Raw genomic sequence first — 115,343 nt, forward strand, 5'->3', positions numbered from 1 at the left:
GCAGATGAATTTGAGAACCTTACGATAATTCATATCCCACCTTATTCTCCCGAACTAAACCCTATAGAACAGGTATGGAGTTGGCTCCGTCAAAATGAAGTAGCAAACAGGTGCTTCGAAAACTATGACGATATCGTAGAGACGTTATGTAGAGCGTGGAATCGGTTTTGTGAAGATAAAAGCAGAGTGATCTCGCTCTGCTTTAGAGATTGGTTAAACTTGATAAGTTAATTAACGGAATTGGTATTAGATGCTGTGATCGAATAGGATAACTTTCGTTCAAACGAAAAAAAGCCAAGTCTTTCGACTTGGCTTTCTTGAATGTGGCTCCCCTTGCAAGACTTGAACTTGCGACATACGGATTAACAGTCCGCCGTTCTACCAACTGAACTAAAGGGGAATTACTTGTCTCAACATCAGGTCTATTAAGACCATTATTTGTTAAGTATCAAATAATGGTGCCTCGAGGCGGAATCGAACCACCGACACGCGGATTTTCAATCCGCTGCTCTACCGACTGAGCTATCGAGGCAAAAGAATGGTGCCGACTACCGGAGTCGAACTGGTGACCTACTGATTACAAGTCAGTTGCTCTACCTACTGAGCTAAGTCGGCACACTAAATTCTTTGCTTGAAGAGTAAACTCTTCGTTAGAGCCTCATTAAAATGAAGCCCTTTAAAATGGCTCCCCCTGCGGGACTCGAACCTGCGACATACGGATTAACAGTCCGCCGTTCTACCAACTGAACTAAGGGGGAATTACTTGTCTTAACATCAGGTCTATTAAGACCACTATTTGTTAAGTATCAAATAATGGTGCCTCGAGGCGGAATCGAACCACCGACACGCGGATTTTCAATCCGCTGCTCTACCGACTGAGCTATCGAGGCAAAAGAATGGTGCCGACTACCGGAGTCGAACTGGTGACCTACTGATTACAAGTCAGTTGCTCTACCTACTGAGCTAAGTCGGCACACTAAATTCTTTATGCTTTTGTCCGTGTTACTACTCCCTGTTAAAGAGTGTTGACACCAACAAATCAAATTGTGGTGCCCGGAGGCGGAATCGAACCACCGACACGAGGATTTTCAATCCTCTGCTCTACCGACTGAGCTATCCGGGCAACGGAGCGCTATTAAACGGATTTTCTGCATAACCGTCAACACCTTTTTTGAAAATAATTAAAAAAAACGTTCGTTAGTTGTTTTTTTATTCAAAAGTGAGGCTTACGTTTTACCTTGGTTAAAATCTTTCTTGAATTTTGTTACTTTTTCTAAGTATCGGCGCGACTCTTTGTTTGGGTGCTTCTTGGTAAGTGCCCAGTACGCTTGGCTAGGTTGCAGCGAGTTTAGGTCTCGCATTGCTCGCTTTCTGTCCTTACTGAAGGTATTGAGTACGCCACCAGTGCCGCCGTTGTATGCAGAAATCATGCTGTACTCAAGCGTTGTTGGGTGCTGCACGTCTTTTAGATAGCGATTTTTAAGGATGTAAAAGTACGCGGTCCCAGCATCAATGTTGTTTTCTGGATTGAATAAATACTCAGGAGTCGGCTCTCCTGGTTTGTTCTTTACCAGTTTAAATACGTCTCGACCTGCCGTTTTTGGTACGACTTGCATAAGACCATATGCATTTGCCCAGCTCACTGCATATGGATTAAAACTACTTTCTGTTTTTATGATCGCGTAAATCAAGTCTTCAGGAATGTCATAACGCTGAGACGCTCTGCGTACGATATCGGCATATTGATAACTACGCTGGCTCGCGTGATCGGCCACCATAGGGATCTCAACGTAGTAGGCTTTTTTGAAGTCGACTTCTTTGGTTTTGAGGTTATTAGCGATCAAGTAATCTGCGAATTGGTTGGCGCGCCATGTCCATTGAATGGGCTTTTTCTCTTGGTCGACGACCTGATTGTAGAGGAAAGGTTTACCTTCTAACTTGATGCTTTTTGAAGAGAATAGGTCAACATGCGCCGGATCATCTGGCGTCAAAAGCGTTGTCATTATCGCGTTTTTGAGGTGTTTTTTAGGCTCAGTAGAGGACACGGTTTCTACTGTGATTAAGCCTTCGCTAAAGTTTACTTCTGAACGACTCAAGTAATTATCTATGTATTTCACATAGTTACTCTTACCTGCCATTTTTACTTCACTGCTGCCCCAGCGCTTTTGGATATTGCCAGAAAAGCTATTAATCAACGCATCCAGTGCACCGGTGTCTTTTTCAAACTGACCAGGTAGCTCTGCCAAGTTGCTTACAAATCGGTTGGTCGGTTCGTAATTCACATCATAAATGCTTTCGACAAATTCACGGCTGCAGCCTGTTAATAACATGGCTGTTAGGAAGTAACTTAGCTTTTTCATAGTTCCTCATACAAAAATGACATCGCAGCGTTAACCATGATGTCATTAAAGTTTGCTTAAATAAATGTCTTATTCGCTTGGTGGAGTATAGCCATCAATTACGACATCTTTACCTTCGAAAAGGAAGTTAACCATCTCAGTTTCAAGAAGTTTACGATGTTCAGGATCCATCATATTTAGCTTCTTTTCATTGATAAGCATGGTTTGTTTGCTTTGCCATTGTCCCCAAGCTTCTTTAGAGATGTTGTCAAAGATACGCTTACCTAAGTCACCTGGGTAAAGTTGAAATTCTAAGCCTTCAGCGTCTTTCTGGAGGCGAGCACAAAATACAGTGCGGCTCATAGTGGTTCCTCTTATCGCGTTCGTTGATTCAAACGTCGTCGTTCAGTTCAAAGGGTAGGCTCTCAATAAGCTGCTTCACAGGAGCGGCTAGGCCAATTTCTTCCGGTTTTGATAAGTTATACCAGAGACCTTTGGTCCCTTCCATTATCAAATCTGGTTGTTTATCTAATTTTACTAATACAGGTGTGATATCTAAGTGGTAGTGACTGAAAGTGTGTCTAAACGCAATCATGGTCTTGATTGATTCGGTTTCAGTGTCTTTGATAGAGCGAAGATCTAACTGATGTTCGATCTCCGCGTTGTTATTTTGAGGGAAACAGAACAAGCCTCCCCAGATACCAGACTGAGGGCGCTGTTCAAGCCACACTTGATTGTCGTGATAAAGAATCACAAACCACGTTTCTTTTACCGGTTTTTCTTTCTTAGGTTTCTTGCCCGGGAAGTCGAGTTGTCTATCAAGCTTCTTAGCTTCACACATGCTTTCAATCGGACACAGAGTACATTTAGGTTTGCTACGAGTACAAACCATGGCACCCATGTCCATCATCGCCTGATTGTACTTATCGACATCTTTCTTCGGAGTATGAGCTTCTGCATGCTCCCAAAGTTGGTTTTCAACCTTCTTTTGTCCGGGCCAACCTTCAACGGCAAAGCTTCTTGCAAGCGTTCGTTTCACATTGCCATCAAGAATTGCATGGGGAAGTTTGTGAACTGATGAAAGTACTGCAGCTGCAGTGGAGCGACCAATACCCGGTAGCGCGTTCATCTCTTCAAGGGAAAGTGGAAACTCACCACCATATTGTTCTGCGACGATCTTTGCTGCTTTATGTAGATTGCGAGCTCGCGCGTAATAACCAAGCCCAGTCCATAGGTGAAGCACTTCATCTTGCTCGGCGTTTGCTAGGTCAATAACCGTTGGGAAACGTTCCAAGAAGCGTTGATAGTATGGAATCACCGTAGCAACCTGAGTCTGCTGAAGCATGATTTCAGATAGCCAAACGGTGTAGGCGGTTTTGTTTTGTTGCCAAGGTAATTCTTTACGCCCGTAGGCGTCATACCACTTTAATATGGCGGTTGCGAAAGGAGTCACGACATGCTCTATGCTTTGCTATTATTAGAAGCGAAATTGCACCACACTTAACGTTGGATGTAAAACAGACAAATTGTGTGGGAATTTATCCACGGAAAGACTTGCACCGAAGGCAATTCTTTGGATAATCCCCGCTTTGATTAATCAATGTGCAGGCAAAAATCAATGAGTGAAGTGACCACTAACGAATATACTGAAGACGGCAAACTGGTTCGTAAGATCCGTAGTTTTGTTCGCCGCGAAGGCCGCTTAACAAAAGGCCAAGAAAACGCGATGAATGAATGTTGGCCAACAATGGGTATCGACTACAACCCAGAGCTTCTTAATTGGAAAGAAGTATTTGGCAACGATAACCCAGTTGTACTAGAGATTGGCTTCGGTATGGGTGCATCACTGGTTGAAATGGCAAAGAACGCACCTGAGAAAAACTTCTTAGGTATTGAAGTTCATAGCCCAGGTGTTGGTGCTTGTCTAGGTACAGCGCGTGATGCTGGCGTAACTAACCTGCGTGTAATGTGTCACGATGCAGTAGAAGTATTTGAACACATGATTCCAGATAGCAGCCTGCATACACTGCAACTGTTCTTCCCTGACCCATGGCACAAAGCTCGTCACCACAAACGTCGTATCGTTAAGGCTGAGTTTGCAGAAATGGTTCGCGGTAAGCTTCAACTTGATACTGGTATTTTCCACATGGCAACAGACTGGGAAAACTACGCAGAGCACATGATTGAAGTGATGAACGTTGCTCCAGGCTTCGAGAATATCGCTGAAGATGGTGATTACATTCCTCGCCCTGATGAGCGCCCACTGACTAAATTTGAAGCTCGTGGCCACCGTCTAGGTCATGGTGTTTGGGATATTAAGTACAAGCGTACTAAGTAATTCTCGAGCACAATAAGTGAAGGTAAACCTGCTTTAGGTTAAACCTTACACTTTGTGGGATTGATTAAAGCCAACATTATTGTAATGTTGGCTTTTTTGTCCTTAGACTTTTATTGCGATAAAGGTTTAAGGACAGAAAGTAATGCTAGACCCCTACAAAAATAACAATATAGAAGTAAACACACATGAAACCAACTCAAGCTATTTTGGCCGAGATTTTAGACGAAGTTCGTCCCCTAATTGGTCAGGGAAAGGTTGCTGATTATATCCCTGCATTGGCTCGCGTATCGAACCAGAAACTGGCGATTGCGGTATACACAAACGAAGGTGAGGTGATTCAAGCGGGTGATGCAGAGGAAGCTTTTTCTGTGCAATCCATCTCTAAAGCCTTGAGCCTGACGTTAGCTATGGTGTTATACAAGCCTGAAGAGATTTGGCAACGCGTAGGCAAAGAACCTTCTGGCCAAGCCTTTAACTCTATGATTCAGCTTGAGATGGAGCATGGCATCCCCCGCAACCCGTTCATTAATGCGGGGGCAATTGTCGTTGCAGACCTACTACAAAGTCGCTTGTCTGCGCCTAGGCACCGCTTATTAGAGTTTGTGCGTCAGTTATCGGGTGATACTCATATTGTGTATGACAAGGTGGTAGCAGCTTCTGAAATGATGCACAGCGACCGTAATGCTGCAATTGCTTATTTGATGCGTTCATTTGGCAACTTTGAGAATGATGTTATCCCAGTTCTGAATAACTACTTCCATGCTTGTGCACTTAAAATGACGTGTGTGGATTTGGCAAAAACCTTTAGCTATTTGGCGAACAAAGGTGTGTCAGTTCAGACTAAGAAAGAGATCATCACGCCTGTTCAAACTAAGCAGTTGAATGCTTTGCTTGCGACATGTGGTTTGTACGATGGGGCTGGTGAGTTTGCTTACCGTGTTGGTATGCCCGGCAAATCGGGTGTGGGTGGCGGTATTATCGCTATCGTTCCGGGTGAGATGACCATCGCTGTGTGGTCTCCAGAGCTTGATCCTTCTGGTAACTCTCTTGCAGGTACTAAGGCGCTAGAGTTGCTTTCAGAGCGAATTGGTCGTTCTATTTTTTAGAAGAAAGATACGAGATGCGAGCACGGACTTCGTCCTATAGAGCGCTTCGCTTCGAGAAAGATTCTTACAATAAAAAGGGTTGGCCCTAAAGCCAACCCTTACGCAATAATTCTCGAATTATTCGTCTTCTTCCGCCATAAAGGCTTCCAGCAGATCATTTAGGAATAGCTTTCCTTTTTCAGTGATCTGCCAGTGAGTGTCGGTTTCGTTCAAGTAACCTAGCTCTTTTGCCCACTCAATCGTTGACTGAACAACGTCAAAACCAAGCCCAGTAGTATCGATGAAATCTTGTTTTGGACACGCTTCCATTAACCTAAAGCGGTTCATAAAGAATTCAAAAGGGCGGTCTTCATTCGGCACTTCAAACTCATCGGATAGGTACGGTTTCACCATGTTCTGGTAAGCCGCTAAATAGCCTCTAGGGTGTTTAACCTTAGTCGTGCGAATGATGCGTCCATCAGCAAAACTTAGCTTGCCATGAGAGCCACAACCAATACCTAGGTAGTCACCAAAGCGCCAATAGTTAAGGTTATGCTGACACTGGTAGCCCGGTTTGCTGTAGCCTGAAATTTCGTACTGCACATAGCCTGCGTCTGCGAGTCTCTTATGACCTAGGTCGAAAATATCCCAAAGATCATCATCGTCAGGTAGCTTTGGCGTTTTGTAATAGAACATGGTGTTAGGTTCTATTGTTAGCTGGTACCAAGATAAGTGTGGAGGGTTAAGCTCGATCGCTTTGTCTAGATCTGCCAATGCTTGATCTATGCTTTGATCCGGTAAGCCGTGCATAAGATCTAAGTTGAAACTATTCAATCCGATCTTGTGCGCTAAATGAGCGGCATTTACAGCTTCATCTTGACCATGGATACGGCCAAGTCTTTCTAGCTTCTCTTGCTCAAAGCTTTGTACACCAACCGAGATTCGATTCACCCCAGCCTTTTGGTAACCTGCAAAACGCTCCGCTTCAATGGTGCCTGGGTTGGCTTCCATGGTGATTTCGATTTCCGGTTTGAACGGGATGCGTTGTTCAATACCTTGCAGCAATCGACCAATTCCTTCTGGAGAGAATAGGCTCGGAGTACCACCACCAATAAAAATTGAGTGCAGTGGACGAGGTGCGCCATTGAGTTGGTACTTTTCGATATCAGTATCGAGATCCTCAAGCAGCGCATCGATGTACTCCTTTTCAGGAATCTCGGCTTTCAGAGCGTGTGAGTTGAAATCACAATACGGACACTTTTGTACACACCATGGGATGTGTACATAAAGGCTAAGTGCTGGTGGTATAAGCGCTGCATTGTGCATTACAGAGCTTGCTCCTTGATTGCTTCGAATAGAGAAGCAAGGGCTTTACCGCGGTGTGAAAGCTGCTTTTTACGTGTAGATTCTAGCTCAGCAGATGCGCAGTTATCTTCTGGTACAAAGAATACAGGATCGTAGCCAAAGCCATTCTCACCGTGCTTTTCCGTCAGAATGCGACCTTCCCATTTACCGTGACACACCAATGGTGTTGGATCGTTTTCGTGACGCATTAACACCAACACACAGTGGAAACGAGCGGTACGCTTTTCAGTTTCCACACCTTGCATGGCATCAAGCAGCTTTTCAATGTTTTGCTCATCCGTCGCCCCTTCACCTGAGTAACGCGCTGAGTAGATGCCCGGAGCACCGTTTAGGAAATCAACCTCTAAACCTGAGTCGTCTGCGATCGCTGGCAGCCCTGTCTCTTTCGCTGCATGGCGAGCCTTGATGATGGCATTTTCAATGAAAGTTGTTCCCGTTTCAGCGACTTCTGAAACATTAAACTCACTTTGTGCGACAACGTCAAAACCAAACTCAGACAGAATATCTGCCATCTCGCGAACTTTACCTTGGTTGCCTGTGGCTAAAACAATCTTACTCATGGGGATGTGGCTCTAATAAGTTAGTGAACAGAAAAGTGACGGTTGAAGTTACTCTTCTATATAGAATTTTTGTGTGAAGCGCAGTGGACCTGTGCCTTTCAAGCCTGCGTTAACATCGATATTAAAAGTGATATTTTCTTCGTGTGTTACAGGGAACTCAGCTAGGTAATAAATCGCATCACCTTCCTTTATCTCGCGGAAGTTAAGCGTGCGAGTGTTGCCTACAAGGTTTTTCGCTGTTCCCGTAATTTTAGCCGTTGTTGCAGGCTTGCCAAGGGAAGCTTTGTCTAACACGCTGATGTTCAGAATCGCTGAGTAGCCATTTCGCTTAAGTTTATATTGCTTAGCGACTTGAGCTGTTAGAAATGTCGAGTTAAAAGCCGAGTAGTGAACCTCGACATCCTTAATGTTTTTAAATTGTCCTGCTGAGCTTGGTAGGGCAACAAGAGCGGTGAGTAGTGCTGTAATCCATAGACGCATAGTGACTCCAATAAATAGCAAAAAGCCATCATAGGATGGCTTTGACTTCAGTTGGGATTTGGCTTGGCGAGCATATTCGAACTTGTTTGTGCCGGCCGAGCTCTCCCTTTTCTATCTTAATTTGCCCTTTAGCGACCTTAAACTGTTTCGCTAGGTATTTCGCTAAGTGGGCATTGGCTTTGCCATCTACTGGTGGAGCAGTAATGGCTATTTTGAGTTCCTCACCGTGCAAGCCAACAATCTTGTCTCGGCTTGCTTTGGGTTGGATATAGAGCCTAAGAAGAATATCGTCTTCCTCGGCCCAAACCGCTTTTGGCATCGTCAAAGTACCTGATGTTCGTACTTGAATTATAGCTGATACCAAATAGGACCAATCATGTCGCCCATTAGGAAGTTCGCAAACTGTAGAACAATGAACAGAACCAGCACGCTTAGGTCGAAACCACCCATATCCGGCAGGATACGGCGGATAGGCATTAGCATTGGCTCTGTCAATTGATGGAACACGTACTCGATTGGGCTACGGCCTTGGCTAACCCAGCTAAGGATTGCACGGATTAGTAGAACCCAGAAGATCAAACCACCCGCCGCTTTTAGCAAAGATAGTGCACCAAAAATCAGGAAGCTGATATCGAATACAGCTGCGCCGCCAGAGATAATCAGGTTGAGAGCAACGAACTTAAGCACACATAGCACATAAGCAAATACAACCGTCGCAAGATCAAGGCTGCCGATAGATGGGATAACTCGGCGTAGTGGGGCAACAACCGGTTGTGTCGCTTTTACGATGAATTGTGAGAATGGATTGTAGAAATCTGCACGTGATGCTTGTAGCCAGATACGCAAGATCACAACCATGATGTAAAGATCAAAAACGGTCGAGATCAGAAAGCTCATCGAGTTCATATTGTTTCCTTTTTCGGATTTACTTGCCGCTTAGATATAACCCGAGCGACAAAATGCTTAAAACAGTTTTTCCATCTCTTCAGCTCGAGCGACTGCCGCTTGCATGGCTTTGGCTACGATGTCTGATAGTTGATGTTCATTGAACGTGCGCAATGCTTCTGCAGTTGTTCCGCCTTTTGAAGTCACTTGTTCACGCAGTGTCGATAATTCAGTATTTGGATTCGCTACCACCATCTCTGCCGCGCCTAATGCAGACTGCTGCACTAATTTACGAGCGGTTTCTTGGTCGAAACCTTGGTTGATTGCTTCTGCTTGCATCGCTTCCATAAACAGGAAGAAGTAAGCCGGAGCACTTCCCGCTGCCGCAATGATGTTATTGATCCCAGACTCTTGCTCAACCCAGCTCACTTCACCTACAGCTTGCATCAGCTGAGAGGCGAAGTCTTTATCATCTTGGCTGACCGTTGAATCGGCATAAAGACCGCTCATCCCTTTACCAAGCAGTGATGGCGTGTTTGGCATCACACGAACAAGGTTCAGTTGGCAGTTTAACATCTCATTGAGTCGATTCGCATTAATCCCCGCAGCAATTGAGATAACCAGTTTATTGCTAAAGTCGATGCTTTGTAAGGGTTTACATACATCAGCCATCATTTGTGGCTTCACTGATAACACAACAACGTCTGCTTGCTCGGCTGCGGCAATATTATCGCTGGTGGTATTGATGCCATATTCTTGCTCTAACGGCAGCCTTCTGGTGTCTGAAGGCGCTGTCGCAGTAATCTTTTGCGCTGGGTAACCACTTGCTACTAAGCCCGCTACAATTGAGCGAACCATGTTTCCCGCCCCAATAAAGGCGATGTTCTTATGTTCCATATATAAAATCCTGAGCGTGTCGCTGCGCGATTCAAGCGAAGCGGTATCAATACTTATCGTCGATTTTCTGGTTGCTAACTAATTTCTGATTGCTAACTAATTGCTATTTTGCGTAATCACGAGCACCAAAGATGGCCGTTCCAATACGAACCATGGTACTGCCAGCCTCAACTGCTGCGTCCATATCACCACTCATGCCCATAGACAGGGTATCGATGTCTGGATACTTCGCGGCGAGCTTATCTTTAAGCTCTGCCAGTTGAGAGAATGCATTAAGCTGTGATTGATAGTCAGAGACGTTTGCAGGAATTGACATCAATCCTCTTAAGGTGAGGTTAGGGAGCGACGAAATCAACTCTGCCAGTGCAAAAAATGTCTCTTCAGAAGTACCAGATTTGGACTCTTCGCCACTGGTATTCACTTGAATCAGCACCTGTAGAGGTGGAAGTTCGCTTGGGCGTTGATCATTAAGTCTTTGCGCGATTTTATCGCGATCGACGGAATGGACCCATTGGAAGCTTTCCGCAATTGGGCGCGTTTTATTGGACTGAATTGGACCAATAAAGTGCCACTCTAAATTTAGGTTAGAATGTTGTTCTGAAAAGTGTTTTACTTTATCTACACCTTCTTGAACATAGTTTTCACCAAAGGCAACTTGGCCTCCGAGTGCGGCTTCTAGAATCGCATCAATAGGTTTAGTTTTGCTGACGGCTAAAAGTTGCACGGACTCTGGAGCTCGTCCGCACTTTTGCTCAGCACTACGAATCTGTGAGGTGATTTGTTCGATATTTTGTTGAATACTACTCATAGCTGACTTTACTTAAGGGAAAATAAATGGATATCACTGAGTTACTAGATTTTAGTGTAAAGCATAACGCGTCAGATCTACATCTTTCTGCGGGTGTATCTCCAATGGTACGTATAGATGGTGAAGTAAGGAAGCTTGGAATACCAGCTTTGAGTCATGCTGATGTACATCGTTTAGTTTTTGAGATCATGAGCGATTCGCAGCGTGGTGAGTTTGAAGAAAAATTGGAAGTCGACTTCTCTTTTGAATTGCCCAATGTCGGTCGTTTCCGTGTGAATGCTTTTAACCAAGCTCGTGGTTGCTCAGCTGTCTTTCGAACTATCCCTGTAGAGATCCCGACTTTAGATCAACTAGGTGCGCCTGAAATCTTTGAAAAGATTGCGAACTACGAAAAAGGTTTAGTGCTCGTCACTGGCCCAACTGGTTCTGGTAAATCGACGACCCTTGCGGCGATGGTAGATTACGTAAACCGTAACCACAATAAGCACATCCTGACGATCGAAGACCCAATTGAATTCGTTCATACCAACAATAAATGCCTAGTTAACCAGCGTGAGGTTCATCGTGATACTCACAGCTTTAAAGCGGCGCTGCGCAGCGCGTTACGTGAAGATCCTGATGTTATCCTCGTGGGTGAGCTTCGTGACCAAGAAACGATCAGCTTAGCGCTAACTGCTGCAGAAACCGGTCACTTGGTTTTTGGTACTTTGCATACCAGCTCTGCTGCTAAAACTATCGACCGTATTATTGATGTATTCCCTGGTAGCGACAAAGACATGGTGCGTTCTATGCTGTCTGAATCGTTGCGTTCGGTTATTGCTCAGAAGCTGTTGAAGCGTGTTGGTGGCGGTCGTGTGGCTTGTCATGAAATCATGATGGCGACACCAGCGATCAGAAACTTGATTCGTGAAGACAAGGTCGCGCAAATGTATTCGATCATTCAAACGGGCGCAGCACATGGTATGCAGACCATGGAGCAAAATGCGAAGCAGCTGATGGCTCAAGGCTTGGTTGACTCGGAAGAGGTCGAGAGAAAGATCGAAATTGAAACCTCAATGTTTTAATCAAGGTGAACAAAATGGAATTGAATCAAATCCTTGAAGGGATGCTGTCTCAAAAGGCATCGGATCTTTATATCACCGTTGATGCACCTATCTTGTTTCGTGTTGATGGTGAATTGCGACCTCAAGGCGAGAAACTGAATGCGGCTCAGGTTGCTCAACTACTTGATGCAATGATGGATCAAGACCGACGTGATGAATATCAGCAAACACGTGAGGCAAACTTTGCCATTGTGCGTGAGTTTGGTCGCTTTCGTGTCAGTGCATTCTTTCAACGAGAGCTGCCTGGAGCGGTAATTCGACGCATCGAGACTAACATTCCAACCTTTCAACAATTAAAGCTTCCTGATGTATTACAAGACCTTTCAATCGCTAAGCGCGGGCTTGTGCTGGTGGTTGGTGCGACTGGCTCTGGTAAATCGACCTCTATGGCTGCGATGACAGGCTATCGTAATACCAATCGTTCTGGGCATATCTTGACGGTTGAAGACCCGATTGAATTCGTCCACGAACATAAGAAATGTATCGTGACTCAGCGTGAGGTTGGGCTCGATACCGAGAGCTACGAAGTCGCACTTAAGAACTCTTTGCGCCAAGCACCAGATATGATCTTGATTGGTGAAATCCGTAGCCGTGAAACCATGGAATATGCGATGACCTTTGCTGAGACTGGTCACCTGTGTATGGCAACTTTGCACGCGAATAATGCCAACCAAGCGCTAGAGCGTATTCTACACTTGGTGCCGAAAGAGCAGAAAGAACAGCTCCTATTTGATCTGTCGATGAACCTGCGTGGTGTGGTTGCTCAGCAGTTAATCAGAGATAAAAATGGCAGTGGGCGTCATGGTGTGTTTGAGATTCTACTCAACAGCCCACGCGTATCTGATTTAATTCGTCGTGGTGAGTTGCACGAGTTAAAAGCAACGATGGCAAAATCGAAAGAAGTCGGGATGCAGACTTTTGACCAAGCTTTGTATGATTTGGTCGTAGCAGGAAAGATTAGCGAAGAAGATGCGCTCCACAGTGCTGACTCGGCTAATGACTTACGCTTAATGCTTAAAACCAGACGAGGTGATGGTGACTACGGAACCGGGGCGTTGGCTGGTGTGAAGATAGACATGGGCTGATGAAAACGCCTGATTTCATTCCATTTGAAATCAGGCGTTCGTCATTTTCTTCGCTTGGCTTGTGTCTGTATTATCAACGCTTCTTGTTCTTAGGCTCACTAATTACGCTTGCGTTAGTCGTAGTATGATTCATATAACCAGCATTGTTGTGACTTGTCGAACTGCATGCTGATATTGCTAGAGCTACGAAGGTTACCAGAAAAATTTTCATAATTTTTCTCACTTATCTAATTACTAATGTGTTAGACATTACGTCGTACAATTAGTATAGGTTCAGAAAATACTTTCAGCATTTAGTGATTAATTTTTTATTAGCAATATTGTGCTTCAAACCAGCTCTCTAAAATAACGACAGCGGATTGATTATCCACATTGCCTTTACTTAGTGCTTTGTAGCCACCCATGTCAAAGAGGTCAGCTCTTGCTTCTGCGGTCGATAGCCTCTCATCGTGCAGTTCAACATCAACACCAAAGCGTCCTTTCAGGCGGTTAGCGAACTTCTTCGCTCTAGGGGTGATGGTTGCTAGATCTTTGCCATGAAGGTCGGTAGGAAGGCCAACCACAATCAGATTTGGTTGCCATTCCTTAATTTGCTTTTCGATATCGTCCCAGTTTGGGATGCCATCTTTGGCTTTAAAGGCTTTCAGAGGGCTTGCTGTGCCTGTGACTTCTTGTCCAATCGCACTGCCGATACTTTTTGTACCGTAGTCAAATGCCATAATTGTTCGTGACATGGGGCTTCCAAATTAATCTGTGTTTGAGAGTGTCTGTTTATTTTATTTAGCTGATTTGAGTTAGGCGTGACCAGCATCTGCTGAAAGCTGAGCGGCATTAATACCTAACATTTGTACCGCAACTTTCCAACGGTCCGAGATGGGGGTGTCGAAGATGACCTTTGGATCGGCTTCAACGGTTAGCCATGAGTTCTCGGTCAGTTCGATCTCCAGTTGGCCAGGCTCCCACCCAGAATAACCAAGTGCAACCAGATAATTGATCGGTTCATCTTCGGTCCCTAACACCATCAAGATATCTTTTGAGGTCGTTACCGAGATTTGGTCAGTCATGTTGATGCTGGATTGATAGCTGCCTTTGGGCTTGTGTAAAATAAACCCGCGGTCTTCTGCGACTGGCCCACCATTTAAAACTGGTTTATCAAGACTTGCTTGGTTGGGTTTTGGTTGTTCAGAATCAACCTCAACTTGTTTGAGCATGCTGCCGACAGTGACATCGATAGGGGCGTTGATCATCAAACCCATTGCGCCTTCGTCATTATGCTCACAAAGGTAGATCACCGAATTTTGAAAGTACGGGTCTTTCATTCCGGGCATAGCGACCAGAAAGTGGTTCGTTAAATTCATAGAGCCTCCTGCCAGTGTGTTCCCAGTAAAGGAAGAAGAGCGGCGTAAAGCCGCTCATTGATTCTGTGTCTAAATGTTTGCGAATAGCTAAGACTTTCTTAAGTTTAGGCTATTTAGCGTTAACGCGACGCTCGATTGCATCCATTAATTTACCCGTAACTGAAATATCAAAAGCAGCTTCAATTTCACGGATACACGTTGGACTCGTCACGTTAATCTCAGTCAGCTTGTCACCGATAACGTCAAGTCCTACGAAGATTAAGCCTTTCTCTTTTAGTGCTGGAGCAACCGCTCGTGCGATAGCCCAGTCAGTTTCACTTAGAGGACGAGCTTCACCAGTACCACCAGCCGCTAGGTTGCCTCGAGTTTCCCCTTTAGCCGGAATACGCGCTAGGCAGTAAGGCATTGGCTCACCATCAACCACAAGAATACGCTTGTCACCGTTGCTGATGTCTGGAACAAATGTCTGTGCCATTGCGTAGTTCTGACCGTGGTTAGTCAAGGTTTCAATGATCACTGATACGTTTGGATCGCCTTCCTTAACACGGAAGATAGATGCGCCACCCATGCCATCAAGTGGCTTAAGGATTACGTCACCGTGTTTCTCGCGGAACTCTTTAATCTTTTCTGCTTTGCGAGTTACGATAGTAGTTGGCGTTAGCTCTGGGAACCAAGCAGTGAACAATTTCTCGTTACAGTCACGTAGGCTTTGCGGTTTGTTTACGATCAGCGCGCCGTTCTCTTCAGCACGTTCAAGAATGTAGGTTGCGTAGATGTACTCAGTGTCAAACGGAGGATCTTTACGCATTAGCACAGCATCTAAATCAGATAGCGCGATAGTCTGTTCTGACTTGAATTCGTACCAACCGTTTGGATCTTCTTTGAGTTCTACAACCTTTGTGTCAGCAATGGCTACGCCTTGATCTAAGTGTAGATCATCCATTTCCATGTAATGGATTTCGTAACCACGACGCTGAGCTTCAAGCATCATGGCAAAGCTAGAGTCTTTTTTGATGTTAATGGATGAAATTGGATCCATTACGATGCCAAGTTTGATCATTTTTTTCTCCTAGCCTAGATCGCCAAAACGGACTTGTAAGGCAGTAATTGCGGTTAGAGCTGCTGTCTCGGTACGAAGTACACGTGGGCCGAGTAGCGTCTCTTCAAATTTGTATTGTTCTGTCATGCCGATTTCTTCAGCTGACAAGCCTCCTTCAGGACCGATCAATAGGCGTACTTTGCTGATAGGTTCTGGAAGGGTATTAATTGAGTATTTTGCGCGAGGGTGCAGGTTTAGCTTTAGAGCTTCGCTTGGTTCGCTGCACCACTCTTCAAGCTGCATGATTGGGCGAATGACTGGAACCGTGTTACGGCCACACTGTTCACACGCCGCGATAGCAATCTTTTGCCACTGCGCGAGCTTTTTCTCGAATCGCTTAGTATCGAGTTTAACGCCACAGCGCTCTGAAATAAGAGGGGTAATGGTGTTTACACCAAGCTCAACCGACTTCTGAATCGTGAATTCCATTTTGTCGCCACGTGAAATTACTTGGCCTAAATGTAAGTCTAATGGAGATTCACTGCTGCGTTCGATTCGCTCAGTAACATTAACCGTCACATTCTTCTTTGATACCTCAGCAATTGTCGCAGGGAATTCAGCGCCACTGCCATCAAATAGAAGGACTTCTTGGCCTTCTTTCATGCGGAGGACACGACCAACATGACCCGCGGCATCTTCGCCTAAAGCGAGAGAACCTAACTGGTGAATGCGTTCTGGGTGATGGATACGAGGGATTCTCATGCTGGTAAACCTATAAATATAATCATTTGGGTATTTTGTCTCTGCCTAACATGGATGCTTTTAGTTGAAAAAACAAGGGGAGAGCAAGAGTTTCAAGGGCAATTCTGAAACTCTTGTTTGAGACGGTTATAAATGTGGGTTACGCGAGTGGCGTTATTTACAAGCTGGGTAAACAAATGGGTTGTGATTACCTTGGATGGCATAGATTCGCTCATCACGAGTACATTCCCACTTATCGACAGGAAACTGCTTGTTCCACGCCATCATCAGATTGGTTTGTTGCTTAGATAACTTGAAGCCATACTCTTGGCTCATGTAAAGATAAGTACGAGCGATAGAGCCTTTTGCTCTGTCTGGCGGCATAACTTTACGTTGCTTGAAGTTGACCTGCATTTCACACTGACCATAGCTCACGCCATCCATGCCGTTCCACTGACTGAAATTGTAGTTGGAGCGATCACCGTTAACCTCGCCAATGGCCGGAGTTAGGTTGTGAAGGTCGCCTTCCATGGATTTGAATACTTTGTCATTACGAGTGCAGTTTTTGCGCCCACCATCTTGCCAGCACTGACGCTGGTGGCCAAATTGCCAAGCGGGAACCACGTGTTCCCATTCAATTCGACTCGCACGTTTTTGCTGCTTTCGTACTTGATAACCACAGCCATCAAGGTCTGGAATGCCTTTCTTTTTGTCTTTCCAAGTAATATCACAGCCACAATAAAATGAAGTCGGATGATCAAGGTAAATTTTCACGGCTTCTTTTTTTGCTTTGTAGAAGGAACTTGGTGGAGCGGCGAAAACGCTTTGGGTTACCAGTAGGCCAAATACTATCGTTAAGTAAAAAGACACCAATAGGCCAAATGCTTTTGGAGTGGTTTTGTGCATAGAAAAAGACTGATAAAAGTATGATAAATATCAGTCTAGCACTCAAGTGATAGATTTCTCCATTACATTTCAATCATCTAATCGATGGAGTGCAATTTCCTGAAGAAAAACGAGCAGGCTACTGAATCTAACGTGTGCCGAGTATTAGGTGTTAGCTGAGTTGCGTGCCTGTAAAAGCCAAGGTTTGATTGCACTGTTGGCAGCGATAGCTTGATTGGTTACGCAATACCTTGTTGTGACGTCTAATCGAAAGTGGGTAAACCGTGCAGTCGCAGCGGTACTCAAAGGTCTTGCCTTGCACTGAGGTGATCTCAAAACTGTGGGTTGTTTTGGCTGGTACGTTGAATACCTTTTCCATCACGTATCTCCACTCATTCCCGTGAGGTCTCACTCGTCCAAATACTTGATGTGTGATCAGATGCGCCAGTTCATGAGGCACCACCTCGTTAACGAAGGCATCCTCATTTTCGGCGAAGAGTACATGGTTGAGCTTAATTTCATTGAGCTGAAGGTATGCCTTTCCTGCTGCCTTTCCTCTTAACTTGTAAGTAATGGTTGGGCATGGGAATTCACGAGAGAAATGTTGATTAGCGATAGCTAGGCACTCGGCCAATTTCTTATTTGCTCGATGTTGTTGCGGGGTGTAAGACAAACGTTGTTAACTCCAAAAAAAGGCCTCAGCGTTTAAGCTAAGGCCTCATCATAACATTGCTTTTTGATCTAGCGATGCTTTACACGTGATGTTTTTTCTTAATGATCTCGTGATAAGCGTGCCATGTACTATAACCAAGTAGCGGCATGGTGACGATCATTCCGATACCGTAGGTGGCAAAACCCACCAGAATGCCCGCACAAATAATACTTGCCCAAACCACCATTGCAGGAATGTTCGATTTCACGGCATTAAAGCTAGTGAAAATCGCACTCATCACATCAACGCGTCTCTCCATCATTAACGGAATTGAAAATGCTGAGATGCTGAATATGAGGCTTGCGATGACAAAACCAATCACAGAACCTGTAATTAAGAAGGGAGCGAACTCAGCCAATGGTGCACCTTGCACTGAAGGGTAGAGCGCGTGCAATAACGCAGCGATACGCATCCAGAATATCATCGCAACCATCAACACAATCGCAAAGGCCCATTGGTGGGTGGAGTTGCGAGTGATGGCTTTCATTGAGTGGAGTAGGCTGGCGTTATGGCCTTTTTCTCTTTCCCAAGCTGCGTCATACAAGCCTAGGGCAAGAAACGGCCCTATCAGCATGTACACGATCAGGCTTGGCATCACGACTAAGTGTGTTCCTTGCCATTGGACAAGTTGAACAATCGCAATTGCCGCTCCCATAAAGCACAATCCGTAAAATGCGCTGATTAATGGCATTCTTACTAAGTCATGCAGAGCAAGCGACAACCAATGAAAGGGTGCGGAAATACTGATTTGGTTGCAAGGAATGGTGCGAGCGTAATCCTTATCGCTGACCTTGTGTTTTTTATCGTTCAATTCGGATGGGTGCGCGGTACGAGGCATAGATCCCCCTAGTTAAATAACGTCCTAGTTATAATTCCATAAGGCTCATCGATGTGGCTTGTGTGAGAGTTATGGTGTCGAGCTAAATTGCTCTTTGTCATCCCAGTTTTTGTTCTAGCGTGCATTTAACGAGCGTTATCAGACTGAATTAATTTAAGTTAAATGTGAGCTTGATCGCCTAGGAGTTACCTTAACTATTGTCAGTAGTGTTCGAAAACACAAATTATCGGCGTCTTTTTATACTTAGTGGTTAACGGTAAAGAAGGGCGTTAAAGAAGGAAGTTGCGAGTGAAGGTTCGGTAAGTACATAAAAATAAAGCCCTTACTAAGCAGTAAGGGCTTTAAAGAAACAAATCGCAGTGGCTAAATTATTTTAAGCCAGCGAAGTCTGCAAGGACTGCTGCTTTGTCAGTCGCTTCCCAAGGGAATTCTTCACGACCGAAGTGACCGTATGCAGCAGTCTGCTTGTAGATAGGCTGAAGAAGGTTCAGCATTTCTTGAAGACCGTATGGACGTAGGTCGAAGTTTTGACGAACCGCTTCAATGATGATTTCGTGAGCTACTTTCTCAGTACCAAACGTTTCAACCATGATAGATGTTGGATCTGCAACACCGATAGCGTAAGACAGTTGAATCTCACAACGGTCAGCCATGCCAGCAGCAACGATGTTTTTAGCAACGTAACGTGCTGCGTATGCTGCAGAACGGTCAACTTTTGATGGATCTTTACCAGAGAAAGCACCGCCACCGTGACGAGCTGCGCCGCCGTAGGTATCAACGATGATCTTACGACCTGTTAGACCACAGTCACCCATTGGGCCACCGATTACGAAACGGCCTGTTGGGTTGATGAAGAAGTTAGTGTCTTTGTTGATCCACTCAGCAGGGAGTACTGGCTTGATGATCTCTTCCATTACTGCTTCACGTAGATCCGGAGTTGTTACTGAATCACAGTGTTGAGTAGAAAGAACAACAGCATCGATACCAACGATTTTACCTTGGTCGTACTGGAATGTTACTTGAGATTTCGCATCTGGGCGAAGGAAGTCAAGCTTACCGCTCTTACGTACTTCAGCTTGCTTCTTAACAAGAAGGTGAGAGTAAGTAATTGGAGCAGGCATTAGGATTGGTGTTTCGTTAGTCGCGTAACCAAACATGATGCCTTGGTCGCCAGCGCCTTGCTCTTTAGGGTCTGCTTTATCAACACCTTGGTTGATGTCTGGAGACTGCTTACCAATTGTGTTTAGAACGGCACAAGAGTCAGCGTCAAAGCCCATATCAGAATGAACGTAACCAATTTCACGTACTGTTTCACGAGTGATTTCTTCGATATCAACCCATGCAGACGTTGTTACTTCACCGCCAACCATAACCATGCCGGTTTTTACGTAAGTCTCACAAGCAACACGTGCTTTTGGATCTTGTTCCAAGATGGCATCAAGAACAGCATCAGAGATTTGGTCTGCAATTTTATCTGGATGGCCTTCTGAAACAGATTCAGAAGTGAATAGGTGCTTAGCCATGAGAGCTCCACTTTTAGGTTTTGGTGTAAATAGTTTTATGGCGTCACAAGCTAGGAGGCGCCGCCATTAAATACAGTATATTTTGTAGGTGTTTCTACATCTAGACGGCTATTCTAAATTCCAGCGGTCGAATTACAAGCTCTTTTTTATGATATGTCATAACTAAACGTTTGCGTATCGTTTGAGATAAGCCGTTACTATGTGATGTAAATGATCGAAAATTGCGAAAAATGACCGTTAAAATGCCAGTAAAACGTTTGCAGTCGCTATAGTCGTTTGAGAGAATACCCGCGCTAATAAAAAAAAATTTTAGCATCAATCTCTTTTTTAAATCGCTTATGTATCCAGGAGCAGACATGCCTTCTCGTAAAGATCTAGCCAATGCAATCCGCGCACTTAGCATGGACGGTGTTCAACAAGCAAATTCAGGCCACCCAGGCGCACCTATGGGCATGGCTGACATCGCTGAAGTTCTTTGGCGTGGCCACTTGAACCACAACCCAGCAAACCCAGAGTGGGCTGACCGCGACCGTTTTATCCTGTCTAACGGCCATGGTTCAATGCTGATTTACTCTCTGCTTCACCTTGCAGGTTACGAGCTTTCAATTGAAGACCTTAAAAACTTCCGTCAACTGCACTCGAAGACTCCTGGTCACCCAGAGTACGGTTACGCTCCTGGTATCGAGACAACGACTGGTCCTCTAGGTCAAGGCATCACTAACGCTGTTGGTATGGCAATGGCTGAGAAAGCATTGGCTGCACAGTTCAACAAAGAAGGCCACGACATCGTAGACCACTACACTTATGCATTCATGGGTGATGGCTGTCTGATGGAAGGTATCTCTCACGAAGCATGTTCTCTAGCAGGTACGCTAGGTCTTGGTAAGCTGGTTGCTTTCTGGGATGACAACGGCATTTCTATCGATGGCGAAGTTGAAGGTTGGTTCTCTGACGATACGCCTAAGCGTTTTGAAGCATACGGCTGGCACGTAATCCCAGCAGTAGATGGTCACGATTCTGATGCTATCAATGCGGCTATTGAAGCGGCTAAAGCGGATCCTCGTCCAACGCTTATCTGTACTAAAACTATCATCGGTTTTGGTTCTCCAAACAAAGCGGGTACGCACGACTGTCACGGTGCTCCACTAGGCGCTGATGAAATCACAGCAACTAAAGCAGCATTGGGTTGGGAACACGGTCCTTTCGAAATCCCAGCAGATATCGCAGCTGAGTGGAATGCGAAAGAAGCAGGCGCAGCGAAAGAAGCAGCGTGGAATGCTAAGTTTGACGCATACGCAGCGGCTTACCCAGAGCTAGCAGCAGAATTCAAACGTCGTACTAACGGCGAACTTCCAGCTGAGTGGGAAGAGAAAGCAAATGCAATCATTGCTGATCTTCAAGCTAACCCAGCAAACATCGCTTCACGTAAAGCATCTCAAAACGCACTAGAAGCGTTTGGTCAAATGCTTCCAGAATTCATGGGCGGCTCTGCTGACCTTGCGCCTTCTAACCTAACTATGTGGTCTGGTTCTAAGTCTCTTGAAGCAACGGACTTCTCTGGTAACTACATCCACTACGGTGTACGTGAATTCGGTATGACAGCTATCATGAACGGTATCGCTCTGCACGGTGGCTTCGTACCATACGGCGCAACGTTCCTAATGTTCATGGAATACGCGCGTAACGCAATGCGTATGGCGGCTCTGATGAAAGTTCAGAACATCCAAGTTTACACGCACGATTCTATCGGCCTAGGCGAAGATGGTCCTACTCACCAACCGGTTGAGCAGATCGCATCTCTACGTCTGACTCCAAACATGAGCACATGGCGTCCATGTGACCAAGTTGAATCTGCAGTGGCTTGGAAACTGGCTATTGAACGTAAAGATGGTCCTTCATCGCTAATCTTCTCTCGTCAAAACCTTGCACAACAAGATCGTAACGCTGAGCAAGTCGCTAACATCGCTAAGGGTGGTTACATCCTGAAAGATTGTGAAGGCAAGCCAGAGCTAATCATCATTGCAACAGGTTCTGAAGTTGAGCTTGCAGTTGAAGCTGCTGCACAACTAACCGCTGAAGGTAAAGCTGTACGCGTAGTATCTATGCCTGCAACTGACGCGTTCGACAAGCAAGACGCTGAATACCGTGAGTCTGTACTTCCATCTGACGTTACAGCGCGTATCGCAGTAGAAGCTGGCATCGCTGACTTCTGGTACAAGTACGTTGGTTTCGGTGGCAAGATCATTGGTATGACAACGTTCGGCGAATCTGCACCAGCAGGCGAGCTATTCAAGATGTTCGGTTTCACTACTGAAAACGTAGTAAACACAGCGAAAGAGCTTCTTGCTTAATCATTGACTGATGGCCTTGTGCTAACAGTTAAATGAAGGAAAAAACCGAGCGCTAAGCTCGGTTTTTTGTCTCTGGGATTTGTTTTCTCCTAGACTCATCTTTATACGCAGCAGATCAATCTGTCCTAAGTAGGCTGAGTTATTCAACTAATGCCTTTTGGGTAGGATTCAGTTATTATCTGTTGCACGAAATTTTGGTTAGATGTACGGAACTATGCTAAAAGTCGCGATAAACGGATTTGGAAGAATAGGGCGTAATGTATTACGCGCTGTTTATGAAAGTGGCAAAAGCCAACAAATCAAAGTAGTAGCTGTCAATGAGCTTGCTCAGCCTGATGCTATGGCTCACCTATTGCAGTACGACACCAGTCACGGCCGCTTCGGTAAGAAGATCTCCAACGACCAAGAGCACATCTATGTCTATCACGGCATTGGTGCGGAAGATAAAGGTGAGTTCGATACAATTCGTATCTTGCACCTTGCTGATATTGAGTTGTTGCCTTGGCGTGACCTTGAGGTGGATATTGTACTCGACTGTACCGGTGTGTACGGTTGCCGAGCTGACGGCCTAGCGCATATTGCTGCTGGGGCGAAAAAGGTGCTGTTTTCACATCCTGGTGCGAACGACCTTGATAACACCATTATCTATGGCGTGAATCACGATACCATCGAAGCTGACCATCGAATCGTTTCCAACGGTTCATGTACCACCAACTGTATTGTTCCTATCATTAAGGTTCTTGATGACGCCTTTGGCATCGAGTCCGGTACCATCACAACGATTCACTCTTCAATGAATGATCAGCAAGTGATCGATGCGTACCACAGCGACCTTCGCCGTACTCGAGCTGCAAGCCAATCCATCATTCCTGTCGATACCAAATTGCATAAAGGTATTGAAAGAATCTTCCCGAAATTTTCTAACAAGTTCGAAGCGATATCTGTGCGTGTGCCAACGGTAAACGTAACAGCGATGGATTTAAGTGTCACAATTAATACAAATGTGAAAGTTAATGACGTAAATCAAACCATTGTTAATGCGTCCCAGTGTACATTACACAATATAGTTGACTATACTGAAGCGCCGCTCGTTTCCATCGACTTTAATCACGATCCCCATAGCGCAATCGTTGATGGTTCACAAACTCGAGTGAGCAACGGCCACTTAGTAAAAATGCTAGTGTGGTGTGACAATGAATGGGGCTTTGCGAACCGAATGCTGGATACGGTTCTCGCAATGCAAGCTTCTGAAGGCAAGAAGTAAGACCTAGAAGCAAATGTGCGGATTATTTATTTTTTAGCTTGAAATAAATGCCAAGTGTCCACATATTACTAGTAGTTAAAGAATTGCCAGTTGAATAATTTATAGGCTTAGCAGGGTTGCTGAGTTTCCAAAACTTTATTTTTATTTAAATTTGAGAGGACAAATCATGTCTGTGATCAAGATGACTGACCTGGAACTTGCAGGTAAACGCGTATTTATCCGTGCTGACCTAAACGTACCAGTAAAAGACGGTAAAGTAACTTCAGATGCACGTATCCTAGCATCTCTACCAACTATCAAGCTTTGCCTAGAAGCTGGTGCAAAAGTAATGGTTACTTCTCACCTTGGTCGTCCTACTGAAGGCGAATACAACGAAGAGTTCTCTCTAGCTCCTGTAGTTAACTACCTAAACGACGCACTAGATTGCGAAGTTAAACTAGCTAAAGATTACCTAAACGGCCTAGAGCTAAATGCTGGTGAACTAGTTGTTCTTGAAAACGTTCGTTTCAACGAAGGTGAGAAGAAGAACGAAGAAGCACTTTCTAAGCAGTACGCTGCACTATGTGACATCTTCGTGATGGACGCATTCGGTACAGCTCACCGTGCACAAGCATCTACTCACGGTGTTGGTACTCACGCTCCTGTAGCATGTGCTGGTCCTCTTCTTGCAGCTGAGCTTGAAGCTCTTGGCAAAGCAATGGACAACCCAGAGCGTCCGCTGGTTGCTATCGTTGGTGGTTCTAAAGTATCGACTAAGCTAACAGTTCTTGAGTCTCTATCTAAAATCGCTGACCAACTTGTTGTTGGTGGTGGTATCGCGAACACATTCATCGCAGCTGAAGGCCACAACGTAGGTAAGTCTCTATACGAAGCAGACCTAGTTGAAACGGCTCAAAAACTAATGAAAGAGTGTGCTATCCCAGTAGCGACTGACGTTGCATGTGCTAAAGCATTCGACGAAAACGCAGAAGCTGAAATCAAGCACGTTTCTGAAGTTCAAGACGACGACATGATCTTCGACCTTGGTCCAGATTCAACTGCGGCACTAGCTGAAATCATCGGCAACGCGAAAACTATCCTTTGGAACGGCCCTGTAGGCGTATTCGAATTCAAGAACTTCGAAGCGGGTACCGCTGGTATCTCTAAAGCAATCGCTGAGTCTGCAGGTTTCTCTGTAGCAGGTGGTGGTGACACGCTAGCAGCTATCGACAAGTTCGGTATCAAAGCTGACGTTTCTTACATCTCTACTGGTGGTGGCGCTTTCCTTGAATTCGTTGAAGGTAAAGTACTTCCTGCAGTAGCAATGCTTGAAGAGCGTGCTAAAGCATAATTGATTTAGAAAGGCGAGATGTGAATCTCGCCTTTTAACGTTTGCTGCATATCACACTTTTTTGCTAGAATGGCATAAGTTGTGAGCAAACGATTGCAAGTTTTTGAACTTAAGTTTTTTAATCTTAAAACGATAGAATAAATAGGACTATTTCCATGTCTAAGATCTTCGATTTTGTAAAACCTGGTGTAATTTCTGGCGATGACGTACAGAAAGTATTTGAAATCGCAAAAGAGAACAAGTTTGCACTTCCTGCTGTAAACGTTGTTAACACTGATTCAATCAACGGTGTTCTAGAAGCAGCAGCTAAAGTTAAAGCTCCTGTTGTTGTTCAGTTCTCTAACGGCGGTGCTGGTTTCTTCGCTGGTAAAGGCGTTAAACTTGAAGGTCAAGGTGCACAAATCCTTGGCGCTGTTGCTGGTGCAAAATACGTACACGCTGTTGCTGAGTCTTACGGTGTTCCAGTTATCCTGCACACTGACCACGCTGCTAAGAAACTTCTTCCATGGATCGACGGTCTACTAGACGCTGGTGAAGAGTTCTTCGCACAAACTGGTAAGCCTCTTTTCTCTTCTCATATGATCGATCTTTCTGAAGAGTCTCTAGAAGAGAACATCGAAACATGTGCTAAGTACCTAGAGCGCATGGCTAAAATGAACATGACTCTAGAAATCGAACTAGGTTGTACTGGTGGTGAAGAAGATGGCGTTGATAACTCTGATATGGACGCATCTGAGCTTTACACTTCTCCTGAAGATGTAGCTTACGCTTACGAAATCCTAAACGCAGTTAGCCCTCGTTTCACTATCGCGGCTTCTTTCGGTAACGTACACGGTGTTTACCAAGCTGGTAACGTTGTACTTACTCCTACTATCCTACGTGACTCTCAAGCATACTGTGCAGAGAAGTTCGGTATTGCACCTAACGCTCTAAACTTCGTATTCCACGGTGGTTCTGGTTCTTCTGAAGCAGAAATCCAAGAGTCTATCGGCTACGGTGTTATTAAAATGAACATCGATACTGATACACAGTGGGCAACTTGGGATGGTATCCGTACTTACTCTGCTGAAAACTTCGATTACCTACAAGGTCAAATCGGTAATCCTAAAGGCGAAGACCAACCAAACAAGAAGTTCTACGATCCACGCGTATGGCTACGTGCTGGTCAAGCTTCAATGGTTACTCGTCTTGAGAAAGCATTTGCTGACCTTAACGCTATCGACGTACTATAATTCTTTGAATTAAGTACTCTTTAAGTTTTAAAAAACCGCTCATTGAGCGGTTTTTTTTATGTCTGATAAAAACTTGTATTAAATATGTGAAAAACCTAGCGTGCGGTGAATAAATTTCGTAGTCTTTTAGTTATCGGTATTTGTGTTTATCAGTAAGTTTTATTATTTCAAAAGCTTACATAAATATGACTTTGCAATCTGTCAAAGATAGGATATCGTGCCGAAAAACTGGACTTGGTTCAGTTTATAAAAAAGGACTTGGCTTTAATTTACTTTTAAAACAATGACTTAACATAAATTAAACTGTTTGCTTTGTTGTTTGGTAGGTTTGGCTTAAGGCAGTTTAGCTCATAGCATATTATATAGAGGATGCACATTATGTCTGATAGTTCGACAGCAATTGAAACCCCACTTGTGGACGGCTTGTCTCACGCTGAGCAGTGGTTAACAAATAATTCAGACCTATTTATCCAATATGGCGTAAATATCATTTCTGCACTGATAATTTTATTTATCGGTAACATCATCGTTAAAGCAGTAGCGAATAGCGTGTCCAAGGTTCTTGAGAAGAAGAAAATGGACCGAGCTGTTGTGGAGTTTATCCATGGTTTAGTTCGTTACTTGTTGTTTGTTATTGTTCTTATTGCTGCACTTGGTCGTCTAGGTGTTCAAACTGCATCTGTGGTCGCTGTTATTGGTGCTGCTGGTTTAGCGGTAGGTCTTGCACTACAAGGTTCGCTATCTAATTTTGCTGCCGGTGTACTTATTGTTGCATTCCGTCCATTCAAGTCAGGTGACTATGTAGAGATTGGTGGTGTAGCAGGTTCGGTTGATTCTATTCAAATCTTCCAAACAATTCTAACAACGCCAGACAACAAAATGGTTGTCGTACCAAACGGCAGTGTTATCGGTAGTCCAATCACAAACTACTCTCGTCATGCGACGCGACGTATTGATCTAATGATTGGTGTTTCTTACAACGCTGATCTTCAGAAGACAAAAGCGCTACTGACTAAGATCTGTGAATCTGATGAGCGTGTACTAAAAGAACCTGGCGTTCAAGTTGGTGTTCATACACTTGCTGATTCTTCAGTTAATTTCGTAGTTCGTCCATGGGTTAGCACGGCTGACTACTGGAGTGTTTATTTCGACCTGATGCAAGCAATCAAAGAAGGCTTGGATAAAGAAGGTATCGAAATTCCATTCCCACAAATGGATGTGCACATGAATAAAGTAGAAGCTTAGTTTTTTAATCGGCTTTTATAGCGGTAAGCTTTTATAACGAAAGGCGGATAACTTAGGTTGTCCGCCTTTTTTCTTGGAGCTATATTTTCAGACTATTTCTACCAATACTGCTCAATAAGTCCATTAGCGAGTACCGTTGCGATAGCAAACATCATGGTCGCAACAGCGATATCAATGCCTTTCTTAACACTTGGTTTAGATAGCGTTGGGCCTAGCTTTGCTGCGCCCAATGACAAAGAGTAAAACCAAACGAATGAAGCCAAAATGGTTCCCATAGCAAAAGCAATTCTGTCGTTACCTTCAAACTGCCCGCCAATCGATCCAAGAATCACCACCGTATCCAAATAGAGATGTGGGTTTAATACTGTCACCGCCAATGCGCCCAAAATAACGGTGCGCTTACCACGAGCCAGTATCTCTCCTTTTGACTCCTCGCTTGAGGGCGCTTTAAAGGCACTGCGAAGTGATAACAAACCATACACGGTTAGAAAAGCGATACCGCCTAACGTCACTGAGGTGAGTAGCAATTCATTTTGCGACAGAATCGCACCGCCACCAAAAATACCCAATGAGATAAACAGAGTGTCGAGCAGGCTACAGATTGTCGCAGTGGTTAAATGGTGGTTGCGCTTTATCCCTTGATTTAGGACGTACGCATTCTGAGCGCCAATAGGGATAATCATGCTTGCCCCTAGACCAAAACCTTGTAATAAAACCCAAAAACTCATTTTAACCTCCACTTATTTAACGATATTTACGTGCTATATGGCGAAGATACTCCGACCCTTTAAATAAGTATAATTAATGATTTTAATCTATTATTAGAGTTGCTAATGTGGCGTTGAGTTAGCTTAAAAAGGAAGCAAATTGATGCGTGGATTGGATTATAAATGGATAGAAGCACTGGATGCAGTGGTGAAACAACGTAGCTTCGAAAGGGCTGCAGAACAGTTATATATCTCCCAGTCTGCGGTGTCTCAACGCATCAAACAGCTAGAAAAGTGGTTAGCTCAGCCTGCTTTGGTGAGAGAAAATCCGCCTAGGCCAACCCCAGCAGGAAAAAAGTTATTGGGTTTGTATCGCAGGGTTCGTTTGTTAGAGCATGAGCTGGTGCCAGAGTTGATGAATGAAGATAGTGCGCAACCTTTATCAATATCTATTGCCACCAATGCCGATAGCTTAGCGACATGGCTGTTGCCTGCATTATCGGATGTGATGAAGTCTCGCCAAGTAGAGCTGAACCTCGCGATTCATGGTGAAGCGAGAACCATTGATAAGATAAAAAGTGGTGAGGTGGCTGGCGCGATCAGTCTAGAATCTCAAGCGATCCCCGGTTGCAGTGCTGACTATCTTGGCAGGATGGATTACGTGTGTGTAGCGAGCCCTGACTTTCATCAGCGATATTTCTCTGAAGGCGTAAACTACGCCACATTAAGCAAGGCACCGGCGGTTTCTTATGATCAATACGATGATCTGCATAAGAAGTTTCTGCATGACCATTTTAACGTACCAAGGGACAGCGTGATTAATCATACGGTCGGCAGCTCAGAAGCATTTGTGCGTTTAGCGTTGTCAGGTGTGGCCTATTGTTTGATCCCTCGGTTGCAGATCATCGATGAGCTAGAGTCCGGTGCGTTGATTGATATTACGCCCGGTTTTTTGTTGTCTTATCGCATCTATTGGCACCACTGGCAGCTAGAAAGTGGGGTACTCAAAGAGATATCTCAAGCGATATTAGGTTTTGCTCACAACCACTTACCTCAGTGAATTGTTGGTTTTTTCAGCGTCAAAGTTCTGTTAGAAGTTCGGCATCAGGATTGGCTAAACGGCAAATTGCTCTATGATGAAAGTACATTTGTTTAGCACAGGTCTACCTAATGAAGTTTGCACCAAAGATGTTAGCAACGTCTCTTACTCTTACTGCAGCGTTGAGTGCTGTGAGTTTTCCATCATTGGCTGACTCTCCATCCTTCCCGCATATTTCAACGACGGGCTACGGTGAAGTGATCGCAACACCAGATATGGCGACATTCTCTGTGAGAGTCGTGGAATCGACGATGACTGCTGAACAAGCTAAAAATACCGTTGATAAAGTAGTGACTGGTTTCCTCAATAAACTGCATCAAGCCGGTGTCGAAGAGGCGAGTGTACACAGCTCTAACCTGTATCTATCTCCTCAATACCATTACCCGAAAGACGGTAAACCAGAATTGGTGGGTTACCGAGCTTCACGCAATGTGACCGTTCAAGTGAACGAGCTAGCTAATCTCAATGAGTACATGGATATTGCGATTGGAGAGGGCATCAATCAGATCGACAATATTCAGCTTCAAGTTCGTGATCAAGCTAAGTATCAAGAACAAGCGCGCTTAGAAGCTATCAAGGATGCGCGATCGAAAGCGAAATCACTAGCGCGTGGTTTTGAGCGTGAGCTAGGTGATGTTTGGCGTATCGATTACAACGCACAATCTAGTCAGCCTGTATTAATGCGTTCAATGGCGATGGATGCGAGAACTGAATCGAACTCTTATGAAGACTCAACGATCACCATCCGAGATCGCGTTAATGTGATCTACCAGATCGAAGAGTAACAATAGCGCCATAGAGGCTTTTGGATCATGATTATCTAATTACCTACGATAGGCCAAATACTAAAAAGGCTCTCATAATGAGAGCCTTTTTGTTTTTACTAATATCGAGTTCGATGATTAGTGAAGTAGACGAGCACGAATTGTGCCTTCGATCTCTTTCAGTTTAAGCAGTGCTTCTTCAGAGCGGTCTGCCTCAACATCGATCACTACGTAACCCATATCAGCGGCAGTCTGTAGGTACTGACCCGCGATGTTGATGCCTTCTTCAGCGAAGATGGTGTTAATCTGAGTTAGGATACCTGGGCGGTTTTCGTGAATGTGAAGCAAACGAGATGTACCTGTGTGTAGCGGCAGTGATACCTCTGGGAAGTTAACACTTGATAGCGTAGAACCGTTATCAGAGTATTTCGCTAGCTTGCCAGCCACTTCAACACCGATGTTCTCTTGCGCTTCCTGAGTTGAACCACCTACATGAGGCGTAAGAATCACGTTGTCGAACTGCATTAATGGCGACTCAAATGGGTCTGCATTGGTTTTTGGTTCAGTTGGGAAAACGTCGATCGCTGCACCTGCAAGGTGACCAGAATCTAGAGCGCCACACAGAGCTGGAATGTCTACCACTGTGCCACGCGCTGCGTTGATAAAGATAGATCCAGGCTTCATGCGCTCGAATTCTTCTTTACCCATCATGTTCTTAGTTTCGTTGGTTTCAGGGACGTGCAAAGAGATCACATCACACTTATTCAATAGTTCAGTCATGGTGTGAACTTGTGTTGCATTACCTAAAGACAGCTTGTTTTCGATGTCGTAGAAGTAAACGCGCATACCAAGGTTTTCCGCAATAATACCCAGCTGAGTACCAATGTGACCGTAACCAATAATGCCTAAACGCTTACCACGAGCTTCGTAAGAGTTGTCTGCACTCTTTTTCCAAATACCACGGTGCGCAAGAGCGTTCTTTTCTGGAATGCCACGAAGTAGCAATAGAACCTGACCAAGAACTAGCTCAGCAACACTTCGAGTGTTTGAGAATGGAGCGTTGAACACAGGGATGCCGCGCTTTGCTGCTGCTTGAAGGTTGACTTGGTTAGTGCCAATACAGAAACACCCAACGGCAACCAGTTTTTCAGCCGCATCAATTACTTCTTGGGAGATGTTTGTGCGAGAACGGATACCAATGAAGTGAGCATCTTTAACTGCTTCAAGAAGTTCATCTTCCGGTAGCGAGCCTTTGTGGTACTCAATATTTGTGTAACCAGCAGCTTGCAGTACTTCTACAGAAGAAGGGTGAAGACCTTCTAGAAGTAGAATTTTTATTTTTTCTTTTTCCAGTGAAACTTTGGCCATTGTTCTCGTCCTTAAAATGGAAAGGTTGGGCAAATGCGGCGCACGTGCTACAAAATGGCTGAAAGGGGAACAAATTCACCACTTTGTTAGGAGACAAACGTTTTCCCTGTGCGTCTTCTGAACAATAAAGTAACAAAAAAAAAATGTTTTGGGTAAGAAAATTACGGAATAAGACATAATTTTACAGGAATAAAGCAAAAAAAACGGCGCCCTTGGGCACCGTATGTAATGAAGTAACAGAAAAACTCAATCTTCTAGTATTTATTCTTCGATTTTTGCACCTTCTGGCGTGCCAGTGATAACCACATCAGCACCACGGTGAGCGAACAGACCAACCGTCACCACACCAGCGATACCATTGATGATATCTTCTAGTTGTTTCGGGTTTTCGATCGCCATGCCGTACACGTCTAGGATCATGTTGCCGTTATCGGTTGTGCAACCTTCGCGGTAAACTGGGTCACCACCAAGCTTTACTAGTTCACGTGCAACGTATGAACGCGCCATTGGAATTACTTCAACAGGCAGTGGGAATTTACCCAACACATCGACTGCTTTAGTGCCGTCAACAATACACACAAACTTATCAGAGATAGCCGCTACGATTTTTTCACGAGTCAGAGCAGCACCGCCGCCTTTGATCATGTCGCGAGTTGGGTTGATTTCATCTGCGCCATCAACATAGATGTCTAGCTTAGTGACATCGTTACACTCATACACTTTGATCTCTAGCTCTTCTAGTCGTTGCGTTGAAGCAACAGAGCTTGAAACCGCACCTTTGATTTTGTCTTTCATTGTGCCTAGTGCGTCGATGAAGTGATTTACTGTAGAGCCAGTACCTACACCTACAATGCTGCCTTCTTCAACATATTGAAGTGCTGCCCAGCCAGCTGCTTTTTTCATTTCATCTTGAGTCATGCCATTCTCCTGAATAAGGTCTTGCGCTTTGAATTAATCGTTCGCGTAATGATGAAGTTAACGTTTAGATATTGGATTAACGTTTCTATATCGAGGTTAACGTTTGCGGCGCGATTATAGCGCTTTAATGGTCATTTTCCCATTGCCAAGTTTTACTCGGAGTCACGATTTTAGGTAAGGGAATGTCCCATTCTTCAATCGGTAAGGTATCGACATGTTGGCAATCGTGGGCCAAACCAATTGGAGTTGCGCCTTCGCCAGTCTCGAACCATTTCGCTAGGGTGCGGTCGTAATATCCGCCGCCCATGCCCAAGCGATGGCCATGAGAGTCAAAGCCGACAAGGGGCGTCAGGATGAGGTCGAGTTGCTGACAAGGTTTCACCAATATTTTATTAAGTTGGGGTTCTACAATGCCGTACTTATTTAAAACCGTGGGAGTGGTTGGAGAGTAGTTTAGAAACAACAGGTGTCCGGCAGAAAAGGGGTGCAATACTGGTAAATAAGTTTGCTTACCTTGCGACCATAACCATTCAATTAAAGGCTGGGTATCGAGCTCGCCATCAATCGAAATATAAAGAGCAATATGCTGAGCAGACTGAATCTCATCAAGCTGTATGCACTGCTTAACGAGGTCTAAACCGGATTGAGTTTGTTGTTCGCCAGATAAGGCATTGCGTTTGATACGGATCTGTTTGCGAAATTCGCTGCGTGTGAGCGTCTTCATAAGAAGGGATACCCCAAAGTGCCGTTGAGAATAGATGGCCCTTGAACCAGCGAGTTCAAGGCGGATCAGCAATGATTACCGTAGGCTTCTCGGCGGACCGAGCATGCTCAATAGCACTCAAGTACTAACCCTTAGGGATTGCTTATCGGCTCGGGGACGTGAATCCTCTGACAAACACTCCAGGGTAAATTTTGTGTACGCTATTGCTGTCCGTGCTTAACTTTACTGAGGACATCTGAAAGTGATGTCGTGAGCTGTTCCATTCGCTCGGTCAGTGCGTTTTGTTCATCATTTGCTTCAAACTTCTTGGTTTGTAATTCGTAGCAAATATTCAGAGCTGCGATAGTCAGCAGCTTCACTTCATTGGTTACCTTAGTACGTTCAGCCATCTCTTTCAATCGATTATCAAGATCGGCCGCCGCTGCAATCAATGACTCTTCTTGCCCTGGTGGACAATTCACTCGAGTCAGTTTTCCTAATATTTCAACGTCTACCGCTTGATTACTCATTATGGATGAACTCTTTAACGCGCTATTTTAAGGCTGTTGCCCTTCGCCATTTTTTGAGAAAGAAAAAGTGCAAGTACCGATGAGGAAGCAATCTCCTCTGAGGGAGAAACTATAGGTAAACCGCTATTAAGATTCAAGCTTTTCAGAGTGACTGTTTGTAAATGAGAGCTTGAGCACACAGTAATTCAGCAAATTGAACAATTGGTAGTCAGTCATCCTTCAATTGCTAGGGATCGATGCTTACCAGAATTGGGGTGAAGTGGTACGATTATACTATCGATATAAAGAATAACTGAGCGAGCTATCTGATGAGCGAAACTACTTTACCTGACTACCTAACGGTTGCGACTGAACTTCAATCGGCAAGTCTAGCCGTAACCCCTGCTGAGATGCATGGTTTATTAACGGGTATGTTAAGCGGAGGCTTAAACCTTGCAGATAAAAGCTGGCAACCACTTATCTTCGATTACACCAACGAAGGGATGGGCTGGCCAGATCGCGCGCTAACGTTAGCGGAAGCCACACTGAAAGTTACAACCAGCGAAATCACAGGCTCAGGCATGGAACTGTCTATGTTACTGCCAGATGAAGATGCAAGCGCAAGCGTGTTTGATCTTGCTGATGGTGTGTCTGATTGGATTAACCATTTCATCTCTGGTTTGGGCCTTGTTGGCGCTCAATTGAACAAAGCGTCTGAAGGCACTAAAGAAGCGTTGGCTGATCTTGAAGAGATGGCGAAGCTAGGCATTGACGAAGAAGATGATCTGGAAGAGCAAGCACAACTTCTAGAACACGTTATTGAGCACGTAAAAGCGTGTGCATTAACGATTCATGCTGAATTTGGTGCACGCCCATCTGAAGATGCGGCGCCAACCATTCACTAATCGTTTGTCGGTTTGAGGTTATGATGGCTCAATATGATGTTGTAATTGCTGGTGGCGCAATGGCGGGGGCAACTCTGGCCCTTGCTTTGAATCACCTAAGCCAAGGTTTGTTGTCGATTGCGGTCGTTGAGCCTTATCAGGTTGATCATCAAGCTCACCCTGGGTTTGATTCTCGTTCGATCGCTTTGTCTTATGGCACGGTACAGATCCTTGATTCTTTGCACTTGTGGCAGTCTATCGCTCCTGTCGCTACCCCGATTAAAGATATCCATGTGTCGGATCGTGGGCATGCTGGAATGACGGATATCTACAGTGAGGAACTGGCTGTAGATGCACTTGGTTATGTGGTCGAGTTAGCGGATGTAGGTCGAATCTATCAGCAAAAGCTGGAGTCTGAATCGAGCATCACGATGTTGTGCCCTGACTCAGTAGCGAAAATTGAGCGTAGTGATTTACTGACGACCATTGACCTAAACAGCGGGCAAACCATTACTACTAAGTTGTTGGTTGCAGCTGACGGAGCGATCTCTACTTGCTGCCAACAACTGAATATTTCGTTGAGCGAGCATGACTTTGAGCAAGTGGCTGTCATTGCCAACATTGTGGCGAGCGAGCCGCATCAAGGTCGTGCCTTTGAGCGTTTTACCCATCATGGGCCAGTTGCTTTATTGCCGATGACGGACAACCGCCTATCGTTAGTGTGGTGCTTACCGCCAGAGCAAGCTGATAAAGTCATGGCTTTAAATGACAGCCAGTTCCTTGAACAGCTGCAGAATGATTTTGGTTGGCGATTAGGCCGTTTAGAGAAGGTGGGTAAGCGTGCGAGCTACCCACTGATTCTTCGCCATCGTAAACAAAATATTTCTCATCGATTCGCGATTGTAGGTAATGCCGCTCAAACCCTTCATCCAATTGCAGGGCAAGGTTTTAACCTCGGCATTCGTGATGTGGCTTCTTTAGCGGAAGAGTTGTGTACTCAGTTGGACGATGTCGGTCGTTACACTGGTCTTGTTAACTTTAGAAAACGTAGAGAACAAGACAGAGGCGCTACGATTACACTGACATCAAGCCTCGTTCATCTGTTCTCAAACAATTTCTTAACCGCTCGTATCGGGCGTAACCTTGGGTTAGCTGTTATGGATAACCTTCCACCACTGAAAGGTCCACTTTTGCGTCATACGCTTGGCCTAGTAGAAAGATAAGGTAGATAAATAATGATGCAAAGTGTTGATATCGCGATTGTTGGTGGTGGCATGGTTGGCCTAGCGCTCGCAGCTGCATTGAAAGACAGTGATCTAAGAATTGCCGTGATAGAGGGCAAAGCACCTAGCGAAGGTCTGAATGAATTACCGGATGTTCGCGTGTCGGCATTGAGCCGCTCTAGCGAGGTGATTCTGCGTAATCTAGATGCATGGCAAGGTATTGAGCAAAGACGTGCAGCACCGTATCAAGCAATGGAAGTATGGGAGCAAGACAGCTTTGCTCGCATTGAGTTTGATTCAACGCGTTTAGCGCAGCCTAATCTAGGCCATATTGTTGAGAATCGTGTGATTCAATTAGCGCTGCTTGATCAGGTTAAGAAGCAAGACAATGTTAGCCTCTACATGCCTGCGACATGCAAAACAATGGCAATTGGCGAAAGTGAAGCATGGTTAACTCTAGACAACGGCCAAGCACTGACCGCTAAGTTAGTAGTAGGTGCGGATGGCGCAAATTCTTGGGTTCGTAAGCAGCAAGATATCCCATTAACACATTGGGATTACGGACACAGTGCGATTGTCGCGAACATCAAAACCACAGAACCGCACCATAGCGTTGCACGTCAAATATTCACACCTCAAGGTCCACTGGCATTCTTACCAATGCAACCGAGCAACATGAGCTCGATTGTTTGGTCTACCGAGCCTAATCGTGCCGAGAATCTCGTATCCATGTCGGATGCTGAATTCAATAAACAGCTCACGGCTGAGTTCGATTCAAAGCTTGGATTGTGCGAAGTTGTCGGTGACCGTTTTGCTTTCCCACTGCGCATGCGATACGCACGAGACTTCGCTGTCGATCGTGTCGCTTTGGTCGGTGATGCTGCCCATACCATTCACCCGCTAGCAGGGCAGGGCGTGAACCTTGGCTTACTAGATGCTGCAAGTTTAGCGCAAGAGCTGTTAAAGCTGTGGGCTGCTGGTGAAGACATTGGTACCAAGCGTAACCTACGCGGTTATGAGCGCTGGAGAAAAGCAGAAGCGGCGAAGATGATTGCTTCGATGCAGGGCTTTAAAGATCTGTTTGAAGGCGACAACCCGGCTAAGAAGCTCATTCGTGGCATCGGTATGAAGCTTGCGGGTCAACTACCTGGTGCGAAAGATGAGATCATGAAGCGAGCACTTGGCCTTGCGGGCAACCTGCCTGATTTAGCAAAGCAACCTGTGACTCATCGTTAGTCGTTTAATTTTCAGGTGAATAGTCATTTGAACTCATGGCTTTAGCGTAGTTCTTAGCGTTATAGGAACGAAAAAAGGGTTGGCATATGCCAACCCTTTTTGTTTTGAATTCTTTAGATAATCAGATTATGCGTAAGCACAGCGCAGCTTCATGATTTCACTATTTATTTCTTTCACTGTTTTAAAGTGGCGCTTCTCTGCTCGATCTGGCAGGACTAGCTTGCCGTTATCAAACTCAAATTTCCCTACGCCGTAAATGTAGATTCGTCCTTTGAAAAGTCGACTTACATGTTTAGCAATCATACTCGGTGTATAGCGCTTAAACAGTCTCATTCTTAATTATCCTTATATTTACCTAGCCTGCACATTATAGAAAAACTCCGAGATAATAATTGTGATAAGCATGGAGTAATATGCAGTAGCGATGACGTTAATTAGATATTTGTGCTGTTCTAAGCACTTTCTACAGTAAATATCTATTTTTACGTGAGCTCCTCCCCAAAATAATACTGAGTCGTGAACTGCTGTGAACTTTCCTGTCCGGTATTAAGCAGTGGTAATGTTACAAGTATAAGAATAGGTGGGATTTTTTTGTTTGTGTAATCAAATTTTAAATTTTAGATATAAAAAAAGCCCGTCTAAAACGGGCGAATAGTCACAGATGCATTACACAAAAGTGGATACTGATGTTACTCAGTGGATTCACTTGTACTGATTTGCCTAAAGGCTAGTCAGTAAATTCACAATAACGCAGATTTTTCCTTGTGACTACTTATGCTTTAATTTTGATTAACTATTTAATGTTGGCGTGTTTTTCTTATGACGAGCTTCACACTAAATATGTATCTAATGAAAACTTTAAAGAAGGTTTGCGATCAATTACGTCTTAGAATGGATCATCGACTGATCTCTGCAACGATAGGCGCGCATAACGCCATAAGATCCTCGAGATCAAGAGCAACGCCTGCCATTCGGTCACCAGAGCTAATGGTCACGGTTGAGTTGTTCTGAATGGAAGGATCAAAAATGATCGGCATGTGCCTTTTTAGAGCAAGCGGACCGACACAACCAACCTTAAAGCCGGTGATAGATTCTACATCGGTGAGTGATACGCAAGTCATTCTGCGGCAATTCAACACCGAGCGCACCTTCTTGGGGTCGACAGAGCGATCGCCGGCTGTACAGGCCAACGCATATTGGTTGCCCATATCCTTGAGTAGGATGCACTTGACCATTTGAGAAGCGTCGATGCCTCGTTCTTGCGCGGTTTCTTCGATGCTGGTGGTGGGTTTGCTTTGCATCAGCAGGCGATAATTCACCTGCTGTTGATCCAGCCATTGTGTAATCAGTGTTTCCACGTGATTACTCATCTTCGAGGCTGTAAGGCAGTGGTAGGATATTCCAGATTTGATCAGGTTGTGCTGTCAAACGCAGTTGAACATCGTCATCCAGGTTATTCGGCAGAACCATTAGACCAATCGCTTGGTTGTCAGCAAATTGATATACGTTGATTAGTCGACCTGCACCACGCCAGTTTTCACCCACGCTACGCTCTAGCTCAATAGGGTTCTCTAGTGTTAGCACTTCCGCAGTCGAACCAGAAACAATGCGCATTTCACGTTTGTTCATGCCGCGGTACTTAGCACGAGCAACCGTTTCTTGACCTGTGTAACAACCTTTTGAAAAGCTGATACCGCCGATCGCTTGTAGGTTAAGTGCTTGAGGGATGTGTTCGTTTTGCTCTGCTTTCGATAGGTTAGGCTGAGCATCAAGGATTTCATGATACTGCCATAACGTTTCTGATACTTTCTCCGCAGCGCTGTTTGATACCAAGGCTTCAGCGGCTTCTTCTGTCATAAGTAGAGCCCAGCGGTTATCTGCAACTTGAACGGCTGTACCACCAGAGATAGCACGCACATTTCCTTGGCTTTCTGAAATCGACTCAATGTATTGATTCGCAGATGCACCCATCACACCGATAACAACGTCAGACGTTTGTTCGATATCGACCTTAGAGAACACCGCGTACTTCTTGATTTCAACGAGCTCGACTTCAATCGCAGATTTAGGTTGCATGAGTGCGTAGCCACCGTTGTGATGGAACAAACGGAAGATACTCCATACCTTTCCTTTTGCATCACAGTGTGCGCCTAATGTGGATTCATCATTAGGAAGAGTTACGACGTCGCACGTTACTTGACCTTGCAGGTACGATTTTTTGTCATCGCCTACCATGGTAATTGCACTCCAATCTGACACGTGTGTCATCATCAGTTCTGGAAGCGAGTCATTTTGCGTATGAGCGTGCGGCTGAAATGTGTTTTTCCAATCCATTTTATCTTTCCTAAGAATTTTATTTGGCTCTATGTTAATCCTGTTCTGTTTCTTTGTCAGCCTAGGTTTTTTTGTGAGCTTAGATAGGGACTGTGACTCACATAGTAGTTGCAGAGCGTATGACTTGTTACACTCCGAGAAAGAAAAATTATAGGTGAGGATAGCCAATGTACACTGCAGAGCAGAAAGCACGAATTAAATGGGGTTGCCGTCGCGGTATGTTAGAACTTGATGTAGTCATCATGCCGTTTTTCGAAGAGTGTTTTGATTCATTGCAAGAGCAGGAACAGCGCGAGTTTGTTTCTCTACTAGAGTGTGATGATCCAGATTTGTTTACTTGGGTGATGGGACACGGACGCAGTGAAAACCTAGGCCATGCATCAATGGTTGATAAAATTGTCGCACACAACCTCAGCAAGGTTCGTTAAGCTCCAGCTTAACCCTTCATATTTCGCATTATTCGCAAAAGGCACTGTTTTCGGGTGCCTTTTGTTTTTCATCGTCTTGTCTTCTATCCCACTTGTTGTCAGCCTTTATTGCTTAGCACTGCTGATCCATCTGTGTAAAACCAACCATCTGATTTTGAATAATGCCTATGGCCGTTTTGACTACAAAGAGGATGGTGAGATTCGGTTGAATAACCGACGCTATATTCTAAAATCCGTGGATAAAATTTGGGCGCAGTTTTTCGTTAAATTGAAGTTTGAGTGTGGACACTCAGTCTTATTGTGGCGGGATAGTTGTTGTGATCGAGAATATCGAAATTTCTTGGCGAACCTGCAACGAACAGGTTAGAGGAATCAAAACATCAGGCTGAAAGCAATGAGTACAGATGAAAAGAAAAGGAGCACTAGGCTCCCTTTTTCACATTTTATCTATCATTCAAGATTAAGACTGGCTTTTCTCTGGTGTCAGAATCGTTGGGCCGCTGTCTTCAGCAAGCTCTGGGTAATCCAACGTGTAGTGAAGGCCGCGGCTCTCTTTACGTTGCATTGCGCAGCGAACCATTAGCTCAGCAACTTGTAGCAAGTTACGCAGTTCTAACAGGTTGTTTGAAACCTTAAAGTTACTGTAATACTCGTGAGTCTCTTGCTGTAACATCTGGATACGACGCATTGCGCGCTCAAGACGTTTATCAGTACGCACGATGCCCATGTAATCCCACATGAATAGACGTAGCTCATGCCAGTTGTGCTGAATGATAACCTCTTCATCACTGTTGGTGACTTGGCTTTCATCCCATGCTGGCAATTCAGCACACAGTTGAGACTGGTCGATATTCTCGACGATGTCTTTGGCAGCTGCCCATGCGTAAACCACACACTCAAGCAGTGAGTTTGAAGCCATACGGTTCGCGCCGTGCAGGCCGGTGTAGCTCACTTCACCAATCGCATACAGATTCGCGAGGTCGGTTTGACCTTGCTTATTGACCATGACACCACCACAGGTGTAGTGAGCTGCTGGTACGATAGGAATCGGCTCTTTGGTCATGTCGATCCCCAAGTCCATCAAACGAGTGTGGATCATTGGGAAGTGCGCAGTGATGAATTCTTCAGGCTTGTGGCTGATGTCAACGTACATGCAGTCAGCACCTAAGCGCTTCATTTCAAAGTCAATTGCGCGAGCAACCACATCACGAGGAGCCAGTTCACCGCGCTCATCGAAGTCCTTCATGAAGCGAGAACCGTCTGGACGACGCAGGTACGCACCTTCACCACGCAGTGCTTCCGTTAGTAGGAAGTTACGCGCTTCTGGGTGGAACAAGCAAGTTGGGTGAAATTGGTTGAACTCAAGGTTCGCCACACGACAACCTGCACGCCAAGCGATAGCAATACCATCACCTGAAGAGACATCTGGGTTAGACGTGTATTGATAAACCTTTGAAGCGCCGCCAGTAGCTAAGACTACAAATTTAGCGCGCACGGTTTCGACGTGTTCTTGGTTACGGTTCCAAATGTAGGCACCGATAACTTTATCTTTCGAACCACCAACTTTATCTTCAGTGATCAAATCCAACGCATTGTGGCGCTCGAAGATCTCGATGTTTGGGTGATTCTTTACGTTATCTTGCAGTGAAGTTTGCATCGCCATGCCAGTTGCATCGGCAGCGTGCAGAATTCTGCGGTGGCTGTGTCCACCTTCACGAGTAAGGTGATATTTTGGCTGGCCTTCGGTGCTGTTCTCATCTTTATCAAATGGAACACCGCCATCAATTAGCCATTGCACACACTCTTTAGCATTTTCAGCAATGAATTGAACTGTATCTTCTTCACATAACCCAGCCCCAGCAATTTGAGTATCTTCTACATGAGACTCAATACTGTCCGACTCATCGAACACCGCGGCGATACCACCTTGTGCGTAATACGTTGATCCTTCGCTGCGTGGTCCTTTGCTTAATACAATTACTTTTGCATGTTCTGCTACGCGTAAGGCTAATGACAAGCCTGCCGCACCACTTCCTACCACTAATACATCACACTGATGTTCACGGTTTGCGTTCATAAAACTTATTAAATCCCGGGCTATAGTCGAGTTGTCCACTCTCAATTGACTTTGTCTTGTTTTAGGAGTTTGGGTAAGACTGTTATAATCTCTCCAGAGTCATCCTTAAACGCTATGCAAAATCAATATATAGACAGCTATCTAGAAATATTTAATTGCTCAATACCATTGCTTTTGCTCAAGTTTCCCCAAATTGATAGGGATAGCTATTTTTATTACATCACATTGTGAAACAATAATGGCAAATAATTTTAAGAAAGTTGGAACTTTCGGTATTTGGCTTAGTCACAATAGTGCTCTTGTAGACGGTGGTGTCAATACTACATTTCGCATAATTAGTACCCATATCTGCGAAGGTAAGGGTTATAACAATAGGAGTACCCGCTCGAATGAACGAGCAGCTAACCGATCAAGTGTTGATTGAGCGAGTTCAGAGTGGAGATAAGCAGGCATTTAACTTACTAGTGGTTAAGTATCAAAACAAAGTTTGTAATCTTATCTCTCGATACGTGAATAATTCCGGTGATGTACCTGATGTAGCACAAGAAGCTTTTATTAAAGCTTACCGCGCGATACCTAACTTTCGTGGCGAGAGTGCCTTCTATACATGGTTGTACCGAATTGCCGTGAACACCGCTAAAAATCATATCGTTGCCCAAAGCCGTAGGCCGCCAGCAACCGATGTAGATGCAGAAGATGCAGAATATTACGAAACAGGCAGCGCGTTAAAAGAAATATCGAACCCTGAGAACTTAACGCTGTCAAAAGAATTGAAACAAGTCGTTTTTGGAGCGATTGAAGCGTTACCAGAAGACTTAAAAACTGCAATGACGTTGCGTGAGCTCGAAGGTTTGAGCTACGAAGAGATTGCAGAAGTAATGGATTGCCCTGTAGGAACCGTACGTTCGCGTATTTTCCGAGCTCGTGAAGCAGTGGAAAAGAAAATCAAACCTCTTTTGCAACGCTAGAACTTGTAATAATTATGGTGAAAATAATGGCTGATAAAGAAAAGCTTTCGGCACTCATGGATGGTGAAACGATCGATAAAGCTCTCATTGTAGATCTTGAATCTGATCAAGAAAGCATGGATACCTGGCAGAGTTACCATTTAATTGGTGATGTTATGCGTGGGGATGCGCCAGAAACTCAAGATTGGAACATTGCTAACAGTGTGGCAGCAGCGCTTGAAGCTGAGCCTGCACATAGTGCAATGCCGAACCTGCACCAAGTGAATGTTGAACCTACTGTTGCTCCAATTGAAGAGCAGCCGAAACCTCAGCAAGCGAAGCGGCAGCTTCCTGCGTGGTTACAACAGTTTGGACAAGTTGCCGTAGCAGCGTGTGTTTCATTGGCGGTTGTATTAGGTGTTCAACAATATGGTGGCAGCGACCCTGCAGCTCCAGAGCAGTTGCCTGTACTCCAGACGATTCCATTTGCGGGTTCTGCGGAACCAGTAAGTTTAACGCGTGACTCTGTTGAGAAGCCGGCATCGGAAGCTAACTTGCAAGAGCAGCGTAAACGCGTTCATGCAATGCTAGAAGATTATGAGCTTCAGCTAAGACTAAACAGTGATGCATCGCCAATGCAAGATGCACATCTAGAATCGGACATTGAATGAAGAAAATCCTGGTCAGTGCACTGACACTGTTCAGCTTGATGTCTCCAGCAGCCTTTGCAGAGGAACCCACTGCAAAGGCCTTGTTGCATCAAATGAACGAGGCCAGTCAGCATCTAAATTACGAACTCTCCTACATATTGATAAAGAAGAGCAGTATTGAACCTCTACTTTATCGTCATGCAGTTAACGACGACCAACAACTCGCACACCTTGTTTACCTAAGCGGCCCTGTTCGTGAGGTTATTCGACGCGGCAATGAAGTTAGCTACATAGAACCGGGTACAGAGCCATTTACCATTCAATCGGGCAGCATGGTTGCACCTGTTATTCCGATGATTAATCGAGATATCGAATCCCTGGAACGGTACTACGACTTTGTAAAAGTTGGGCGTTCTCGTGAAGCGGGCAGCACTACTCAAGTGTTACGCGTAGTGCCAAAAGATGGCCTTCGTTACTCTTACGTGGTTTGGGTAGACGAGAAAACCAGTCTTCCTTTACGTGCCGACTTATTAGATCGTGATGGTGAAATACTGGAACAGTACCGAACTATCTCTTATGTCGTGAATGATAAAATCGCTGAAGCTATGGGCGGCTTAAACCAAGCGCAACTGCCGAAGGTTTTATCATTACCTGAAGGTTTGGTGAGTGAGACCGACTGGCAAGCTTCATGGGTGCCAGAAGGGTTTAAGTCAAAAGAATTGAGCCGTTACCAAATGGCTGCGACCGATAAAATGGTCGAGAGTCAGCTTTTCAGCGATGGGCTATTTAGTTTTTCGGTATACATCGCCGACAAAGATGAACACTCATTGAAAGGCCAGTTGGTACGTCAAGGACGCAGAACCTTGCACAGCTTAGTGATTGGCGACAGAGAGGTATCTGTCGTGGGTGATATCCCGCCAGCGACAGCTAAGCGTATCGCTCAATCTGTGACTTTCAATAATCAGGTAGCAGCGCAATGATGACCGCGCTGGCTACCGTTAGCTCAGTTGAACAAAAAGGTAAGCAATACTTTGTTCAACTGAGCTGCGAACAACAAACCAGTTGCAGCAGCTGCTCTTCACAAAAAAGCTGCGGCACTGGCATTGTCACCAAAGCGGTTGGCAACAAATCCTTGTTTTGGCAGCTTAAAACCAAAAGCCTTGTTAAAGCCGGACAGATCGTAGAGATTGGCTTCCCAGAAAAAAGCCTGCTTCAGTCGGCGGCTATCGTTTACCTTATCCCACTTTTCATGTTGATGATTGGTGCTGGCATTGGACAACTCTTGTTACAACCCTTACTTCAAGGGGGCGAGGGGATTGTTATACTGAGTGCTGCACTATTTACTGTTGGTGGTATCGCCTTAGCGAAGCGGCTAGCCAAACCTATGGAAGACAAATCCAAGCAAGAAGTCGTCTTGATTCGAATTCTAGGCGAGCCTCTCATCTAATTTATGATGCTTCTTGCCCTTAAATTGGGTAGAATCTGCCAACTTGATTGAAATGCCGCCACCAATGCTGATGTTAGATTGGAAGTATCGTGGCTTTCTTATTATCCCTATTCAAAGAGTTTAGTCACACCAAGCCTATGAAGCACATTCGTAATTTTTCGATTATCGCCCACATCGACCACGGTAAGTCGACCCTTTCTGACCGCTTAATCCAAGTTTGTGGAGGATTAAGTGAACGTGAGATGGCAGCTCAAGTCCTCGATTCTATGGATATAGAACGCGAGCGTGGTATTACAATTAAAGCGCAGAGTGTGACTTTAGATTACAAAGCTAAAGATGGTGAGACTTACCAACTTAACTTTATCGACACTCCTGGACACGTAGACTTTTCGTACGAAGTATCTCGTTCTCTAGCGGCTTGTGAAGGCGCACTACTTGTAGTGGATGCTGGTCAAGGTGTTGAAGCACAAACTCTAGCAAACTGTTACACAGCAATCGAAATGGAACTGGAAGTAGTGCCAATCTTGAACAAGATTGACTTACCCGCTGCTGAACCAGAGCGCGTTGCTGAAGAGATCGAAGAGATCGTTGGCATCGATGCGATGGAAGCGACTCGCTGTTCTGCGAAAACAGGTTTAGGTGTTGATGATGTTCTAGAAAACATCGTAACGGCTATCCCACCACCGGAAGGTGATCCTGAAGCGCCTTTACAAGCGTTGATCATTGACTCTTGGTTCGATAACTACCTTGGCGTTGTTTCTCTGGTTCGTATCAAGAACGGTACACTGAAGAAGAACGACAAGATTCGCGTAATGTCGACAGACCAAGTTTGGGGTGTTGACCGTCTAGGTATCTTCACACCTAAGCAAATCGACACCACTGAGCTAAATACTGGCGAAGTAGGTTGGGTTGTTTGTGGTATTAAAGACATCCTAGGTGCACCGGTTGGTGATACGTTGACGCTTGCTAAAGGCGGCAGCACTGAACGTCTACCTGGTTTCCAAAAAGTGAAGCCTCAGGTATACGCAGGCCTGTTCCCTGTTTCATCTGATGACTACGAAAACTTCCGTGATGCACTAGGCAAACTAAGCCTGAACGATGCGTCACTGTTCTTCGAACCAGAAAGTTCGGCAGCACTTGGTTTTGGTTTCCGTTGTGGCTTCTTAGGAATGCTTCACATGGAGATCATCCAAGAGCGTCTAGAGCGTGAATACGACCTAGACCTAATCACAACTGCTCCAACAGTAGTGTATGAAGTTGTAAAAACAGATAAAACGGTTCTTTACGTTGATAGCCCGGCTAAACTGCCAGCGGTTAATGACCTAGAAGAAATTCGTGAGCCAATTGCACGTTGTAATATTTTGGTACCTTCGGACTACCTAGGTAACGTAATCACACTGTGTGTTGAGAAGCGTGGCGTACAAGTAGACATGGTTTACCACGGTAACCAAGTTGCTGTGACGTACGATCTTCCTATGGCAGAAGTAGTTCTAGATTTCTTCGACCGTCTGAAATCAACGTCTCGCGGTTACGCATCATTGGATTACAACTTCCAACGTTATGAGCCATCAAACATGGTACGTGTAGACGTATTGTTGAATGGCGAAACGGTTGATGCACTGGCTATCATCACGCACAAAGACATCGCTCAGTCTCGTGGTCGTCTACTGGTTGAGAAGATGAAAGAATTCATCCCTCGTCAGATGTTCGATATCGCGATTCAAGCAGCGATTGGTAACCACATCATTGCTCGTTCTACAGTGAAACAACTGCGTAAGAACGTAATCGCAAAATGTTACGGTGGTGATATCAGTCGTAAGAAGAAACTTCTTAAGAAACAAAAAGAAGGTAAGAAGCGTATGAAGCAGATCGGTAACGTTGAACTGCCTCAAGAAGCATTCTTAGCGATTCTTCATGTTGGTAAAGACTAGGTATCAATCGCACTAACTACCTGCTGAACATTACTGGTTAAAATCGTTTATTTCTTTGTTGCAAAGATTGCAATTAGGCCCACTAGTCACTGCACTTTGCGCCTCGAACTAAACGATTTTTCCTGCGTAATCTCCCCAGCATTTAGTCAGCATGATTAATACAGATTAGAAATATTAAGCAGAGTGAAAGGGTTGTACTCTTTCACTTTCGTTATTTTTAAAGAAATGAAATTTAAGGGATATCAATGGCTAATACATTTTCGCTTATCTTAGTGATCGTAACTCTAGTGACTGGCATTGTATGGGCGTTGGAAAAGTTTGTGTGGGCGAAGAAGCGCCAACAAAAACTGGCTGACGTTGAAGCACAATCGAATGGTCTAGACGCTGAAACCAGCGCAAAAGTTACGGCTCAGCCTTGGTGGGTTGAAAACAGTGTTTCCATTTTCCCGGTAATTGCATTTGTTTTGGTTCTGCGTTCATTTATTTATGAACCGTTTCAAATTCCTTCTGGCTCAATGATGCCAACGCTTTTGGTTGGTGACTTCATCTTGGTAGAGAAGTACGCGTACGGTCTAAAAGATCCTGTATGGCGCACTCAACTGGTAGAAACGGGCAAGCCAGAGCGTGGTGATTCAATCGTATTTAAGTACCCACCTCAACCTAATATCGACTACATCAAGCGTGTTGTTGGTATGCCAGGTGACACAATTCGCTACAGCAGTCGTAAAGAGATCTGTATTCAAGCGAAGGGTACAAGTAGCTGTGAACCAGTGAAGCTAAGTAACGTTGAAGAAAGCCAATTTGTTCAAGATGGTGTGCCTCTGATTCAGCTGAATGAACAGCTTGGAGACGTAGAGCACCAAATTTTAGTTAACCCATTACGCCGCGACCGTGTGCAAGCATACCAGCCTCGCAATGGTGTTAACGAGTGGGTCGTTCCAGAAGGCCAGTACTTTGTGATGGGTGATAACCGTGACAACAGTGCCGATAGCCGTTACTGGGGCTTTGTCCCTGAAGCAAACCTTGTTGGTAAGGCCGTTGCGATTTGGATCAGTTTCGAGTTCGAACGTGGTTCAGATAGTATACTTCCAACATGGATTCCTACTGGTGTGCGTTTTAATCGCATCGGTGGGATTCATTAATCGATCAATTAACACATCGAGAGAGCATGAATTCTCCAATTGATAAACTAGAGAGAAAGATTGGCTATCAGTTTAATGATGCCGATCTTATCCACTTGGCGCTGACTCACCGCAGCGCCGCAGGTAAACATAACGAACGTCTTGAGTTTCTGGGCGATTCAATTTTAAGTTTTGTTATCGCTGATGATCTTTACCACCGTTTTCCTAAGGTAAACGAAGGTGATATGAGCCGCATGCGCGCAACATTAGTGCGTGGTCATACATTGGCAGAACTAGGTCGTGAATTCGAACTAGGAGATTACTTAAAATTAGGTCCAGGTGAGTTGAAGAGTGGCGGTTTCCGTCGTGATTCTATTCTAGCGGATGCTGTTGAAGCGATCATCGGTGCTGTCTATTTAGATAGTGATACCGAGACGGTTCGCGGTATTATTTTAAGCTGGTACCAATCTCGCCTAGAAGCAATTCAGCCTGGAGTATCTCAAAAAGATCCGAAAACTCGTCTTCAAGAGTTTTTGCAAGGTCGAAGAAATCCTCTACCTGTCTACACAGTGACTAATATTAAAGGTGAAGCACACAACCAAGAGTTTACGGTTGAGTGTGAAGTGGCAGGTGTGGATAAACCTGTTATCGGTAAAGGCACTAGCCGCCGCAAGGCAGAACAAGCGGCTGCTGAAACAGCATTAGAGCAACTAAGCAATGTCTGATAACAACCAAGATTTCGATATCGATGCATTCTTTTCATCTGATAGCAAACAAACGGGCCTACCGGAAAACCAACACTGTGGCTTCATCGCTATTGTCGGTCGCCCAAATGTAGGTAAGTCGACGCTTCTGAACCATATTCTGGGTCAGAAGATCTCTATTACGTCACGTAAACCACAGACGACACGCCACCGTATTATGGGCGTGGAAACTGAGGGTGATTACCAAGCGATCTTCGTTGATACTCCTGGACTTCATATTGAAGAAAAGCGTGCAATCAACCGTTTGATGAACCGTGCGGCGAACAGCTCACTGAGTGATGTGAACCTAGTATTCTTCCTTGTCGACGGTACTCACTGGACTGACGACGATGAAATGGTTCTGAACAAGCTGAAGAAGACCGACTTCCCAGTTGTACTTTGCATCAACAAAGTAGATAACGTTCAAGACCGTACTAACGTCATGCAACACATGATGGAAGTTTCTAAGAAGATGGACTTCATTGATGTTGTGCCAATCTCTGCGAAGCAAGGTAAAAACATTGATGTACTGCGTAATCACGTACGTGAACATTTACCAAAAGCGACTCACCACTTCCCAGAAGAGTACGTGACGGATCGCTCGCAACGCTTTATGGCATCTGAAATTATCCGTGAAAAGCTAATGCGTTTTACGGGTGACGAGCTACCTTACTCGGTAACGGTTGAAATTGAACGCTTCGATTACAACCCAGATAACGATGGCTTCCACATCAATGCTCTGATTCTTGTTGAACGTACTGGTCAGAAGAAAATGGTGATTGGTAAAGCGGGCGAGAAGATCAAAACGATTGGTCGTGAAGCGCGTATCGATATGGAAGAGCTATTCGGTCGTAAGGTTTACCTAGAGACTTGGGTCAAGGTTAAATCTGGTTGGGCTGATGATGAGCGTGCACTTCGCTCGTTAGGCTACATCGACGATCTATAATATATTGAACGTCACTTTCTGAGATTAAGAAAGTTGAACTGAAGATAAATCCAAGAGAGAGTGCGAACTCTCTCTTTTTGTATCTGTAATAAGGGTAAGTGATTGAGCGAAGGGTTACAGCGATGCTTTGTGTTGCACCGTCGACCATACAGTGAGTCGAGTCTGATCTTGGATGTCTTCAGTGAAGAGTTCGGTCGGATGACGCTGATGTCTAAAGGCGCACGCAGCAAGCGTTCCAATTTGAAAGGTGCATTGCAGCCTTTTACGCCGCTACTGCTTAAGTGGTCTGGTAATGGTTCGATGAAAACCTTACGCCAAGCTGAGCCAATCAGCTTGGGGCTTCCTCTCGCGGGTATAAACCTGTATTCCGCCATGTATGTGAATGAGCTAATCGGCCGCGTATTGATGGCTGAAGTACCCATGCCTGCACTTTTTCACGACTATCTTCATGCTTTAACAGAGCTCGCGCATAATGAGAACCCTGAGCCAGCACTGCGTCGTTTTGAGTTGGCTCTGTTATCTGCAATGGGCTATGGGGTCGACTTTTTACACTGCGCAGGCACAGGTGAAGCCATCGCTCCAACCATGACTTATCGTTACCGAGAGCAGAAAGGTTTCATCGCTTCAGTGCGTCGAGATAACCTGACTTTTATGGGCGATGAACTTATTGCAATCAGCGAACGTAGGTTTATCACTAAAGAGCAGTTAAAAGCGGCAAAACGCTTTACACGCATAGCCTTAAAGCCGTATCTTGGCGGCAAACCATTAAAAAGTAGAGAGCTATTTATGCCAACAATAGCCCTCTCTAGAGCACGGAGTATTGGAAAATGAGCTCAATCCTTTTAGGCGTTAATATCGACCATATTGCAACACTACGTAATGCACGTGGTACTAAATACCCAGATCCAGTACACGCAGCGGAAATCGCTGAACGTGCTGGCGCAGACGGCATTACTATTCACCTGCGTGAAGACCGTCGTCATATCGTTGACCGCGATGTGCGTATTCTGGCTGAAACACTTCAAACTCGCATGAACTTGGAGATGGCCGTAACGGACGAGATGGTTCAAATTGCACTCGATACTAATCCTGAGTTTGTTTGTCTGGTTCCTGAAAAGCGTGAAGAGCTAACTACTGAAGGTGGCTTGGACGTCGTTGGTCAGCTTGAGAAGATCAAAGCAGCGACACAAAAACTGTCTGCAGCAGGTATCAAGGTATCTCTGTTTATCGATGCTGACCGCGAGCAAATCGACGCAGCAAAAGCGTGTGGCGCACCGTTCATTGAACTGCACACGGGTCACTATGCTGATGCTAAGACAGAAGAAGACCAACAAGACGAGCTTAAGAAGATCGCAGCGGGCGCAAGCTACGCAGACGATCTTGGTATCACAGTCAATGCGGGTCATGGTCTGACTTACCACAACGTAGCACCAATTGCGGCACTTCCAGAGATCTACGAGCTGAACATCGGTCACTCGATCATGGGACGTGCAGTGTTTGATGGCTTAAACAAAGCCGTTGCAGACATGAAAACAATCATGGAAACAGCACGTAACAACGCTTAGTTTTGTAAGTAGTAAGCGATGCGTTGTGAGTTATTAGATAGAAGTTAAGTAGTAGAGAAAACATGGCAGTTGTTGGATTAGGTACAGATATCGCAGAAATCGAACGTGTTGAGAAGGCGCTGTCGCGAAGTGGTGATGCATTTGCTCAGCGTATTTTGACGGATTCTGAGTTTGAAGTATTCCAACAGTTGAAGCAAAAAGGCCGTTACCTTGCAAAACGCTTTGCCGCTAAAGAAGCAGCATCTAAGGCATTAGGTACAGGCATAGCGCTGGGTGTTACCTTCCACGACTTTGAGATTTCAAACGATGAGCATGGTAAGCCAGTATTGAGCCTGCACAAGAAAGCGCGTGAAATCGCAGAGGCGAGTGGCACAACATCAATTCACCTGACGATCTCAGATGAACGCCACTACGCTGTGGCAACCGTGTTACTCGAATCGTAATTGATTACGGCTAACCTGAATCTAATGTTTGATTAGCGACTCGCTACAAGACAAAAAAAGCAGAGCTTATGAGCTCTGCTTTTTTATTGGTTGGAAACCGTTTAACGATTTTTTTGAACAACTATTCCTTAAGCCTTCGCGGGTTTCAAATAGTGAATTGCAGTAGCTTGAACTTTCTCTAGCTCATCCTGAAGTTCAAAAAGCTCCGGCTCAATATCTTCAACAGAAGTGCCTGAACGTAGTTCTTTCTCTATTGTTGCACATACCGATTTCAACCTTGGAACACCACTGTACGAGCTGCTGCCATGCATCTTATGGATAATGTGTATCAGTTGTTCAACAGGGTAGTCACTGTCTTCAATAGCTTTCTCTGCGGCTTCATAAACCTCAGGAATGAAGTCGACTAGCATTTGCAGCATATCGCGTGCGAGGTCTTCTTTATTAGCGGCTTGCTTCATTGCAGCTTGCCAATCAATGATGATGTTCTTGTGCACGCTTGCTTCTGTTTCTGACACTTGGTTGTTATCGATTTCAGCCGAAACGGCAGGGTGGTCTGGATTTATCTTCTCGATGTGCTCAACCTCTGAGGTCGGGCTCCAGTGAATCAGAACCTGCTGTAACACATGCTCTTCAATTGGCTTGGTTAGGTAATCATCCATACCCGCTTCAAGCAGTCGGTCGCGCTCGCCAATCATCGCATGGGCGGTTACGGCAATGACTGGTGTATTGGCATTGTTCGCCAGCTTCTTAATATTCTCACAAGCCGTCACACCATCCATTTGTGGCATTTGAATATCCATGAAGATGATATCAAATGGTGTTTCTGTCGCCTTGTCGATCGCTTGCTGTCCGCTAGTACAACTGATAACGGTTTCTACACGCTCTTTCAGCAGTGCGGTAATCAACTTAAGGTTGGCTGGGTTGTCGTCCACGGCCATCACAGTAAGCGGTAGCTTCTCTTCAGAATGCGTTTCAATCGCCGGTGCTATCAAGGTTGGCGCTTGGTTAGACACCAAGGTCTGCAGTAGCTTCTTACGAGACAGAGGCTTGGTGATGCACTGAACATCCACCTCTTTCATCAGTTGCTCACCCAGAGCTAACTCAGTACTTGGCGTACCAATAATCACGTTCTGAGCAATCTTCTTCGCACCAATTGCCCAACCACTTACCGTATCAAATTGGTAATCTTGGTTAGCCGCAAGGTTAAGCAGAACATAGTCGTATGAGGTCGACTCATCCGGCATCACTGAACGGTAAGTAACGACTAAGCCTTCCTGAGTCAGGATTTGCTGAGTAATCGAAGCTGCTTGCATGTTTGGTTCGATAAGCAGTAGTTGTTTGTCTTGCAGGCATTTAGTCTCAATAAGCTCGGTCATCGGCATATCGGTGGTCGAAAGCCTTAAGGTGAACCAGAAGGTTGAACCTTGGTGCAGACGACTGGTGAGACTGATTTCACCACCCATTTGGCTAACAAGTTTCTGGGTGATGACCAGACCTAGGCCAGTACCGCCATAGCGACGAGAAATACTCGCATCCGCTTGGCTGAAGGCTTGGAATAGCTGTGCTTGTTGACGCTCAGAGATACCAATACCGGTATCGCGAACCATGAATTGCAACTCGATGTTGTCTTCGCTTTGCGAACGTAGCTCAACGCTAATATCAATGTTGCCACGCTCAGTAAACTTGATTGAGTTACCAACGAGGTTGGTTAGGATTTGCTGGATACGCAGTGGGTCACCTACAACGCCCGGTGGCACTTTCGGATCGATCTTAAGCGTTAGTTCTAACCCTTTCTCATGGGCGTTGGTGGCTTGAAGGTTCACAACCTCTTCAAGACTCGCTTGGAATTCAAATGGAATGTTTTCTAGGGCTAACTTACCGGCCTCAAGTTTCGAGAAATCCAAGATATCGTTAATGATACTAAGCAGGTTATTTGCCGAGCGTTCAATGGTCTGTAGATAATCGGTTTGACTGTTCGACAGGTGAGTCTTAAGCATCTGACGAGTAAAGCCAATCACACCATTTAGTGGTGTTCTTAGCTCGTGAGACATGTTGGCCAAGAACTCGGACTTAACACGCGCCGCTTCTTGTGCGCGTTTTTTCGCGATGTCTAACTCAACGTTTTGAATCTCGAGCTGCTCAAGAGTTTCACGCAGATCCGAAGTGGCTTGGTCAATACTGTGTTGCATCTCGACGTGATATTCCGACAGCGACACCGCCATCGCGTTGATACCGTTTTTCAGCGAGTCCAACTCACCGTGCATTTTGCCTTCGATACGGACATCCAAGTGACCTCGACGAATTCGGTCGACCATGTTCTTCATGTGTGTGATCGGCTGAGTGACATCGTGCATCAAACGAAAAGCAAAAACACCAGAAAGCCCTAGCCCAAGAATCAGCACTAAGAAGGCCGAGAATACTTCTTGGTATTGCTGTAATCGGAGTGAAGATAAGTCTAACTCAATCGCGATATAACCAATTGCCTGGTTGGCTTGAGATTGGCCATTGGCCGAATTGATGTACTGACCTTCCGCGATAATCGGCGTCCGAAGAATCAGCGTATTATCGATCAAGTTCGACGAGCTTAAATGCGGAATCGGTTTATCTTTCGGATAGGTCAGGCTTTCAAAATCTGGGTGGAAGTTTGAGGTTACAAACAACTCGTGACGTTCATCAAACACCGCGATACTACGCACAAGCTTAGAATTCTTTCGATGCGCATAGCTAATCAGCTGACGAACAGCTTCTCGACTTTCGAGTTGCATGCCGGATTCACTCGCAATCGCCAGTGGTTCAATGATGCTAGTGCCAGTGTTAACCACTTGCCCCTCAAGGTCTTGATAGCGGTTAAATGAGAAAAATGCACTCAATAGCAACCCAATAATCAGGGTTGGAGCTAGAGTTAAGGTAATTACACGGGCTCTTAAGCCATATCTGGTCATGTTCTTTAATTACATCGAGGTCTGGATATGGGAAAATAACGCACACAATGGCGGTTAAGTGAACGGTAAGCTTAATCAAAGCCGTGACGTTCGACAATGATTCCAAGACAGAATAGTGAGTCCTGGATACCAATTACTTATTAAAAGATACATTAGGCACAAGCAATGGCACGTTTTTTCCAACCAAAAAAGAAAACTCAACTCGAGACCAAGCATCAATCGGTTTTAGTTGAACGAATGGATCACAATGGCGCTGGCATCGCTTATCAGAAAAACAAACCTATTTTCATTGATGGTGTATTGCCCGGTGAGCAGGTGGTTATTCAACTTACTGAGAGTAAGAGTAAATTTGCGCGTGCGAAACTCATCAAATTACTGAAGCCAAGCGAGCAACGTTTAAAGCCTTTTTGTAAACACTTTAATCAGTGTGGCGGTTGTCATCTTCAGCACCTTGGTTACCAATCTCAGATAGAACACAAGGCACAATCTCTTACGCACTTGATGAACCAGTATAAGACGGATGAGACAGAGATGGCTCAACCGATTGTGGGTGATGAAACGGGCTATCGTCGTCGCGCGCGCATCAGCCTGTTTGTTGATAAGAAAACGCACAAGCTTCAGTTTGGTTTTCGTAAGAAGCAGAGTAAGCAGATAGAAAACATCACCGATTGTGCCGTGCTTGATCCTCGCCTAAATGTATTGCTGCCAAAGGTGAAAAATTTACTCAACACTTTCAGCAACCTTACCTCTTTAGGACACGTTGAATTGGTATTGGGTGATACTGGTCCGGTAATGGTGTTACGCCACCTCAAGCCTTTGATTGAAAAAGATGAGCAAGCATTGATTGCGTTGGCGAAAGAAGAAGGCGCGATACTGTACTCAATGCCAGAGACCGACAAGTTGGTCCGCCTGGTTGGTGATGCGCCTAGCTACAGCGAAGCGGGCGTTACCTTACCTTTTGAGCCAAATCACTTCATTCAGGTTAACCAGAAGGTAAACCAACAGATGGTGGCTCAAGCAATTGAGTGGTTAGAACCTAAAGCGGATGAGCGAGTGCTTGATCTGTTTTGTGGTTTAGGTAACTTCAGTCTGCCTATCGCACAGCAATCGGCGTTTGTGGTTGGTGTGGAAGGTGTTGATGAAATGGTACAACAGGCTGCGTCGAACGCAGAATTAAACCAGTTGAGTAATACTGAGTTTTATCAAGCCAACCTTGAAGAAGACTTATCTTCACAGCCTTGGGCAAAAGAGAAATTCGATAAAGTATTACTCGACCCTGCAAGGGCTGGAGCGAGTGGGATCGTTGATCAAATTTCAGCGTTAGGAGCGAAGCGTGTGGTTTATGTTTCGTGTAATCCTGCTACTCTAGCTAGAGATTCTGAGAGCTTAGAAAAACAAGGCTACCAATTAGCCAAACTTGGTATGTTGGATATGTTCCCACACACCAGTCATCTGGAATCAATGGCTCTCTTTATCAAGGCTTAGAGGCCCTTAAATAAGGCTTCAAAATGAATCACAAAGGCGTAGGGAAGCCTGCGCTAATATCAATATGGTCGAACTAACTTGGAACCAGTTAGTCATATTGAATTGGGTATAAACAGAATAACTAGGAAGGCATGATGGTTGCGGTACGAAGCGCACATTTAAACCCAAGCGAACAGTTTGAGCTAGAAAGTTGGATTGCGTCATTGAATCAAGACGCAAAAACCTCGAATAAACTGATCAAAGTTTATCGTCACTGTGAAGAACTTTTAAAAGATCACGAGCAAGCATCGCTCTTGCTTTGGCGTGGCCGCGAGATGATCGAAATCTTGGTCACTTTGTCGATGGACCGTGCCACTTTAATTGCGGCACAACTTTTCCCCGTCGTCTCTAGCGGCGTTTTTGAGCGCGAAGCGTTTGAAGAAAGCTACGGCAAAGAAACCGTAAAGTTGATTGATGGCGTTGAAGAAATGGCGGCCTTGGGCCAGCTTAACGTTGCCCTTGAAGGCAGTGCAGCCTCGGGGCAAGTCGATAACGTTCGTCGCATGCTATTGGCAATGGTTGATGATTTCCGCTGCGTAGTTATCAAGCTAGCGGAGCGAATCTGTAACCTTATTGAGGTGAAAAATGCACCTGATGCTGTGCGCCGCGCGGCAGCAAAAGAGTGTTCTAACATCTATGCACCACTGGCGAACCGTTTAGGTATTGGTCAGCTTAAGTGGGAAATCGAAGATTACGCATTCCGCTATCAACAGCCAGACACTTATAAGCAAATTGCCAAACAGCTGTCTGAGCGCCGCATCGTTCGTGAACAATACATCACAGATTTCGTTGATGACTTAACCGCAGAAATGCAGCGTTCAAACATCAACGCTGAAGTCAGCGGTCGACCAAAACACATCTACAGTATCTGGCGCAAAATGCAGAAGAAAGGCTTGGCCTTTGATGAACTTTTTGACGTGCGAGCGGTGCGTATCATCGCTGATCAGCTACAAGACTGCTACGCCGGTCTTGGGGTAGTACACACCAAATACAAACACCTCCCGAGCGAATTTGATGACTATGTGGCGAACCCTAAGCCAAATGGTTACCAGTCGATTCATACAGTAGTACTTGGCCCTGAAGGTAAGACTATTGAGATTCAGATCCGTACCAAGCAGATGCATGAAGACTCAGAACTTGGTGTTGCTGCGCACTGGAAGTACAAAGAAGGGGCTTCAAGCGGCCGTAGTGGCTACGATGAGAAAATCACTTGGTTGCGTAAACTTATCGACTGGCAAGAAGAGATGTCGGACTCTGGCGAGATGCTGGATGAAGTACGTAGCCAAGTCTTCGATGACCGTGTATACGCATTTACTCCACGTGGTGACGTGGTCGACTTACCAATGGGCGCAACCCCGTTGGATTTCGCCTACCACATCCACTCGATGGTCGGACATCGCTGTATCGGTGCCAAGGTAGCGGGGCGTATCGTACCGTTCACTCATAAACTATCGATGGGTGACCAAGTTGAGATCATCACACAGAAAGAGCCGAACCCATCTCGTGACTGGCTAAACCCAACCACAGGTTTTGTTCACTCTGGTCGTGCTCGAGCGAAAATCAACGCTTGGTTCCGTGCACAAAGCCGTGAGAAAAATCTAGAAGCGGGTCGTGACATCCTGGAAGTTGAGCTAGCGAAAGTGGGCGCAACCCTAAAAGATGCTGATCAATACGCACTAAGACGCTTTAACGTGAATACGCCAGACGAACTCTATGCCGGTATTGGTAGTGGCGACTTGCGTATTAACCAAGTGGTTAATCACATCAATGCGCTAGTGAATAAGCCAACGGCGGAAGAAGAAGACAAGAAAGCGCTAGAGAAACTGCTTGAGTCGGAAAACAAGCCGGCACAACAGAGTCGTCCTAAGAAAGATGCAGTTGTTGTTGAAGGTGTAGATAACCTAATGACGCACCTAGCGCGCTGTTGTCAGCCGATTCCAGGCGATGTGATTAAAGGTTACATCACTCAAGGTCGTGGTATCTCTGTTCACCGTGCTGATTGTGAGCAATTGAGTGAGCTAAGCCTGCACGCACCAGAGCGTATTATTGATACCGTTTGGGGCAATGGCTTTGTCGGTTCTTACATCCTAACGCTGCGCGTTGAAGCATTAGAGCGTAATGGCTTGTTAAAAGACATTACCTCACTGTTCTCGAATGAGAAGATCAGCGTGACGACAATGAAGAGCCGTATCGACTACAAACGTCAGCTATCGGTCATGGATTTCGATTTAGAGGTGACCAATATTGAGATTTTGAGCCGAGTGACCAGTCGAGTTGAACAGATCAAAGATGTAATGAGTGTTAAACGCCTCGGCTAAAATTCTCGTCATACTTGAAGCTGATGGCGTTGTTGCCTGCGCGCACTCGCTCAATCACATAGGCAAGCTATGCTCAGGAGTCTCGCTTGCTTGTCGCCTAGCCACAGCTTCAATTATTTAGAGAATTAGACAGTATCAATAAAGGTGAGTGGTTTTGGCTGCTCACCTTTTTTAGTTTTAGAAGACGTTATAAATTTAAAAATCAAAGACAGTAATAGGAAGAAAACGATGAATCACCCGATTGAACAACTTGAACAGATCATGACTAAGCTGCGCGATCCTGAAGGTGGCTGTCCTTGGGATTTAAAACAAAATTTTGAAACTATTGTCCCTCATACTATCGAAGAGACTTATGAAGTGGTGGATGCGATTCACAACAAAGACTGGTCGAATTTGCAAGAAGAGCTTGGCGATCTACTGTTTCAGGTGATTTTTTACAGTCAGTTGGCGAAAGAGCAGGGGCTGTTTGAGTTTTCTGATGTGGTTGATGGCATCAATGAGAAGTTAACACGCCGTCACCCTCATGTGTTCTCGGATGCCGAGTTTGCTAGCGACGAAGAAATCAATGCGAATTGGGAAGCGGAAAAAGCCAAAGAAAAGGCACAAGCAGGCAAAACTCAAGAAAGTATTCTAGACTCAATACCAAACTCTTTACCTGCGCTTTCACGTGCTACAAAGATTCAAAAGCAGGTAGCGAAATATGGCTTCGATTGGGACTCAATTGGTCCAGTTGCCAACAAGGTAATAGAGGAAGTGGATGAGGTGCTAGAAGAGGCGCTTCAAGTGACACCAAACGAAGATTTGGTTGAAGAAGAGTTGGGTGATTTGCTGTTTGCAACGGTGAATTTGGTGCGACATTTAGGTAAAAACCCTGAATCGGCGCTCAATAAGGCCAACTTGAAGTTTTCACGTCGCTTTAAAGGGGTGGAACAAAAAGTTCGTCAGCAAGATAAACATTTGACCGATTTTTCACTACAACAGCTTGATTCCATGTGGGATGAAGTCAAAGTGGCGGAGAAAAGATAACCAAAGCTTTTATCATGAATTGATTTGAAGCAAAAAATAAAAAATAGCAGTGTGATAGATTTCACGTTGTGGCGATAAGGGGCTTCTGGTATATTTTCATCCCGTCCAGAAGTAGTCCATTTCCCTCATTCAACCAATTTCAGGTTAAACATGACGACAAATTACATTTTTGTTACTGGCGGGGTTGTATCCTCTCTAGGTAAAGGTATTGCTGCAGCATCTCTTGCGGCTATTTTAGAAGCTCGTGGTCTTAAAGTGACTATGATGAAGCTTGACCCTTACATCAACGTTGATCCAGGCACTATGAGCCCGACTCAGCACGGTGAAGTGTTCGTTACGGAAGATGGCGCTGAAACAGACCTTGACCTTGGTCACTATGAGCGATTCATTCGCACCAAGATGACTAAGCGTAACAACTTCACTGCAGGTCGTGTTTACTCAGACGTACTCGCTAAAGAGCGTCGCGGTGATTACCTAGGTGCAACAATTCAGGTTATCCCACACATCACTAACTCTATCAAAGAGCGTGTTATTTCTGGCGCAGCTGGCCACGATATCGCGATCGTTGAAGTTGGTGGTACGGTTGGTGATATCGAATCTCTACCATTCATGGAAGCGATTCGTCAGCTAGCAGTTGAACTAGGCCGTGAACGCGCAATGTTCATGCACCTTACTCTAGTGCCATACCTAGCAGCAGCGGGCGAAGTGAAAACTAAGCCAACGCAACACTCTGTAAAAGAGCTACTGTCTATTGGTATTCAGCCAGACATCCTAGTTTGTCGTTCAGACCGTAACATTCCTTCGAACGAGCGTAAGAAAATTGCTCTGTTCTGTAATGTGCAAGAAAATGCAGTTATTTCTATGCGCGATGTTGACTCTATCTACAAGATCCCTCAGCTTATTAAAGCTCAAGGCACTGATGAACTTGTATGTAAGCGTTTCGGCATCACAGCTCCAGAAGCAGACCTGTCTGAATGGGAACAAGTCATTTACGAAGAAGCTAACCCAACGGGTGAAGTGACGATTGGTATGGTTGGTAAGTACATTGAACTTCCAGATGCATACAAATCAGTAAATGAAGCGCTAAAACACGCAGGCTTGAAAAACCGCCTAAGCGTTAATATTAAATACGTAGATTCACAAGATCTTGAGTCTCGTGGCGTAGAAGTTTTAGAAGGGCTAGATGCAATTCTAGTTCCTGGTGGCTTTGGTGATCGTGGTGTTGAAGGTAAGATTCTTGCTGCTCAATACGCTCGTGAAAACAAAGTACCGTACTTAGGTATCTGTCTAGGTATGCAAGTAGCGCTTATCGAGTACGCTCGTAACGTTGCTAAAATGGAAGGGGCACACTCTTCTGAATTCTGTACTGAAACTAAGTACCCAGTTGTTGGTCTTATCACTGAATGGACTGATGGCGAAGGTAAAGTTGAAGAGCGTACAGAATCATCTGACCTAGGCGGCACAATGCGTCTAGGTTCACAGCTTTGTCACCTAGCGAAAGGGACTAAAGCTTACGAATTATACGGTAGCGCGACGATCCATGAACGTCACCGTCACCGTTACGAAGTGAACAACAATCTTCGTCCACAAATCGAAAAAGCGGGCCTAAAAGTATCGGGTCTATCTGCGGACAAGAAACTGGTTGAAGTTATTGAGAACCCGAACCACCCATGGTTCGTTGCTGCTCAATTCCACCCAGAGTTCACTTCAACACCTCGCGATGGTCACCCATTGTTTGCAGGTTTCGTTAAAGCGGCTGGTGAGTTCCAGCGCGGCGAGTTAGAAAAGTAAAAAGGAATACAGGTAGCTGCGTAAGTTGTGCTGCTACCTTTAAATTTGACATTTATATATTCAACGAGAAGGAAACATTCAATGTCTAAGATCGTTAAAGTTCTAGGTCGTGAAATCATCGATTCACGTGGTAACCCAACTGTAGAAGCTGAAGTACACCTAGAAGGCGGTTTCGTAGGTATGGCTGCTGCTCCATCTGGCGCATCTACTGGTTCTCGCGAAGCTCTTGAGCTACGTGACGGCGACAAATCACGTTTCCTAGGTAAAGGTGTTCTTAAAGCAATTGAAGCTGTAAACGGCCCAATCGCTGAAGCTCTAGTTGGTAAAGACGCTAAAGCTCAAGCTGACGTTGACCAAATCATGATCGACCTTGACGGTACTGAGAACAAATCTCAGTTCGGCGCGAACGCTATCCTAGCTGTTTCTCTAGCGAACGCTAAAGCTGCTGCTGCAGCTAAAGGCATGCCTCTATACGAGCACATCGCTGAGCTAAACGGTACTGCTGGTCAGTTCTCTATGCCTCTACCAATGATGAACATCATCAACGGTGGTGAGCACGCTGATAACAACGTTGACATCCAAGAGTTCATGATCCAACCAGTTGGTGCTAAGACTCTTAAAGAAGGTCTACGTATCGGTGCTGAAGTATTCCACAACCTAGCTAAAGTTCTTAAGTCTAAAGGCTACAGCACTGCAGTTGGTGACGAAGGTGGTTTCGCTCCTAACCTTAAGTCTAACGCTGAAGCTCTAGAAGTTATCGCAGAAGCTGTTGCAGCTGCTGGTTACGAACTAGGTAAAGACGTTACTCTAGCTATGGACTGTGCAGCATCTGAGTTCTTCGACAAAGAAGCTGGCATCTACAACATGAAGGGCGAAGGTAAGACTTTCTCTTCTGAAGAGTTCAACCACTACCTAGCTGAGCTAGCTAACCAATTCCCAATCGTTTCTATCGAAGACGGTCTAGACGAGTCTGACTGGGATGGCTTCAAGCACCAAACTGAACTACTAGGTGACAAGCTTCAACTAGTAGGTGACGATCTATTCGTTACAAACACTAAGATTCTTGCTGAAGGTATCGAGAAAGGCGTAGCTAACTCTATCCTTATCAAGTTCAACCAAATCGGTTCTCTAACTGAGACTCTAGCTGCTATCAAGATGGCTAAAGACGCTGGCTACACTGCAGTAATCTCTCACCGTTCTGGCGAAACTGAAGATGCAACTATCGCTGATCTAGCGGTAGGTACAGCTGCAGGTCAAATCAAAACGGGTTCTATGAGCCGTTCTGACCGTGTTGCTAAGTACAACCAACTTATCCGTATCGAAGAAGCTCTAGGTTCTAAAGCTCCTTACAACGGTCTTAAAGAAGTTAAAGGTCAATAATTCGTCCTATTTGGCACTGTAGCTGCGTTAACTGTAGAAGATTCACTAAGTCACATAGGAAACTATGCTCCATAGCTGAATCTTCTTTGTTGCCTTGCTACAGCACCAACTAGTTAGAATTATGCACCAATGCTTTTGAATGCCTCGCTTATGCGGGGCATTTTTTTGTCTGTAGGAAAGTGAGGTATAGAGGCTCTAGGTTCTAAAGCTCTCTTTTTGATACCTAAACCCTTCATTCCCTAGACCGACGGAGGAGGAAGTCGGGAATCTCATTGTGGATTTCGAATAACAATAATTCCCCGACTTATTGATTCCCTTACACCACATATCTCGCACCAATAAGCTCATTATGGTATATATGTGCCTTATTCTAGTTCCTTCTTTTTCAACCGGCGAAAGGTGTTATGCGAATTTTTGCTTTAGTTCTGCTCATAGTGTTTGGCTGGCTACAACACACATTGTGGCTCGGTAAAAATGGTATCTCTGATTACTACGGTGTGAACAACGAAATCCAAGTTCAGCAACAAGTAAACGAAAAGCTGCATGTTCGTAATGCCGAGATGTTTGCCGAAATCGACGACCTACGCCAAGGCTTAGACGCGATAGAAGAGCGTGCTCGTCATGAACTTGGGATGGTAAAAGAAGGCGAAACGTTTTATCGCATCATTGGTGAGGAATCCCATTAATGTCGACTCAACTTCAAAGCGTGATTGCCGTTGTACCTGCGGCGGGCGTGGGTAGCCGAATGCAGGCCGACCGTCCTAAGCAATACCTTAAGATTAATGGCATAACGATTTTAGAGCACACCGTTGAGAAACTATTGTCTCATCCACAAGTCTCTCAAATTGTCGTCGCGATTAGCGATGGTGACCCATACTACCCAGAGCTTGCCCTTAATCAAAACCCACAAGTGATAAGAGTCTCTGGCGGAAGCGAAAGAGCGGACTCAGTACTCTCTGCTTTAGATTACATTGCAGAGCAACAGCTTGGTGAGTGGGTGATGGTTCACGATGCTGCGAGGCCTTGTGTTCATTTGGGTGATATCGATAAGTTAATCTCAGGTGCGATGAGCCATGATGTCGGGGCTATTTTGGCTGCTCCTGTTCGTGACACGATGAAGCGAGGTGCCCAAGGGCAGATTGAGCATACCGTTGAGCGAGCGGATTTATGGCATGCACTTACGCCGCAAATGTTCAGAGCAAAGCCTCTGTGGAAGGCATTAAGTGAGGCGTTGCAACATGGCGCTTCAATTACTGATGAAGCTTCAGCCTTTGAATGGAAAGGTTTATCGCCGGCTTTAGTGGCTGGGCGCTCAGATAATTTTAAGATTACTCAGCCTGAAGATTTAGCGCTTGCTGAGTTCTATTTAAGTCAGAATAAGGAATAATGATGATTCGTATTGGCCATGGCTTTGATGTACATAAGTTTGGTGGTGAAGGTCCGGTAATTATTGGTGGTGTGAGCATCCCTTACGAACAAGGTCTTATCGCACATTCAGATGGTGACGTTGCCCTTCATGCTTTGTGTGACGCTCTGTTAGGTGCGATCGCAGCGGGCGATATTGGTCGTCATTTCCCTGATACTGATGACGAATGGAAAGGCGCGGATAGCCGTGAACTACTGAAAGATGTTTACCGTCGAGTAAAAGAACAAGGTTACGTGATTGGTAATGCCGATATTACTATCATGGCGCAAGCTCCAAAGATGGCCCCTCATATAGACTCTATGTGCCAAGCTATTGCTCAAGACCTAGAAACCAGCATTAGCAATGTGAATGTAAAAGCGACGACTACTGAGCGTTTAGGTTTTACTGGTCGCAAAGAGGGCATCGCATGTGAAGCGGTGGTCCTAATTACTAAAAGTGCGTAAGCACCAACACGAAAAGAACAGCATGTCAGATATTTTATCTTCATTGGCTTATCTAAACGGTAAACCAACTGCGAAAGCAAAACTAAAAGCAAAAGCCGAACACTTTGTCGTTAATGAAGACTTGGGTTTTGAGTTTACTGGTGAAGGCGAGCACCTAATGGTTCGTATTCGTAAAACTGGTGAAAACACGAGTTTCGTAGCAAACGAGCTGGCTAAAGCTTGCGGTGTTAAGTCGAAAGACGTGAGCTGGGCGGGTTTGAAAGACCGTCACGCTGTGACAGAGCAGTGGTTGAGCGTCCACCTACCGAAAGGTGAGCCTGACTTTTCAGCGTTCTTAGCACAATACCCAAGTATTGAAATCCTAGCGACAGCACGTCATAACAAAAAGTTACGTCCGGGCGATTTAGTTGGCAACCAATTTGAGTTGACCTTGTCTGAAGTAACGGATTGTGAAGATGTGGTAAAGCGTTTGGAAAAAGTCGCTCAAGTGGGCGTGCCAAACTACTTTGGTGCTCAGCGTTTTGGTAATGAAGGTAACAACCTATCTGAAGCTCGTCGTTGGGGCCGCGATAACGTTCGTACTCGTAACCAGAATAAACGCAGCTTGTATCTTTCTGCGGCTCGCTCGTGGATTTACAACTTGATCCTTTCAGACCGTATTGAGCAAGATGTGTTTGCATCGGCATTGGTTGGCGATATCGTGGTGAAAGACGGTGCTCAACTAACGGTAACGGCTGAAAACCTTGAAGCTGTAAAGCAAGATATCGCGAATGGTACTGCATTGGTGACTGTGGCTTTGGCCGGAGATAACGCTTTGCCAACAACAGATGAGTCTCAAGCTTTAGAGCAGAAACACCTTGATGCTGAACCGGATTTGATGGCTCTAATTCGTGGTAATCGCATGCGTCATGACCGCCGTGAAGCGTCACTGAAACCTACTGATCTAACGTGGGAAGTGAGTGAAGATAATGTCACTCTGAAGTTCTCTCTTGATGCAGGCTGCTTTGCGACGGCTATCGTTCGTGAATTGGTTGAAGAAGTACACGTAGAGAGAAGCTACGAGCAGTAATGATTCTGCTTGGCACTAAGTGACTTAATATTGGAATTTAAGTCACTTAGCACTGGAATATGAAGAAAGGATACAGAATGAAGATTTTACTCAGCAACGATGATGGTGTGCATGCTCAAGGTATTCATGAGCTAGCAGATGAACTACGTGATCTTGCTGAAGTTATCATTGTGGCACCTGACCGTAATCGTTCAGGCGCTTCAAATTCATTAACTTTAGAACAGCCTTTACGCGTTCAAGAGATTGCTGAAAATACCTATTCGGTACAAGGAACACCGACCGACTGTGTGCATTTTGCGTTAAACGAACTGCTAAAGAATGACATGCCTAATCTGGTATTAACGGGCATTAATCACGGTGCTAACCTTGGTGATGACGTGCTTTATTCAGGTACGGTAGCAGCAGCAATGGAAGGGCACTTTCTAGGCGTTCAATCGGTGGCGTTTTCGTTAGTGGGTAAAAAACATTTTAAGACAGCGGCAGCGATTGCTCGTCGTATTGTCGAACAACATTTAGCAAACCCAATCCCGACCAATCGCTTATTGAACGTGAACGTTCCTGATTTAGCCTTAGAACAACTGTCTGGTACTCAGGTGACACGCTTAGGTGCTCGTCATCACTCTGAAGATATGATTAAGCAAAAAGACCCTCGTGGTCACGATATCTATTGGCTCGGCCCTCCGGGCAAAGAGCAAGATGCCGGCGAAGGTACCGATTTTTACGCAATCGAGCATGGCTTTATATCGGTAACACCGTTACAAGTTGATCTAACGGCACACGAGTCGTTAGGTGCGATGACAACATGGTTAGGGGAGAAGTAAGTGAGCAATCCACAAGCCGAGCGCTTAATTACTTTTCTGATTGAAAATGGCATCCGAGATCAAAAGGTTCTTGATGCTATTTACCAACTGCCGAGAGAGAGTTTTTTATCACAGGCGATGTACCATCAAGCTTATGATAATAATGCTCTGCCGATCGGACAGGGTCAGACAATCTCCCAACCATACATTGTTGCCAAAATGACAGAGCTGCTTGAGTTACAACAAGATAGCCGCGTTTTGGAGATCGGAACGGGTTCAGGCTACCAAACCGCGGTATTGGCTCAGCTTGTTGATCATGTCTATTCGGTTGAAAGAATAAAGTCGCTACAATGGGATGCTAAACGCAGGTTGAAGCAACTCGATTTCTACAATATTTCAACTAAGCACGGTGATGGTTGGCAAGGGTGGTCTTCAAAGGCGCCTTTTGATGCGATTATTGTTACCGCTGCTGCAGAGTCGATTCCTCAAGCGCTTCTGCAACAGCTGAAAGATGGCGGTCGTTTACTGATTCCTGTTGGGGATGATGAACAACAACTGTTGAAGATCGTTCGTCACGGCGATGAATTTTTGTCGAGTGTTATCGAAATGGTGAGATTTGTACCTCTTGTTCCTGGTGAACTAGCTTAATAACAAGACCAATGGTGTAGGTGGATAGAGAGTCGATGCGTTCGAAGTTGTTTAAAGGAAGTACTTTACTGCTTAGCTGTGCCCTTGTTGGGTGTGCAGCGAATTCGCCTGCGCCGGTTTCAAGCCTTAACAAGAAATACTCATCGATTGATCGTGGTAGTTATCGCGGCAGTTACTATGAAGTGAAAAAAGGCGATACGCTTTATTTCATCGCTTATGTGACCAATAAAGACGTCAATGACCTCGTCAGTTATAACAAATTGTCTGCCCCTTATACTATCCACCCAGGGCAGAAGCTTAAGTTGTGGCGTCCTAGCTACAACGCGCCAGCGTATGGTAAATCTACGGTAGCGGCTGCAGCAGTTGCTGCGCCTGTCGCGGCATCGACAACGTCATCTGCGGCAAGTAAACCTAAAACCACATCTCAACCGAGCAAAAACTCTAAACCTGCCCGAGCTCAAACTACCACCAAAGTGGCGAAAAAAGATCCACCAAAGAAGGTTGAACAATCCAAATCAAAGGAGTATGTTGGTTCTAAAGGTAAACAGAATGTTACACCGTCCACCAAACCAACAAGTGATAAAGTATCCAAATGGTTATGGCCAACTAAAGGGAGAGTAATCAAGAATTTCTCTGTAGGCGAACAAGGAAATAAAGGCATAGACATAGCAGGACAGCGAGGTCAGCCAATAGTATCTACTGCAGGGGGAACGGTTGTTTATTCGGGTAATGCACTACGAGGCTACGGCAATCTAGTGATTGTGAAGCACAATGATAATTACTTAAGTGCATACGCGCATAACGACCGACTATTAGTATCTGAAGGGCAAAGTGTGAAACCAGGGCAGAAGATTGCAACAATGGGAAGCTCTGGAGCCAGCAGTGTTAGGCTGCACTTTGAGATTCGTTACCAAGGTAAATCAGTTAATCCAAAACGATATTTGCCTTAAATACAATATGAATGATTAACGTATTGTATTGAGTGACATAGTCATTTAGCGACATATGAAGTTGTAATGTCATGCTAATTTCGCCAGGGGGAGGCGTTATGAGTATAAGCAATGCAGTAACCAAAGAAGAGTTCGATCTTGACCAAGCAACCACGGAACCGGAAGCTCTTGGAAAAGCAAAACGAACAGTCACTAAGAAAACCGAAGCGAAAGAAGAAGTTGAAGTTACGTCTAAAAGCTTAGATGCCACTCAACTGTATCTAGGCGAAATCGGTTTCTCACCACTATTAACCGCAGAAGAAGAGGTGCTTTACGCACGTCGAGCTCTACGCGGTGATGAAGCAGCACGTAAACGCATGATCGAAAGTAACCTGCGTTTGGTGGTAAAAATTTCTCGTCGTTATAGCAACCGTGGTTTGGCACTTCTCGATCTAATCGAAGAAGGCAACCTAGGCTTGATTCGCGCCGTAGAGAAGTTTGACCCAGAGCGTGGCTTCCGCTTTTCAACTTACGCAACATGGTGGATTCGTCAAACTATTGAACGTGCGTTGATGAATCAGACTCGCACCATCCGTTTGCCAATCCATGTTGTGAAAGAGCTGAACATCTACCTACGTACGGCAAGAGAACTATCACAAAAGCTTGACCACGAACCAACAGCTGAAGAGATCGCTTCTAAGCTAGATAAGCCAGTTGGTGATGTGAGCAAGATGCTTCGTCTAAACGAAAGAGTGAGCTCTGTAGATACGCCAATTGGTGGTGACGGTGAGAAAGCACTGTTGGATATTATTCCAGACATCAATAATTCAGATCCTGAGGTTTCAACGCAAGATAGCGATATTAAGAACTCACTGATCTTCTGGCTTGATGAACTGAATCCGAAGCAAAAAGAAGTGCTTGCACGTCGATTTGGACTACTAGGCTATGAACCGTCGACGCTAGAAGAAGTTGGCCGTGAAATCAGCCTAACTCGTGAGCGAGTTCGTCAAATCCAAGTTGAAGGTCTTCGCCGTCTACGTGAGATTCTGATCAAGCAAGGTCTGAACATGGAAAACTTGTTCAACGTTGAAAACGACTAAACGATATTCCACGATATCGACATAAAAAAACGCTGACCTCATGTCAGCGTTTTTTAGTTTTAGCTTCTGGTTTAGCTTTTACTTCAACTAGGAACCACAGCGCTTGGCTATTTAACTAGCGTGCTTCTTAAGCTAGAGTAGCTTCTTCAAGCGGTAGAGTTCTTCTAATGCTTGGCGAGGTGTTAGATCATCAGGATCAACATTCGCTAGTGCTTGCTCCACCTCACTCGGTTCAGGGATCAGGCTAAGTTGGTTCGCGATATCAACACCACTTGGCTTCGATGTCGGAGACTCAATACTCAATGCCTCGAGCTGTGTTAGCTTCGCGCGAGCGTTCTTGATCACGGCTTTTGGTACACCCGCCAACCCTGCAACCGCTAGGCCGTAAGACTTGCTTGCAGCCCCCTCTTGAACTGCGTGCATAAAGGCAATGCTGTCACCGTGTTCAACCGCGTCCAAGTGCACATTTGCTAATGTTGGAAGCTGGTTCGGTAGCTCGGTTAGCTCAAAGTAGTGCGTTGCAAACAGTGTCATCGCATTGATTTGATTCGCTAGCCATTCCGCGCTTGCCCAAGCCAATGACAAACCATCATAAGTACTGGTACCACGGCCTATTTCGTCCATTAGCACAAGGCTATTTGGTGTTGCGTTGTGCAGAATATTAGCGGTCTCTGTCATCTCAACCATGAAGGTTGAACGGCCAGAAGCCAGATCATCCGATGCGCCAATTCGAGTAAAGATACGGTCGATAGAGCCAATAGTCGCGCTTTCAGCTGGCACATAACAACCGATATGAGCCATCAATGCGATGAGTGCTGTTTGGCGCATGTAAGTCGATTTACCACCCATGTTTGGACCTGTGATGATCAGCATTTTACGCTTATCGTTTAGGTCGATAGGGTTGGCGATGAAAGGTTCGTCCATCACTTGCTCTACTACTGGGTGACGACCTGCTTGGATCTGCACACCTGCCGCCTCTGTCATAGTTGGACGACAGTAGTCCAGCGTATCTGCGCGCTCAGCTAAGTTCTGCAGTACATCAAGTTGAGATACTGAAGATGCGATGTTTTGTAGTCGTTCTAGATATGGCAGTAGTAAATCAAACAACTCTTCCCATAACTGCTTCTCGATAGCCAGAGCCTTCGATTTAGAGTTAAGTACTTTGTCTTCGTGCTCTTTCAGCTCAGGAATAATGTAACGTTCAGCATTCTTCAGCGTTTGACGACGTACATAATGTGGCGGCACAAGGTGGCTTTGTCCGCGGCTCACTTGAATGAAGAAACCGTGTACGTTGTTGTAACCAACTTTTAGAGTGTCGATACCGTGACGTTCACGCTCTTCTTGCTCAAGCTTATCCAGAAACTCGGTTGCACCCGCAGCAAGGTCACGCCATTCATCTAGCTCGGCGTTGTAGCCTTCTGCAATAACACCGCCGTCACGGATAACCACGGGCGGGTTCTCTTTTATTGCACGTTCAAGCAGTTCTGAAACTTCGTCTACAGGAGACGCGTACTGAGCAAGTTGAGTTAGGTATGGGTGTTTAAGCTGAGTCAGTGTTTCAGCAAGCTCTGGTAAGTATTCCATTGCTTGGCGAAGACGCGCCATATCACGTGGACGAGCAGAACGAAGTGCTAATCGAGCAAGAATACGCTCGATATCGCCAATCTGTTTCAAGGTCGGCTGTAGCTCTGTAAAGAGAGCCAAATCTTTCATTTCACCAATCGCGTCTAGGCGTTGATCAAGTGCAGAGATATTGCGCATTGGTTGATGTAACCAACGCTTAAGCATACGACTGCCCATTGCCGTTGCAGTGTGATCAAGCACTTCAGCAAGGGTGTTATCTGTGCCTCCGCCAAGATTTTGCGTGATCTCTAGATTGCGGCGGGTCGCAGCATCGAGGATCACTGAGTGATCTTGCTTATCCATGGTGAGTGAACGGATGTGCGGAAGGGCAGTACGTTGAGTATCTTTTACATATTGAATAAGACAGCCAGCCGCACAAAGACCTAGCTTGGCACCTTCAACGCCAAACCCCACAAGGTCGCGAGTACCAAATTGTTGGTTCAGTTGCTGCTTGGCGGTATCTAATTCAAATTCCCAGATTGGGCGACGGCGATTACCGTTACGACTTGCCATTAAATCGACAGGTTCAAAATCTTCAGGGAACAGCAACTCACGCGGAGAGGTTCTCTGTAGCTCTGCCGCCATCGCTTCTTCTGTTTCAGGCTCGCAGAGTTGGAATCTACCGGAAGTAATATCAAGCGTCGCATAGCCAAACTTACCGTTGTGGTGATAAATGGCTGCAATCAGGTTATCAATGCGTTCAGAGAGCAAGGCTTCATCGGTTACGGTACCCGGTGTCACGATACGTACTACCGCACGCTCTACAGGGCCTTTTGAAAGTGCTGGATTACCAATCTGTTCACAAATTGCTACGGACTCACCGAGTTGCACTAACTTTGCAAGGTATCCTTCAACGGCGTGGTATGGAACACCCGCCATCGGAATCGGCTCACCATTTGATGAACCACGCTTAGTCAGTGAAATATCGAGGAGTTGAGAAGCCTTTTTAGCGTCATCGTAGAAAAGCTCGTAGAAATCGCCCATGCGGTAGAACAGCAGAATTTCTGGATTTTCTGCCTTTAGTTTTAGGTACTGCTGCATCATGGGAGTATGTTTTTGATCGGCTTTCACAGTTAACTTCTTTCGTTTATTTCTATTGCGGCTTAGGATACGTGAAAGCGTTTCGTGCGAAAAGCAGCTGATGCGAAAAGATGCGAATCCAAATGATATGACAGTAAATAAAGGGAAGTTGATAATGCAGATGACTCAAGCTCTTAGTGAAAAACTCGGACCATTACTGGCTAAACATAAGCAAGTGCTAGTGACCGCTGAATCTTGTACTGGCGGCGGTGTAGCAACGGCGGTTACCGACGTGGCAGGCAGTTCTGGATGGTTTGATCGTGCTTTTGTCACTTACAGTAATGAAGCTAAGCAAGAGATGATTGGTGTTCAGCTTGAAACCTTGGTTGAGTTCGGTGCGGTGAGTGAACCTGTGGTGATAGAAATGGCCAAGGGAGCGCTACAACATTCAAATGGCACTATTTCTGTGTCGATAAGCGGTATTGCTGGCCCTGGCGGCGGCACAGAAGAGAAGCCCGTTGGTACCGTCTGTTTTGCTTGGAAGGCGTTAAACGGCTGGGACAAAGTGGAAACGAATGTATTTACAGGTGATAGATCACAAGTACGCCAACAAGCCACGCACCATGCCCTGCAAGTTATTTATGATTACCTATCAATGGAAGGTAAGTAACATTTGTACAAATTATTTTCATACAGGTATAGACACTGTATGAATCAACAGTATAATGAAAGCCAATTAGTCACCCCTATGTGGGTTAGAAATAGATTCTAGATCGCTTGTTGAGACAACCGATTATGTGGAGATAGAAATGGACGAGAATAAACAAAAAGCGTTAGCCGCAGCCCTTGGTCAGATTGAAAAGCAATTTGGTAAAGGTTCTATCATGCGTCTTGGTGATAACCGCACAATGGACGTAGAAACTATTTCTACTGGTTCTCTATCTCTAGATATCGCACTAGGTGCTGGTGGCCTACCGATGGGACGTATCGTAGAAGTTTACGGTCCAGAATCATCAGGTAAAACAACACTAACGCTTGAGCTTATTGCTGCAGCACAGAAAGTGGGCAAGACGTGTGCTTTCGTTGATGCGGAACACGCACTCGACCCTATCTACGCTCAAAAGCTTGGTGTTGATATCGATGCGCTTCTTGTTTCTCAACCAGATACGGGTGAACAAGCGCTAGAAATCTGTGATGCACTGGCTCGTTCAGGTGCAATCGATGTACTTGTTATTGACTCAGTAGCAGCACTAACACCAAAAGCAGAAATCGAAGGCGAAATGGGCGATAGCCACATGGGTCTTCAGGCTCGTATGCTGTCTCAAGCGATGCGTAAGCTAACTGGTAACCTAAAGCAGTCGAACTGTATGGCTATCTTTATCAACCAAATCCGTATGAAGATTGGTGTGATGTTTGGTAACCCAGAAACAACAACGGGTGGTAACGCTCTTAAGTTCTACGCATCTGTTCGTCTTGATATCCGCCGTACTGGTGCGATCAAAGATGGTGATGAGGTTATTGGTAACGAAACGCGTATCAAGGTTGTTAAGAACAAGATTGCTGCACCGTTTAAACAAGCTGAAACTCAAATCCTATATGGCAAAGGCTTCAACCGTGAAGGTGAGCTTATCGATTTAGGTGTTAAGAACAAGCTGGTAGAAAAAGCGGGCGCTTGGTACAGCTACAAGGGCGACAAGATCGGCCAAGGTAAAGCTAACGCTGGTAAATACCTACGTGAAAACCCAGAAGTTGCTCTTGAGATCGACACTAAACTTCGCGAGTTGCTACTAACTCCTGCTGTTCTTGAAGAGAAAGATGTAGAACAGGAAGAAGAAAACGAAGAGCTATAAGCTAACGTTTTATCGAGTGGATGTTTGAAAACAACATTCGCTTTGAAAAATTTAAAGCCTCGCATTTTTATGCGGGGCTTTTTTGTTGGGACAGTTTCGCTCTGTGTGTCATTCAGTTAGGTCTTCTTAGTTTACGGACTTTCTTCAATCGCTAGATAGCCAATTTAGTTCGGCTTTCCCACTGCCTGAACTAGTGAAATATTCTCCATTTTGTCGATTTACAACTAAAATCCTGCCCAAGGGTGTCTTTTCTACAAGAAAACTAGTCGAAGCCTTAACCATGATCTACAATACGGCAAAATTCTAACTCGACTATTTTCAGGAAGAGCTGCATGTACATGAGCACTGATGAGGTTCGCAACGCGTTCCTTAAGTTCTTTGAGAGCAAAGAACACCAAATCGTAGACAGTTCATCGTTAGTTCCACATAACGATCCAACCCTGCTATTTACTAACGCAGGTATGAACCAATTCAAAGATTGCTTCCTAGGCGCCGAAAAGCGTGCCTACACACGAGCAACTACGGCTCAGCGTTGTGTACGTGCGGGTGGTAAACACAATGACCTTGAAAACGTAGGTTTCACGGCTCGTCACCACACATTCTTCGAAATGCTAGGTAACTTCAGCTTTGGTGATTACTTCAAAGAAGAAGCGATTGCGTTTGCTTGGGAATTCCTGACAGAAACTCTTCAACTGCCAAAAGATCGTCTACTGGTAACGGTATACGAGACAGATGATGAAGCATTCGATATCTGGAACAAGAAAGTAGGTGTACCTGCTGACCGTATCGTTCGCATCGGCGACAAAGAAGGCGGTAAACAGTTCGAGTCTGATAACTTCTGGACAATGGGTGACACAGGTCCTTGTGGTCCATGTACTGAAATTTTCTACGACCACGGTGAGCACATCTGGGGCGGCCGTCCTGGTACACCTGAAGAAGATGGTGACCGTTTCATCGAGATCTGGAACAACGTATTCATGCAGTTCAACCGTCACGCTGACGGCACAATGGAACCGCTACCTAAGCCTGCTGTAGATACAGGTATGGGTATTGAGCGTATCTCTGCAATCATGCAGGGCGTTCACTCTAACTACGAAATTGATGTATTCCAAAAACTAATCAAAGCGACAGCTGAAGTTGTGGGTCATGACGACCTATCTAACCAATCGCTACGCGTTATTGCTGACCACATCCGTTCTTGTTCATTCCTAATCGCTGATGGCGTTATGCCTTCAAACGAAGGTCGTGGCTACGTTCTACGTCGTATTATTCGTCGTGCAGTTCGTCACGGTAACAAGCTTGGCGCACAAGGCGTGTTCTTCCACAAACTTGTGGGTGTACTGGCTGAAGTGATGGGCTCTGCGGCAGATGAACTTAAGAAACAGCAAGAGCTTGTTGAAAAAGTACTTCGCATTGAAGAAGAGAACTTTGGTCGTACTCTAGAGCGCGGCATGGTTATCCTTAATGACGCACTAGATGCACTTGAAGGCAAAGAGCTTGACGGTGAAACAGTATTCAAACTTTACGATACGTACGGCTTCCCAGCTGACCTTACTAATGATGTAGCTCGTGAACGCGACTTTACTATCGATGAAGAAGGCTTTGAGAAGGCGATGGAAGCACAGCGTCAGCGTGCACGTGAAGCTGGCCAATTCGGCACGGATTACAACGCGACGATCAAAGTAGACACTAATACTGAGTTCTGTGGTTACACAGGTACTGAAGGTTCAGGTGAAATCTCTGCGCTATTCGTTGACGGCGAAGAAGTATCTTCACTATCAGCGGGCGACAAAGCCATCATCATCCTTGAAGAGACACCATTCTATGCAGAGTCAGGCGGTCAATGTGGTGATGCTGGTACGCTAAAAACGGCTTCGGGTCTATTCAAAGTACAAGACACTCAGAAGCTAGGTAACGCATTTGCGCACCACGGTGAGCTAGTTGAAGGTGTATTTGCTAAAGGCGACAAAGTAGAAGCAACAGTTGATGCTGAGCGTCGTGCTGCTATTTCACTAAACCACTCTGCAACGCACTTACTTCACTCTGCACTGCGTGAAGTTCTAGGTGAGCACGTTGCTCAGAAAGGTTCTTTGGTTAAGCCTGATAACCTACGTTTTGACTTCTCTAACCTTGAAGCGGTAACACCGGCACAGATTAAAGAAGTAGAGCGCTTGGTTAACGCACAAGTTCGTAAGAACCACGTGATTGAAACCAACATCATGGACATCGAGTCAGCGAAAGAAAAAGGTGCAATGGCACTGTTTGGCGAGAAGTACGATGATGAAGTTCGCGTTCTGTCTATGGGCGATTTCTCTACTGAGCTTTGTGGTGGTATCCACGCGAGCAACACGGGTGACATCGGTCTGTTCAAGATTACTTCTGAAGGTGGCATCGCTGCTGGTATTCGTCGTATCGAAGCGGTAACAGGCGAAGCGGCTCTAGATGCTGTAGAAGCTCAAGCTAACGCTTACGAAGAGAAACTGGCAGAGTCAGCTAAGAAAGCGAAATCTCTAGAGAAAGAAATCCAACTGCTTAAAGAAAAGATGGCTGCAGCTGAAGGCGCAAACATCATGGGCAAAGTGGAAGAAATCTCAGGTACTAAAGTACTGGTTGCTGCAATTGAAGATGCAGACAACAAGAACCTACGTACTATGGTTGATAATGCTAAAAACCAAGTGGGTAGCGGCATCATCCTGATTGCTAACGTAGCAGACGGTAAAGTTGGCCTGATTGCTGGCGTAACGAAAGACCTTATCGGCAAAGTTAAAGCGGGTGACCTAGTTAAAATGGTTGCTGAGCAAGTTGGCGGTAAGGGCGGCGGTCGTCCAGATATGGCTCAAGCGGGTGGTACTGACGTTGAAGCACTACCTGAAGCGCTTAAATCTGTACGCACTTGGCTAGAAGAACGTCTTTAAGCTTAAGTAATTGATACAAAGATGCCCAATCAGATGATTGGGCATCTTTTATTTTGTCTATTGGAAGTGTGTAAATCAGGTTTGATTGAGATTAACCACGAAGTCTAATGGTTACGTTAGACTCCTTGGTTCATTTTTTTATTGCTTCGCCATGACGCGGAGTATGTGTTTTTTTGTCATATATAGACATTGGTCTTGGGAAGGTGAGGACGGGTGAAAATGCCTCTTATCGTGCAGAAATTTGGTGGAACGTCGGTGGGTTCAATAGAACGAATCCATCATGTAGCAGAAAAAATCATTGAAGCGAAAAATGAAGGGAACCAGATCGTGGTTGTCGTTTCTGCTATGTCAGGTGAAACAAATCGGTTGGTTAACTTAGCCACACAAGTTGATAGCATCCCCAACGCTAGAGAGCTGGATGTACTGTTAACGGCTGGAGAGCAAGTTTCCATGGCCTTGTTAGCAATGACGTTGCACAAGTTAGGTTATGAAGCGACATCGATGACTGGCTATCAAGCCAAGATACACACCGATTCTAATCATAATAATGCGACGATTGAGCGTATTGATACTGCTCCTATTCAAGCCTTGTTAGACGATAATCAGATTGTTATTGTGGCTGGCTTTCAAGGCATGAATGCTAAAGGCGACATTACCACTCTAGGCCGCGGCGGCTCAGATACCACGGCGGTTGCGTTAGCGGGCGCACTTCAGGCGAAAGAATGCCAGATTTATACCGATGTGGATGGTGTGTACTCTTGTGACCCTAGGGTTGTAAAATATTCGAAGAAGCTCGATACCTTAGATTTTCCGTCGATGGAAGAGATGGCTCGCCGAGGTGCAAAGGTTCTTCATTTACCGTGTGTTCAGTATGCATGGCAACATAATGTGCCATTAAGAGTGCTTTCCAGCTTTGAAGCAGGCGAGGGCACATTGATAGCGGGTAGTCAGTGTTTGAATGATATTGCCGGCATCGCCATTCAAAGAGAGATGGTACGTATCGAGTGTTTGAATGAGGATTTACCGTCTTTCATATCGCATTGCCAACTGTTAGGGATCGAAGTCTGTATTGTGATCGAGGAAGCAGAACGGGCAGCACTCATTATTAAACAAGACATAAGTGCCAAATTAAAACTAGTTTTTGACGAGAAAATCCGTAATAGTGAACAGGTTAGTTTGTTAACTGTGGTAGGAAGCCGAACACAAGAAATTGTGGTCAGTTCACATGGATTGTTGTCTGAAGGCGAAATTGATGTACAGCATCACTTATTGCAGCAGCAGTCTTTAACTTTGGTGATATCACCAACGCAAGTCGATATGGCTGCTAACATATTACACAATGCATACATCGTAGCGCGTGAAACACAGGGTTATCCTAAAAAAGAAGTGCATTTTGGTTAAATAAACTCAATCGATAGTTTACGAAAATATAACTTTTGTTGGATAATGCTCTCGTAGCTAGATAAATTTAGAGATTACTCAAGGAGCAAAGAATGCTAATTTTGACTCGCCGCGTTGGCGAAACACTGATGATTGGTGATGAAGTAACAGTTACTGTACTAGGCGTTAAAGGTAACCAAGTACGTATCGGTGTTAACGCACCTAAAGAAGTATCTGTTCACCGTGAAGAGATCTACATGCGCATTCAAGCTGAAAAAGGTAATGGTAACGTTGCATCTGGCAACTACTAATACTTTTGCGTAGAGAAGAGGCTAGCATTGTTGCTAGCCTTTTTTGATCTTGGAGCACAGAAGTGTTCATTGAGATATAGATGGCTTAGATAACTGGCCAGTATTCACTCGGTGAAATGAATGCTCGATAACACTGTGAAATACCGTTGCGGTTGTTCAATGTTGTTTCTTTCTATTTTGTTTGGCAAAGCTCAAGATTTGTTAGCTTCTCCTATAGCGTAAAAACGCATCCCGTAGTAAGGTGCAACCAGCGGTATCACTTGCTGCTGAAGAAATTAGATAATTGTTTTCGGCTGTTTATTCTTGCCAATCTTTCGCCTTAATTTTTAAGGGAAAAAGCGCGATTTGAATCTTATAAGTTCAATTTGCAAGCGCTTTGATTAAATAGCAAACGGTTGAGTGTTTTTGTCCAATTTTTTTCAATAAAGTGTTTGACATATTTTCGGTAAAACGTAATATGTGCCTCCGCAAGACGGTGAGGTGGCCGAGAGGCCGAAGGCGCTCCCCTGCTAAGGGAGTATGTGGTTTGTAGCTGCATCGAGGGTTCGAATCCCTCCCTCACCGCCATTTCTTGTGAGTCTAAAGTTAGCAATTTAGACAATGTAAATGTGCGTCCTTAGCTCAGCTGGATAGAGTACCTGGCTACGAACCAGGCGGTCGGAGGTTCGAATCCTCCAGGACGCGCCATTCTCTCTTCTCTTACTTGTAAGTGATGTGAGAATAATGAATTAGGTGAGGTGGCCGAGTGGCCGAAGGCGCTCCCCTGCTAAGGGAGTATGTGGTTTGTAGCTGCATCGAGGGTTCGAATCCCTCCCTCACCGCCATTCATTACAGGCCGATGGCCTTTTTTTTTCTTCGTAGCAAGAAGAATGTGATATATTTCACAACTTCATTCTTAATGAATGAACACCGTGCGTCCTTAGCTCAGCTGGATAGAGTACCTGGCTACGAACCAGGCGGTCGGAGGTTCGAATCCTCCAGGACGCGCCACTATTTAAGGGTTTCCTCTCATGAGAATGAAAATCCTTGTATTGGCTTAAGTTGATACTAAAACCGTGCGCTCTTAGCTCAGCTGGATAGAGTACCTGGCTACGAACCAGGCGGTCGGAGGTTCGAATCCTCCAGAGCGCGCCACTATTTAGGGTTTAGTTCTTATATGAATTTGAATCCTGATATTGATAAATCGTTTATCGAGAATTAATATCAAAAGCGTGCGTCCTTAGCTCAGCTGGATAGAGTACCTGGCTACGAACCAGGCGGTCGGAGGTTCGAATCCTCCAGGACGCGCCACTATTTAGGACTTCTCTCATATGAGAGTGAAATCCTTGTATTGATTGTGTAATAGCAACTTGATACTAAAACCGTGCGTCCTTAGCTCAGCTGGATAGAGTACCTGGCTACGAACCAGGCGGTCGGAGGTTCGAATCCTCCAGGACGCGCCACTATTTAGGGCTTCTCTCTTACGAGAATAGAGATCCTTGTATTGACTATAAGTTGATACTAAAACCGTGCGCTCTTAGCTCAGCTGGATAGAGTACCTGGCTACGAACCAGGCGGTCGGAGGTTCGAATCCTCCAGAGCGCGCCACTATTTAGGGCTTCTTTCTTATGTGAATGAAATCCTTGTATTGATTGTGTAATAGCAACTTGATACTAAAACCGTGCGTCCTTAGCTCAGCTGGATAGAGTACCTGGCTACGAACCAGGCGGTCGGAGGTTCGAATCCTCCAGGACGCGCCACTATTTAGGGCTTCTTTCTTATGAGAATGAAATCCTTATATTGATACGTTGTTAGTAACAATAAATTGATATTAAAACCGTGCGCTCTTAGCTCAGCTGGATAGAGTACCTGGCTACGAACCAGGCGGTCGGAGGTTCGAATCCTCCAGAGCGCGCCACATTATTAAAAAAAGCCTCGTTTATACGAGGCTTTTTTTATGTCTGCTATATAAATGTTGACCAAATGTTAAATTTACTTAACATTTAACTTGTTGTATTTTAAGTATTTCTTGAATGCTTCTTTGTTATTCCACCTTTCTCATATCATTTCTCAGAAAATCCCCGTTTAAGTCACAGTTTAAATATCTAAAAATGACTCATTTGACAGATTTATGTGATCTGATAGGCGAATAATTAACCTTATGTGTGCGTTATCCGTAACAGAACCTTAAACAAAATTGACAAAGTTTTACCAATCGAGATAATCCATGGGTCGGGATCACTATTCGCTGAAATCCTGTACATATGTCAGGATGACGAAGAAAGGAAGCAACATGACTAATATTGGAAGCCTGCTAGGAGATGCGGCGATTTTAATGATAACGGGAATGTCCGTTGTCTTTATTTTTCTAACTATTCTAGTTTACCTCGTTCGGTTGATGTCAAAACTGGTACCAGAAGAAGTACCTGAGCCGATCGCAGCACCTAAAAAAATTCAAAAATCACAATCAAACCCTTCAGCTGTTAGTCCACAGGTAGTGGCAGCAATTTCGGCCGCGGTTCATCAATACCGTGCGTCTACTGCTAAGTAGCATTTAAAGGATTAAAAAGGAGTTTATGAGCATGTCTAAACCACTAGCTATCACAGATGTGGTACTTCGTGACGCGCACCAGTCACTATTTGCTACTCGTATGCGTATCGAAGATATGCTGCCAATTGCGGCAGAACTGGATAAAGTCGGTTACTGGTCTCTAGAGACTTGGGGCGGCGCGACGTTTGATTCGTGTATCCGTTTTCTTGGAGAGGATCCATGGGAGCGTTTGCGTGAACTGAAAAAAGCGATGCCAAACACACCAATGCAGATGCTACTGCGTGGTCAAAACCTGTTGGGTTACCGTCACTACGCGGATGATGTAGTAGAAAAATTTGTTGAACGTGCCCATAAGAATGGCATGGACGTATTCCGTATTTTTGATGCGATGAATGACGTACGTAACTTTGAAAAAGCGGTGAAAGCAACGATTGATGTTGGCGGCCACGCTCAAGGTACCTTGTCTTACACAACCAGTCCGGTTCACAACTCTGATACTTGGGTTGATCTGGCTAAGCGTCTAGAGGACCTAGGTTGTCATTCACTATGTATCAAAGATATGTCAGGTTTATTAAAGCCTTATGAAGCGGAAGAGTTAATTACACGCATCAAAGCATCGTGTGATGTTCCTCTAGCGCTACATAGCCACGCGACAACGGGTCTATCGACAGCAACAGCGGTTAAAGCCGTTGAGGCGGGTATCGATATTCTAGACACGGCTATCTCTTCAATGAGCTGTACTTACGGCCACACGCCAACTGAAACGGTTGTGGCGATGTTAGAAGGCACTGAGCGCGATACGAACCTTAAGCTTGACCAGATTGAGCCAATTGCTTCTTACTTCCGCGATGTACGTAAAAAGTACGCGCAATGGGAAGGCCAGCTAAAAGGTGTGGATTCTCGCATCTTGATCGCTCAGGTTCCTGGCGGCATGTTGACTAACATGGAAGGTCAGCTTAAAGAGCAAGGCGCAGCCGATCGTATGGACGAGGTTCTTGAAGAGATCCCACGCGTACGTAAAGAGCTTGGTTACATTCCTTTGGTAACACCAACTTCTCAAATTGTCGGTACTCAAGCGGTTATTAACGTGCTAACGGGTGAGCGCTATAAGAGCATCACTAAAGAGATTGCAGGTCTGCTGAAAGGCGAATACGGTCAAGCACCTGCGGAAGTGGATACTGAACTGCAAGCGAAAGTTCTAGATGGTGCAGAGCCAATCACTTGTCGCCCTGCTGACTTGCTTAAGTCAGAAATGGATACGCTGACTACGGATCTTTTAGAGAAAGCGAAATCAGAAGGTATCTCTCTAGCTGAAGATACAGTTGATGATGTCCTGACTTACGCACTCTTCCCACAAGTGGGTCTTAAGTTCCTTAAGAACCGTCGTAACCCTGAAGCATTTGAACCAGCACCAACGGCAGAAGTTGCGACTCCAGTTGCTGCAGCGCCGGCGCCTGTGTCTGGTGGCATCGAAAGCTACAGCGTAAAGGTGGATGGTCAAGTTTACGATGTCGAGGTTGGCCCACAAGGTGAACTAACATCTGTTGCGCCATCAGCAAAAACTGCTCAAGCGGCTCAGGCTGCACCTGTAGCAGCTTCTGACGCTGAAGCGGTTCCTGCTCCATTGGCGGGTAACATCTTTAAAGTTAACGTTCAGGCGGGTGCTGAGGTTGCTGAAGGCGACGTTCTGCTTATCCTAGAAGCAATGAAGATGGAAACGGAAGTTCGTGCTGCTCGTGGTGGTATCGTTCAAGAACTGAATGTTAAAGAAGGCGATGCAGTTACTGTAGGCGCTCCACTACTAAGCTTGGCGTAAGGGAGTACCATGGAAGGATTGATGACCTTATGGTCTGAAACAGGGATTGCGAACTTTGAGTTCGGCCAGATCTGTATGATGTTGGTTGGTTGCTTATTGTTGTTTTTGGCAATTCGTAAAGGATTTGAACCGTTACTTCTACTACCGATTGGTTTTGGTGCTGTATTAGCAAACATTCCAAATGCTGGGTTTACTGATCCAGGTGGTTTGCTGTACTACGTTTACTACATTGGTATTGAAACGGGTATTTTCCCACTGCTGATCTTTATGGGTGTTGGTGCGATGACGGACTTCGGTGCGTTGATTGCGAACCCTAAAACGTTGTGGTTAGGGGCTGCGGCTCAGTTTGGTATCTTCGCGACTTTATTCGGCGCGATCTTACTGAACTATGTTCCAGGCATGGAATTCTCGATGGCCGACGCTTCTTCCATTGCGATCATTGGTGGTGCCGATGGCCCAACCGCGATTTTCTTGGCGAGTAAGCTCTCTCCTGATCTTTTAGGTGCGATTGCTGTAGCGGCGTATAGCTACATGGCATTGGTTCCTATTATTCAGCCGCCAATCATGAAAGCGTTAACGTCTCCTGAAGAGCGTAAGATTAAGATGGCTCAACTTCGTCATGTTAGCAAAGCAGAGAAGATCCTCTTCCCACTTGCTGTACTACTGATGACGATTTTGTTCCTACCTTCAGCAACGCCTCTAGTGGGTATGTTCTGTCTGGGTAACTTAATGCGTGAAGCGGGTGTGGTTGATCGTTTATCGAAAACAGCACAAAACGAACTGATTAACGTTGTGACTATTTTCCTTGGTCTCGGTGTTGGTTCTAAGCTTCAAGCGGATACTTTCTTGAACTTAGAGACACTGGGTATTCTTGGCTTAGGTGCAGTTGCGTTCAGTATTGGTACTGCGGGTGGGGTATTGATGGCGAAGGTTCTAAACCGCTTCTCGAAAGAGGACATCAACCCATTGATTGGTGCAGCTGGCGTATCGGCGGTTCCAATGGCAGCACGTGTTGTGAACAAGGTTGGCCTTGAGGCAAACCCTCAAAACTTCTTGTTGATGCATGCGATGGGCCCGAACGTAGCAGGTGTACTTGGTAGTGCGGTTGCGGCGGGTATTCTATTAGCGCTAGTCGGTTAATGGATTACTGGTCATGTATCGTTACGTTAATTGGTCGTCAATTTACGAATGAGCGGTTAACTTAGCCTTATTAAATGGTTTATAGTCAAAGGGATGCTTTCGCATCCCTTTTTTTTATTAATTAGGGTGCTTGCTCACTAGGGCTTTTATCAATCAAGGAAATGTGGAAATGGAAAATAAACAGATTGCGATTACTCAATTCGGCGGCGTCGAAAACCTTAGTATTCAAACCAGTGCGATTCCTGAGCCTAAGGCCGGAGAAGTGGTGGTTAAAGTTTCCTTTTCGGGCATTAATCCGATTGATGTGAAAACCCGTGCTGGCCTTGGTTGGGCAGCAGCACAAAACAAAGACAACCTTCCTTGGGTACCGGGATACGATATTTCGGGTCAAATTGTCACGCTAGGCGATCAGGCTGAACGTTTTACGGTTGGTGATAACGTGGCGGGCTTTATTGGCTTTCCACTGCAAGGTGGCGGCTACAGCCAATATGTTTGTGTTCCAGAAGCGGCGTTAAGCATGGTTCCTGATTCTGTCACCTTAGAAGCGGCAGCGGCATTACCACTTGCTAGTCAAACCGCAGCACAAGCGCTAAACAAAGCCGAAGTGAAAGAAGGCGATCGCGTGCTTATCTTAGCGGGGGCTGGCGGCGTTGGTCACCTTGCGGTTCAAATTGCAGTAGCCGCAAAAGCCGAGGTTTACACGACCTGCAGTGAAGCCAACCTTGATTACCTTGCGACGTTAGGTGCTCACGCAATTAACTATAAGTTTGCGCCAGCGTCGGAAAGAGTTTCTGATGTTGATGTGCTGATTGATTTGGTCGGTGGCGATACCGCGCTTGATGCATTGAAGTGCCTGAAAGACGGCGCAAGAGTAGTGACAGTGCCAACTTTGTCTGCTGAATTGATCTGTGAGAAAGCCACACTACTAGGTTTTACCGCATCAGGCATGTTGGTTGAGCCAAACCCTGAGCAAATGGACACCATGCTTTATATGGTGAGTGTTGGATTACTTAAAACAGAAATTCAAGGCATCTACCAACTGGATGAAGCACAGTCGGCGCATCTACAGGTTGAAACCGGACACACCAGAGGCAAGGTACTGCTTAAAATGCAAGAAGGTTGATAGGCAGTGCTAGAATTCTTTAACTCCCTTTTTGAAAACATAGCGCTGTGGTTCTCTGACTCGGCGCTTTGGGTACTCTTCATCAGTGGCTTCTTAAGTGCCACGTTATTGCCCGGCGGTTCAGAAGCCAGTCTTGTTGCCGCATTGAGCTTAGATCAATTCTCAACATCGTCGATTATTCTCATAGCGACACTTGGTAACACCTTAGGTGGTCTTACTAACTATTGGATTGGTTTGTGGTTGCCTAATCGAACTCAATCTGAAAAGCATGGTCATAAGGCTATGGCTTGGCTGAGCCGTTATGGTTACTGGACACTGTTATTCAGTTGGTTGCCCGTTATTGGTGACCCTTTGTGTCTCGCGGCGGGTTGGCTAAGAATGAAATTTATCCCTAGCGTTATTTTGATAGCGATTGGCAAAGCCGCTCGCTACAGCTTACTTGCTGCTATCTACTTCGGTTTTTTCTAAGGAGAACCTATGAAAAAGGTTTTACTTGGTACATTTTCTCTTATCGCCATCGCAGGCTGTTCTTATAATGTACCTAGCTCAACATCCTTCTTTTCCTCATTGCCAGAAGGCGTCACTCTAGTCGAAGAGGTGAAGCCTTCTAAAGACAAAGTGGTGATCCCTTACACCAAATACCAGCTTGAAAACGGCCTGACAGTGATTCTTTCCCCGGATGATTCTGATCCTCTTGTGCATGTTGATGTGACCTATCACGTAGGTTCTGCTCGTGAAGAGATAGGTAAATCGGGCTTTGCTCACTTCTTCGAACACATGATGTTCCAAGGTTCTGAGAACGTTGGTGACCAGCAGCACTTTAAGATCATTACAGAGGCTGGTGGCTCGTTAAACGGCACCACTAACCGTGATCGCACTAACTACTTTGAAACCGTTCCATCTAACCAACTTGAGAAAATGTTGTGGTTAGAATCAGACCGAATGGGTTTCTTATTGGATGCGGTTTCTCAGAAGAAATTCGAAGTTCAAAGAGGCACGGTTAAAAACGAACGTGCTCAAAGTTATGAAAACCGCCCTTATGGCTTGATGTGGGAACGCATGGGTGAAGCGCTTTACCCTGAAGGTCATCCTTACTCATGGCAACCAATCGGTTATGTGGAAGATCTAGACCGTGTCGATGTGAATGACTTGAAGGCGTTCTTCCTGCGTTGGTACGGCCCAAATAATGCGGTACTAACTATCGGTGGTGATATCGACGTTGATGACACGCTAGAGTGGATTAACAAGTACTTTGGTCCAATCCCTCAAGGCCCAGAAGTTAAGGCTGCAGAGAAGCAACCAGCCGTGCTAACAGAAGATAAGTACATTACGTTAGAAGATAATATTCGTCAGCCGATGGTGCTTGTGGGTTGGCCAACAACATATCGCGGTGAAGAGACACAAGCTTCACTGAATGCACTGTCCAATGTATTGGGTTCAGGCACTAACAGCTACCTGTATCAAAACCTTGTAAAAACACAGAAAGCAGTCAGTGCGGGATCTTTCCATGACTGTGCTGAGCTCGCTTGTACCATGTATGTGTATGCGATGGGTAACTCAGGTGAAAAAGGTGATTTGACGGTTCTTAATAAAGAATTGATGGATACCCTAGAGCAATTCTCGAAAGAGGGTGTTGAACAAGAGCGTCTAGACCAGATCACCGGTATGGCAGAAGCGGATGCGGTTTTCGCACTGCAAAGTGTTAAAGGCAAGGTGTCACAACTTGCATCTAACCAAACCTTCTACGGTCAGCCAGATCGCATTGAGTCTCAGCTGGATCAAATCCGTGCCGTCACGCCTGAAAGCGTGAGTAAGGCCTACCAAGATTTCATCGAAGGTAAGCATAAGGTGACTTTGAGTGTGGTTCCGAAAAAACAGCTTGATTTAGCCGTTCGAGAAGCAACATTTACCACGCCACCACGTACTTTGCCTGAATACAGTAAAGTAACGGAAGACCAACTGAACTTCAGAAGAGCAACTGACACCTTTGATCGAAGTGTGATGCCTGAGGTGACCTTTGGTGTCGAAGCGACAATGCCAGAGCTGTATCGCATGCACTTTGCAAACGGCACCGATTTGATTGGTACCGTGACCAGTGAAACGCCGACCGTACAGCTACAGATTCAACTTCCAGCCGGCGAGCGTTATGTCCGTAAAGGTCAAGAAGGCTTAGCGAACCTAACCGCTTCGATGATGGAAGAAGGTTCGACAAAACGAACAGTTGAAGAGTTACAAGCGACACTAGATAAGCTTGGTAGTAGTGTGAGCATCAGTGCGGGCAGTTACACCACGGATATTTCAGTTTCTACGCTAGAGAAGAATCTGCCTCAAACCTTAGCGATCGTGCAAGAGGTTCTGTTTGAGCCTAAGTTTGATGAGCAAGACTTTGAGCGTGTTAAGAAACAGATGTTAGAAGGCGTTGTGTATCAGCACCAACAACCTAGCTGGATGGCGTCTCAAGCAACCCGCGAGGTGCTGTTTGGCGACACTGTTTTTGCTCGAGCAAGCGACGGTACTAAAGCATCTCTATCGAAACTCACTCTAGACGATGTGAAAAAATTCTATGACCAACACTACACACCTGAAGGTGCCAATATTGTTGTTGTGGGAGACATCTCGAAGAAAGAAATTGGAAAACAGCTACAATTCTTTGAAGAGTGGCAAGGCGATGCAGCCCCATTAACGCGCCCACAGATCGTCAAAGAGCTTTCAGGTCAGCATTTGTACTTGGTCGACAAACCGGGTGCACCGCAAAGTATTGTTCGCTTGGTGCGTAAAGGCCTGCCGTTTGATGCAACAGGTGAACTGTATTTGAGTCAACTGGCTAACTTTAACCTAGCGGGTAACTTCAATAGCCGTATCAACCAGAATCTACGTGAAGATAAAGCCTACACTTACGGTGCAAGTGGTTACTTTGCGAGCACTCGTGAAACGGGCGCGGTGGTATTCAGTGCACAGGTAAGAGCGAATGCGACGGTTCCATCGATTCAAGAGTTCATTAATGAGCTGAACGAGTTCAGTCAAAGTGGATTGACTGACGAAGAGGTGAAATTTATGCGCCTCGCCGTCGGTCAACAAGATGCGCTTAAATACGAAACGCCAAGTCAAAAGGCTGGGTTGCTGAGTAATATTGTCGCATTGAGCCTTGATGAAGATTATCTACAACAGCGCAATCAGATAGTTGAAACGGTTTCAAAAGAGACCTTAAACGAGCTATCGAAGAAATGGTTCGACCCGAATGATTATCAAATAATCGTTGTTGGTGACGCGACTTCGCTTCGCCCACAATTAGAAAAGTTAGATATTCCAATAGAAGAGCTTGAAATCATTCGTTAGAGTACACATTAAAGGGGGATGGAAAAGACTCTATTTTTCTCCTCCGACCTAATTTATGATAGTTCTAATCAGAACGATATAAGATAAGTGAACTGAATTTTGACTGATTTTGCTGCGCGACTAAAGCAAGTTGCAACCAACCCTAAGACCTTCTCTCAATTTGGTCGTGGTGTTGAAAGGGAAACGTTACGCTACACGGAAGATGGGCATCTTGCGACTGGGCCGCACCCAAAGGCTTTGGGATCTGCGTTGATGAACGGATGGGTAACGACCGATTTTTCTGAGTCGCTACTGGAATTTATCACGCCTGTTTCTAATGACGTTCCGACGCTTTTGAATCAGTTGTCTGATATCCATCACTTCACGCAAACTAAGTTAGATGGCGAAAAGCTATGGCCGCTCTCTATGCCTTGTTACGTTGGCAGTGAAGATTACATCCAGCTAGCGCAATACGGAACCTCTAACAACGGTAAAATGAAGACGCTATATCGTGAAGGCCTTAAGCGCCGTTACGGTAGCTTAATGCAGATTATTTCAGGTGTTCACTTCAACTTCTCATTCCCAGAAAGCTTTTGGGATAGCCTGTTTGGAGAGCAATCAGAAGAAGCGCGTTGTGAAGCTAAGTCAGATGCTTACTTTGGCTTGATCCGTAACTACTACCGCTTTGGTTGGTTAATTCCTTATTTCTTCGGTGCTTCACCTGCACTGTGTTCTTCTTTCATTAAAGGAAGAGAAACCAACCTACCTTTCGAAAAGGTTGGTGAGACACTGTATTTGCCAAAAGCAACGGCACTGCGCCTGAGTGATCTTGGTTACACGAACAGTGCGCAAAGTGTATTGAAGATTGGCTTCAACAGCCTAGGTCAGTACCTTGAAGGTTTGAATCAAGCGATTCGTACGCCATCAGAAGAATTCGCCGAAATCGGGACTAAGGTTGATGGTGAATACCGTCAGCTAAACAGCAACGTACTGCAAATTGAGAATGAGCTTTACGCTCCAATCCGTCCTAAGCGTGTTGCGAAAAGTGGTGAGAAGCCATCTGAAGCGTTGGCTCGCGGCGGCGTTGAATACATCGAGGTTCGTTCTCTAGATGTAAACCCATTCAGCTCAATCGGTATTACTGAACAGCAAGTTCGCTTCTTGGATCTATTCCTAACGTGGAGTGTATTAACAGACTCTGCTGAGATGGATAACTGCGAACTTGAATGCTGGCGCGATAACTGGAACAAGGTGATCTTAGAAGGTCGTCAGGTTGGCTTAGAGCTACAAATTGGTTGTCATGGCGAGCGCTTGTCTCTGCAAGATTGGGCGAAGCGTGTATTTAAAGATCTACGCTCTATCGCTGAAATGATGGACGCAGAACAAGGCGGTCGTGCATACCAAGAAACATGCGATACGCTTGAAGCTTGGATTGATAACCCAGAGCTAACGATTTCTGGCCAGTTGCTAGAAGAAACCAAAAAATTGGGTGGCTTAGGTAAAGTGGGTTGCGCGTTAGGTAAAACGTACGCTCAACAACATAAAGCGCACCAATATAAAGTTTACTCAGCTGAATTGATGGAAGCGGAAGTTCAACGCTCTGTGATTGCTCAGCAACAAAGTGAAGAAGCAAGCACTCAAGATTTTGATAGCTTCTTAGCGGATTATTTTTCGTATTTAAAAGCATAGCGAGACTTTGGTGGAAAGGAAGCAAGACTTATCAGGTCAGCCAACCCGTGTGAGTGGTAAATGGTTACCTGTAGTGACTGTGGGTGTTGTCTCTAGCCTATTGGTTGGGTGTGCAACGCCACCGCCTAAACAGCAAGATAATTTGTGTAGTATCTTCAGAGAGCATCCATCTTGGTATGAAGATGCACTTGATATGCAAGAGGAGTGGGGCACGCCGATTAACGTAGCGATGGCTTTTGTGAAACAAGAGAGTAGCTTTCGTCATGATGCGCGCCCACCCAAAGATTACATTCTTGGCTTTATTCCGTGGGGACGCGTCAGCAGTGCCTACGGCTATGCGCAAGCTCAAGACCCTGCTTGGGAAGACTTCCAAAAAGCGACCAATAACGGTGGTTCAAGAACCAACTTCGATGATGCGTTGATGTTTATTGGTTGGTATACCAGTGAGACACGTCGTCAGCTGGGTATCTCGCTATGGGACCCTTATAACCAATACCTGGCTTATCATGAAGGCCGTGGTGGTTATAAGCGTAAGTCATACAACAGTAAGCCATCGCTAATTAAGGTGGCTCGCAAAGTCGAACAACAAGCAAAAGATTATGGATGGCAGCTGAAACAGTGCCGCAAAGAACTAGAAGACAATCGAAGCTGGTTTTTCTAAAGCCAGCCGTCACGGAGAAGAGCAATGCCTTTATTAGATAGTTTCACTGTTGATCACACACGCATGAACGCACCTGCAGTTCGTGTTGCTAAAACAATGCAAACCCCAAAAGGGGATACCATCACTGTGTTTGACCTGCGTTTCACTGCGCCAAACAAAGACATCCTATCTGAGAAAGGTATCCATACTCTTGAGCATCTATACGCTGGTTTTATGCGTAATCAACTGAACGGTTCAGATGTAGAGATCATCGATATTTCACCAATGGGTTGTCGTACTGGTTTCTACATGAGCCTAATTGGTACGCCTACAGAGCAACAAGTGGCTGACGGTTGGTTGGCTGCTATGAAAGATGTACTGAAAGTTGAGAACCAGAATAAGATCCCTGAGCTGAACGAATACCAATGTGGTACAGCGGCAATGCACTCTTTGGATGAAGCGAAAGAGATCGCGAATGCAATCATCGCTGCAGGTATCTCTGTAAACAAGAATGATGAACTGGCACTGCCAGAGTCGATGCTTAAAGAGCTTAAAATCGACTAGTCATTTTTAGTTCACATTGAATACGCTTCACTCTAGACTGAGCGAGCTAGATACTAAAAGGCCCGATTCAATGAATCGGGCCTTTTGTTTTTATCGCATGTGAGCTTGTGTGTGCTCATTTAGCTATTAAAGCAAGCCATATTTATCCGTTAACGATCTGTGGGAACACGCGCACCAGCTTGATACGGTTCTCTTCAAGTTCCACGATTTCCATTGGATGGCTGGCAACTTGAACACTCAGGTGACTCTCTGGAATATCTTCCAGATGTTCTAGTATCAAACCATTTAACGTTCTAGGACCATCGGTAGGGAGAGCCCACTGCAAGCCTTTGTTGATATCACGAATGTTCGCACTACCTTCAATTAGGAAGCTGCCGTCGCTCTGCGGTGTGATTTCATCAGACAAACTTGGCGCAATTGAAGTGGTAAACTCACCGACAATTTCTTCTAGAATATCCTCTAATGTCACCAAGCCATTGATATCACCGTACTCATCAACGATTAGACCGATGCGCTGTTTGTTGCGTTGGAATTTTAGCAGCTGAATATTGAGTGGGGTTGCTTCAGGGATGAAGTAGATTTCGTCTGCGGCACGCAGCAGGGTTTCTTTGTTAAATTCGTTCTTTTCCAGCATCAAGCGATACGCTTCACGCAGCCTCAGCATACCAACCACTTCATCTATCTGGTCACGGTACAGAACCACACGACCATGAGGAGAGTGAGTCAGTTGGCGAACAATCGATTTCCAATCATCATTGATGTCGATGCCGGTGATTTCATTACGAGGCACCATGATGTCGTTCACGGTCACGTGCTCTAAATCTAGAATAGACACCAACATATCTTGGTGACGCTGGGGAATAAGGCTGCCCGCTTCATTTACCACGGTTCTGAGCTCTTCTGAGCTTAAGTGGTCGGTTGCATCATGGCTGGCTTTAACACCTAAGAAACGAATGAAGCCGTTGGTAATGAAGTTAACCAAAATCACCAATGGTGACAGTACCTTCATCAGCACCATTAAAAGGATGCTACTGGCATAAGAGACACGTTCAGGAAATAGAGAAGCGATGGTTTTTGGGGTTACCTCGGCGAATACGAGGATCACGAGAGTCAGGGTACCGGTAGCGATAGCCACACCGATATCCCCGTAGATGCGCATACCAAGAATAGTAGCGATCGCAGATGCAAGAATGTTGACGAGATTGTTGCCGATGAGAATGAGGCCAATCAATCTGTCTGGGCGGTTCAGAAGTTTTTCTACGCGTTTGGCACCTTTATGACCCGTATTGGCCAAGTGCTTTAAACGGTAGCGGTTCAAGGACATCATGCCCGTTTCGGAACCAGAGAAATAACCAGAAATTACAATGAGACACGCGAGTAGCGCAAATAAGATACCCGTTGATATGTCGTCCAAAACTATTATTTTCCTATTTGTGTATCTTGATTAATTTATGACCGAACATGGTCGAGATGTCAATTGAATCTAACGGACTCAATATTTTAAAGGCAAGGTGTGTAAGACCTTGCCTTTATTTGACAGACTAGTTCAGGATGATTTCCTGAACGAAGCGGCTACCGAAGTAGGCTAATGTGAGCATGCTGGCGCCCGCAAGTGCGAACCAAGTGACTTTCTGTCCACGCCAACCTTTTTGGTAGTGACCCCATAAAAGAATGGAGTAGATAACCCAAGCGATGAAAGACAACACCGCTTTGTGCGCCTTTCCTTGAGCAAACATATCTTGTACGAAGATAAGGCCAGTCAGCAAAGTCCCCGTTAATAAGCCATTACCAATAAGAATGATCTTGAAAAGCTGTCTCTCCACCATCATTAAAGGAGGTAGGTTAGGGTTAATCACTAAGGCTTTTTTCTTTTTAAGCTTGTGATCAAGCCACGCGAGTTGCAGGGCGTATAACGCACCGATCGTCAGCGTCGCGTATGAGAACAATGCTAAAGAGATGTGCACGAGCAGTTTCGGGTCATTCTCTAGATGTTTGATGAAGGTACTTGGGAGAAACGTTGCGGCCATGAGGTTAAGCGCTGCGAAGCTATAAACAACAGGCAAAATGAACCACAAGCGGGTTCTGAGCATCGCGCCGCTCATCACCAAAGAAATGATTAAACTGATTAATGAAGCAACGTTCAAGATACTAAGGTTTTGGCCACTGGCATTAAAGATTAAATCGCCAAGCAACCAAGCATGGAAAGCTAAAGCAAGTAATGCGCTGATAAACACCGTTTTTACACGGATTCCTGTTTGGTGCACGAGACCTGGAATGATCGTGGAAATCGCCATTGTATAAAGAAAGGCTGCTGCGATCGCAATAAGACTGTCCATGGTATCCATTTAAATGATTACTAATTGACGAATTATACCTTGCATCGCTCTTTGGGGCTACGGTGAACCTCACTCAATTCCAAGTGAACAATGTCTCACATCACAAGCGTGGATGATTAACGCTCCACAACGGGTATGACTCTAATCAACGCTAATGTATACTCACAGTAATAGTCGCAGGATTGAGCGAAGAGAAAACTATGTTTGATAATTTAACGGATCGTCTATCCAAAACGCTGAAGAACATCAGCGGTAAAGGTCGTCTGACCGAAGACAATATTAAAGAGACGCTGCGTGAAGTACGTATGGCGCTACTTGAAGCCGACGTTGCATTGCCAGTTGTCCGTGATTTTGTTAAGCGCGTAAAAGAAGGCGCTGTGGGTGTTGAGGTATCTAAATCTCTAACACCGGGTCAAGAATTCATTAAGATCGTTCAAGCTGAACTTGAAGCGGTGATGGGTGAGTCTAACGAAGCTCTTAATCTAGCAGCGCAACCGCCAGCAGTCATCTTAATGGCGGGTTTACAAGGTGCGGGTAAAACCACATCGGTAGGTAAGCTATCTAAGCTGCTAACTGAGCGTGACAAGAAAAAAGTTCTGGTTGTATCTGCCGACGTTTACCGTCCAGCGGCGATCAAACAGCTTGAAACGTTAGCAAGTGATGTTGGCGTCGACTTCTTCCCATCTTCAGCTGACCAAAAGCCTCTTGATATTGCAAACGCTGCAATCGAACACGCGAAGAAGAAATTCTACGACGTACTATTAGTCGATACTGCCGGTCGTTTGGCTATCGATGAAGAGATGATGGGCGAGATCAAAGAGCTTCATACTGCAATTAAACCAGTAGAGACGCTGTTCGTTGTTGATGCAATGACAGGTCAAGATGCTGCGAACACTGCAAAAGCCTTTGGCGATGCGCTACCACTAACCGGTGTTATTTTAACGAAAGTAGATGGTGATGCGCGTGGCGGTGCTGCACTGTCTGTTCGTCATATCACAGGTAAACCAATCAAGTTCTTAGGTGTTGGTGAGAAAACTGACGCATTAGAACCGTTCCACCCAGATCGTGTTGCTTCTCGTATCTTAGGTATGGGTGACGTACTGTCTCTTATTGAAGACCTACAGAAAAACGTTGATACCGAGAAAGCAGAGAAACTGGCTAAGAAGTTCAAAGAGAAGAAAGGCTTTGACCTTGAAGACTTCCGTGAACAGCTTGGTCAGATGCAAAACATGGGCGGCATGATGGGCATGATGGATAAGCTTCCAGGCATGTCTCAGCTACCAGACAACGTTAAAGATAAAGTTGATGACAAGATGTTCAAGCAAATGGAAGCGATCATCAACTCTATGACTATGAAAGAGCGTCAACGCCCTGACCTAATCAAAGGCTCACGCAAAAAGCGTATCGCTGCTGGTTCTGGTACACAGGTACAAGATGTAAACCGTATGCTTAAGCAGTTCACCCAAATGCAGAAGATGATGAAGAAGATGCAGAAAGGTGGCATGAAAGGCATGATGCGCAACATGCAAGGCATGATGGGCGGCGGTGGAGGTATGGGTGGTGGCTTTAACCCGTTCGGTCGATAACCTACAAATGTAAGCTTTAGCTACGTTACTTTTCATAGTGTTAGCCGTGTCACAGAAAGTGTACTGCAGCTATGTTGGTGAAAAAATAGCTAAAGCCCTTGCATTGCACCGGAATAAGAGTAAAATTCCGGGGCTTTAATTTGGCACGAGACCCCAAGCTATTACTTAGACTTGGGGTTAATTATTTTATTAAGAAAGCAAAGAGGACGACATGGTAACCATTCGTTTGGCACGTCACGGTGCAAAGAAGCGCCCATTCTATCAAATCGTAGTTGCGGATAGCCGTAACGCTGCAACTGGCCGTTTCATCGAGAAAGTAGGTTTCTTTAACCCTACAGCTCAAGGTCAAGAAGAAGGTCTACGTCTAGACCTAGATCGTGTTAACCACTGGGTTGGTCAAGGCGCATCTCTATCTGATCGTGTAGCTAAGCTAGTTAAAGACGCTCAAAAAGCGGCTTAATTCTTTTTTAAAGAGAAATAGCTTATGTCGATGAAGGGTAAAGAAACAATGAGCAAGCAAGACGAAAAAATTGTTATGGGCAAGTTTGGTGCTACCTATGGCATTCGTGGCTGGCTTAAAGTTTTTTCCTACACAGACAATGCTGAGAGCATATTTGATTACTCCCCTTGGTACGTTAACCAAAAGGGGAAGTGGGTTGAATTCAAAGTAGAAAGCTGGAAACGTCATAACAAAGGTATGGTGTGTAAGCTGGAAGGTTTTGAGATCCGCGAGGACGCTCATGTACTGACCAACTTTGAAATTGCAGTAGACCCTGCTTCGTTACCTGAATTGTCAGAAGAGGAATTCTACTGGCGTGAATTGTTTGGTATGCAAGTTGTAACCACTAAAGGTTACGATCTAGGTGTTGTTACAGACATGCTAGAAACTGGCTCAAACGATGTTCTAGTAATCAAAGCAAATCTTAAAGATGCTTTCGGACAAAAGGAACGGTTAGTACCGTACCTTGAAGAGCAAGTGATCAAGAAAGTTGATCGCGAAGCTCAACGGATCGAAGTTGACTGGGATCCTGGATTCTAACTTTAAAATCATAGAGCGAGAGAACACATGTGGGTTGGCGTAATTAGCCTATTTCCTGAAATGTTCCGTTCAGTTACTGATTTTGGAGTAACGGGTCAAGCGGTAAAGAAAGGTCTTTTATCTATTGAGACATGGAATCCTCGTGATTTCACTCATGATAAACATCGCACTGTTGATGACAGACCTTACGGTGGTGGTCCTGGCATGTTAATGATGGTTCAGCCTTTGCGCGACGCTATCCAAACTGCCAAGCAAGCATCACCGGGAAAGACGAAAGTTATCTATCTTTCACCTCAAGGTCGTAAACTCGACCAGAAAGGTGTTGAAGAGCTGGCAACAAACGAGAATTTACTTCTTATTTGTGGTCGCTATGAAGGGGTAGATGAGCGCATAATTCAATCTGAAGTTGACGAAGAATGGTCGATTGGAGATTTTGTGATGACGGGTGGCGAGCTGCCAGCCATGACGCTGATTGATTCAGTATCTCGGTTTGTTCCGGGTGTACTTGGAGATTTCGCTTCAGCAGAAGAAGATTCTTTTGCAAATGGCTTGCTAGATTGTCCCCATTATACGCGCCCTGAGGTTCTAGACGATAAAGATGTGCCATCGGTACTCAAGTCTGGAAACCATAAGGTCATTCGTCGCTGGCGATTAAAACAATCGTTGGGCCGAACTTGGCTAAGAAGACCAGAACTCCTGGAAAACCTAGCTCTGACTGACGAACAGGAACAATTACTGGCTGAATTCATTAAAGAGCAACGCTCTTAACGAAAAGCAAGCAGTAACCTATTAAATTTAGTATCAGTTTATTCTAGGAATTTATACAAATGAGCAACATCATTAAGGCTCTTGAAGAAGAGCAACTAAAATCAGACCTTCCTAAATTCGCACCAGGTGACACTGTTGTAGTTCAGGTTAAGGTAAAAGAAGGTGACCGTGAGCGTCTACAGGCTTTCGAAGGCGTTGTAATCGCTATTCGTAACCGTGGTCTACACTCTGCATTCACAGTTCGTAAGATCTCGAACGGTGAAGGTGTAGAGCGTGCGTTCCAAACTCACTCTCCAATGGTTGATAGCATCGAAGTTAAACGCCGTGGTGCAGTACGTCGTGCCAAGTTGTACTACCTACGTGAGCGTTCTGGTAAGTCAGCTCGTATTAAAGAGAAACTTGCTAAGAAGTAATTCTTTTTGCATTCTATCGATAAAAGCGGAGCCATTTGGCTCCGCTTTTTTGTGCCTGCTATTTGGTGCTTTGAAAACCAGAGAGCCCCAACTCTCTCGTTCCTCACTTTTGGGGATTATGATTGGAGAGCAGGGAATATGCCTGATATAAAAAAGGTAAGCGAAAGAGGCTTTATGCAGTCGGCTTGATCAATAGAGCTAAGTAAACCCTAAGAACCGTCATTCCCTAGACTGACGAAGGAAGGAGTAGGGAATCTCTTATAGCATTACCAAACTATCGACAATAAAAAAGGATTGACGCAAAACGCCAATCCTTCAATCATTTTTCCGAATCTCGAATCTCGAATCTCGAATCTCGAATCTCGAATCTCGAATCTTAGTACGGATCTTCCGACCAACCATCGCTATCAGACATGTCTGGTGCGCCAGCGATGCTGTTCTCTTCGTCTGCCCACTCACCAAAATCAATCATCTGACATTGCTTGCTGCAAAACGGGCGATGTGGGCTTTGTTCACCCCATTCAACGTCAGTATTACATTGAGGGCATTTAACGATGGTGATTTTCTTCGACATAGTGATTCTTAATTTGAGGGGATAATAATAGTGAGTTTAGGCTCGAGTGATCACTCAAGCCAAACGATAAAAGGAAATTAATTAGGAGCAGATGGCCAATTCAAATTCGATATCTTGAGTACAAGCTTGCCCTGTTTCAAAACTCATGAATTTAACAGCAAAACGGTTCTTATGACCCGAAATCATCGGGTAAGCACCGTATTGCATTGGAATTGAGAGGCGAAGGATATTTGCCTCTTCAGCATCGCTCTGGAAGAAGCCAGCACGAGCTATTTGCTCTTTAAAGTGGCCAGTCTCTCTAGTGAGCTTTAACCATAGCGTTAGCGCTTCATACAGAGGCTGTAGGCTATCCATCCATGCCTTGGCGTCTCTCATTCTCTTATCGAGAGGAAGGTGCAGCCAATAATGCAGAGCCGGTAAATCAAAGCAGCATGAGCCACCTGGTAGATTAAAGCGCTGGCGAATCGCACTCAGGAAGCGGTCTTCCTTAAGTGATTGTCCAAAGCGCTCTGCTTGCATCAGCTCGCGATAGATGTTGCCAATATCGGTAAGCAGTGATGTGAGCATCTCTTGATCGACACCTTCAACATCTAACCAACTTTTGTAGGTTACACGTTGCTTCTCAATGTCTTTTGCGAGTTCGCTCTTGAGTTGGATCTGTTCGAAGATTTCAATCAGATCAAAGATAGAACGGAAAAAGAGTTGATACTGTTGAGCATCGGAAAATGTAGAAGACAAGTGTAACTGCCTCAAGAGTGATTCAACTCTTAAGTAGATGCGTGTTTTCTCATTTAGAGGATGTTCAAATTTGTGGGTGATCATCGAGCAAACCTTCATTCAACATTGTTCTATTCTGACCCATCTACTGTACTGATTGCCAGATACTTTTGATGTAAATCTGTGATTTGAGGCAAAAGTTCTTGGTTTTTAGTATGGTTTTTAATCACGTCATCTGCAACTGCTAAGCGCTGTTCTCTTGAAGCCTGTGATTTTAAAATTGACGTTACTTGTTCCCTAGAAACATTATCTCGACTCATCGTACGCTCTATTTGTACTTCAGCTGGAACATCAACGATTAACACGCGATCGGCCATGCCTTGCATCTGGTTTTCAACCAAGAGCGGTGCGACTAATAAAGCATAAGGAGAGGTGACTTTAGACAAGTCACTGTCAATTTTGTCGCGGATCATTGGGTGGAGAAGATCATTGAGCCACTGTTTTTCTGTTGGGTCAGAGAAGATGACTTCACGCAACTTGGTTCGGTTTAGTGTTCCATTTTCTAGCAAGATGTCTTCACCAAAATGAGCTGTAATCTGATTCAGGCCTTCACTGCCCAATGCGACGACTTCACGTGCCACGATATCAGCATCGACAATATCAATGCCAAAGTGTTCGTTGAAGAGGTTAGCGACGGTCGTTTTACCACTGGCGATACCGCCACTTAATCCGATAATGATTGCCATGGTTACATTCCTAGTACAGAAGTTAAATACCAACCCATGATGTCGTTACCCCACATCAAGCTAACCCAGCCTGCGATGGCAAGATAAGGTCCAAATGGAAAGGCTTTATCGATGCCTTGCTGTTTCAAGCGCAGCTGAATCAAACCGAAAACCAAACCAACAAGTGACGATAAAAGGATGATCATTGGTAGATGCTGCCAACCCAGCCATGCACCAAGTGCCGCCAGCAGTTTGAAGTCGCCGTAACCCATGCCTTCTTTGCCAGTTAGCAGCTTAAACAGCCAGTACACTGACCATAGGGCTAGGTAGCCTGCCATAGCGCCAACCACAGAGTCTTGAAGTGATACAGGGCTGATATTAAACAGAGCTAACGCAATACCAAACCAAACCAAAGGTAAGGTGATTTGATCAGGCAGCAGCATGGTATCGAGATCGATAAAGGTCGCCGTAATCAGTGCGAAGGTGAAAAAGATCAGCGCAATAGCGTAGAAACCAAAACCAAAGTGGCTCGCGACTACGGTACAAAGGATTGCAGTAAGCAGTTCAACCAAAGGGTAGCGAGCACTGATTGGGTTCGCACAACTGTGACATTTACCCTTTAAGAACAACCAGCTTAATACTGGGATATTGTCGATGATTCTTAATTGGGTTTCACATTTCGGACAAGTCGAACGTGGAATGCTCAGGTTAAATTTCCCTTTAGGTGCCGGGATTTTATATTGAGAGAAATACTCCGAGCACTCTTGTTGCCATTCACGTTCCATCATAATCGGTAAGCGGTGTATGACGACGTTGAGGAAGCTGCCAATAAGAAGGCTAAAAATGAAAGCTAATACGGGGAATAGCCAAGGATAGTAGTGAAATACTTCCATAGTGTCCTTTACCACTTGATCTATATGAGCAGAAGTTTGCTACTCATGGGTGTTTAGTTGCTTTTGGCTATCCTAACACACTCATAAGATTAAAGATCGGTAAGTACATCGCAACCACAAGCCCGCCAACAACCGTCCCCAAAAATACGATGATCAATGGCTCTAGGATCTTGCCCAGATTATCGACGGTGTTGTCGACTTCAAACTCGTAAATCGAGGCCACTTTATTCAGCATATCGTCAAGGTTGCCTGACTCCTCTCCAATCATCACCATCTGCAACACCATCTCGGGGAAGGCATTGGTATTACGCATTGCAATGTACATCGGCATTCCAGCTGCAGTTTCACGGTGAACCTCAATAACCGCCGATTCATAATGCAAATTGCCTGCGGTTTTGGCGGTGGTTTTAAGGCTCATGAGAATCGGAATACCAGAACTAAAACTGGTTGATAAGGTGCGGCTGAATTTCGCGATAGAGGCTTTGGCCATCACACCACCAAGCACCGGAAATCGTAACCCTAAGCGACTGGCTGATAATCGAATCGAGTAAGACCGCTGACACAGTTGATGGATCATTAGCGCTATAAATCCAATGCCCACAGCGGCATAAAAACTGTAAGCCTGCATCCAATGAGAAAGATGAAGAACTTGTTGGGTAAACCAAGGAAGATCGGCGCCAAACCCTGAAAACATAGATTCAAATTCGGGAATAACCATGGTCAGCATTAGGTAAGAGACAGTCAGTGCAACAATGACCACCATCGCAGGGTAAATAAGTGCTTTTATAACCTTAGACTTTAGCTGTTCACTCTTTTCTCGATAAGTTGCTAAGCGTTCAAATACTTGTGCAAGGTTGCCTGATAGTTCACCTGTGGCGACTAAATCAGTGTAGAGGTCATCAAAGTGGCGGCTTGCGGTTCGCATCGCTTTTGATATAGGCGTTCCTGCTTCTACACCTTTACTGATATGCGAGAGGATGGACTTCATTTCAGCTTTGCGATGGTTGTCGGAGACTAACTTAATAGCCTGCACGATAGGCACACCAGTAGCCAACATAGTCGCAAGTTGTCGAGTTAAAATAGTGATGTCTTTGGGTTTTACACGGTGTGTTAAACGAGTCAGTGTAGAGATGCTTTTCTTTTTGATTTTCTTGATTTGAATGTGCTGATCTTTGAGCTTTTCTCGCACCTCTAATTCGGTGAGTGCTAAGGTTTGCCCTGACACTTTCTTACCTGAGCTATTAATGCCTTTCCAATGATAGCTTTTTAGTTGGGATTGCTTGGACTTACTGCTCATTGGTGCTCCATTGAGTTAAATGTACAGAACACGTTGTAGCTCTTGATAGCTGGTGGTACCTTCAAGCAGTTTATCTAGACCAGATTCTTGCAATGTTCGCATGCCTTCTCGGCGAGCGAGATCTTCAATCGCTAACGCATTAGGTTTGTTAATTAGGCTGTTTTTAAGTTTGTCGGTAAATGGCATCACTTCATAGATACCAACACGACCGGAGTACCCTTGATTGCACTCATTACAGCCTTGAGTGTTGGCTTTGTAGATAGTTTGGTTATTGGGGATAGAGTGACGCAGATAAATATCTGGTGAATCGTCTTCAGCTTTACAGTGGTTACATAAGCGTCTCGCAAGACGTTGAGCAATGATCAAGCTCAAAGACGAAGCAAGGTTAAAGGGTTCTATCCCCATGTGAGCGAGTCGCGTTACGGTTTCAGCTGCAGAGTTGGTGTGGAGTGTAGAAAGCACCAAGTGACCGGTCTGCGATGCTTTGATCGCGATCTCTGCCGTTTCTAGATCTCGGATCTCACCGACCATCACCACATCAGGATCTTGTCGTAAAAACGATCTCAATGCTTCCGCGAACCCAAAGCCGATCTTAGGCGTGACCTGTACTTGATTGATACCACACAGGTTAATCTCTACCGGATCTTCGGCTGTGGAAATATTACGTTCTGTGGTATTCAGTACTCGAAGCCCAGTATAAAGAGACACGGTTTTGCCACTGCCGGTTGGCCCTGTCATTAAGATCATTCCTTGTGGGCGTTTCAAGGCATTAAGGTAGAGGGCTTTTTGATCTTCACTGTAGCCAAGCTTGTCGATATCGAGATTGGCCGCACTACTATCAAGCAGTCGCAGTACTATCTTTTCCCCCCATAAGGTCGGCAGTGTTGATACACGCATATCAATCGCGAGCTCATCATTCAAGCGGAGCTTAATGCGTCCATCTTGTGGTAAGCGACGTTCGGCAATATCCAGTTTGGCGAGAATCTTCAAACGAGCAGATAAACGGCGACTTAAATGGGAAGCGGGCTGCTGTATCTCAACTAATATGCCATCACAACGTAGTCGCACACGGTAGTGTTCTTCGTAAGGTTCAAAGTGGATATCGGAAGCACCTTTCCGTACCGCATCGACCAGTATCTGGTTGATAAAGCGGCTAACGGGTGAGTCGTCTTGGCTGAGGTCTTCAATTGAAGTCATCTCATCGTCAGAAACTTCAACTAGGTTGGCGAGTTCGTCTTGGGTGATTTCTTTTCGTTTGGAGCCTTGCCCGGAAATAGAACGGCCATACAATTTTCGTATTGCTCCCTCTAATTCTGCGTAGTTAGCGACAACAAGCTCTATCTGCAATCCAGTCGCGAACCGGAAATCATCTTCGGCTTGTAAATCGGTCGGGTCGGCGGAAGCAAGTGTGAGCGTCGAGCTCGAGACTGAAATAGGGATAGCGTGATACTTGGTGATCAGCTCACGAAGCCCTAATTGGTCGCACAAGACTTCATAGTCAATGTTGGCAAGCTGAACTAACGGCAAACCGAAAATGGCTTGAATATTATGTGCGAGACTCTCGCTGGTGAATAAATCAAGAACGAGTAAAGCTTCAGGTGTTGATATACCTGAAGCATGTATGTGTTCCGCAACGGCTTGTTCTTGAGTCAGGCTAAGTAAGTCAGCCTGACGAAGAACTGTTGGGAGGTTGGTTAGCATTGAATATTATAGTTTACAGTTTTTTGGTAATAGAGCGTCCTCGACACCATCTGTTGCATGACTATCACATTCCCATTCGCCATCCCCTGTGCGACCTAATACGAAAACTTTTTCATGTAGAATGGTGCTAACTCCAGAGCTTGCAAATGTAAAGACGATAGTGCCAACACCTGCTGATGCGTCAGGCTCAAATGTAATCGCTCCAACTGGTATCTTTGATGGGACACCTAGTTCAGCGGTTAAGCTATTAGCAGGAAAAGCCCCGTTTTCCGCGGTATAAGCCTCTACATTGGTTTTTATGCCTGTCATTGTGGCTAAGGCTGATGCAACTTCTGCCTTGGCTACATATTTTTGATATTGAGGAATGGCAATCGCAGAAAGGACTCCAATCACAGCCACTACAATCATCAATTCAATTAAGGTAAAACCTTTCTGATTTGTTCTTTTGTTCTTGTTATTCATTGTCTAATTCCATTCTTTAGTTTGTTTCAGTGCAAGCACTGGTTGGTAGAGAGAATAGAAGTCGAGGTGGGGAAGTGGAATGGTGTTCAGGTGTGGTCGCGAGTGGTTTTGTATTTATTAGTGTGGTGTTTCATATAGCGCGCAAATTTATGCGATCAACTTAAATAACTGCTTGAAATACTGACAATTAAGGTAATAAAAAAGGCACTGTCATTAACAGTGCCTTTAGCGATAACTTATTTATTATTCAGTAAATTACGCTTGGAATCTCATTGATAGATCCATTGCTTTTAGGTGCTTAGTTAGCGCACCGACAGAGATGTAATCCACACCCGTTTCAGCAAACTCTGCAATCGTATCTAGTGTCACGTTGCCAGAGTTCTCTAGTGCAGCACGACCCGCGTTAATCTTAACGGCTTCACGCATCATGTCTGTGGTGAAGTTATCTAGCATGATGATGTCTGCGCCCGCGTTGATTGCTTGCTCTAGCTCTTCTAGGCTCTCTGTTTCTACTTCAACAGGTTTTCCTGGGTTCAGCTCTTTTGCCGTAGAGATAGCTTTCTCAATACCACCACAAGCGATGATGTGGTTTTCTTTGATTAGGTAAGCATCGAAAACGCCGATGCGGTGGTTGAAACCGCCGCCACAAGCGACCGCGTATTTTAGTGCGCTGCGTAGGCCTGGAATCGTTTTACGAGTATCTAACAGACGGCACTCTGTGTGTTTAATTTTGTCTGCGTAGATAGCTGTTGCTGTCGCACAACCAGACAGTGTTTGAATGAAGTTCATTGCATTACGCTCACCGGTTAGTAGTGCGCGTGCTGGGCCAGTTAAAGTACAAAGAGTTTGGTTTGGCTCAACCTTATCGCCATCTTCTACATTCCACTCAATTGTTACTTCACCGCCCAATTGCTTAAATACTTCATCAGCCCAAGCTTTGCCACAGAATACGCCGTGCTCACGAGTAATGATGGTTGCGCTGTTGATTGCGTCTGCTGGGATTAGACTTGCTGTGATGTCAGCCGCTGGATCTAACGTGCCACCCAGATCTTCTTTGATAGTTTCGGCTACTGCACGAGTGATCTCTAGAGGCAGTTGCTCTTTTAAGTAGTCAAGGCGTTGGTGGCTGTTATGTGTGTTTTTCATCGCAAATCTAATCTTGAAAGGGAGTGGGATTGGAATGATACTCTTGCTTAACTTCAAATTAAAGAGGCTAGCGCGACTGCTCTATGGGCAAGGTCACATCTTATTGTGCTAGCAGAAAAGAAAGTGAGACCAAGATGACGATCAGCTCCAACGGATGGTACGACAACGCTCGGCATGTTCCTTCCCCGTATTTTGATGTAAGGCCTAGTGTTGATGATATCTCTCTGCTGGTGGTTCACAACATTAGTCTGCCACCGGGGCAATTTGGTGGTCCTTATATTGAGCAGTTTTTTACGGGTAAGCTAGACCCCGCTGAGCATCCCTTTTTTAAGGTGATTCACCAAATGGGCGTATCGGCGCACTGCTTGATTCGTCGTGATGGTGAAGTGGTGCAGTTCGTTTCTTTCCTTGATCGAGCTTGGCACGCCGGTCAGTCGAGTTTTGCAGGGCGTGAAAGGTGCAATGATTACTCGATTGGTATTGAACTCGAGGGCAGTGACTTTGTTGCCTATACTGAGCAGCAGTATCAAGCGCTGACCCAGTTAACGGAATCACTGGTATCAAGCTTTCCTCAAATCACCAATGAACGCATCACTGGCCATCAATACATTGCACCTCTACGTAAAACTGACCCAGGTTTGGTTTTCGATTGGCAGAAGTTTAAAGGTAAGCTGAACTTCTAAGCTTTCATTTTCTTTATGGCTCTGCTGATTACAGAGCCTTAGATAGTCAACGCTGAGCATAATTACTTGTGAATTTTTGTTGTTGCGATGTAAAAAAGTGGTTGAAGGAAGGGCATCAATAAATCGAGAGTGTGACGAGCTTATCAAACACTCATATATTAAAACTTATGAACAGAATTTCCCTCCCAAATGTGCGCTTGGTTCGATTTTTAACCGAGTTAGGCTAATCTTTCTGAAACAATTCATTTTTATCCTGAAACTTTCTAGCACGAAGCCTCCCCAAAAGTATTACCCCTGTAAATGGTAAGACCAATTTGGTTGCTGTTTTAAATTTCATTTGTTAAATCACGGTTAATTCAAACTGCATTCTATGATGCAGGTCAATTTTACGCTGGACAGTGGCGTTTTAATTATGTTAATTTCTGCCCAACTTAAAATTGGTATTACCAATTGTCAGCGAAGAAAAAGAAGAACAACAAACTATGGCTTATCAAAGGATTCGTCAGCCAAAACTCTCCGATGTTATCGAACAAGAGTTAGAAAGGTTGATAGTGGAAGGAACACTGGCGCCAGGGCAGCAGCTGCCGCCTGAGCGTGAACTGGCGAAACAGTTCGATGTGTCTCGTCCTTCAATCCGAGAAGCGATACAACGTTTAGAAGCAAAACGCTTGCTTACTCGCCGTCAAGGCGGAGGTACGTTTGTTAGTGAAAATATCTGGAAAAGCTTTTCAGATCCTTTGCTTAATTTGTTGTCCTCCCATTCTGAAACCCAACTAGACTTGTTGGAATCGCGTCATGCGATGGAAGGGATTTCGGCTTACTTTGCGGCATTGCGTGGCACTGATGAAGACTTTGCTCGAATTCAAGCATGCCAAGATAAAATTCACGGTGCGCAAGATAAGGGTGATATTGAAGCCGAATCTGCAGCGGTGATGGCTTTTCTTATTGCTTTAACAGAGGCAGCGCACAATGTGGTGTTATTGCACATTGTTCGTAGTTTGGCTCCGTTACTCGAACAAAACGTCTTAGAGAATTTAAAGCTGTTGCATCGTCGTAAAGACGTTGTGGAGAAAGTGAGTATACATCGAGCTAACATTGTAGATGCGATTGTTTCAGGGCAGCCAGAACAGGCACGTGAAATGTCACACTCTCATTTAGCTTACATCGAAGAAACATTGCTGGATTTGACGAAGGAAGAGTCGCGCCGCGAACGTTCTCTACGTCGAATTCAACAGGGTAAATAGTCGTAATACTTCGACTTTTTACGTGTTTAGTAGAATCCAACTAACAAAAAGGATAGATCGCCATGTCTGACATGAAGCATGACGTTGATGCTCTGGAAACTCAAGATTGGTTAGAAGCTCTTGAGTCAGTAGTACGTGAAGAAGGTGTAGAACGTGCACAGTTTTTACTAGAACAAGTTCTAGATAAAGCGCGTTTAGATGGTGTTGATATGGCTACAGGCATCAACACAAACTACATCAACACAATTCCAGCAGCGCAAGAGCCAGCTTACCCTGGTGACGTAACTCTTGAGCGTCGTATTCGTTCGATTATTCGCTGGAACGCAATCATGATCGTATTGCGTGCTTCTAAGAAAGACCTAGACCTTGGTGGTCACATGGCTTCTTACCAGTCAGCAGCAGCGTTCTACGAAGTATGTTTCAACCACTTCTTCCGTGCTCCAAACGAGACTGACGGTGGCGATCTAGTTTACTACCAAGGTCACATCTCTCCTGGTATCTACTCTCGTGCATTTATTGAAGGTCGTCTAACTGAAGAGCAGCTAGATAACTTCCGTCAAGAAGTTGATGGTAAAGGTATCCCTTCTTACCCGCACCCTAAACTGATGCCTGAGTTCTGGCAGTTCCCTACAGTATCTATGGGTCTAGGTCCGATTTCTGCGATCTACCAAGCTCGTTTCCTTAAATACCTAGAAGGCCGTGGTCTTAAAGATACTTCTGCTCAACGTGTATACGCTTTCCTAGGCGACGGTGAGATGGATGAGCCAGAATCACGTGGTGCTATCTCTTTCGCTGCGCGTGAGAAGCTAGACAACCTATGTTTCCTAATCAACTGTAACCTACAGCGTCTAGACGGCCCTGTAATGGGTAACGGTAGCATCATTCAAGAACTTGAAGGCCTATTCAAAGGTGCAGGTTGGAACGTTGTTAAAGTTATCTGGGGTAGCAACTGGGATTCTCTACTAGCTAAAGACACGACTGGTAAGCTTCTTCAACTAATGAACGAAACTATCGATGGTGACTACCAGACATTCAAATCTAAAGATGGCGCATACGTACGTGAGCACTTCTTTGGTAAGTACCCAGAAACAGCTGCACTAGTTGCAGACATGACTGACGACCAAATCTTCGAACTGAAGCGTGGTGGTCACGACTCTTCTAAACTGTTCGCTGCATTCAACAATGCAAAAGAAACAGGTGGCAAGCCAACAGTAATCCTAGCTAAGACAGTTAAAGGTTACGGTATGGGTGAAGCTGCAGAAGGTAAGAACATCGCTCACGGTGTTAAGAAGATGGACATGACTCACGTACAATACCTACGTGACCGTCTAGGCCTACAAGACATCCTTTCTGATGAGAAAGTATCTGAGCTTCCTTACCTAACACTGGAAGAAGGTTCAGCTGAGTACGAATACCTGCATGCTCGTCGTAAAGCACTACAAGGTTACACTCCTCAGCGTCTGCCAAAATTCACTCAAGAGTTCAAAGTTCCTGAGCTAGACGCATTCGCACCTCTACTGGGTGAACAGAAGCGTGATATCTCTACAACTATGGCTTATGTACGTACGCTAAACATCCTTCTTAAAGATAAGAACATTGGTAAGAACATCGTTCCTATCATCTGTGATGAAGCACGTACATTCGGTATGGAAGGTTTATTCCGTCAGGTTGGTATCTACAACCCACACGGTCAAGATTACACTCCAGAAGATAAAGGCATCGTTTCTTACTACAAAGAAGCAACGTCTGGTCAAGTTCTTCAAGAAGGTATCAACGAACTAGGTTCTATGGCTTCATGGGTTGCTGCTGCAACGTCATACAGCACAAACGATCTACCGATGATTCCGTTCTACATCTACTACTCAATGTTCGGTTTCCAACGTATTGGCGACATGGCATGGCTAGCAGGTGACCAACAAGCTCGTGGCTTCCTACTGGGTGCTACAGCTGGTCGTACAACGCTAAACGGCGAAGGTCTACAGCACGAAGATGGTCACTCGCACATCATGGCGAACACAGTACCTAACTGTATCTCTTACGACCCAACGTTTGCTTACGAGCTAGCGGTAATCATGCAAGACGGTATCCGTCGTATGTACGGTGAGAACCAAGAGAACGTTTACTACTACTTAACAGTAATGAACGAGAACTACGCAATGCCAGCAATGCCAGAAGGCGCTGAAGAAGGCATCCGTAAAGGTATTTACAAGCTTGAATCTCACGCTCCTCAAGGTGGACAGGCGCCTAAGGGCAAAGTTCAACTAATGAGCTCTGGTACTATCATGAATGAAGCGCGTAAAGCTGCAGTAATTCTAAGCGAAGAGTACGGCATCGCATCTGACGTGTTCTCTGTAACGTCGTTCAACGAACTAACTCGTGACGGCCAAGCGGTAGAGCGTGACAACATGCTTCACCCAGAAGCTGAAGAGAAAGTACCGTACATCACAACTGTACTTGGTAAAGAACCTGCAATCGCAGTGACTGACTACATGAAGAACTACGCTGAGCAAGTACGTGCTTACATGCCAAGCGAGTCTTACAAAGTACTTGGTACTGATGGTTTCGGCCGCTCTGACAGCCGTGCAAACCTACGTCGTCACTTCGAAGTTAACGCTGGCTACATCGTAGTTGCAGCTCTAACTGAACTGGCTAAACGTGGTGATATCGAGAAATCTGTAGTTGTTGAAGCAATTGCTAAATTCGATATCGACACTGAAAAAACAAACCCACAATACGCTTAATACAGCGCTTAACTAGAAGGTAAATAAGCAATGGCAATCGAAATTAATGTACCTGACATCGGTGCGGATGAGGTTGAAGTTACTGAGATTCTTGTAAGCGTTGGCGACAAGGTTGAAGAAGAACAGTCTCTGATCACTGTTGAAGGCGACAAAGCTTCTATGGAAGTTCCAGCGTCTCAAGCAGGTATCGTTAAAGAAATCAAAGTAGCTGAAGGCGATTCAGTTTCTACTGGTTCTCTAATCATGATTTTCGAAGCCGAGGGTGCAGCTGAAGCTGCACCTGCTCCAGCAGCAGAGGCAGCTCCAGTAGCTGCGCCTGCAGCGGCAGCAGCGGCAGAGCTTAAAGAAGTTCACGTTCCAGATATCGGTGGCGACGAAGTAGAAGTTACTGAGATCATGGTTGCTATCGGTGATTCAGTAGAAGAAGAGCAATCTCTTCTTACTGTTGAAGGCGACAAGGCTTCAATGGAAGTTCCTGCACCATTCGCTGGTATCGTTAAAGAAATCAAGATCGCTTCTGGTGATTCAGTTTCTACTGGTTCTCTAGTAATGGTATTCGAAGTAGCTGGTTCAGCTCCTGCAGCAGCACCGGCTCCTTCGGCGGCAGCACCAGTTGCAGCGGCTCCAGCAGCATCAGGTACGCCTGCCGCAGCTGAGAAAGAAGTAAACGTTCCTGACATCGGCGGTGACGAAGTAGAAGTTACTGAAATCATGGTAGCGGTTGGCGATACAGTAGAAGAAGAGCAATCTCTAATTACTGTTGAAGGCGACAAAGCTTCAATGGAAGTTCCTGCACCATTCGCTGGTACAGTAAAAGAAATCAAGATTGCAGCTGGCGACAAAGTGTCAACTGGCTCTCTAATCATGACTTTCGTTGTGGCCGGCACTCCGGTTGAAGGCGCAGCTCCTGCTCCTGTTGCAGCACCTGCACAAGCAGCAGCTCCAGCGGCGGCACCTGCTCCTAAAGCAGAAGCACCTGCAGCGGCTCCAGCAGCAGCTGGCGACTTCCAAGAGAACGGCGACTACGCGCACGCTTCTCCAGTTGTTCGTCGTCTTGCTCGCGAATTTGGCGTTAACCTTTCTAAGGTTAAAGGTACTGGTCGTAAGAGCCGTATCCTTAAAGAAGACGTTCAGTCTTACGTTAAAGATGCACTTAAGCGTCTAGAGTCTGGTGCTGCGGCATCTGGCAAAGGCGGCGATGGTTCTGCTCTTGGTCTACTACCATGGCCAAAAGTTGACTTCAGCAAGTTCGGCGAAACTGAAGTTCAGAAGCTTTCTAAGATCAAGAAGATCTCTGGTGCAAACCTACACCGTAACTGGGTAATGATCCCTCACGTTACACAGTGGGATAACGCAGACATCACTGAGCTAGAAGCATTCCGTAAAGAGCAGAACGCAATCGAAGCTAAGAAAGACACTGGCATGAAGATCACTCCTCTTGTGTTCATCATGAAAGCTGTTGCTAAAGCGTTAGAAGCGTTCCCAGCGTTTAACTCTTCTCTTTCTGAAGATGGCGAAAGCATCATTCTTAAGAAGTACGTAAACGTAGGTATCGCGGTAGATACTCCAAACGGTCTAGTTGTTCCTGTATTCAAAGACGTGAACAAGAAAGGCATTTACGAGCTATCTGAAGAGCTAATGGCTGTGTCTAAGAAAGCACGTGCTGGTAAGCTAACAGCGGCAGACATGCAAGGCGGTTGTTTCACAATCTCTAGCCTTGGTGGTATTGGCGGTACTGCATTTACTCCAATCGTAAATGCACCAGAAGTAGGTATCCTAGGTGTATCTAAGTCTGAAATTAAGCCAGTTTGGAACGGTAAAGAGTTCCAACCACGTCTACAGCTTCCACTGTCTCTATCATACGACCACCGTGTGATCGATGGTGCTGAAGGTGCACGCTTCATTACTTTCCTAAACAGCGCACTATCTGACATTCGTCGTCTAGTACTGTAATTGAGAAAGTAATTATTAAGGTGGCTTTCGGGTCACCTTAATTCTTTATATAAAGACTATTTTTAGAGAACAGTTTCCCGCATTTCTCATAAAGCGGAAGGGAATTGTTGTCTAGCTCACAGGCTAACTTAAAGCTACTTTCACACTGTTAACATCTCTGTAAAATGTTTCCTGTTTGAAAGCCCAATAATTTAAGAACATCTACTCAGCCTGTTAGGGATAATGACTACAAGAGGTCACAATGAGCAAAGAAATTAAAGCCCAAGTTGTTGTACTTGGTTCAGGTCCTGCTGGTTACTCAGCTGCATTCCGTTGTGCGGATTTAGGTCTAGAAACAGTACTAGTTGAACGTTACAGCACTCTTGGTGGTGTATGTCTAAACGTTGGTTGTATTCCATCAAAAGCACTTCTTCACGTTTCTAAAGTAATCGAAGAAGCTAAAGCGATGGCAGAGCACGGCGTTGTATTCGGCGAGCCACAAACGGACATCAGCAAGATCCGTATCTGGAAAGAAAAAGTAGTAGACCAACTAACTGGCGGTCTTGGCGGTATGGCTAAGATGCGTAACGTAACGGTTGTTAACGGTTTCGGTAAGTTCACAGGTCCTAACAGCATTCTTGTTGAAGGCGAAGGCGAAGCAACAACTGTTAACTTCGACAACGCAATCATCGCTGCGGGTTCTCGCCCAATCAAGCTTCCATTCATCCCTCATGAAGACCCACGTATTTGGGATTCTACGGATGCACTTGAGCTGAATGAAGTTCCTGAAAAACTGCTTATCATGGGCGGTGGTATCATCGGTCTTGAAATGGGTACGGTTTACCACTCTTTGGGTTCTAAAGTAGACGTAGTTGAGATGTTCGACCAAGTTATCCCTGCTGCGGATAAAGACATCGTTAAAGTCTTCACTAAGCGTATTAAGAACAAGTTCAAGCTAATGCTTGAAACTAAAGTAACAGCTGTTGAAGCGAAAGAAGACGGTATCTACGTTTCAATGGAAGGCAAAAAAGCACCAGCTGAAGCTGAGCGCTACGATGCTGTTCTTGTTGCTATCGGTCGTGTTCCAAACGGTGCACTTATCGACGCTGAAAAAGCAGGTATCGAAGTTGATGAGCGTGGCTTCATCAATGTTGATAAGCAAATGCGTACTAACGTTCCTCACATCCACGCGATCGGTGACGTTGTTGGTCAACCAATGCTTGCTCACAAAGGTGTGCATGAAGGTCACGTAGCTGCTGAAGTTATCTCTGGTAAGAAGCACTACTTCGACCCTAAAGTAATCCCATCAATTGCGTACACTGAGCCAGAAGTAGCTTGGGTAGGTAAGACTGAGAAAGAAGCGAAAGCGGAAGGCCTGAACTACGAAGTTGCTACTTTCCCTTGGGCTGCTTCTGGTCGTGCAATCGCTTCTGACTGTGCAGACGGTATGACTAAGATGATCTTCGATAAAGATACTCATCGCGTAATCGGTGGTGCTGTTGTTGGTACTAACGGTGGTGAGCTTCTTGGTGAAATCGGCCTAGCAATCGAAATGGGTTGTGACGCAGAAGATATCGCTCTTACTATCCACGCTCACCCAACTCTGCACGAGTCTGTTGGTCTAGCTGCGGAAGTATTCGAAGGTTCAATCACTGACCTTCCAAATAAGAAAGCAGTGAAAAAGAAGAAGTAAATACTCTTCATACTTGAAGCCGCAGCGTTGTTAACTGCGTAAGTTCACCCTAATCACATAGTAAATCTATGCTCATAGGGCTGAACTTTAGTTACTTAACAAAGAAAGGGTCGCCTAGCTGCAACTCCAATTATTTTGAGTATATCTAGATTATAAAAGCCGCTGATTCGTCAGCGGTTTTTTTATGTCTGAAGTAAGGAGCAGGAACGTTTCACTCCGGGATGCGAATACGCTGCGCTCCGGGATACGAAGAGCTAGTGCTAAAACAAAAAAGGGTTGACCCATTAGGTCAACCCTTCACTATTCTTCTCGAATCTATTTATAGATGCACAGCATGTTTAGGTAGCTATCCGTTAAGCTTGAAAGCTCTTCTGGCGTTTCTACACGTTTCGCTTGAATGAATAGCGAGTAGCAGATGCCGTGGAATAGGTTCGCTAGATGCTTAGGATCGTGATCGTCGCAAACTTCGCCGCGTTCAATCGCTTTGCTAAACATGTTCTGAACTAACATTTGATTAGTGCGGTTAGTGGTTACGAATAGAGGCCATACTTCATCACGAGTCGATGCGCTCCATTCAAACCATACGTTCAACCAATGGCTATCTTGAGCCACTAACGTCACCATTTCAGTCGCAATATTATGTAGGTTTTCTTTTGCGTGAATATCTAAGTCGATATTGTCTGAAAGGAAGTTAGAGAATTGGCGTACAACGTGATTCAGTACTTCATCAACCAGATCTTCACGGGTTGGGAAGTAGTTAAATACAGTTGCTACAGACACCTGAGCAATATCTGCAATATCTGCGTGTCCACCACGGCCAATGCCACGGCGAGAGAACACTTCAAGTGCGATTTCCATCAATTGAAGTTTTCTTTTTAGGGGTGAAAGCCTAGTTCTAGGTCTCTTAGAGATTGAGTCCATTTTGTTTTCCTTGCCAACGAATTTCTTATATTAATGATTTTATTATTATTTAAGCCAAGATGAGTGTAATGGTGCATATGCGAATGGTCAATCCTTTGAGCTTATTTAATAGACAGTTACATCAAACTTGATACATAAAGCGTGATCAGTATTGATGTGAAAGGAAGCGACTATCGGACAAGGCATTAACACGCATTATCGTTGATAATCTGACAGTAAATTTGAACCATAAGGTGGTGTGGGTATTTGAGCAGTGCTAGACTTACGCACAAATTGAGCGGCGCCGATGGCAGAACTGTCTAAACTTGTCGCAATCACCAAATAAAATGAGAGCAGTATGAAGCATACAGTTGAAGTCATGATCTCTGAGCAAGAAGTTCAGGATCGAGTGAACGAACTAGGCAAACAGATCACGGAACATTACAAGGGTAGTGAAGATCTAGTTTTAGTTGGCTTATTACGTGGATCTTTTGTCTTTATGGCGGATCTTGCTCGTGCTATCGATTTAACTCACCAAGTTGATTTCATGACTGCGTCTAGCTACGGCAACGGCATGGAAAGCTCACGTGATGTTCGTATTTTGAAAGACCTAGATGATGATATCCAAGGTAAAGACGTTCTGCTTGTTGAAGACATTATCGATACAGGCAACACACTGACTAAAGTGAAAGAGATTCTGAGCCTACGTGGTCCTAAATCTATTGAAATCTGTACGCTACTAGACAAGCCTTCTCGTCGTGAAGTGACAGTAGATACTAAGTGGATTGGTTTTGAAATCCCTGACGAATTCGTTGTGGGTGTTGGTATCGACTACGCACAAAAATATCGTCACCTACCGTACATCGGTAAAGTTGTACCTCAAGAGTAATTATTACGCTTGTCGAATAGAAGTCATTAAAAAGCCCGCATCAAGCGGGCTTTTTGTATTTATAGTGGAATGGTCTAGCCTTGCTGGCTAAGAAGAGGCGTCGTTAAGATTTTATTCAATGCCTCTAAATGACTGTTCTCTAGGGTATCGTTACTTGAGCAACGTACGCCAAGATCTTGTAACTTGCCATCGCCAATCCCGTAAACCACACCGTGGATCTCAACCTCTTGGCCTCGCTCCCATGCGTTTTGCATAATGGTTGAGTTACCTAGGTTATAAACCTGCTCAGCGACGTTAATCTCGCACAGTTTGTCACCCCATTGCTCACGAGGAAGCCCTTCTATCTGCTTACGGTATTTTAGGTAATTGTCGCGGATGTGAAGTAACCAGTTATTGATTAGACCAAGTTTAGGATTATCAATCGCCGCGTTAACACCGCCACAACCGTAGTGGCCACACACAATAATGTGTTTAACTTTGAGTACATCGACCGCGTACTGCACAACAGACAGGCAGTTTAGGTCGGTATGAACCACTTGGTTAGCTACATTTCGATGAACAAACAGTTCGCCAGAATACAAACCAGTGAGACGCTCGGCCGGTACACGGCTATCAGAGCAGCCGATCCATAGGAAACCAGGGTTTTGACCCTCTTCAAGCGTTGTAAAATACTCTGGTCGCTCTGAACGAATCTCTTCAGACCATTTAGAGTTGTTTTCAAAAAGCTGTTTAATCTCTGGCATTTTGCGTCTTACATCCCTTAATTAAGAATCACAACTATACACA

At 45.1% G+C, this 115,343-nt stretch carries 107 protein-coding genes, 17 tRNA genes and 1 other RNA gene; 76 read left to right on the plus strand and 49 right to left on the minus strand.

What is annotated here, in order from left to right; genetic code table 11:
• On the plus strand, positions 1 to 231 hold a 231-nt coding region (locus L1D22_RS15745), incomplete at its 5' end, for a transposase (protein ID WP_239830506.1).
• Between the two features lie 93 nt (positions 232 to 324).
• Here L1D22_RS15745 and L1D22_RS15750 read toward each other — a convergent pair.
• From L1D22_RS15750 to mutY, 10 genes are all read right to left on the minus strand, one after another.
• Positions 325 to 400 (minus strand) — tRNA-Asn (locus L1D22_RS15750).
• A 56-nt stretch (positions 401 to 456) separates the two neighbouring features.
• Positions 457 to 532, minus strand: a tRNA-Phe gene (locus tag L1D22_RS15755).
• 7 nt (positions 533 to 539) lie between these two features.
• Positions 540 to 615 (minus strand) — tRNA-Thr (locus tag L1D22_RS15760).
• Positions 616 to 682: 67 nt separating this feature from the next.
• Positions 683 to 758 (minus strand) — tRNA-Asn (locus L1D22_RS15765).
• Positions 759 to 814: 56 nt separating this feature from the next.
• Positions 815 to 890: transfer RNA gene (locus tag L1D22_RS15770), tRNA-Phe, on the minus strand.
• Positions 891 to 897: 7 nt separating this feature from the next.
• Positions 898 to 973 (minus strand) — tRNA-Thr (locus tag L1D22_RS15775).
• 74 nt (positions 974 to 1,047) lie between these two features.
• Positions 1,048 to 1,123 (minus strand) — tRNA-Phe (locus L1D22_RS15780).
• Between the two features lie 103 nt (positions 1,124 to 1,226).
• Positions 1,227 to 2,360 (minus strand): membrane-bound lytic murein transglycosylase MltC, encoded by a 1,134-nt coding sequence (gene mltC, locus L1D22_RS15785; protein WP_176680471.1) that lies wholly within the window; start codon positions 2,358 to 2,360, stop codon positions 1,227 to 1,229.
• Between the two features lie 69 nt (positions 2,361 to 2,429).
• Positions 2,430 to 2,702: an oxidative damage protection protein gene (locus tag L1D22_RS15790; RefSeq protein WP_004738952.1), complete on the minus strand. Its 273-nt coding sequence runs from the start codon at positions 2,700 to 2,702 to the stop codon at positions 2,430 to 2,432.
• A 28-nt stretch (positions 2,703 to 2,730) separates the two neighbouring features.
• The gene (gene mutY, locus L1D22_RS15795) at positions 2,731 to 3,792 is read right to left on the minus strand and encodes an A/G-specific adenine glycosylase (protein WP_239830507.1); all 1,062 of its coding nucleotides are present in this window, start codon (positions 3,790 to 3,792) and stop codon (positions 2,731 to 2,733) included.
• A gap of 165 nt (positions 3,793 to 3,957) precedes the next feature.
• Here mutY and trmB point away from each other — a divergent pair, with 165 nt between their 5' ends.
• Together trmB and glsB are read left to right on the plus strand one after the other, a co-directional pair.
• Positions 3,958 to 4,677 (plus strand): tRNA (guanosine(46)-N7)-methyltransferase TrmB, encoded by a 720-nt coding sequence (trmB, locus tag L1D22_RS15800; protein ID WP_010435641.1) that lies wholly within the window; start codon positions 3,958 to 3,960, stop codon positions 4,675 to 4,677.
• Between the two features lie 185 nt (positions 4,678 to 4,862).
• Positions 4,863 to 5,783 carry a glutaminase B gene (gene glsB / locus L1D22_RS15805; protein ID WP_017629544.1) on the plus strand — a complete coding sequence of 307 codons (921 nt, stop codon included), beginning with the start codon at positions 4,863 to 4,865 and terminating at the stop codon, positions 5,781 to 5,783.
• A gap of 117 nt (positions 5,784 to 5,900) precedes the next feature.
• Here the strand turns inward: glsB and hemW are convergent, their stop codons facing one another.
• From hemW to L1D22_RS15840, 7 genes are all read right to left on the minus strand, one after another.
• Complete coding sequence (gene hemW / locus L1D22_RS15810; protein ID WP_239830508.1) at positions 5,901 to 7,088, minus strand: radical SAM family heme chaperone HemW; 1,188 nt, start codon at positions 7,086 to 7,088, stop codon at positions 5,901 to 5,903.
• Positions 7,088 to 7,687, minus strand: coding sequence for an XTP/dITP diphosphatase (locus tag L1D22_RS15815; RefSeq protein WP_239830509.1), 600 nt, complete (start codon positions 7,685 to 7,687; stop codon positions 7,088 to 7,090). The genes hemW and L1D22_RS15815 overlap by 1 nt, the downstream gene beginning before the upstream one ends.
• A 48-nt stretch (positions 7,688 to 7,735) precedes the next feature.
• The gene (locus L1D22_RS15820; RefSeq protein ID WP_016768173.1) at positions 7,736 to 8,167 is read right to left on the minus strand and encodes a DUF4426 domain-containing protein; all 432 of its coding nucleotides are present in this window, start codon (positions 8,165 to 8,167) and stop codon (positions 7,736 to 7,738) included.
• Positions 8,168 to 8,195: 28 nt separating this feature from the next.
• Positions 8,196 to 8,486, minus strand: a complete 291-nt coding sequence (gene yggU / locus L1D22_RS15825) for a DUF167 family protein YggU (protein WP_009847703.1) — start codon at positions 8,484 to 8,486, stop codon at positions 8,196 to 8,198.
• A 29-nt stretch (positions 8,487 to 8,515) separates the two neighbouring features.
• Entirely contained in the window at positions 8,516 to 9,073 is a 558-nt protein-coding gene (locus L1D22_RS15830; protein ID WP_010435653.1) for a YggT family protein, read from the minus strand.
• A 57-nt stretch (positions 9,074 to 9,130) separates the two neighbouring features.
• Positions 9,131 to 9,949: a pyrroline-5-carboxylate reductase gene (proC, locus tag L1D22_RS15835; RefSeq protein WP_239830510.1), complete on the minus strand. Its 819-nt coding sequence runs from the start codon at positions 9,947 to 9,949 to the stop codon at positions 9,131 to 9,133.
• A gap of 103 nt (positions 9,950 to 10,052) precedes the next feature.
• The gene (locus L1D22_RS15840) at positions 10,053 to 10,757 is read right to left on the minus strand and encodes a YggS family pyridoxal phosphate-dependent enzyme (protein WP_239830511.1); all 705 of its coding nucleotides are present in this window, start codon (positions 10,755 to 10,757) and stop codon (positions 10,053 to 10,055) included.
• Between the two features lie 26 nt (positions 10,758 to 10,783).
• On the opposite strand from L1D22_RS15840, the gene L1D22_RS15845 reads away from it, so the two are divergent.
• Positions 10,784 to 11,821, plus strand: coding sequence for a type IV pilus twitching motility protein PilT (locus L1D22_RS15845; RefSeq protein WP_017629549.1), 1,038 nt, complete (start codon positions 10,784 to 10,786; stop codon positions 11,819 to 11,821).
• A 14-nt stretch (positions 11,822 to 11,835) separates the two neighbouring features.
• Entirely contained in the window at positions 11,836 to 12,945 is a 1,110-nt protein-coding gene (locus L1D22_RS15850; RefSeq protein ID WP_239830512.1) for a PilT/PilU family type 4a pilus ATPase, read from the plus strand.
• A gap of 311 nt (positions 12,946 to 13,256) precedes the next feature.
• Here the strand turns inward: L1D22_RS15850 and ruvX are convergent, their stop codons facing one another.
• The 8 genes from ruvX to metK form a co-directional block, all read right to left on the minus strand.
• Positions 13,257 to 13,679 carry a Holliday junction resolvase RuvX gene (ruvX, locus tag L1D22_RS15855; protein ID WP_239830513.1) on the minus strand — a complete coding sequence of 141 codons (423 nt, stop codon included), beginning with the start codon at positions 13,677 to 13,679 and terminating at the stop codon, positions 13,257 to 13,259.
• A gap of 60 nt (positions 13,680 to 13,739) precedes the next feature.
• Complete coding sequence (locus L1D22_RS15860) at positions 13,740 to 14,303, minus strand: YqgE/AlgH family protein (protein WP_239830514.1); 564 nt, start codon at positions 14,301 to 14,303, stop codon at positions 13,740 to 13,742.
• 109 nt (positions 14,304 to 14,412) lie between these two features.
• A complete protein-coding gene (gene gshB / locus L1D22_RS15865; RefSeq protein WP_017629553.1) occupies positions 14,413 to 15,363 on the minus strand; it encodes a glutathione synthase in 951 nt (316 codons plus the stop codon).
• A gap of 9 nt (positions 15,364 to 15,372) precedes the next feature.
• Positions 15,373 to 16,104 carry a 16S rRNA (uracil(1498)-N(3))-methyltransferase gene (gene rsmE, locus L1D22_RS15870; protein ID WP_210443101.1) on the minus strand — a complete coding sequence of 244 codons (732 nt, stop codon included), beginning with the start codon at positions 16,102 to 16,104 and terminating at the stop codon, positions 15,373 to 15,375.
• 153 nt (positions 16,105 to 16,257) lie between these two features.
• Complete coding sequence (locus L1D22_RS15875) at positions 16,258 to 16,989, minus strand: endonuclease (protein ID WP_239830515.1); 732 nt, start codon at positions 16,987 to 16,989, stop codon at positions 16,258 to 16,260.
• A gap of 151 nt (positions 16,990 to 17,140) precedes the next feature.
• Positions 17,141 to 17,641: a SprT family zinc-dependent metalloprotease gene (locus tag L1D22_RS15880; protein ID WP_239830516.1), complete on the minus strand. Its 501-nt coding sequence runs from the start codon at positions 17,639 to 17,641 to the stop codon at positions 17,141 to 17,143.
• 79 nt (positions 17,642 to 17,720) lie between these two features.
• Positions 17,721 to 18,518, minus strand: coding sequence for a DUF2189 domain-containing protein (locus tag L1D22_RS15885; RefSeq protein ID WP_239830517.1), 798 nt, complete (start codon positions 18,516 to 18,518; stop codon positions 17,721 to 17,723).
• Positions 18,519 to 18,886: 368 nt separating this feature from the next.
• Positions 18,887 to 20,041 carry a methionine adenosyltransferase gene (gene metK, locus L1D22_RS15890; RefSeq protein ID WP_239830518.1) on the minus strand — a complete coding sequence of 385 codons (1,155 nt, stop codon included), beginning with the start codon at positions 20,039 to 20,041 and terminating at the stop codon, positions 18,887 to 18,889.
• Positions 20,042 to 20,397: 356 nt separating this feature from the next.
• On the opposite strand from metK, the gene tkt reads away from it, so the two are divergent.
• The 5 genes from tkt (at position 20,398) to mscS (ending at position 27,463) form a co-directional block, all read left to right on the plus strand.
• On the plus strand, positions 20,398 to 22,392 hold the full coding sequence (gene tkt / locus L1D22_RS15895; RefSeq protein ID WP_048605833.1) for a transketolase: 1,995 nt from the start codon (positions 20,398 to 20,400) through the stop codon (positions 22,390 to 22,392).
• Positions 22,393 to 22,606: 214 nt separating this feature from the next.
• The gene (epd, locus tag L1D22_RS15900; RefSeq protein WP_239830519.1) at positions 22,607 to 23,656 is read left to right on the plus strand and encodes an erythrose-4-phosphate dehydrogenase; all 1,050 of its coding nucleotides are present in this window, start codon (positions 22,607 to 22,609) and stop codon (positions 23,654 to 23,656) included.
• 166 nt (positions 23,657 to 23,822) lie between these two features.
• Positions 23,823 to 24,986, plus strand: a complete 1,164-nt coding sequence (locus L1D22_RS15905) for a phosphoglycerate kinase (RefSeq protein WP_017068708.1) — start codon at positions 23,823 to 23,825, stop codon at positions 24,984 to 24,986.
• 155 nt (positions 24,987 to 25,141) lie between these two features.
• A complete protein-coding gene (gene fbaA / locus L1D22_RS15910) occupies positions 25,142 to 26,218 on the plus strand; it encodes a class II fructose-bisphosphate aldolase (RefSeq protein ID WP_060982706.1) in 1,077 nt (358 codons plus the stop codon).
• Positions 26,219 to 26,596: 378 nt separating this feature from the next.
• Positions 26,597 to 27,463 carry a small-conductance mechanosensitive channel MscS gene (gene mscS, locus L1D22_RS15915; RefSeq protein WP_239830520.1) on the plus strand — a complete coding sequence of 289 codons (867 nt, stop codon included), beginning with the start codon at positions 26,597 to 26,599 and terminating at the stop codon, positions 27,461 to 27,463.
• A 98-nt stretch (positions 27,464 to 27,561) separates the two neighbouring features.
• Here the strand turns inward: mscS and L1D22_RS15920 are convergent, their stop codons facing one another.
• A complete protein-coding gene (locus tag L1D22_RS15920; protein WP_239830521.1) occupies positions 27,562 to 28,191 on the minus strand; it encodes a LysE/ArgO family amino acid transporter in 630 nt (209 codons plus the stop codon).
• Between the two features lie 142 nt (positions 28,192 to 28,333).
• On the opposite strand from L1D22_RS15920, the gene L1D22_RS15925 reads away from it, so the two are divergent.
• The gene (locus L1D22_RS15925) at positions 28,334 to 29,230 is read left to right on the plus strand and encodes a LysR family transcriptional regulator ArgP (protein ID WP_029405713.1); all 897 of its coding nucleotides are present in this window, start codon (positions 28,334 to 28,336) and stop codon (positions 29,228 to 29,230) included.
• Positions 29,231 to 29,340: 110 nt separating this feature from the next.
• Positions 29,341 to 30,054 (plus strand): oxidative stress defense protein, encoded by a 714-nt coding sequence (locus tag L1D22_RS15930; protein ID WP_239830522.1) that lies wholly within the window; start codon positions 29,341 to 29,343, stop codon positions 30,052 to 30,054.
• Positions 30,055 to 30,171: 117 nt separating this feature from the next.
• Here the strand turns inward: L1D22_RS15930 and serA are convergent, their stop codons facing one another.
• The 5 genes from serA to zapA all read right to left on the minus strand — a co-directional run bounded on the left by serA (position 30,172) and on the right by zapA (position 33,552).
• Positions 30,172 to 31,401, minus strand: a complete 1,230-nt coding sequence (gene serA, locus L1D22_RS15935; protein ID WP_123301095.1) for a phosphoglycerate dehydrogenase — start codon at positions 31,399 to 31,401, stop codon at positions 30,172 to 30,174.
• A 261-nt stretch (positions 31,402 to 31,662) separates the two neighbouring features.
• The gene (gene rpiA, locus L1D22_RS15940; RefSeq protein WP_239830523.1) at positions 31,663 to 32,319 is read right to left on the minus strand and encodes a ribose-5-phosphate isomerase RpiA; all 657 of its coding nucleotides are present in this window, start codon (positions 32,317 to 32,319) and stop codon (positions 31,663 to 31,665) included.
• 124 nt (positions 32,320 to 32,443) lie between these two features.
• Positions 32,444 to 33,043, minus strand: coding sequence for a 5-formyltetrahydrofolate cyclo-ligase (locus tag L1D22_RS15945; RefSeq protein ID WP_239830524.1), 600 nt, complete (start codon positions 33,041 to 33,043; stop codon positions 32,444 to 32,446).
• Positions 33,044 to 33,049: 6 nt separating this feature from the next.
• A non-coding RNA gene (ssrS, locus tag L1D22_RS15950) (6S RNA) lies at positions 33,050 to 33,232 on the minus strand.
• 11 nt (positions 33,233 to 33,243) lie between these two features.
• Positions 33,244 to 33,552: a cell division protein ZapA gene (gene zapA / locus L1D22_RS15955; protein WP_004735366.1), complete on the minus strand. Its 309-nt coding sequence runs from the start codon at positions 33,550 to 33,552 to the stop codon at positions 33,244 to 33,246.
• A gap of 308 nt (positions 33,553 to 33,860) precedes the next feature.
• On the opposite strand from zapA, the gene L1D22_RS15960 reads away from it, so the two are divergent.
• From L1D22_RS15960 to L1D22_RS15970, 3 genes are read left to right on the plus strand one after another with little or no spacing between them, the layout of a single operon-like run.
• Entirely contained in the window at positions 33,861 to 34,436 is a 576-nt protein-coding gene (locus L1D22_RS15960) for a YecA family protein (RefSeq protein ID WP_019826273.1), read from the plus strand.
• 23 nt (positions 34,437 to 34,459) lie between these two features.
• Entirely contained in the window at positions 34,460 to 35,638 is a 1,179-nt protein-coding gene (gene ubiH / locus L1D22_RS15965; protein WP_239830574.1) for a 2-octaprenyl-6-methoxyphenyl hydroxylase, read from the plus strand.
• Positions 35,639 to 35,650: 12 nt separating this feature from the next.
• Entirely contained in the window at positions 35,651 to 36,874 is a 1,224-nt protein-coding gene (locus L1D22_RS15970; protein WP_239830525.1) for an FAD-dependent 2-octaprenylphenol hydroxylase, read from the plus strand.
• Positions 36,875 to 37,000: 126 nt separating this feature from the next.
• On the opposite strand, the gene L1D22_RS15975 is transcribed toward L1D22_RS15970, so the two are convergent.
• From L1D22_RS15975 to ygfZ, 3 genes are all read right to left on the minus strand, one after another.
• Entirely contained in the window at positions 37,001 to 37,207 is a 207-nt protein-coding gene (locus L1D22_RS15975) for a DUF1107 domain-containing protein (RefSeq protein WP_076678804.1), read from the minus strand.
• A 563-nt stretch (positions 37,208 to 37,770) separates the two neighbouring features.
• Positions 37,771 to 38,232 carry a YbaK/EbsC family protein gene (locus tag L1D22_RS15980; RefSeq protein WP_239830526.1) on the minus strand — a complete coding sequence of 154 codons (462 nt, stop codon included), beginning with the start codon at positions 38,230 to 38,232 and terminating at the stop codon, positions 37,771 to 37,773.
• A 4-nt stretch (positions 38,233 to 38,236) separates the two neighbouring features.
• Complete coding sequence (gene ygfZ, locus L1D22_RS15985; protein ID WP_239830527.1) at positions 38,237 to 39,208, minus strand: tRNA-modifying protein YgfZ; 972 nt, start codon at positions 39,206 to 39,208, stop codon at positions 38,237 to 38,239.
• A gap of 167 nt (positions 39,209 to 39,375) precedes the next feature.
• Between ygfZ and L1D22_RS15990 the strand changes: the two genes are divergently transcribed.
• Positions 39,376 to 39,636: a succinate dehydrogenase assembly factor 2 gene (locus L1D22_RS15990; protein WP_004735374.1), complete on the plus strand. Its 261-nt coding sequence runs from the start codon at positions 39,376 to 39,378 to the stop codon at positions 39,634 to 39,636.
• Positions 39,584 to 40,003, plus strand: a complete 420-nt coding sequence (locus L1D22_RS22405) for a protein YgfX (protein WP_345772813.1) — start codon at positions 39,584 to 39,586, stop codon at positions 40,001 to 40,003. Before L1D22_RS15990 ends, L1D22_RS22405 begins: the two co-directional genes overlap by 53 nt.
• A gap of 93 nt (positions 40,004 to 40,096) precedes the next feature.
• Here L1D22_RS22405 and nadB read toward each other — a convergent pair whose 3' ends face one another.
• Positions 40,097 to 41,713, minus strand: a complete 1,617-nt coding sequence (gene nadB, locus L1D22_RS15995) for an L-aspartate oxidase (RefSeq protein WP_176680453.1) — start codon at positions 41,711 to 41,713, stop codon at positions 40,097 to 40,099.
• Positions 41,714 to 42,102: 389 nt separating this feature from the next.
• Here nadB and rpoE point away from each other — a divergent pair, with 389 nt between their 5' ends.
• The 11 genes from rpoE to acpS all read left to right on the plus strand — a co-directional run bounded on the left by rpoE (position 42,103) and on the right by acpS (position 51,506).
• Positions 42,103 to 42,681, plus strand: a complete 579-nt coding sequence (gene rpoE, locus L1D22_RS16000) for an RNA polymerase sigma factor RpoE (RefSeq protein WP_008223963.1) — start codon at positions 42,103 to 42,105, stop codon at positions 42,679 to 42,681.
• A gap of 26 nt (positions 42,682 to 42,707) precedes the next feature.
• Positions 42,708 to 43,331, plus strand: a complete 624-nt coding sequence (locus L1D22_RS16005; protein ID WP_239830528.1) for an RseA family anti-sigma factor — start codon at positions 42,708 to 42,710, stop codon at positions 43,329 to 43,331.
• A complete protein-coding gene (rseB, locus tag L1D22_RS16010) occupies positions 43,328 to 44,290 on the plus strand; it encodes a sigma-E factor regulatory protein RseB (protein ID WP_239830529.1) in 963 nt (320 codons plus the stop codon). Before L1D22_RS16005 ends, rseB begins: the two co-directional genes overlap by 4 nt.
• Positions 44,287 to 44,757 (plus strand): SoxR reducing system RseC family protein, encoded by a 471-nt coding sequence (locus L1D22_RS16015; protein ID WP_239830530.1) that lies wholly within the window; start codon positions 44,287 to 44,289, stop codon positions 44,755 to 44,757. The genes rseB and L1D22_RS16015 overlap by 4 nt, the downstream gene beginning before the upstream one ends.
• 137 nt (positions 44,758 to 44,894) lie before the next feature.
• Positions 44,895 to 46,688: a translation elongation factor 4 gene (lepA, locus tag L1D22_RS16020; RefSeq protein WP_017629577.1), complete on the plus strand. Its 1,794-nt coding sequence runs from the start codon at positions 44,895 to 44,897 to the stop codon at positions 46,686 to 46,688.
• Between the two features lie 245 nt (positions 46,689 to 46,933).
• A complete protein-coding gene (gene lepB, locus L1D22_RS16025) occupies positions 46,934 to 47,830 on the plus strand; it encodes a signal peptidase I (protein WP_239830531.1) in 897 nt (298 codons plus the stop codon).
• A 26-nt stretch (positions 47,831 to 47,856) separates the two neighbouring features.
• Positions 47,857 to 48,534, plus strand: a complete 678-nt coding sequence (rnc, locus tag L1D22_RS16030) for a ribonuclease III (RefSeq protein ID WP_017629579.1) — start codon at positions 47,857 to 47,859, stop codon at positions 48,532 to 48,534.
• Positions 48,527 to 49,498, plus strand: a complete 972-nt coding sequence (gene era / locus L1D22_RS16035; RefSeq protein ID WP_239830532.1) for a GTPase Era — start codon at positions 48,527 to 48,529, stop codon at positions 49,496 to 49,498. Before rnc ends, era begins: the two co-directional genes overlap by 8 nt.
• 102 nt (positions 49,499 to 49,600) lie before the next feature.
• Positions 49,601 to 50,329, plus strand: coding sequence for a DNA repair protein RecO (recO, locus tag L1D22_RS16040; protein ID WP_239830533.1), 729 nt, complete (start codon positions 49,601 to 49,603; stop codon positions 50,327 to 50,329).
• Positions 50,326 to 51,063 (plus strand): pyridoxine 5'-phosphate synthase, encoded by a 738-nt coding sequence (gene pdxJ, locus L1D22_RS16045; RefSeq protein WP_239830534.1) that lies wholly within the window; start codon positions 50,326 to 50,328, stop codon positions 51,061 to 51,063. The genes recO and pdxJ overlap by 4 nt, the downstream gene beginning before the upstream one ends.
• 62 nt (positions 51,064 to 51,125) lie before the next feature.
• A complete protein-coding gene (gene acpS / locus L1D22_RS16050) occupies positions 51,126 to 51,506 on the plus strand; it encodes a holo-ACP synthase (protein WP_176680449.1) in 381 nt (126 codons plus the stop codon).
• A gap of 128 nt (positions 51,507 to 51,634) precedes the next feature.
• On the opposite strand, the gene barA is transcribed toward acpS, so the two are convergent.
• On the minus strand, positions 51,635 to 54,448 hold the full coding sequence (gene barA / locus L1D22_RS16055) for a two-component sensor histidine kinase BarA (protein WP_239830535.1): 2,814 nt from the start codon (positions 54,446 to 54,448) through the stop codon (positions 51,635 to 51,637).
• 165 nt (positions 54,449 to 54,613) lie between these two features.
• Between barA and rlmD the strand changes: the two genes are divergently transcribed.
• From rlmD to rpoS, 13 genes are all read left to right on the plus strand, one after another.
• On the plus strand, positions 54,614 to 55,933 hold the full coding sequence (rlmD, locus tag L1D22_RS16060; RefSeq protein ID WP_239830536.1) for a 23S rRNA (uracil(1939)-C(5))-methyltransferase RlmD: 1,320 nt from the start codon (positions 54,614 to 54,616) through the stop codon (positions 55,931 to 55,933).
• Positions 55,934 to 56,067: 134 nt separating this feature from the next.
• On the plus strand, positions 56,068 to 58,290 hold the full coding sequence (gene relA, locus L1D22_RS16065) for a GTP diphosphokinase (RefSeq protein WP_239830575.1): 2,223 nt from the start codon (positions 56,068 to 56,070) through the stop codon (positions 58,288 to 58,290).
• A gap of 228 nt (positions 58,291 to 58,518) precedes the next feature.
• A complete protein-coding gene (gene mazG, locus L1D22_RS16070) occupies positions 58,519 to 59,316 on the plus strand; it encodes a nucleoside triphosphate pyrophosphohydrolase (RefSeq protein WP_239830537.1) in 798 nt (265 codons plus the stop codon).
• A gap of 150 nt (positions 59,317 to 59,466) precedes the next feature.
• Entirely contained in the window at positions 59,467 to 61,107 is a 1,641-nt protein-coding gene (locus tag L1D22_RS16075; protein ID WP_239830538.1) for a CTP synthase, read from the plus strand.
• A gap of 81 nt (positions 61,108 to 61,188) precedes the next feature.
• The gene (gene eno, locus L1D22_RS16080) at positions 61,189 to 62,487 is read left to right on the plus strand and encodes a phosphopyruvate hydratase (RefSeq protein WP_239830539.1); all 1,299 of its coding nucleotides are present in this window, start codon (positions 61,189 to 61,191) and stop codon (positions 62,485 to 62,487) included.
• Positions 62,488 to 62,891: 404 nt separating this feature from the next.
• Positions 62,892 to 63,173, plus strand: a complete 282-nt coding sequence (gene ftsB / locus L1D22_RS16085) for a cell division protein FtsB (RefSeq protein ID WP_017633218.1) — start codon at positions 62,892 to 62,894, stop codon at positions 63,171 to 63,173.
• Positions 63,173 to 63,874: a 2-C-methyl-D-erythritol 4-phosphate cytidylyltransferase gene (gene ispD, locus L1D22_RS16090; protein WP_239830540.1), complete on the plus strand. Its 702-nt coding sequence runs from the start codon at positions 63,173 to 63,175 to the stop codon at positions 63,872 to 63,874. Before ftsB ends, ispD begins: the two co-directional genes overlap by 1 nt.
• Before the next feature lie 2 nt (positions 63,875 to 63,876).
• Positions 63,877 to 64,356 (plus strand): 2-C-methyl-D-erythritol 2,4-cyclodiphosphate synthase, encoded by a 480-nt coding sequence (ispF, locus tag L1D22_RS16095; RefSeq protein ID WP_004739053.1) that lies wholly within the window; start codon positions 63,877 to 63,879, stop codon positions 64,354 to 64,356.
• Between the two features lie 22 nt (positions 64,357 to 64,378).
• Positions 64,379 to 65,425, plus strand: a complete 1,047-nt coding sequence (gene truD, locus L1D22_RS16100; RefSeq protein ID WP_048659390.1) for a tRNA pseudouridine(13) synthase TruD — start codon at positions 64,379 to 64,381, stop codon at positions 65,423 to 65,425.
• A gap of 77 nt (positions 65,426 to 65,502) precedes the next feature.
• The gene (gene surE, locus L1D22_RS16105; protein ID WP_048659389.1) at positions 65,503 to 66,246 is read left to right on the plus strand and encodes a 5'/3'-nucleotidase SurE; all 744 of its coding nucleotides are present in this window, start codon (positions 65,503 to 65,505) and stop codon (positions 66,244 to 66,246) included.
• Positions 66,247 to 66,873: a protein-L-isoaspartate(D-aspartate) O-methyltransferase gene (locus tag L1D22_RS16110; protein WP_019826319.1), complete on the plus strand. Its 627-nt coding sequence runs from the start codon at positions 66,247 to 66,249 to the stop codon at positions 66,871 to 66,873.
• 35 nt (positions 66,874 to 66,908) lie between these two features.
• Entirely contained in the window at positions 66,909 to 67,823 is a 915-nt protein-coding gene (nlpD, locus tag L1D22_RS16115; protein WP_239830541.1) for a murein hydrolase activator NlpD, read from the plus strand.
• A 98-nt stretch (positions 67,824 to 67,921) separates the two neighbouring features.
• Positions 67,922 to 68,902 carry an RNA polymerase sigma factor RpoS gene (rpoS, locus tag L1D22_RS16120; RefSeq protein WP_017059027.1) on the plus strand — a complete coding sequence of 327 codons (981 nt, stop codon included), beginning with the start codon at positions 67,922 to 67,924 and terminating at the stop codon, positions 68,900 to 68,902.
• A gap of 132 nt (positions 68,903 to 69,034) precedes the next feature.
• Here the strand turns inward: rpoS and mutS are convergent, their stop codons facing one another.
• Positions 69,035 to 71,596, minus strand: a complete 2,562-nt coding sequence (mutS, locus tag L1D22_RS16125) for a DNA mismatch repair protein MutS (RefSeq protein ID WP_239830542.1) — start codon at positions 71,594 to 71,596, stop codon at positions 69,035 to 69,037.
• A gap of 124 nt (positions 71,597 to 71,720) precedes the next feature.
• Here mutS and pncC point away from each other — a divergent pair, with 124 nt between their 5' ends.
• The 24 genes from pncC to luxS all read left to right on the plus strand — a co-directional run bounded on the left by pncC (position 71,721) and on the right by luxS (position 90,818).
• Entirely contained in the window at positions 71,721 to 72,215 is a 495-nt protein-coding gene (gene pncC, locus L1D22_RS16130; RefSeq protein ID WP_017633209.1) for a nicotinamide-nucleotide amidase, read from the plus strand.
• Positions 72,216 to 72,354: 139 nt separating this feature from the next.
• Positions 72,355 to 73,395 (plus strand): recombinase RecA, encoded by a 1,041-nt coding sequence (gene recA / locus L1D22_RS16135; RefSeq protein WP_239830543.1) that lies wholly within the window; start codon positions 72,355 to 72,357, stop codon positions 73,393 to 73,395.
• Positions 73,396 to 73,727: 332 nt separating this feature from the next.
• Positions 73,728 to 76,310: an alanine--tRNA ligase gene (gene alaS / locus L1D22_RS16140; protein WP_239830544.1), complete on the plus strand. Its 2,583-nt coding sequence runs from the start codon at positions 73,728 to 73,730 to the stop codon at positions 76,308 to 76,310.
• Positions 76,311 to 76,529: 219 nt separating this feature from the next.
• Positions 76,530 to 77,711 (plus strand): aspartate kinase, encoded by a 1,182-nt coding sequence (locus tag L1D22_RS16145; RefSeq protein WP_239830576.1) that lies wholly within the window; start codon positions 76,530 to 76,532, stop codon positions 77,709 to 77,711.
• A gap of 92 nt (positions 77,712 to 77,803) precedes the next feature.
• Positions 77,804 to 78,001 (plus strand): carbon storage regulator CsrA, encoded by a 198-nt coding sequence (csrA, locus tag L1D22_RS16150; RefSeq protein WP_004415691.1) that lies wholly within the window; start codon positions 77,804 to 77,806, stop codon positions 77,999 to 78,001.
• Positions 78,002 to 78,475: 474 nt separating this feature from the next.
• Positions 78,476 to 78,568 (plus strand) — tRNA-Ser (locus L1D22_RS16155).
• Positions 78,569 to 78,611: 43 nt separating this feature from the next.
• Positions 78,612 to 78,688: transfer RNA gene (locus L1D22_RS16160), tRNA-Arg, on the plus strand.
• Between the two features lie 44 nt (positions 78,689 to 78,732).
• A tRNA-Ser gene (locus L1D22_RS16165) sits at positions 78,733 to 78,825 on the plus strand.
• Positions 78,826 to 78,914: 89 nt separating this feature from the next.
• Positions 78,915 to 78,991: transfer RNA gene (locus L1D22_RS16170), tRNA-Arg, on the plus strand.
• Positions 78,992 to 79,058: 67 nt separating this feature from the next.
• Positions 79,059 to 79,135, plus strand: a tRNA-Arg gene (locus tag L1D22_RS16175).
• A gap of 79 nt (positions 79,136 to 79,214) precedes the next feature.
• Positions 79,215 to 79,291: transfer RNA gene (locus tag L1D22_RS16180), tRNA-Arg, on the plus strand.
• A gap of 75 nt (positions 79,292 to 79,366) precedes the next feature.
• Positions 79,367 to 79,443 (plus strand) — tRNA-Arg (locus tag L1D22_RS16185).
• 68 nt (positions 79,444 to 79,511) lie between these two features.
• A tRNA-Arg gene (locus tag L1D22_RS16190) sits at positions 79,512 to 79,588 on the plus strand.
• A gap of 75 nt (positions 79,589 to 79,663) precedes the next feature.
• Positions 79,664 to 79,740: transfer RNA gene (locus L1D22_RS16195), tRNA-Arg, on the plus strand.
• 81 nt (positions 79,741 to 79,821) lie between these two features.
• Positions 79,822 to 79,898, plus strand: a tRNA-Arg gene (locus L1D22_RS16200).
• Positions 79,899 to 80,273: 375 nt separating this feature from the next.
• Entirely contained in the window at positions 80,274 to 80,531 is a 258-nt protein-coding gene (locus L1D22_RS16205; RefSeq protein ID WP_239830545.1) for an oxaloacetate decarboxylase subunit gamma, read from the plus strand.
• Positions 80,532 to 80,562: 31 nt separating this feature from the next.
• Entirely contained in the window at positions 80,563 to 82,347 is a 1,785-nt protein-coding gene (gene oadA / locus L1D22_RS16210; RefSeq protein ID WP_239830546.1) for a sodium-extruding oxaloacetate decarboxylase subunit alpha, read from the plus strand.
• A gap of 9 nt (positions 82,348 to 82,356) precedes the next feature.
• A complete protein-coding gene (locus L1D22_RS16215; protein WP_019825842.1) occupies positions 82,357 to 83,487 on the plus strand; it encodes a sodium ion-translocating decarboxylase subunit beta in 1,131 nt (376 codons plus the stop codon).
• Positions 83,488 to 83,656: 169 nt separating this feature from the next.
• The gene (locus tag L1D22_RS16220; protein WP_102504316.1) at positions 83,657 to 84,610 is read left to right on the plus strand and encodes an NADP-dependent oxidoreductase; all 954 of its coding nucleotides are present in this window, start codon (positions 83,657 to 83,659) and stop codon (positions 84,608 to 84,610) included.
• Positions 84,611 to 84,616: 6 nt separating this feature from the next.
• A complete protein-coding gene (locus L1D22_RS16225) occupies positions 84,617 to 85,078 on the plus strand; it encodes a YqaA family protein (protein ID WP_004741880.1) in 462 nt (153 codons plus the stop codon).
• Between the two features lie 9 nt (positions 85,079 to 85,087).
• On the plus strand, positions 85,088 to 87,946 hold the full coding sequence (locus tag L1D22_RS16230) for a pitrilysin family protein (RefSeq protein ID WP_239830547.1): 2,859 nt from the start codon (positions 85,088 to 85,090) through the stop codon (positions 87,944 to 87,946).
• 99 nt (positions 87,947 to 88,045) lie between these two features.
• Positions 88,046 to 89,614: a glutamate--cysteine ligase gene (gene gshA, locus L1D22_RS16235; protein ID WP_239830548.1), complete on the plus strand. Its 1,569-nt coding sequence runs from the start codon at positions 88,046 to 88,048 to the stop codon at positions 89,612 to 89,614.
• A gap of 10 nt (positions 89,615 to 89,624) precedes the next feature.
• A complete protein-coding gene (locus L1D22_RS16240) occupies positions 89,625 to 90,275 on the plus strand; it encodes a hypothetical protein (RefSeq protein WP_239830549.1) in 651 nt (216 codons plus the stop codon).
• A gap of 24 nt (positions 90,276 to 90,299) precedes the next feature.
• Positions 90,300 to 90,818, plus strand: a complete 519-nt coding sequence (luxS, locus tag L1D22_RS16245) for an S-ribosylhomocysteine lyase (protein WP_239830550.1) — start codon at positions 90,300 to 90,302, stop codon at positions 90,816 to 90,818.
• A 142-nt stretch (positions 90,819 to 90,960) separates the two neighbouring features.
• Here the strand turns inward: luxS and L1D22_RS16250 are convergent, their stop codons facing one another.
• Both L1D22_RS16250 and L1D22_RS16255 read right to left on the minus strand, forming a co-directional pair.
• Entirely contained in the window at positions 90,961 to 92,232 is a 1,272-nt protein-coding gene (locus tag L1D22_RS16250) for a CNNM domain-containing protein (protein WP_239830551.1), read from the minus strand.
• A 127-nt stretch (positions 92,233 to 92,359) separates the two neighbouring features.
• Positions 92,360 to 93,154, minus strand: coding sequence for an inner membrane protein YpjD (locus tag L1D22_RS16255; protein WP_132762097.1), 795 nt, complete (start codon positions 93,152 to 93,154; stop codon positions 92,360 to 92,362).
• Between the two features lie 200 nt (positions 93,155 to 93,354).
• Here L1D22_RS16255 and ffh point away from each other — a divergent pair, with 200 nt between their 5' ends.
• The 5 genes from ffh to rplS all read left to right on the plus strand — a co-directional run bounded on the left by ffh (position 93,355) and on the right by rplS (position 96,960).
• A complete protein-coding gene (gene ffh, locus L1D22_RS16260; RefSeq protein ID WP_239830552.1) occupies positions 93,355 to 94,740 on the plus strand; it encodes a signal recognition particle protein in 1,386 nt (461 codons plus the stop codon).
• Positions 94,741 to 94,951: 211 nt separating this feature from the next.
• Positions 94,952 to 95,200, plus strand: coding sequence for a 30S ribosomal protein S16 (gene rpsP, locus L1D22_RS16265; RefSeq protein WP_004410028.1), 249 nt, complete (start codon positions 94,952 to 94,954; stop codon positions 95,198 to 95,200).
• 24 nt (positions 95,201 to 95,224) lie between these two features.
• Entirely contained in the window at positions 95,225 to 95,779 is a 555-nt protein-coding gene (gene rimM, locus L1D22_RS16270) for a ribosome maturation factor RimM (protein ID WP_017629425.1), read from the plus strand.
• 27 nt (positions 95,780 to 95,806) lie between these two features.
• On the plus strand, positions 95,807 to 96,547 hold the full coding sequence (trmD, locus tag L1D22_RS16275; protein ID WP_239830553.1) for a tRNA (guanosine(37)-N1)-methyltransferase TrmD: 741 nt from the start codon (positions 95,807 to 95,809) through the stop codon (positions 96,545 to 96,547).
• 59 nt (positions 96,548 to 96,606) lie between these two features.
• Positions 96,607 to 96,960, plus strand: a complete 354-nt coding sequence (rplS, locus tag L1D22_RS16280) for a 50S ribosomal protein L19 (protein ID WP_004738151.1) — start codon at positions 96,607 to 96,609, stop codon at positions 96,958 to 96,960.
• Positions 96,961 to 97,336: 376 nt separating this feature from the next.
• Here the strand turns inward: rplS and yacG are convergent, their stop codons facing one another.
• From yacG to nadC, 8 genes are all read right to left on the minus strand, one after another.
• A complete protein-coding gene (yacG, locus tag L1D22_RS16285) occupies positions 97,337 to 97,534 on the minus strand; it encodes a DNA gyrase inhibitor YacG (RefSeq protein WP_017106879.1) in 198 nt (65 codons plus the stop codon).
• 81 nt (positions 97,535 to 97,615) lie between these two features.
• Entirely contained in the window at positions 97,616 to 98,356 is a 741-nt protein-coding gene (gene zapD / locus L1D22_RS16290; RefSeq protein WP_239830554.1) for a cell division protein ZapD, read from the minus strand.
• 26 nt (positions 98,357 to 98,382) lie between these two features.
• Complete coding sequence (gene coaE / locus L1D22_RS16295; RefSeq protein ID WP_239830555.1) at positions 98,383 to 98,997, minus strand: dephospho-CoA kinase; 615 nt, start codon at positions 98,995 to 98,997, stop codon at positions 98,383 to 98,385.
• A 2-nt stretch (positions 98,998 to 98,999) separates the two neighbouring features.
• Entirely contained in the window at positions 99,000 to 99,869 is an 870-nt protein-coding gene (locus L1D22_RS16300) for an A24 family peptidase (protein ID WP_239830556.1), read from the minus strand.
• A gap of 67 nt (positions 99,870 to 99,936) precedes the next feature.
• Positions 99,937 to 101,166, minus strand: a complete 1,230-nt coding sequence (locus L1D22_RS16305; RefSeq protein WP_239830557.1) for a type II secretion system F family protein — start codon at positions 101,164 to 101,166, stop codon at positions 99,937 to 99,939.
• Between the two features lie 15 nt (positions 101,167 to 101,181).
• Positions 101,182 to 102,867, minus strand: coding sequence for a type IV-A pilus assembly ATPase PilB (pilB, locus tag L1D22_RS16310; protein ID WP_239830558.1), 1,686 nt, complete (start codon positions 102,865 to 102,867; stop codon positions 101,182 to 101,184).
• Positions 102,868 to 102,873: 6 nt separating this feature from the next.
• Positions 102,874 to 103,329, minus strand: coding sequence for a pilin (locus tag L1D22_RS16315; protein WP_239830559.1), 456 nt, complete (start codon positions 103,327 to 103,329; stop codon positions 102,874 to 102,876).
• A 255-nt stretch (positions 103,330 to 103,584) separates the two neighbouring features.
• On the minus strand, positions 103,585 to 104,475 hold the full coding sequence (gene nadC / locus L1D22_RS16320; RefSeq protein ID WP_239830560.1) for a carboxylating nicotinate-nucleotide diphosphorylase: 891 nt from the start codon (positions 104,473 to 104,475) through the stop codon (positions 103,585 to 103,587).
• Between the two features lie 83 nt (positions 104,476 to 104,558).
• Between nadC and ampD the strand changes: the two genes are divergently transcribed.
• The 5 genes from ampD to lpdA all read left to right on the plus strand — a co-directional run bounded on the left by ampD (position 104,559) and on the right by lpdA (position 112,768).
• Positions 104,559 to 105,158, plus strand: a complete 600-nt coding sequence (ampD, locus tag L1D22_RS16325; protein WP_239830561.1) for a 1,6-anhydro-N-acetylmuramyl-L-alanine amidase AmpD — start codon at positions 104,559 to 104,561, stop codon at positions 105,156 to 105,158.
• A gap of 482 nt (positions 105,159 to 105,640) precedes the next feature.
• On the plus strand, positions 105,641 to 106,402 hold the full coding sequence (pdhR, locus tag L1D22_RS16330) for a pyruvate dehydrogenase complex transcriptional repressor PdhR (RefSeq protein WP_017629813.1): 762 nt from the start codon (positions 105,641 to 105,643) through the stop codon (positions 106,400 to 106,402).
• Positions 106,403 to 106,464: 62 nt separating this feature from the next.
• Positions 106,465 to 109,143, plus strand: a complete 2,679-nt coding sequence (gene aceE, locus L1D22_RS16335; protein ID WP_239830562.1) for a pyruvate dehydrogenase (acetyl-transferring), homodimeric type — start codon at positions 106,465 to 106,467, stop codon at positions 109,141 to 109,143.
• Between the two features lie 30 nt (positions 109,144 to 109,173).
• Complete coding sequence (aceF, locus tag L1D22_RS16340) at positions 109,174 to 111,096, plus strand: pyruvate dehydrogenase complex dihydrolipoyllysine-residue acetyltransferase (protein ID WP_239830563.1); 1,923 nt, start codon at positions 109,174 to 109,176, stop codon at positions 111,094 to 111,096.
• A 241-nt stretch (positions 111,097 to 111,337) separates the two neighbouring features.
• Positions 111,338 to 112,768 carry a dihydrolipoyl dehydrogenase gene (gene lpdA / locus L1D22_RS16345; RefSeq protein WP_017630530.1) on the plus strand — a complete coding sequence of 477 codons (1,431 nt, stop codon included), beginning with the start codon at positions 111,338 to 111,340 and terminating at the stop codon, positions 112,766 to 112,768.
• A 315-nt stretch (positions 112,769 to 113,083) separates the two neighbouring features.
• On the opposite strand, the gene L1D22_RS16350 is transcribed toward lpdA, so the two are convergent.
• The gene (locus tag L1D22_RS16350; RefSeq protein ID WP_048664508.1) at positions 113,084 to 113,689 is read right to left on the minus strand and encodes a LuxR/HapR/OpaR family quorum-sensing transcriptional regulator; all 606 of its coding nucleotides are present in this window, start codon (positions 113,687 to 113,689) and stop codon (positions 113,084 to 113,086) included.
• Between the two features lie 337 nt (positions 113,690 to 114,026).
• On the opposite strand from L1D22_RS16350, the gene hpt reads away from it, so the two are divergent.
• Positions 114,027 to 114,557, plus strand: coding sequence for a hypoxanthine phosphoribosyltransferase (hpt, locus tag L1D22_RS16355; protein WP_017633235.1), 531 nt, complete (start codon positions 114,027 to 114,029; stop codon positions 114,555 to 114,557).
• A 74-nt stretch (positions 114,558 to 114,631) separates the two neighbouring features.
• On the opposite strand, the gene can is transcribed toward hpt, so the two are convergent.
• Positions 114,632 to 115,300 (minus strand): carbonate dehydratase, encoded by a 669-nt coding sequence (gene can / locus L1D22_RS16360; RefSeq protein WP_017633236.1) that lies wholly within the window; start codon positions 115,298 to 115,300, stop codon positions 114,632 to 114,634.
• Positions 115,301 to 115,343: the final 43 nt, after the last annotated feature.

Origin of the sequence: Vibrio sp. Isolate34, from assembly GCF_022397915.1 — a bacterium.
Lineage (GTDB): Bacteria > Pseudomonadota > Gammaproteobacteria > Enterobacterales > Vibrionaceae > Vibrio.

What these genes read in the sequence shown, in the direction of transcription:
- mltC (WP_176680471.1), bottom strand. Translation starts at nt 2,360, where the DNA reads ATGAAAAAGCTAAGTTACTTCCTAACAGCCATGTTATTAACAGGCTGC.
- L1D22_RS15790 (WP_004738952.1), bottom strand. Translation starts at nt 2,702, where the DNA reads ATGAGCCGCACTGTATTTTGTGCTCGCCTCCAGAAAGACGCTGAAGGC.
- trmB (WP_010435641.1), top strand. Translation starts at nt 3,958, where the DNA reads ATGAGTGAAGTGACCACTAACGAATATACTGAAGACGGCAAACTGGTT.
- glsB (WP_017629544.1), top strand. Translation starts at nt 4,863, where the DNA reads ATGAAACCAACTCAAGCTATTTTGGCCGAGATTTTAGACGAAGTTCGT.
- hemW (WP_239830508.1), bottom strand. Translation starts at nt 7,088, where the DNA reads ATGCACAATGCAGCGCTTATACCACCAGCACTTAGCCTTTATGTACAC.
- L1D22_RS15815 (WP_239830509.1), bottom strand. Translation starts at nt 7,687, where the DNA reads ATGAGTAAGATTGTTTTAGCCACAGGCAACCAAGGTAAAGTTCGCGAG.
- L1D22_RS15820 (WP_016768173.1), bottom strand. Translation starts at nt 8,167, where the DNA reads ATGCGTCTATGGATTACAGCACTACTCACCGCTCTTGTTGCCCTACCA.
- yggU (WP_009847703.1), bottom strand. Translation starts at nt 8,486, where the DNA reads ATGCCAAAAGCGGTTTGGGCCGAGGAAGACGATATTCTTCTTAGGCTC.
- L1D22_RS15830 (WP_010435653.1), bottom strand. Translation starts at nt 9,073, where the DNA reads ATGAACTCGATGAGCTTTCTGATCTCGACCGTTTTTGATCTTTACATC.
- proC (WP_239830510.1), bottom strand. Translation starts at nt 9,949, where the DNA reads ATGGAACATAAGAACATCGCCTTTATTGGGGCGGGAAACATGGTTCGC.
- L1D22_RS15840 (WP_239830511.1), bottom strand. Translation starts at nt 10,757, where the DNA reads ATGAGTAGTATTCAACAAAATATCGAACAAATCACCTCACAGATTCGT.
- L1D22_RS15845 (WP_017629549.1), top strand. Translation starts at nt 10,784, where the DNA reads ATGGATATCACTGAGTTACTAGATTTTAGTGTAAAGCATAACGCGTCA.
- L1D22_RS15850 (WP_239830512.1), top strand. Translation starts at nt 11,836, where the DNA reads ATGGAATTGAATCAAATCCTTGAAGGGATGCTGTCTCAAAAGGCATCG.
- ruvX (WP_239830513.1), bottom strand. Translation starts at nt 13,679, where the DNA reads ATGTCACGAACAATTATGGCATTTGACTACGGTACAAAAAGTATCGGC.
- L1D22_RS15860 (WP_239830514.1), bottom strand. Translation starts at nt 14,303, where the DNA reads ATGAATTTAACGAACCACTTTCTGGTCGCTATGCCCGGAATGAAAGAC.
- gshB (WP_017629553.1), bottom strand. Translation starts at nt 15,363, where the DNA reads ATGATCAAACTTGGCATCGTAATGGATCCAATTTCATCCATTAACATC.
- rsmE (WP_210443101.1), bottom strand. Translation starts at nt 16,104, where the DNA reads ATGAGAATCCCTCGTATCCATCACCCAGAACGCATTCACCAGTTAGGT.
- L1D22_RS15875 (WP_239830515.1), bottom strand. Translation starts at nt 16,989, where the DNA reads ATGCACAAAACCACTCCAAAAGCATTTGGCCTATTGGTGTCTTTTTAC.
- L1D22_RS15885 (WP_239830517.1), bottom strand. Translation starts at nt 18,518, where the DNA reads ATGCCTCGTACCGCGCACCCATCCGAATTGAACGATAAAAAACACAAG.
- metK (WP_239830518.1), bottom strand. Translation starts at nt 20,041, where the DNA reads ATGGCTAAGCACCTATTCACTTCTGAATCTGTTTCAGAAGGCCATCCA.
- tkt (WP_048605833.1), top strand. Translation starts at nt 20,398, where the DNA reads ATGCCTTCTCGTAAAGATCTAGCCAATGCAATCCGCGCACTTAGCATG.
- epd (WP_239830519.1), top strand. Translation starts at nt 22,607, where the DNA reads ATGCTAAAAGTCGCGATAAACGGATTTGGAAGAATAGGGCGTAATGTA.
- L1D22_RS15905 (WP_017068708.1), top strand. Translation starts at nt 23,823, where the DNA reads ATGTCTGTGATCAAGATGACTGACCTGGAACTTGCAGGTAAACGCGTA.
- fbaA (WP_060982706.1), top strand. Translation starts at nt 25,142, where the DNA reads ATGTCTAAGATCTTCGATTTTGTAAAACCTGGTGTAATTTCTGGCGAT.
- mscS (WP_239830520.1), top strand. Translation starts at nt 26,597, where the DNA reads ATGTCTGATAGTTCGACAGCAATTGAAACCCCACTTGTGGACGGCTTG.
- L1D22_RS15920 (WP_239830521.1), bottom strand. Translation starts at nt 28,191, where the DNA reads ATGAGTTTTTGGGTTTTATTACAAGGTTTTGGTCTAGGGGCAAGCATG.
- L1D22_RS15925 (WP_029405713.1), top strand. Translation starts at nt 28,334, where the DNA reads ATGCGTGGATTGGATTATAAATGGATAGAAGCACTGGATGCAGTGGTG.
- L1D22_RS15930 (WP_239830522.1), top strand. Translation starts at nt 29,341, where the DNA reads ATGAAGTTTGCACCAAAGATGTTAGCAACGTCTCTTACTCTTACTGCA.
- serA (WP_123301095.1), bottom strand. Translation starts at nt 31,401, where the DNA reads ATGGCCAAAGTTTCACTGGAAAAAGAAAAAATAAAAATTCTACTTCTA.
- rpiA (WP_239830523.1), bottom strand. Translation starts at nt 32,319, where the DNA reads ATGACTCAAGATGAAATGAAAAAAGCAGCTGGCTGGGCAGCACTTCAA.
- L1D22_RS15945 (WP_239830524.1), bottom strand. Translation starts at nt 33,043, where the DNA reads ATGAAGACGCTCACACGCAGCGAATTTCGCAAACAGATCCGTATCAAA.
- zapA (WP_004735366.1), bottom strand. Translation starts at nt 33,552, where the DNA reads ATGAGTAATCAAGCGGTAGACGTTGAAATATTAGGAAAACTGACTCGA.
- L1D22_RS15960 (WP_019826273.1), top strand. Translation starts at nt 33,861, where the DNA reads ATGAGCGAAACTACTTTACCTGACTACCTAACGGTTGCGACTGAACTT.
- ubiH (WP_239830574.1), top strand. Translation starts at nt 34,460, where the DNA reads ATGGCTCAATATGATGTTGTAATTGCTGGTGGCGCAATGGCGGGGGCA.
- L1D22_RS15970 (WP_239830525.1), top strand. Translation starts at nt 35,651, where the DNA reads ATGATGCAAAGTGTTGATATCGCGATTGTTGGTGGTGGCATGGTTGGC.
- L1D22_RS15975 (WP_076678804.1), bottom strand. Translation starts at nt 37,207, where the DNA reads ATGAGACTGTTTAAGCGCTATACACCGAGTATGATTGCTAAACATGTA.
- ygfZ (WP_239830527.1), bottom strand. Translation starts at nt 39,208, where the DNA reads ATGGATTGGAAAAACACATTTCAGCCGCACGCTCATACGCAAAATGAC.
- L1D22_RS15990 (WP_004735374.1), top strand. Translation starts at nt 39,376, where the DNA reads ATGTACACTGCAGAGCAGAAAGCACGAATTAAATGGGGTTGCCGTCGC.
- L1D22_RS22405 (WP_345772813.1), top strand. Translation starts at nt 39,584, where the DNA reads ATGCATCAATGGTTGATAAAATTGTCGCACACAACCTCAGCAAGGTTC.
- nadB (WP_176680453.1), bottom strand. Translation starts at nt 41,713, where the DNA reads ATGAACGCAAACCGTGAACATCAGTGTGATGTATTAGTGGTAGGAAGT.
- rpoE (WP_008223963.1), top strand. Translation starts at nt 42,103, where the DNA reads ATGAACGAGCAGCTAACCGATCAAGTGTTGATTGAGCGAGTTCAGAGT.
- L1D22_RS16005 (WP_239830528.1), top strand. Translation starts at nt 42,708, where the DNA reads ATGGCTGATAAAGAAAAGCTTTCGGCACTCATGGATGGTGAAACGATC.
- rseB (WP_239830529.1), top strand. Translation starts at nt 43,328, where the DNA reads ATGAAGAAAATCCTGGTCAGTGCACTGACACTGTTCAGCTTGATGTCT.
- L1D22_RS16015 (WP_239830530.1), top strand. Translation starts at nt 44,287, where the DNA reads ATGATGACCGCGCTGGCTACCGTTAGCTCAGTTGAACAAAAAGGTAAG.
- lepA (WP_017629577.1), top strand. Translation starts at nt 44,895, where the DNA reads ATGAAGCACATTCGTAATTTTTCGATTATCGCCCACATCGACCACGGT.
- lepB (WP_239830531.1), top strand. Translation starts at nt 46,934, where the DNA reads ATGGCTAATACATTTTCGCTTATCTTAGTGATCGTAACTCTAGTGACT.
- rnc (WP_017629579.1), top strand. Translation starts at nt 47,857, where the DNA reads ATGAATTCTCCAATTGATAAACTAGAGAGAAAGATTGGCTATCAGTTT.
- era (WP_239830532.1), top strand. Translation starts at nt 48,527, where the DNA reads ATGTCTGATAACAACCAAGATTTCGATATCGATGCATTCTTTTCATCT.
- pdxJ (WP_239830534.1), top strand. Translation starts at nt 50,326, where the DNA reads ATGAGCTCAATCCTTTTAGGCGTTAATATCGACCATATTGCAACACTA.
- acpS (WP_176680449.1), top strand. Translation starts at nt 51,126, where the DNA reads ATGGCAGTTGTTGGATTAGGTACAGATATCGCAGAAATCGAACGTGTT.
- barA (WP_239830535.1), bottom strand. Translation starts at nt 54,448, where the DNA reads ATGACCAGATATGGCTTAAGAGCCCGTGTAATTACCTTAACTCTAGCT.
- rlmD (WP_239830536.1), top strand. Translation starts at nt 54,614, where the DNA reads ATGGCACGTTTTTTCCAACCAAAAAAGAAAACTCAACTCGAGACCAAG.
- relA (WP_239830575.1), top strand. Translation starts at nt 56,068, where the DNA reads ATGGTTGCGGTACGAAGCGCACATTTAAACCCAAGCGAACAGTTTGAG.
- mazG (WP_239830537.1), top strand. Translation starts at nt 58,519, where the DNA reads ATGAATCACCCGATTGAACAACTTGAACAGATCATGACTAAGCTGCGC.
- L1D22_RS16075 (WP_239830538.1), top strand. Translation starts at nt 59,467, where the DNA reads ATGACGACAAATTACATTTTTGTTACTGGCGGGGTTGTATCCTCTCTA.
- eno (WP_239830539.1), top strand. Translation starts at nt 61,189, where the DNA reads ATGTCTAAGATCGTTAAAGTTCTAGGTCGTGAAATCATCGATTCACGT.
- ftsB (WP_017633218.1), top strand. Translation starts at nt 62,892, where the DNA reads ATGCGAATTTTTGCTTTAGTTCTGCTCATAGTGTTTGGCTGGCTACAA.
- ispD (WP_239830540.1), top strand. Translation starts at nt 63,173, where the DNA reads ATGTCGACTCAACTTCAAAGCGTGATTGCCGTTGTACCTGCGGCGGGC.
- ispF (WP_004739053.1), top strand. Translation starts at nt 63,877, where the DNA reads ATGATTCGTATTGGCCATGGCTTTGATGTACATAAGTTTGGTGGTGAA.
- truD (WP_048659390.1), top strand. Translation starts at nt 64,379, where the DNA reads ATGTCAGATATTTTATCTTCATTGGCTTATCTAAACGGTAAACCAACT.
- surE (WP_048659389.1), top strand. Translation starts at nt 65,503, where the DNA reads ATGAAGATTTTACTCAGCAACGATGATGGTGTGCATGCTCAAGGTATT.
- nlpD (WP_239830541.1), top strand. Translation starts at nt 66,909, where the DNA reads ATGCGTTCGAAGTTGTTTAAAGGAAGTACTTTACTGCTTAGCTGTGCC.
- rpoS (WP_017059027.1), top strand. Translation starts at nt 67,922, where the DNA reads ATGAGTATAAGCAATGCAGTAACCAAAGAAGAGTTCGATCTTGACCAA.
- pncC (WP_017633209.1), top strand. Translation starts at nt 71,721, where the DNA reads ATGCAGATGACTCAAGCTCTTAGTGAAAAACTCGGACCATTACTGGCT.
- recA (WP_239830543.1), top strand. Translation starts at nt 72,355, where the DNA reads ATGGACGAGAATAAACAAAAAGCGTTAGCCGCAGCCCTTGGTCAGATT.
- alaS (WP_239830544.1), top strand. Translation starts at nt 73,728, where the DNA reads ATGTACATGAGCACTGATGAGGTTCGCAACGCGTTCCTTAAGTTCTTT.
- L1D22_RS16145 (WP_239830576.1), top strand. Translation starts at nt 76,530, where the DNA reads ATGCCTCTTATCGTGCAGAAATTTGGTGGAACGTCGGTGGGTTCAATA.
- csrA (WP_004415691.1), top strand. Translation starts at nt 77,804, where the DNA reads ATGCTAATTTTGACTCGCCGCGTTGGCGAAACACTGATGATTGGTGAT.
- L1D22_RS16205 (WP_239830545.1), top strand. Translation starts at nt 80,274, where the DNA reads ATGACTAATATTGGAAGCCTGCTAGGAGATGCGGCGATTTTAATGATA.
- oadA (WP_239830546.1), top strand. Translation starts at nt 80,563, where the DNA reads ATGTCTAAACCACTAGCTATCACAGATGTGGTACTTCGTGACGCGCAC.
- L1D22_RS16215 (WP_019825842.1), top strand. Translation starts at nt 82,357, where the DNA reads ATGGAAGGATTGATGACCTTATGGTCTGAAACAGGGATTGCGAACTTT.
- L1D22_RS16220 (WP_102504316.1), top strand. Translation starts at nt 83,657, where the DNA reads ATGGAAAATAAACAGATTGCGATTACTCAATTCGGCGGCGTCGAAAAC.
- L1D22_RS16230 (WP_239830547.1), top strand. Translation starts at nt 85,088, where the DNA reads ATGAAAAAGGTTTTACTTGGTACATTTTCTCTTATCGCCATCGCAGGC.
- luxS (WP_239830550.1), top strand. Translation starts at nt 90,300, where the DNA reads ATGCCTTTATTAGATAGTTTCACTGTTGATCACACACGCATGAACGCA.
- L1D22_RS16255 (WP_132762097.1), bottom strand. Translation starts at nt 93,154, where the DNA reads ATGGACAGTCTTATTGCGATCGCAGCAGCCTTTCTTTATACAATGGCG.
- ffh (WP_239830552.1), top strand. Translation starts at nt 93,355, where the DNA reads ATGTTTGATAATTTAACGGATCGTCTATCCAAAACGCTGAAGAACATC.
- rpsP (WP_004410028.1), top strand. Translation starts at nt 94,952, where the DNA reads ATGGTAACCATTCGTTTGGCACGTCACGGTGCAAAGAAGCGCCCATTC.
- rimM (WP_017629425.1), top strand. Translation starts at nt 95,225, where the DNA reads ATGTCGATGAAGGGTAAAGAAACAATGAGCAAGCAAGACGAAAAAATT.
- trmD (WP_239830553.1), top strand. Translation starts at nt 95,807, where the DNA reads ATGTGGGTTGGCGTAATTAGCCTATTTCCTGAAATGTTCCGTTCAGTT.
- rplS (WP_004738151.1), top strand. Translation starts at nt 96,607, where the DNA reads ATGAGCAACATCATTAAGGCTCTTGAAGAAGAGCAACTAAAATCAGAC.
- yacG (WP_017106879.1), bottom strand. Translation starts at nt 97,534, where the DNA reads ATGTCGAAGAAAATCACCATCGTTAAATGCCCTCAATGTAATACTGAC.
- zapD (WP_239830554.1), bottom strand. Translation starts at nt 98,356, where the DNA reads ATGATCACCCACAAATTTGAACATCCTCTAAATGAGAAAACACGCATC.
- coaE (WP_239830555.1), bottom strand. Translation starts at nt 98,997, where the DNA reads ATGGCAATCATTATCGGATTAAGTGGCGGTATCGCCAGTGGTAAAACG.
- L1D22_RS16300 (WP_239830556.1), bottom strand. Translation starts at nt 99,869, where the DNA reads ATGGAAGTATTTCACTACTATCCTTGGCTATTCCCCGTATTAGCTTTC.
- L1D22_RS16305 (WP_239830557.1), bottom strand. Translation starts at nt 101,166, where the DNA reads ATGAGCAGTAAGTCCAAGCAATCCCAACTAAAAAGCTATCATTGGAAA.
- pilB (WP_239830558.1), bottom strand. Translation starts at nt 102,867, where the DNA reads ATGCTAACCAACCTCCCAACAGTTCTTCGTCAGGCTGACTTACTTAGC.
- L1D22_RS16315 (WP_239830559.1), bottom strand. Translation starts at nt 103,329, where the DNA reads ATGAATAACAAGAACAAAAGAACAAATCAGAAAGGTTTTACCTTAATT.
- nadC (WP_239830560.1), bottom strand. Translation starts at nt 104,475, where the DNA reads ATGAAAAACACACATAACAGCCACCAACGCCTTGACTACTTAAAAGAG.
- ampD (WP_239830561.1), top strand. Translation starts at nt 104,559, where the DNA reads ATGGGCAAGGTCACATCTTATTGTGCTAGCAGAAAAGAAAGTGAGACC.
- pdhR (WP_017629813.1), top strand. Translation starts at nt 105,641, where the DNA reads ATGGCTTATCAAAGGATTCGTCAGCCAAAACTCTCCGATGTTATCGAA.
- aceE (WP_239830562.1), top strand. Translation starts at nt 106,465, where the DNA reads ATGTCTGACATGAAGCATGACGTTGATGCTCTGGAAACTCAAGATTGG.
- aceF (WP_239830563.1), top strand. Translation starts at nt 109,174, where the DNA reads ATGGCAATCGAAATTAATGTACCTGACATCGGTGCGGATGAGGTTGAA.
- lpdA (WP_017630530.1), top strand. Translation starts at nt 111,338, where the DNA reads ATGAGCAAAGAAATTAAAGCCCAAGTTGTTGTACTTGGTTCAGGTCCT.
- L1D22_RS16350 (WP_048664508.1), bottom strand. Translation starts at nt 113,689, where the DNA reads ATGGACTCAATCTCTAAGAGACCTAGAACTAGGCTTTCACCCCTAAAA.
- hpt (WP_017633235.1), top strand. Translation starts at nt 114,027, where the DNA reads ATGAAGCATACAGTTGAAGTCATGATCTCTGAGCAAGAAGTTCAGGAT.
- can (WP_017633236.1), bottom strand. Translation starts at nt 115,300, where the DNA reads ATGCCAGAGATTAAACAGCTTTTTGAAAACAACTCTAAATGGTCTGAA.